Source organism: Pseudomonas sp. WS 5411, from assembly GCF_012985595.1.
In the GTDB taxonomy this organism is placed as follows: Bacteria; Pseudomonadota; Gammaproteobacteria; order Pseudomonadales; family Pseudomonadaceae; genus Aquipseudomonas; species Aquipseudomonas shahriarae.
Genome location: NZ_JAARMC010000019.1, coordinates 1 through 91,991, shown reverse-complemented (window position 1 = coordinate 91,991; position 91,991 = coordinate 1). Strand labels below are relative to the sequence as shown.

The 91,991-nt window shown below is 60.1% G+C and carries 73 protein-coding genes and 1 pseudogene; 48 read left to right on the top strand and 26 right to left on the bottom strand.

Annotated elements, in window-relative coordinates; translation table 11 throughout:
• Positions 1 to 222 precede the first annotated feature (222 nt).
• The 6 genes from recC to HBR93_RS21000 all read left to right on the top strand — a co-directional run bounded on the left by recC (position 223) and on the right by HBR93_RS21000 (position 11,864).
• On the top strand, positions 223 to 3,672 hold the full coding sequence (recC, locus tag HBR93_RS21025; RefSeq protein WP_169961000.1) for an exodeoxyribonuclease V subunit gamma: 3,450 nt from the start codon (positions 223 to 225) through the stop codon (positions 3,670 to 3,672).
• Positions 3,669 to 7,346 (top strand): exodeoxyribonuclease V subunit beta, encoded by a 3,678-nt coding sequence (gene recB / locus HBR93_RS21020; RefSeq protein WP_169960999.1) that lies wholly within the window; start codon positions 3,669 to 3,671, stop codon positions 7,344 to 7,346. Before recC ends, recB begins: the two co-directional genes overlap by 4 nt.
• On the top strand, positions 7,343 to 9,391 hold the full coding sequence (recD, locus tag HBR93_RS21015) for an exodeoxyribonuclease V subunit alpha (protein WP_169960998.1): 2,049 nt from the start codon (positions 7,343 to 7,345) through the stop codon (positions 9,389 to 9,391). Before recB ends, recD begins: the two co-directional genes overlap by 4 nt.
• Before the next feature lie 139 nt (positions 9,392 to 9,530).
• A complete protein-coding gene (locus tag HBR93_RS21010; RefSeq protein ID WP_115127328.1) occupies positions 9,531 to 10,103 on the top strand; it encodes a YfiR family protein in 573 nt (190 codons plus the stop codon).
• The gene (locus tag HBR93_RS21005) at positions 10,100 to 11,368 is read left to right on the top strand and encodes a diguanylate cyclase (RefSeq protein WP_057439326.1); all 1,269 of its coding nucleotides are present in this window, start codon (positions 10,100 to 10,102) and stop codon (positions 11,366 to 11,368) included. The genes HBR93_RS21010 and HBR93_RS21005 overlap by 4 nt, the downstream gene beginning before the upstream one ends.
• 4 nt (positions 11,369 to 11,372) lie before the next feature.
• Positions 11,373 to 11,864, top strand: a complete 492-nt coding sequence (locus HBR93_RS21000) for an OmpA family protein (RefSeq protein WP_169960997.1) — start codon at positions 11,373 to 11,375, stop codon at positions 11,862 to 11,864.
• 106 nt (positions 11,865 to 11,970) lie between these two features.
• On the opposite strand, the gene HBR93_RS20995 is transcribed toward HBR93_RS21000, so the two are convergent.
• Positions 11,971 to 12,918, bottom strand: coding sequence for a LysR family transcriptional regulator (locus HBR93_RS20995; protein WP_057439324.1), 948 nt, complete (start codon positions 12,916 to 12,918; stop codon positions 11,971 to 11,973).
• A gap of 131 nt (positions 12,919 to 13,049) precedes the next feature.
• Between HBR93_RS20995 and HBR93_RS20990 the strand changes: the two genes are divergently transcribed.
• The gene (locus HBR93_RS20990; protein ID WP_057439323.1) at positions 13,050 to 14,576 is read left to right on the top strand and encodes a CoA-acylating methylmalonate-semialdehyde dehydrogenase; all 1,527 of its coding nucleotides are present in this window, start codon (positions 13,050 to 13,052) and stop codon (positions 14,574 to 14,576) included.
• Between the two features lie 14 nt (positions 14,577 to 14,590).
• Complete coding sequence (mmsB, locus tag HBR93_RS20985; RefSeq protein WP_169960996.1) at positions 14,591 to 15,478, top strand: 3-hydroxyisobutyrate dehydrogenase; 888 nt, start codon at positions 14,591 to 14,593, stop codon at positions 15,476 to 15,478.
• 48 nt (positions 15,479 to 15,526) lie between these two features.
• Here the strand turns inward: mmsB and HBR93_RS20980 are convergent, their stop codons facing one another.
• Positions 15,527 to 15,871 carry a cupin domain-containing protein gene (locus HBR93_RS20980; RefSeq protein WP_057439321.1) on the bottom strand — a complete coding sequence of 115 codons (345 nt, stop codon included), beginning with the start codon at positions 15,869 to 15,871 and terminating at the stop codon, positions 15,527 to 15,529.
• Positions 15,872 to 16,234: 363 nt separating this feature from the next.
• Between HBR93_RS20980 and kynB the strand changes: the two genes are divergently transcribed.
• Positions 16,235 to 16,885: an arylformamidase gene (kynB, locus tag HBR93_RS20975; RefSeq protein WP_057439320.1), complete on the top strand. Its 651-nt coding sequence runs from the start codon at positions 16,235 to 16,237 to the stop codon at positions 16,883 to 16,885.
• The gene (gene kynA, locus HBR93_RS20970) at positions 16,882 to 17,739 is read left to right on the top strand and encodes a tryptophan 2,3-dioxygenase (RefSeq protein ID WP_057960627.1); all 858 of its coding nucleotides are present in this window, start codon (positions 16,882 to 16,884) and stop codon (positions 17,737 to 17,739) included. Before kynB ends, kynA begins: the two co-directional genes overlap by 4 nt.
• Before the next feature lie 206 nt (positions 17,740 to 17,945).
• Here kynA and HBR93_RS20965 read toward each other — a convergent pair whose 3' ends face one another.
• The 4 genes from HBR93_RS20965 to antA all read right to left on the bottom strand — a co-directional run bounded on the left by HBR93_RS20965 (position 17,946) and on the right by antA (position 22,374).
• Positions 17,946 to 19,349 (bottom strand): amino acid permease, encoded by a 1,404-nt coding sequence (locus HBR93_RS20965; protein WP_057439319.1) that lies wholly within the window; start codon positions 19,347 to 19,349, stop codon positions 17,946 to 17,948.
• A 71-nt stretch (positions 19,350 to 19,420) separates the two neighbouring features.
• Entirely contained in the window at positions 19,421 to 20,428 is a 1,008-nt protein-coding gene (gene antC, locus HBR93_RS20960; RefSeq protein ID WP_057444359.1) for an anthranilate 1,2-dioxygenase electron transfer component AntC, read from the bottom strand.
• A 63-nt stretch (positions 20,429 to 20,491) separates the two neighbouring features.
• Entirely contained in the window at positions 20,492 to 20,983 is a 492-nt protein-coding gene (antB, locus tag HBR93_RS20955; RefSeq protein WP_057439317.1) for an anthranilate 1,2-dioxygenase small subunit, read from the bottom strand.
• Positions 20,983 to 22,374, bottom strand: a complete 1,392-nt coding sequence (antA, locus tag HBR93_RS20950) for an anthranilate 1,2-dioxygenase large subunit (protein WP_057960625.1) — start codon at positions 22,372 to 22,374, stop codon at positions 20,983 to 20,985. Before antA ends, antB begins: the two co-directional genes overlap by 1 nt.
• Positions 22,375 to 22,683: 309 nt before the next feature.
• Between antA and HBR93_RS20945 the strand changes: the two genes are divergently transcribed.
• Positions 22,684 to 23,685, top strand: a complete 1,002-nt coding sequence (locus HBR93_RS20945; protein ID WP_057439316.1) for a helix-turn-helix domain-containing protein — start codon at positions 22,684 to 22,686, stop codon at positions 23,683 to 23,685.
• A gap of 44 nt (positions 23,686 to 23,729) precedes the next feature.
• Here HBR93_RS20945 and HBR93_RS20940 read toward each other — a convergent pair whose 3' ends face one another.
• Positions 23,730 to 24,605: a LysR family transcriptional regulator gene (locus tag HBR93_RS20940; protein WP_169960995.1), complete on the bottom strand. Its 876-nt coding sequence runs from the start codon at positions 24,603 to 24,605 to the stop codon at positions 23,730 to 23,732.
• Positions 24,606 to 24,719: 114 nt separating this feature from the next.
• Between HBR93_RS20940 and HBR93_RS20935 the strand changes: the two genes are divergently transcribed.
• From HBR93_RS20935 to catA, 3 genes are read left to right on the top strand one after another with little or no spacing between them, the layout of a single operon-like run.
• Positions 24,720 to 25,847 (top strand): muconate cycloisomerase family protein, encoded by a 1,128-nt coding sequence (locus HBR93_RS20935; protein WP_057439315.1) that lies wholly within the window; start codon positions 24,720 to 24,722, stop codon positions 25,845 to 25,847.
• 13 nt (positions 25,848 to 25,860) lie between these two features.
• Entirely contained in the window at positions 25,861 to 26,151 is a 291-nt protein-coding gene (catC, locus tag HBR93_RS20930) for a muconolactone Delta-isomerase (RefSeq protein WP_029299901.1), read from the top strand.
• A 42-nt stretch (positions 26,152 to 26,193) separates the two neighbouring features.
• Positions 26,194 to 27,123: a catechol 1,2-dioxygenase gene (gene catA, locus HBR93_RS20925; RefSeq protein ID WP_057439314.1), complete on the top strand. Its 930-nt coding sequence runs from the start codon at positions 26,194 to 26,196 to the stop codon at positions 27,121 to 27,123.
• A gap of 153 nt (positions 27,124 to 27,276) precedes the next feature.
• On the opposite strand, the gene HBR93_RS20920 is transcribed toward catA, so the two are convergent.
• Complete coding sequence (locus HBR93_RS20920; RefSeq protein ID WP_029299899.1) at positions 27,277 to 27,750, bottom strand: Lrp/AsnC family transcriptional regulator; 474 nt, start codon at positions 27,748 to 27,750, stop codon at positions 27,277 to 27,279.
• Between the two features lie 143 nt (positions 27,751 to 27,893).
• On the opposite strand from HBR93_RS20920, the gene kynU reads away from it, so the two are divergent.
• Positions 27,894 to 29,144: a kynureninase gene (gene kynU, locus HBR93_RS20915; protein WP_169960994.1), complete on the top strand. Its 1,251-nt coding sequence runs from the start codon at positions 27,894 to 27,896 to the stop codon at positions 29,142 to 29,144.
• Positions 29,145 to 29,322: 178 nt separating this feature from the next.
• On the top strand, positions 29,323 to 30,729 hold the full coding sequence (locus tag HBR93_RS20910; RefSeq protein ID WP_057439312.1) for an amino acid permease: 1,407 nt from the start codon (positions 29,323 to 29,325) through the stop codon (positions 30,727 to 30,729).
• Here the strand turns inward: HBR93_RS20910 and HBR93_RS20905 are convergent.
• A complete protein-coding gene (locus HBR93_RS20905) occupies positions 30,675 to 31,571 on the bottom strand; it encodes a LysR substrate-binding domain-containing protein (RefSeq protein WP_169960993.1) in 897 nt (298 codons plus the stop codon). The genes HBR93_RS20910 and HBR93_RS20905 overlap by 55 nt on opposite strands.
• 190 nt (positions 31,572 to 31,761) lie before the next feature.
• On the opposite strand from HBR93_RS20905, the gene HBR93_RS20900 reads away from it, so the two are divergent.
• The 4 genes from HBR93_RS20900 to HBR93_RS20885 all read left to right on the top strand — a co-directional run bounded on the left by HBR93_RS20900 (position 31,762) and on the right by HBR93_RS20885 (position 35,700).
• On the top strand, positions 31,762 to 32,526 hold the full coding sequence (locus HBR93_RS20900) for a sulfite exporter TauE/SafE family protein (protein ID WP_169960992.1): 765 nt from the start codon (positions 31,762 to 31,764) through the stop codon (positions 32,524 to 32,526).
• Between the two features lie 123 nt (positions 32,527 to 32,649).
• Complete coding sequence (locus HBR93_RS20895; protein WP_115127335.1) at positions 32,650 to 33,240, top strand: NAD(P)H-dependent oxidoreductase; 591 nt, start codon at positions 32,650 to 32,652, stop codon at positions 33,238 to 33,240.
• A gap of 41 nt (positions 33,241 to 33,281) precedes the next feature.
• Positions 33,282 to 34,178, top strand: coding sequence for a LysR family transcriptional regulator (locus tag HBR93_RS20890; protein ID WP_169960991.1), 897 nt, complete (start codon positions 33,282 to 33,284; stop codon positions 34,176 to 34,178).
• 76 nt (positions 34,179 to 34,254) lie between these two features.
• Positions 34,255 to 35,700, top strand: coding sequence for a SulP family inorganic anion transporter (locus HBR93_RS20885; RefSeq protein ID WP_057960617.1), 1,446 nt, complete (start codon positions 34,255 to 34,257; stop codon positions 35,698 to 35,700).
• 24 nt (positions 35,701 to 35,724) lie between these two features.
• Here HBR93_RS20885 and HBR93_RS20880 read toward each other — a convergent pair whose 3' ends face one another.
• Positions 35,725 to 36,108, bottom strand: coding sequence for a lysozyme inhibitor LprI family protein (locus HBR93_RS20880; protein WP_169960990.1), 384 nt, complete (start codon positions 36,106 to 36,108; stop codon positions 35,725 to 35,727).
• A 195-nt stretch (positions 36,109 to 36,303) separates the two neighbouring features.
• On the opposite strand from HBR93_RS20880, the gene HBR93_RS20875 reads away from it, so the two are divergent.
• The 5 genes from HBR93_RS20875 to HBR93_RS20855 all read left to right on the top strand — a co-directional run bounded on the left by HBR93_RS20875 (position 36,304) and on the right by HBR93_RS20855 (position 40,996).
• Entirely contained in the window at positions 36,304 to 37,707 is a 1,404-nt protein-coding gene (locus HBR93_RS20875) for a gluconate:H+ symporter (RefSeq protein ID WP_057440211.1), read from the top strand.
• Positions 37,708 to 37,733: 26 nt separating this feature from the next.
• Positions 37,734 to 38,594: a MurR/RpiR family transcriptional regulator gene (locus tag HBR93_RS20870; RefSeq protein WP_115127338.1), complete on the top strand. Its 861-nt coding sequence runs from the start codon at positions 37,734 to 37,736 to the stop codon at positions 38,592 to 38,594.
• 1 nt (position 38,595) lies between these two features.
• A complete protein-coding gene (locus HBR93_RS20865; protein WP_169960989.1) occupies positions 38,596 to 40,059 on the top strand; it encodes a D-aminoacylase in 1,464 nt (487 codons plus the stop codon).
• A gap of 107 nt (positions 40,060 to 40,166) precedes the next feature.
• Positions 40,167 to 40,538: a DUF6543 domain-containing protein gene (locus tag HBR93_RS20860; protein WP_120731516.1), complete on the top strand. Its 372-nt coding sequence runs from the start codon at positions 40,167 to 40,169 to the stop codon at positions 40,536 to 40,538.
• An 89-nt stretch (positions 40,539 to 40,627) separates the two neighbouring features.
• On the top strand, positions 40,628 to 40,996 hold the full coding sequence (locus tag HBR93_RS20855) for a glyoxalase superfamily protein (RefSeq protein WP_057960612.1): 369 nt from the start codon (positions 40,628 to 40,630) through the stop codon (positions 40,994 to 40,996).
• Between the two features lie 156 nt (positions 40,997 to 41,152).
• Here the strand turns inward: HBR93_RS20855 and HBR93_RS20850 are convergent, their stop codons facing one another.
• The 4 genes from HBR93_RS20850 to HBR93_RS20835 form a co-directional block, all read right to left on the bottom strand.
• Complete coding sequence (locus HBR93_RS20850; protein WP_169960988.1) at positions 41,153 to 43,072, bottom strand: methyl-accepting chemotaxis protein; 1,920 nt, start codon at positions 43,070 to 43,072, stop codon at positions 41,153 to 41,155.
• A gap of 318 nt (positions 43,073 to 43,390) precedes the next feature.
• A complete protein-coding gene (locus HBR93_RS20845) occupies positions 43,391 to 45,211 on the bottom strand; it encodes a CocE/NonD family hydrolase (protein WP_169961002.1) in 1,821 nt (606 codons plus the stop codon).
• A gap of 19 nt (positions 45,212 to 45,230) precedes the next feature.
• Entirely contained in the window at positions 45,231 to 46,670 is a 1,440-nt protein-coding gene (locus HBR93_RS20840; RefSeq protein WP_057440207.1) for an AbgT family transporter, read from the bottom strand.
• A gap of 197 nt (positions 46,671 to 46,867) precedes the next feature.
• Positions 46,868 to 47,770 (bottom strand): LysR family transcriptional regulator, encoded by a 903-nt coding sequence (locus HBR93_RS20835; protein ID WP_128593727.1) that lies wholly within the window; start codon positions 47,768 to 47,770, stop codon positions 46,868 to 46,870.
• A gap of 172 nt (positions 47,771 to 47,942) precedes the next feature.
• Between HBR93_RS20835 and HBR93_RS20830 the strand changes: the two genes are divergently transcribed.
• Positions 47,943 to 49,166, top strand: a complete 1,224-nt coding sequence (locus HBR93_RS20830; protein ID WP_169960987.1) for an OprD family porin — start codon at positions 47,943 to 47,945, stop codon at positions 49,164 to 49,166.
• Between the two features lie 3 nt (positions 49,167 to 49,169).
• Here the strand turns inward: HBR93_RS20830 and HBR93_RS20825 are convergent, their stop codons facing one another.
• The gene (locus HBR93_RS20825; RefSeq protein ID WP_169960986.1) at positions 49,170 to 50,585 is read right to left on the bottom strand and encodes a glycosyltransferase family 39 protein; all 1,416 of its coding nucleotides are present in this window, start codon (positions 50,583 to 50,585) and stop codon (positions 49,170 to 49,172) included.
• 193 nt (positions 50,586 to 50,778) lie between these two features.
• Between HBR93_RS20825 and HBR93_RS20820 the strand changes: the two genes are divergently transcribed.
• The 3 genes from HBR93_RS20820 (at position 50,779) to HBR93_RS20810 (ending at position 54,086) form a co-directional block, all read left to right on the top strand.
• Complete coding sequence (locus HBR93_RS20820) at positions 50,779 to 51,237, top strand: GNAT family N-acetyltransferase (protein WP_057440203.1); 459 nt, start codon at positions 50,779 to 50,781, stop codon at positions 51,235 to 51,237.
• Between the two features lie 90 nt (positions 51,238 to 51,327).
• A complete protein-coding gene (locus HBR93_RS20815) occupies positions 51,328 to 52,830 on the top strand; it encodes a PLP-dependent aminotransferase family protein (RefSeq protein WP_169960985.1) in 1,503 nt (500 codons plus the stop codon).
• A gap of 53 nt (positions 52,831 to 52,883) precedes the next feature.
• Entirely contained in the window at positions 52,884 to 54,086 is a 1,203-nt protein-coding gene (locus HBR93_RS20810) for a benzoate/H(+) symporter BenE family transporter (protein WP_169960984.1), read from the top strand.
• Here HBR93_RS20810 and HBR93_RS20805 read toward each other — a convergent pair.
• The gene (locus tag HBR93_RS20805; RefSeq protein ID WP_169960983.1) at positions 54,083 to 54,586 is read right to left on the bottom strand and encodes a hypothetical protein; all 504 of its coding nucleotides are present in this window, start codon (positions 54,584 to 54,586) and stop codon (positions 54,083 to 54,085) included. The genes HBR93_RS20810 and HBR93_RS20805 overlap by 4 nt on opposite strands.
• Before the next feature lie 157 nt (positions 54,587 to 54,743).
• On the opposite strand from HBR93_RS20805, the gene HBR93_RS20800 reads away from it, so the two are divergent.
• From HBR93_RS20800 to HBR93_RS20790, 3 genes are all read left to right on the top strand, one after another.
• The gene (locus tag HBR93_RS20800; RefSeq protein WP_057440199.1) at positions 54,744 to 55,253 is read left to right on the top strand and encodes a sigma-70 family RNA polymerase sigma factor; all 510 of its coding nucleotides are present in this window, start codon (positions 54,744 to 54,746) and stop codon (positions 55,251 to 55,253) included.
• A gap of 2 nt (positions 55,254 to 55,255) precedes the next feature.
• Positions 55,256 to 56,218 carry a DUF4880 domain-containing protein gene (locus tag HBR93_RS20795; RefSeq protein ID WP_346266854.1) on the top strand — a complete coding sequence of 321 codons (963 nt, stop codon included), beginning with the start codon at positions 55,256 to 55,258 and terminating at the stop codon, positions 56,216 to 56,218.
• 104 nt (positions 56,219 to 56,322) lie between these two features.
• Positions 56,323 to 58,731 carry a TonB-dependent siderophore receptor gene (locus HBR93_RS20790; protein ID WP_169960981.1) on the top strand — a complete coding sequence of 803 codons (2,409 nt, stop codon included), beginning with the start codon at positions 56,323 to 56,325 and terminating at the stop codon, positions 58,729 to 58,731.
• Here HBR93_RS20790 and dapF read toward each other — a convergent pair.
• From dapF to HBR93_RS20770, 4 genes are read right to left on the bottom strand one after another with little or no spacing between them, the layout of a single operon-like run.
• Positions 58,728 to 59,528, bottom strand: a complete 801-nt coding sequence (dapF, locus tag HBR93_RS20785; RefSeq protein WP_169960980.1) for a diaminopimelate epimerase — start codon at positions 59,526 to 59,528, stop codon at positions 58,728 to 58,730. The genes HBR93_RS20790 and dapF overlap by 4 nt on opposite strands.
• 44 nt (positions 59,529 to 59,572) lie before the next feature.
• A complete protein-coding gene (dsdC, locus tag HBR93_RS20780) occupies positions 59,573 to 60,508 on the bottom strand; it encodes a DNA-binding transcriptional regulator DsdC (protein ID WP_120731537.1) in 936 nt (311 codons plus the stop codon).
• A gap of 33 nt (positions 60,509 to 60,541) precedes the next feature.
• Positions 60,542 to 61,897, bottom strand: a complete 1,356-nt coding sequence (locus HBR93_RS20775; protein WP_169960979.1) for a D-serine ammonia-lyase — start codon at positions 61,895 to 61,897, stop codon at positions 60,542 to 60,544.
• 26 nt (positions 61,898 to 61,923) lie between these two features.
• Positions 61,924 to 63,267, bottom strand: a complete 1,344-nt coding sequence (locus tag HBR93_RS20770) for a gluconate:H+ symporter (RefSeq protein ID WP_169960978.1) — start codon at positions 63,265 to 63,267, stop codon at positions 61,924 to 61,926.
• A gap of 189 nt (positions 63,268 to 63,456) precedes the next feature.
• Here HBR93_RS20770 and HBR93_RS20765 point away from each other — a divergent pair, with 189 nt between their 5' ends.
• Complete coding sequence (locus HBR93_RS20765; RefSeq protein ID WP_115127356.1) at positions 63,457 to 63,756, top strand: hypothetical protein; 300 nt, start codon at positions 63,457 to 63,459, stop codon at positions 63,754 to 63,756.
• Here the strand turns inward: HBR93_RS20765 and HBR93_RS20760 are convergent.
• The 3 genes from HBR93_RS20760 to HBR93_RS20750 form a co-directional block, all read right to left on the bottom strand.
• Positions 63,713 to 64,183, bottom strand: a complete 471-nt coding sequence (locus HBR93_RS20760) for an N-acetyltransferase (protein ID WP_169960977.1) — start codon at positions 64,181 to 64,183, stop codon at positions 63,713 to 63,715. The two genes, HBR93_RS20765 and HBR93_RS20760, sit on opposite strands and share 44 nt — an antisense overlap.
• 64 nt (positions 64,184 to 64,247) lie before the next feature.
• Positions 64,248 to 64,532 (bottom strand): DUF6124 family protein, encoded by a 285-nt coding sequence (locus HBR93_RS20755; protein ID WP_169960976.1) that lies wholly within the window; start codon positions 64,530 to 64,532, stop codon positions 64,248 to 64,250.
• Between the two features lie 603 nt (positions 64,533 to 65,135).
• The gene (locus HBR93_RS20750; protein WP_169960975.1) at positions 65,136 to 66,056 is read right to left on the bottom strand and encodes a LysR substrate-binding domain-containing protein; all 921 of its coding nucleotides are present in this window, start codon (positions 66,054 to 66,056) and stop codon (positions 65,136 to 65,138) included.
• Positions 66,057 to 66,192: 136 nt separating this feature from the next.
• Here HBR93_RS20750 and HBR93_RS20745 point away from each other — a divergent pair, with 136 nt between their 5' ends.
• The 10 genes from HBR93_RS20745 to HBR93_RS27055 all read left to right on the top strand — a co-directional run bounded on the left by HBR93_RS20745 (position 66,193) and on the right by HBR93_RS27055 (position 77,666).
• Entirely contained in the window at positions 66,193 to 66,951 is a 759-nt protein-coding gene (locus HBR93_RS20745; protein WP_169960974.1) for a YqcI/YcgG family protein, read from the top strand.
• 22 nt (positions 66,952 to 66,973) lie between these two features.
• Positions 66,974 to 67,609: a LysE family translocator gene (locus HBR93_RS20740; protein ID WP_169960973.1), complete on the top strand. Its 636-nt coding sequence runs from the start codon at positions 66,974 to 66,976 to the stop codon at positions 67,607 to 67,609.
• 55 nt (positions 67,610 to 67,664) lie between these two features.
• Entirely contained in the window at positions 67,665 to 69,863 is a 2,199-nt protein-coding gene (locus HBR93_RS20735) for an iron-containing redox enzyme family protein (RefSeq protein ID WP_169960972.1), read from the top strand.
• Positions 69,860 to 70,477: a LysE family translocator gene (locus tag HBR93_RS20730; protein WP_058396120.1), complete on the top strand. Its 618-nt coding sequence runs from the start codon at positions 69,860 to 69,862 to the stop codon at positions 70,475 to 70,477. Before HBR93_RS20735 ends, HBR93_RS20730 begins: the two co-directional genes overlap by 4 nt.
• Entirely contained in the window at positions 70,474 to 72,306 is a 1,833-nt protein-coding gene (locus HBR93_RS20725; RefSeq protein WP_169960971.1) for a carbamoyltransferase, read from the top strand. Before HBR93_RS20730 ends, HBR93_RS20725 begins: the two co-directional genes overlap by 4 nt.
• On the top strand, positions 72,293 to 73,432 hold the full coding sequence (locus tag HBR93_RS20720) for an SGNH/GDSL hydrolase family protein (protein WP_169960970.1): 1,140 nt from the start codon (positions 72,293 to 72,295) through the stop codon (positions 73,430 to 73,432). The genes HBR93_RS20725 and HBR93_RS20720 overlap by 14 nt, the downstream gene beginning before the upstream one ends.
• A 1,257-nt stretch (positions 73,433 to 74,689) precedes the next feature.
• The gene (locus HBR93_RS20715) at positions 74,690 to 76,096 is read left to right on the top strand and encodes a YfjI family protein (protein ID WP_169960969.1); all 1,407 of its coding nucleotides are present in this window, start codon (positions 74,690 to 74,692) and stop codon (positions 76,094 to 76,096) included.
• Entirely contained in the window at positions 76,083 to 76,436 is a 354-nt protein-coding gene (locus tag HBR93_RS20710) for a hypothetical protein (protein WP_169960968.1), read from the top strand. Before HBR93_RS20715 ends, HBR93_RS20710 begins: the two co-directional genes overlap by 14 nt.
• On the top strand, positions 76,420 to 77,400 hold the full coding sequence (locus HBR93_RS20705; RefSeq protein ID WP_169961001.1) for an integrase domain-containing protein: 981 nt from the start codon (positions 76,420 to 76,422) through the stop codon (positions 77,398 to 77,400). Before HBR93_RS20710 ends, HBR93_RS20705 begins: the two co-directional genes overlap by 17 nt.
• On the top strand, positions 77,397 to 77,666 hold the full coding sequence (locus HBR93_RS27055) for a hypothetical protein (protein ID WP_262377343.1): 270 nt from the start codon (positions 77,397 to 77,399) through the stop codon (positions 77,664 to 77,666). The genes HBR93_RS20705 and HBR93_RS27055 overlap by 4 nt, the downstream gene beginning before the upstream one ends.
• A gap of 166 nt (positions 77,667 to 77,832) precedes the next feature.
• Here HBR93_RS27055 and HBR93_RS20700 read toward each other — a convergent pair whose 3' ends face one another.
• From HBR93_RS20700 to HBR93_RS20690, 3 genes and pseudogenes are all read right to left on the bottom strand, one after another.
• The gene (locus HBR93_RS20700) at positions 77,833 to 79,089 is read right to left on the bottom strand and encodes an integrase domain-containing protein (RefSeq protein WP_102616927.1); all 1,257 of its coding nucleotides are present in this window, start codon (positions 79,087 to 79,089) and stop codon (positions 77,833 to 77,835) included.
• A 1,303-nt stretch (positions 79,090 to 80,392) separates the two neighbouring features.
• Positions 80,393 to 80,548: a hypothetical protein gene (locus tag HBR93_RS27050; protein WP_262377344.1), complete on the bottom strand. Its 156-nt coding sequence runs from the start codon at positions 80,546 to 80,548 to the stop codon at positions 80,393 to 80,395.
• Between the two features lie 325 nt (positions 80,549 to 80,873).
• A pseudogene (locus HBR93_RS20690) lies at positions 80,874 to 81,115 on the bottom strand (IS21 family transposase); the annotation flags it as partial.
• 462 nt (positions 81,116 to 81,577) lie between these two features.
• On the opposite strand from HBR93_RS20690, the gene HBR93_RS20685 reads away from it, so the two are divergent.
• The 5 genes from HBR93_RS20685 to HBR93_RS20665 form a co-directional block, all read left to right on the top strand.
• Positions 81,578 to 82,744, top strand: coding sequence for an EAL domain-containing response regulator (locus tag HBR93_RS20685; protein ID WP_262377342.1), 1,167 nt, complete (start codon positions 81,578 to 81,580; stop codon positions 82,742 to 82,744).
• A 140-nt stretch (positions 82,745 to 82,884) separates the two neighbouring features.
• Entirely contained in the window at positions 82,885 to 83,511 is a 627-nt protein-coding gene (locus HBR93_RS20680; protein WP_169960966.1) for a response regulator transcription factor, read from the top strand.
• Positions 83,512 to 87,183 carry a transporter substrate-binding domain-containing protein gene (locus HBR93_RS20675; RefSeq protein WP_169960965.1) on the top strand — a complete coding sequence of 1,224 codons (3,672 nt, stop codon included), beginning with the start codon at positions 83,512 to 83,514 and terminating at the stop codon, positions 87,181 to 87,183.
• 116 nt (positions 87,184 to 87,299) lie between these two features.
• Entirely contained in the window at positions 87,300 to 88,478 is a 1,179-nt protein-coding gene (locus tag HBR93_RS20670; protein ID WP_262377339.1) for an EAL domain-containing protein, read from the top strand.
• Positions 88,479 to 88,801: 323 nt separating this feature from the next.
• On the top strand, positions 88,802 to 91,991 hold a 3,190-nt coding region (locus tag HBR93_RS20665; protein WP_262377338.1), incomplete at its 3' end, for an ESPR-type extended signal peptide-containing protein.

Sequence of the window (91,991 nt, the reverse complement as noted above, 5' to 3'; positions counted from 1 at the left end):
TAGTGAAACGATGCATCGCCGATGGTAGTGTGGGGTTTCCCCATGTGAGAGTAGGTCATCGTCAAGATTAAATTCCGAAACCCCAATTGCGAAAGCAGTTGGGGTTTTGTTTTGGGCGGTCGAAAAGCGCTGAGGCGATTTGGCGAGCAGTCCAACTCCGCCTGTAACGCCCTTCAATGCTAAAGTCGCTCCCTCGATTTTGCTTTTCCCAAGGAAGCCGTTATGCCGGATGCAACGTCCCTCAGTGCTGGATTTATGGTCGTCCACGGCAATCGCCTGGATGAACTGCGCAGCCTGGTCGTCAGTTGGATGCGTCGTTATCCATTGGCTCCCCTGGAAAACGAAATCGCTCTGGTGCAAAGCAACGGCATCGCCCAATGGCTCAAGCTGGCCCTTGCTGAAGACCCGGAAGAGGACGATCTGGGAGGGTGCGGCATAGCCGCGGCAATCGATGTGCAACTGCCCGGCAGCTTTATGTGGCAGCTCTATCGCATGGTCCTGGGCCGCGATGAAATCCCGGCCAAATCCTTGCTGGATAAAGCCCCACTGACGTGGCGCCTGATGCGCATGTTGCCCGAGCTGATCGACCAGCCGCACTTCGAGCCCCTGCAACGCTTCCTCACCCATGACACTGACCTGCGTAAACGCTACCAACTGGCGGAGCGCCTGGCCGACCTGTTCGACCAATATCAGGTGTATCGTGCCGACTGGCTGGAAGACTGGGCCGCTGGCCGCCACCAGTTGCGCAATGGCCGAGGCGAAGCCAAGCCCTTGAGCCCGGCCAACTGCTGGCAGGCCGAGTTATGGCGCGCGTTGCTGCTGGACGTGGGTGAGGAAGGCATGGCGCAAAGCCGTGCCGGGGTCCACCAGCGTTTTATCGAACGCATTAATAACCTGGACACCGCCCCCCAAGGCCTGCCGTCCCGCGTCATCGTGTTTGGCATTTCCTCCTTGCCCGCCCAGGCCCTTGAAGCCCTGGCCGGCCTGGCCCGTTTCAGCCAGGTGTTGCTCTGCGTGCACAACCCTTGCCGTCACCATTGGTCCGACATCGTCGCCGACAAAGACCTATTGCGAAACGAATACAAACGCCAGGCGCGCAAGACCGGGATGCCCGTCACCATCGACCCGCAAACCTTGCACCAGCACGCCCACCCCTTGCTGGCCGCCTGGGGCAAGCAAGGTCGCGACTACATCAATCTGCTGGACAGCTACGACGATCCCAACAGCTACCGGTCGGCCTTCCGTGACGGACGCATCGACCTGTTCAGCGACAGCGAGCCGACCACCATTCTCAACCAGCTACAGGACGATATCCTCGAACTGCGCCCGCTCCCGGAAACCCGCGAGCGCTGGCCGGCCGTCGATCTGCAGCACGACACCTCGATCCGCTTCCACATCGCCCACAGCGCCCAGCGCGAAGTGGAAATTCTTCACGATCAACTGCTCCAACGCTTCAGCGCGGATCCGACGTTGCGCCCCCGCGACGTTATCGTCATGGTCCCGGACGTTGACAGCTATGCACCGCATATCCGTGCGGTGTTCGGCCAGTTGGACAAGAAAGACCCACGTTTCATCCCCTTCACCCTGACGGACCAGGGCCAACGGGGCCGCGACCCGCTGTTGATCGCCGTCGAACACCTGCTGAAGCTCCCGGACAGCCGTTTCCCGGTCAGCGAAATCCTCGACTTGCTGGACGTTCCCGCCTTGCGCGAACGCTTCGCCATCCAGGAGCGCGACCTGCCCACGCTGCACCGTTGGATAGAAGGCGCAGGCATCCGCTGGGGGCTCGATGCCGAACAGCGCGCAGGCCTGGGCCTGCCCAGTGCGCTGGAGCAGAACAGCTGGAGATTCGGCCTGCGTCGCATGCTGCTGGGCTACGCCGTCGGCAGTGGCGCAGCCTGCGCCGGCATTGAGCCCTATGACGAAATCGGCGGCCTCGACGCGGCGCTGATCGGGCCCTTGGTCGCCCTGCTTGACGCATTGCACGATGCCCACCAAGCCCTGTCACAGCCCGCGACCCCGCAAGCCTGGGGCACACGCCTGCAAGACTTGATGCAGCGCTTCTTCCTGCCCAGCAATGAACACGATGACTATCTGCTGGGTCAGTTGGAGCAACTGCGGGAAGACTGGCTGGAGACCTGCGAGTCCGTCGGCCTGTACGACGAATTACCGCTGACTGTCGTGCGTGAGGCCTGGCTTGCCGGTCTCGACCAGGGCCGCTTGTCCCAGCGCTTTCTCGCCGGTGCCGTGAACTTCTGCACCCTGATGCCGATGCGGGCCATCCCCTTCAAGCTGGTGTGCCTGCTGGGCATGAACGACGGCGACTATCCCCGCGCGCAACCGCCGCTGGATTTCGACCTGATGGGCAGCGACTACCGCCCCGGCGACCGCTCCCGGCGCGAAGACGACCGATACCTGCTGCTCGAAGCCCTGCTCTCGGCGCGCGACCAGCTCTACATCAGTTGGGTCGGCCGCAGCATCCGCGATAACAGCGAGCGCCCGGCGTCCGTGCTGATCGGCCAACTGCGCGATCACCTCGCCAGCGGCTGGCAGCATGCCCAGGAGCAACCGTTGCTGGAGGCGATGACCCAGGAACACCCATTGCAACCCTTCAGTGCGCGTTACTTCCACGAGGGCGATCCACTGTTCAGCTACGCCCGCGAATGGCAGCTGTTACACGAAGTTCAAGACCAGCCCCTCGAAACAACCGGTCTGGCACCCCACATCCAGGAAGAACCCCTGAGCCTGGGCCAGTTGCAGGACTTTTTGCGTAACCCTGTCAGGCATTTCTTCAGCCAGCGCCTCAAAGTATTTTTCGAAGCCGCCGAAGTGCCCCTGGCCGATGAAGAACCCTTCGTCCTCGACGCCTTGCAGCGCTACACCTTGAGCGACAGCCTGCTCGCTGCCGCGCTGACCGACCCGGATCATCTCGAACAAGCCCTGCTGGCCCAAGCGCAACGTCTTCAAGGCAGTGGCCTGCTGCCCATGGTCGGTTTCGGCGAATGCCTGCGCAACGAGCTGATCGAACCCTTGCCTGACTTGCTGCAACGCTACCAGCAACTCCTGGCACTCTGGCCCACGCCACACAATACCGCGGAGCCCGTCAGCTTCGCGCACCAGGGTATTCAACTCGACGGCTGGGTCAGCGGCTTGCACCGGCGCAGTGATGGCGGCTTGCTCAGCGTGACCACCATCCCCAACAGCATCGGCTCGATCAAGACCCGCAAGTGGCATCGCCTGATCCGCCCATGGGTCAACCACCTGGTGGCCTGCGCCTGTGGCCTGCCCTTGAGCACCGGCCTGGTGGCGAGTGACGACACGCTCCTACTGGCGCCACTGGAGCAAAACCTTGCCCAGGATGTGCTTGGCAACCTGCTCCTGGCCTGGCGGGCCGGCATGAGCGAACCACTACCGATCGCGGTCAAGACCGCCTTCGCCTGGCTCGGCCAGACTGATCCGGACAAAGCCCAGGCCGCCGCCCTTAAAGCCTACGAAGGCGATGGCATCACCAGCGATGGCGAGCGCCGCGAAAGCCCGGCCCTCACCCGGCAATTCCCCGACTACGCGGCCCTGGTCGCCAGTGAAGATTTCGAAGGCTGGTGCGAAACCCTGTACCGCCCACTCATCACCGCCCCCTGGCGATCACTGACCAGCGAGGAGGCCCGCTCATGAGCACCAAACCCCTGGCTCTGGCCTTCCCCCTGCGTGGCAGCCAACTGATCGAAGCCAGCGCCGGTACCGGCAAGACCTTCACCATCTCCGCGTTATACCTGCGCCTGGTTCTGGGCCACGGTGGCGATGAGGCGGGTTTTGGCCGCGAATTGCTGCCGCCGCAAATCCTCGTGGTGACCTTCACCGATGCCGCCACCAAAGAGCTGCGTGAACGCATCCGCACCCGCCTGGCACAAGCGGCGCGTTTCTTTCGTGACGAAATCGAACAGCCCGATGCCCTGATCGCCGAGCTGCGTGATCAGTACAGCGCCGAGCAGTGGCCGGGTTGCGCCAACCGCCTCGACATCGCCGCGCAATGGATGGACGAGGCCGCCGTCTCGACCATCCACAGTTGGTGCCAGCGCATGCTGCGCGAGCACGCTTTCGACAGTGGCAGCCTGTTTACCCAGACCCTGGAAACCGACCACAGCGACTTGCTTGGCGAAGTGTTGCGCGACTACTGGCGGCTGTTCTGCTACCCGATGCACGGCGATGCCCTGAACTGGGTCCGCAGCAACTGGGGGGGGCCTGCGGCGCTGATGCCCCGAGTGCGCGCGTTGTTCGGTAGCGAGCGCCCCGGTGATGAACCCCGTGAGCCCGCCGAGTTGATCGAGGCCTGCTTGCACGAGCGCCGCGAGGCCCTGGTGGCGCTCAAGGCCCCCTGGCAGCAATGGGCCGCCGAGTTGCGCGAGATCTGCCTGCAAGCTGTCGCCGCCAAGGCTGTGGATGGTCGCAAGATGCAGGCCCGTTATTTCGAGCCCTGGTTCGAGAAAATCAGCGCCTGGGCCGCTGACGAAACCCTGGAGCAACTGGACATCGGCACCGGCTTCACCCGCCTGACCCCCGAGGGTATGGCCGAAGCCTGGAAGGGCGACGCCCCCCATCACCCCGGCCTGGATGCCATGGCGGGCCTCAAAGCCAGCCTCGACGCCTTGCCCACGCCCGATGCTGCAGTGTTGCAACACGCGGCGGCCTGGGTCGGCAAACGCTTTGAAGAAGAGAAACGCCGGCGTGCCGAAATGGGTTTCGACGACATGCTCATCCGCCTCGACGCCGCCCTGCAAACCGAGGGTGGCGAACGTCTGGCCAGCGTAATCCGCGAGCAATTCCCGGTGGCCCTGATCGACGAATTCCAGGACACCGACCCGGTGCAGTACCGGATCTTCGAAAGCATCTACCGCATCGAAGACAACAGCCCGCACAGCGGCCTGTTCCTGATCGGCGACCCCAAGCAGGCGATCTATGCGTTTCGCGGCGCCGATATCTACACCTACCTGCGCGCCCGCCAGGCCACCGCCGGGCGTTTGCATACCCTGGGCACCAACTTTCGCTCCAGCCATGCGATGGTCGAGGCGGTCAACCACGTGTTCCAGCGTGCGGAATCCGGGCGTGGGGCGTTTCTGTTTCGTACGCCCGACGGCGACAACCCGGTGCCTTTCCAGCCGGTGTCGTCCCAGGGTCGCAAGGAGCAGTTGCAGGTCGATGGCCACACACTGCCAGCCCTGAATATCTGGCACCTGCCCACCGACCAGCCGATCTCCAATGTGCGGTATCGCCAGCAATTGGCCGGCGCGTGCGCCAGCCAGATTGTCGCGTTGCTCAATGGCGGTCAGCAGGGCACGGCAGGGTTTATCAAGGGGGCAGACTTCACTCCCGTGCAACCGTCGAACATCGCCATCCTTGTGCGTGACGGCAAGGAAGCTCAGGCCGTACGCGGTGAACTGGCCGCGCGCGGTGTGCGCAGCGTGTACCTGTCCGATAAGGACTCGGTATTCGCCTCCCAGGAAGCCCATGACCTGCTCGCCTGGCTCAAAGCCTGTGCCGAACCGGATGTCGAGCGCCCGCTGCGCGCGGCCCTGGCCTGCGTCACCCTCAACCTGTCGCTGCCCGAGCTGGAGCAACTGAACCAGGACGAACTGGTCTGGGAGCAGCGAGTCATGCAGTTCCGCGATTACCGCGTGATCTGGCGCACCCAGGGCGTGCTGCCGATGCTGCGGCGTCTGCTGCATGACTTCAAGTTGCCGCAAACCCTGATTGCCCGCAGCGATGGCGAACGGGTGCTGACCAACCTGCTGCACCTGTGCGAGTTGCTGCAACAGGCCGCCGCAGAGCTGGACGGCGAACAAGCGCTGATCCGCCATCTTGCGGAGCACCTGGCGCTCTCGGGCCAGGCCGGCGAAGAGCAGATCCTGCGCCTGGAAAGCGATGAGCAACTGGTCAAAGTGGTGACTATCCACAAGTCCAAGGGCCTGGAATACGACCTGGTCTTCCTGCCGTTTATCTGCTCGGCCAAGCCGGTCGACGGCAGCCGCCTGCCGCTGCATTACCACGATGCCAACGGCAAGTCCCAGGTCAGCCTGAAACCCACCGTCGAACTGATCGCCCAGGCCGATGACGAGCGCCTGGCCGAAGACCTGCGTCTGTTCTATGTGGCGCTGACCCGGGCCAAACACGCCTGTTGGCTGGGCGTGGCTGACCTCAAACGCGGCAATAACAACAGTTCGGTGTTGCACCTGTCAGCCCTGGGTTATCTGCTGGGCGGCGGCGCGGCCCTGGGTGAGTCCGCAGCCCTGGCCCGTTGGCTGATGGATTTGCAGGACGGCTGCGCGGCGATTGCCTACGAGCAAATGCCGGAAGCTGACACCAGTACCTACCAACCTCCGCGCAATGACGCGACCTTGCTCGCGCCCCTGCTGCCCAAGCGCAAGGCCGCGGAAAACTGGTGGATCGCGTCCTACAGCGCCCTGCGCATCGGCGAAAGCATGAGCGCCGCCAGCCTGGAAGCCCCGGAAAGCCCCCAGGCACAGAAGCTGTTCGACGACGAACGCCTGGACCCGGATGCACCGCGCGAAGTCGCCGCGTCTGGCGGGGATATTCACCGTTTCCCACGGGGGCCCAACCCCGGGACCTTTCTCCACGGCCTGCTGGAGTGGGCCGGTAACGAAGGCTTCAACGTAACGGCCGAAGCCATCGAAGATGCCGTTGCCCGGCGCTGCAACCGACGTGGCTGGGAAGGCTGGATCGGCACCCTCAGCGGCTGGCTCGGGCACCTGTTGCAACTGCCGTTGGGCCTGGGCCATGGGCAGGCCTCAGTGACCCTGAGCGACCTGCAGCACTATCAGATTGAAATGGAGTTCTGGTTCGCCAGCCACAAAGTCGATGTGCTCGCCCTCGACCAACTGGTCTGCCAATACACCCATGACGGCGTGTCGCGGGTCGCCGCCGAGCCGGTGTTGCTCAATGGTATGTTCAAGGGCTTTATCGACCTGACCTTCGAACATGACGGCCGCTACTACGTGGCTGACTACAAATCCAACTGGCTCGGCGCCGACGACGCGGCCTACACCCGTGAGGCCATGGAACAGTCGATTCTCGACCATCGCTACGACCTGCAATATGTCCTCTACCTGCTGGCCCTGCATCGCCAGCTCAAGGCGCGCCTGCCGGATTACGATTACGACCGGCATGTGGGCGGCGCGCTCTATCTATTCCTGCGCGGTAGCCAAGCCGTGAGCCAGGGCGCGTATTTCACCCGGCCGCCACGGGAGCTGATCGAACGCCTGGACCTGCTGTTCCAGGGCAAGCCGCAACGGCCCAAGGTCGAACCGGCCTGGGAACAAGGAGTCCTGCTATGAGCCTCTCGACAATGCCGCTGGAGGCACTGGCACCGCTGGATCGCGCTGACGACCTGATGCACCTGCTGGAGCGCTGGGTCGAGCGCGGCTGGCTGCGGGCGCTGGACAAGGCGTTCGTCGGCTTTCTCCACGAACTGGATCCACAGGCCGATCCCCTGATGCTGCTGGCCGCCGCCCTGACCAGTCACCAACTGGGCCACGGCCATGTGTGCCTGGACCTGTTCGAAACCCTGAAGGCCCCGGATTTCGCTCTGTCGCTGCCCCCAGAAGGGGATCTTTCAAGTGGCGTGATGCTGCTGCCCTCGCAATTGCTCGAGGGCCTGGACGGCGCCCATTGGTGCCATGCCCTGGCCGCAAGCCCGCTGGTGGCGCTGGCCGTCGATGGCAGTGCGGCGGCGCAAAGCCGGCCGTTGGTATTGTCGGGCAAGCGCCTGTATCTGCGGCGTTACTGGACCTATGAGCGACGCATCGACAGCGCCTTGCGTCAGCGTCTTGCCGTGCAGGAAGCGGTCTCGGCCGACTTGCCCCAGCGCTTGAATGGCCTGTTCGACCAACCGCCCCCGGACGGCGTGGTCGATTGGCAGAAACTCGCCTGTGCCCTGGCCACGCGCGGTGCGTTCAGCATCGTCACCGGCGGCCCCGGCACCGGCAAGACCACCACGGTGGTGCGCCTGTTGGCCTTGCTGCAGGCACCCGCAGTGGAGCAGGGCACGGCCTTGCGCATCCGCCTGGCGGCGCCCACCGGCAAGGCGGCGGCACGTTTGACCGAATCCATCAGCCAGCAAGTACGCTCGCTGCAAGTGCCCGACGCTGTGCGCGAAAAAATCCCCACCGAGGTCACCACCGTGCACCGCCTGTTGGGTAGCCGCCCCGGCACCCGGCATTTCCGCCATCACGCGGGCAACCTGTTGCCGCTGGATGTGCTGGTGGTGGATGAAGCCTCGATGATCGACCTGGAAATGATGGCCAACCTGCTGGATGCCTTGCCACCCCATGCGCGCCTGGTACTGCTGGGGGACAAGGACCAATTGGCCTCGGTGGAAGCCGGCGCGGTGCTCGGCGATTTGTGCCGCGATGCCGAAGCGGGTTGGTACAGCCCCGACACCCGCCAATGGCTGGAAAACGTCAGCGGCGAGACCCTGGCGGGCAGCGGCCTGCAGGAGGATCTCGAGGCCAGTCATCCGCTGGCGCAACAAGTGGTCATGCTGCGTTATTCCCGGCGTTTCGGCGAAGGCAGCGGTATCGGCCAACTGGCGCGCTGGGTCAACCAGCAAAACCCCGAGCAGGCTCGCCAACTGTTGGACGCCGGCAGCCACGACCTGTTTTGCCTGCACCTCAAGGGCGAGCATGACCGCGCCCTGGAGCGCCTGGTGCTGGACGGGCAGGGCAGCGATGCCCAGGGCTATCGCTACTACCTGAACCTGTTGCGCACCACACGCCCGGCAGCCGAGACACCCCGCGACGACTCGCGCTGGACCGACTGGGCGCGCCAGTTGTTGCAAGCCTTCGATGCCTTCCAGTTGCTGTGCGCGGTGCGCAAGGGCCCCTGGGGCGTGGAAGGCCTCAACCAGCGCATCACCGCGGCGCTGCTCAAGGCCCGGCTGATCGACAGCGACCAGCAATGGTACGAAGGCCGCCCGGTACTGATGACCCGCAACGACTACGGCCTGGGCTTGATGAACGGTGACATTGGTATCGCCTTGAAGCTGCCCGAAAGCGACGGTGGGCCGCAGGTGCTGCGTGTGGCCTTCCCGCGCAACGATGGCCAGGGCGGGGTGCGCTTTGTGCTGCCCAGCCGCCTCAATGATGTGGAAACCGTCTATGCCATGACCGTGCACAAGTCCCAGGGCTCGGAGTTTGCCCACACGGCCTTGATCTTGCCGGATGCACTGAACCCGGTACTGACCAAGGAGCTGATCTACACCGGCATCACCCGCGCCAAGGATCGCTTCAGCTTGATCGAGACCCGTGGCGGGGTTTTCGAAGAGGCGGTGCGGCGCAAGGTAAAACGGTTGAGCGGGCTGATGTTGGAGTTGGGTGCGTGAGAATGTGGGAAAAACCTGACCGATATGTCGGGTTTTTCATGATGAATGGCAGAATCTACCTAGAGCCCGTCTCGATGGGGTTTCCGCCAATATGCTATCGTTGCGGCATTATCCCGAGAAGATCATAGAGAATCGCTGCATGAACGTGGCTGTCTCGCCCGCAGAGCGTAGTTGGAGCTGGAGACGATTGCTGCTATCGGCCGTTTTGTGTCTCGTCACGCCTCTGGCTTTTGCCCAGGCGCCCACAGCCAGTGCAGCCGACCAGCGGGCCCAGGCCGTCACCCAGGTGATACTGGGGATTCTCAGCTACGCCCGCTGGCCGGTGGAGCCCGCGCAACTGCGGTTGTGCATCGTTGGCCCGACCCAATACACCGACGACCTGGTCAAGGGCACCACCCAGGCCACCGGCCGGCCGGTGGTGGTCCAGCGCTTGCTGGCGGACAACCCCAATATCGTCAATGCGTGCGACGCGCTGTACATCGGCAAGCTCACTACTGACGAGCGTGGCCGCCTGTTCACCGCGTTGACTGGCCATCCGGTGCTGAGCATCAGCGAAGGCGGCGATCAATGCACTGTGGGCAGCCTGTTTTGCCTGCGGGTCAGTGATGAGCAAGTCTCGTTCGAGGTCAACCTCGACTCCGTCGCCCGCAGCGGTGTGCGCATCCACCCCAGCGTCCTGCAGTTATCCCGTCGTCGGGCGCCGGAGCCATGAAACTGCGTAACGCCAAAACCCGCCCTACATTACGTTCGGTCCTTGGTCGCGGGCACCTGAGTGTGGCGCTGGTGGCCGTAGCCATGGCCAGCGTCTCCCTGACCCTGCTGGGGGTGCTGGCCCTGCGGGTGTATGCCGACCATAACCTGCACCTGATCGCCCGTTCGATCAACTACACCGTGGAAGCCGCAGTGGTGTTCAAGGACCGCGTGGCGGCCACCGAAGCCCTGGCGCTGATTGCCTCCACTGAAGAAGTCGCTGAAGCCCGGGTGCTGGACCTCAACGGCAGCACCCTGGCCCATTGGGTGCGTCCGGAAACGGGGGTGCTGTCCAGGATCGAGCTGGAGTTGGCCCACACACTGCTGGAAGAGCCCATCCGCCAGCCGATCCTGCATCAAGGCCAGAAAATTGGCACCGTCGAGTTGAGTGGCCACGGCGGTAGTCTGTTGCGCTTTTTGCTCAGTGGCCTGGCGGGGATCATCATCTGTACTGCCATCAGTGGCTGGGTAGCGATTTACCTGGCGCGGCGCATGTTGCGCGGCATCACCGGCCCGCTGCACAGCCTGGCCGACGTCGCCCACGCCGCGCGCAGCGAGCGGGCCTTCGACCGCCGTGTGCCACCGGCGCAGATCGCCGAGCTCGACAGCCTGGGCAACGACTTCAATGCCCTGCTCGACGAGTTGGAAGCCTGGCAAACCCACCTGCAAAGCGAAAACGAAACCCTTGCCCACCAGGCTAGCCATGACAGCCTGACCGGGCTGCCCAACCGCGCCTTCTTTGAGGGCCGCCTGATTCGCGCCTTGCGCAGCGCGGCCAAGCTCAACGAGCGAGTGGCGGTGCTGTTCCTCGACAGTGACCGCTTCAAAGACATCAACGACAATTTCGGGCATGCCGCCGGTGACGCCGTCCTGGTTGCGGTCGCCGCGCGCGTGCGGGCGCAACTGCGCGAGAGCGACCTGGTGGCCCGCCTGGGCGGTGACGAGTTCGCCATCCTGCTCTCGCCCCTGCACAAGCTCGAAGATGCCCAGCGCATCGCCGACAAAATCATCGCCAGCATGGACCAGCCCATCCCGCTGCCGGGCAACACCGAAGTGTTGACCTCACTCAGTATCGGTATCGCGGTATATCCCGATCATGGTGCCACTCCCGGCGCCTTGCTCAATGCCGCCGATGTGGCGATGTATCAGGCCAAACGCCTTTCCCAGGGCGGCCAGCACACGGCGGAGTCGGAGCACTCGGCCGCCAATGTTCAACACAGGAGTTGATCCCTTGTTTGCTAACACACGCGTTCTGTTTATCACCTTGTTTATTGCGCTACTGGCCCTGAGTGGCTGCCAGACTCCCCCCCCCAAAGGCCTGACCCCGGTGCAAGTGGCGGTGCTCAAACAACAAGGCTTCGAACTGACCGACGAAGGCTGGGCGTTTGGCCTGTCGGGCAAAGTGCTGTTTGGCAGCGACGTCGAAAAACTCAACACGCCCAGCACCGAGATCGTCGAACGCATCGGCAAGGCCCTCACCGGCGTGGGCATCGAACGCGTGCGCGTAGACGGCCACACCGATGCCTCGGGCAAGGAAGCCTACAACCAGCAACTGTCCCTGCGCCGGGCGAAAAGCGTGGGCAAGGTCTTGGTGGGCGTGGGTATGAAGGAAGAAAACGTACAACTGCGCGGCCTGGGCAGCAGCGAGCCGGTGGCCTCCAACAGCACCTCCGCGGGCCGTACCGAAAACCGCCGGGTGTCGATTGTAGTGATCGCCGACTGAGCCGACAGGCCGGTCTGAATTTCAAACACGCTCAACTGTGGGAGCGGGCAAGCCCGCTCCCACACTTATCAGTGCCGACCCAACGTTCTGTGCCTGCAGCAGCCATTCAGTCGGCAAACACCATCTCCCGCGTTTCCCCCATCAGCAACCCCTGGTTCTGCTCCGTCACCTCACGGATGTAATCCCACAACAACGTAATCCGCTTCAACTTGCGCAAATCCTCCCGGCAATACATCCAGAACTGCCGCGTAATATTGATCTCCTCCCCCAACACCGGCAGCAACCGCGAGTCCTGCGCGGCCAGGAAGCACGGCAAGATCGCCAGCGAACGCCCCTGCTGCGCCGCCACGTACTGCGCAATCACGCTGGTGCTGCGCAGGCTGGCGCTGGCGCCCGGGACGACATTGGCCAGGTACAGCAGCTCTGAGCTGAACGCCAGGTCATCCACGTAGCTGATAAACGGATGGTCGGCCAAATCGGCCGGGCGGCGGATGGGTGGGTGCTGGTCGAGGTATTCCTGGGTCGCGTACAGCTGCAACTTGTAGTCGCACAGTTTGCAGCACACGTAGGGCCCGTGTTCCGGGCGTTCCAGGGCGATGACGATGTCGGCTTCGCGCTTGGACAGGCTGATGAAGTGGGGCAGGGGCAGGATGTCGACCGAGATCGCCGGGTAGGTATCGACGAAGTGGCTCAGTTGCGGGGTGACGAAAAAACTACCGAACCCTTCGGTACAGCCCATGCGCACATGCCCCGACAGCGCCACGCCGGAGCCCGATACTTGTTCGCAGGCCATATGCAGGGTGCTTTCGATGGACTCGGCGTAACCCAGTAAACGCTGGCCTTCATTGGTCAGCACAAACCCGCTGGTCCGGGATTTCTCGAACAGCAGGGTGCCCAGCGAGCCTTCCAGCGAGCTGATGCGCCGCGACACGGTGGTGTAGTCCACCGCCAGGCGCTTGGCAGCGACGCTGGCCTTGCGGGTACGCGCCACTTCGAGGAAAAACTTCAGGTCATCCCAGTTCAGCGAGCCTAAAGACGTGATGTTTTTTTGCATGTTGGACCGGCTTTTATGTGGGTTCTTATTGGAAGTTTGCACATCTATACTCCAAAAATCGTCCGAACGCCTCATCCTCAAGGCGCTTCACGCCTTGGCTCTCTGCATAACTACAAGATCTGGAGACCACAATGAACGCATCGCTTACGTCTGCCGATACCACCGTCAAACAGGCCAAACTGTTGATCAACGGTGAATGGGTCGAGTCCAAGACCACCGAATGGCAAGACATCGTCAACCCGGCGACCCAACAAGTCCTGGCCCGTGTGCCCTTTGCCACGGCCGATGAAGTCAACGCGGCCATCGACGCTGCCCATCGCGCCTTCCAGACCTGGAAGCTGACGCCGATCGGCGCGCGCATGCGCATCATGCTCAAGCTGCAGGCGCTGATTCGTGAACACTCCAAACGTATTGCCGTAGTCCTCAGTGCCGAGCAGGGCAAGACCATTGCCGATGCCGAGGGCGATATTTTCCGTGGCCTGGAAGTGGTCGAGCACGCGTGCTCCATCGGCACCCTGCAAATGGGCGAGTTCGCCGAGAACGTCGCCGGTGGCGTCGACACCTACACCCTGCGCCAACCCATCGGCGTCTGCGCCGGCATCACCCCGTTCAACTTCCCGGCGATGATCCCGCTGTGGATGTTCCCGATGGCCATCGCCTGCGGCAACACCTTCGTGCTCAAGCCTTCGGAACAGGATCCGCTGTCGACCCTGATGCTGGTGGAACTGGCGCTGGAAGCCGGGGTGCCGGCCGGTGTGTTGAACGTGGTCCACGGTGGCAAGGATGTGGTGGATGCCCTGTGCACCCACAAAGATATCAAGGCCGTGTCCTTTGTCGGCTCGACCGCCGTCGGCACCCACGTCTACGACCTGGCGGGCAAGCACGGCAAGCGCGTGCAGTCGATGATGGGCGCGAAGAACCATGCGGTGGTGCTGCCCGATGCCAACCGTGAACAGACGCTCAACGCACTGGTCGGCGCCGGTTTCGGTGCGGCCGGTCAGCGCTGCATGGCCACCTCGGTGGTGGTGCTGGTGGGCGCGGCCAAGCAGTGGCTGCCGGACCTCAAGGCCCTGGCGCTGAAGCTTAAAGTCAACGCTGGCAGCGAAGCCGGGACCGACGTGGGCCCAGTGATTTCCAAGCGCGCCAAGGCGCGTATCCTCGACCTGATCGAAAGCGGTGTGAAAGAAGGCGCCAAGCTGGAACTGGACGGCCGTGACATCCAGGTGCCGGGCTTCGAGCAAGGCAACTTCGTCGGTCCGACCCTGTTCTCGGGCGTGACCACCGATATGCAGATCTACACCCAGGAAATCTTCGGCCCGGTGCTGGTGGTGCTGGAAGTCGATACCCTCGACGAAGCCATCGCCCTGGTCAACGCCAACCCGTTCGGCAACGGCACCGGCCTGTTCACCCAGAGCGGTGCGGCGGCGCGCAAGTTCCAGAGCGAAATCGACGTCGGCCAGGTCGGCATCAACATCCCGATCCCGGTGCCAGTGCCGATCTTCAGCTTCACCGGTTCCCGTGGTTCGAAACTCGGCGACCTGGGCCCGTACGGCAAGCAAGTGGTGCAGTTCTACACCCAGACCAAAACCGTCACCAGCCGCTGGTTTGACGACGACAGCGTCAATGATGGCGTCAACACCACCATCAACCTGCGTTGATCAAGGAGACGACCATGAAGATTGCATTTATCGGCCTGGGCAACATGGGCGCACCCATGGCCCGCAACCTGATCAAGGCTGGCCACGCGCTGAACCTGTTTGACCTGAACCAGACCGTGCTCAAGGAACTGGCCGAATTGGGCGGCACCATCAGTGCCTCACCGCGCGCAGCATCAGAAGGCGCCGAACTGGTGTTGACCATGCTGCCCGCTGCCGCCCATGTGCGCAGCGTCTGGCTGAATGAAGACGGTGTGCTCGCCGGTATCGGCAAAGGCGTGCCGGCCGTGGATTGCAGCACCATTGACCCTCAGACCGCCCGCGATGTGGCGGCTGCGGCAGCCAAGCACGGCGTGGCGATGGCCGATGCGCCGGTCTCCGGCGGCACGGGCGGGGCGCAGGCGGGGACGCTGACCTTTATGGTCGGCGCCACCCCGGAACTGTTCGCCACCCTGCAACCGGTGCTGGCGCAGATGGGCCGCAACATCGTGCATTGCGGTGAAGTCGGCACCGGGCAGATCGCCAAGATCTGCAACAACCTGCTGCTGGGGATCAGCATGGTCGGCGTCAGCGAGGCCATGGCCCTGGGCGATGCGCTGGGCATCGACACCCAGGTGCTGGCCGGCATCATCAACAGCTCCACCGGGCGCTGCTGGAGCTCCGACACCTACAACCCATGGCCTGGCGTGATCGAGACCGCGCCGTCATCCCGGGGTTATACCGGGGGGTTTGGCGCTGACCTGATGCTCAAGGACCTGGGCCTGGCGACCGAAGCGGCACGCCAGGCGCACCAGCCGGTGATCCTGGGGGCGGTGGCGCAGCAGTTGTATCAAGCGATGAGCCAGCGTGGGGAAGGGGGCAAGGACTTCTCGGCGATCATCAACAGCTATCGCAAGCCCCAATAGGGGATTTTCCGGGAGCCCGCGTCGGGTGGGCTCCCGGGTTTTTCGTGCTCAGGCAAACACGAAGTACTTACGCACCGTCTCGACCACTTCCCACGTGCCCTTCATGCCGGGCTCCACCACAAAGATATCCCCAGCGCGCAAATGGATCGGCTCCAGGCCGTCCGGGGTGATCACGCAGTAGCCTTCCTGGAAATGGCAGTATTCCCACTTCACGTACTCCACGTACCACTTGCCCGGAGTGCAGATCCAGGTGCCCATGATCTTGCTGCCGTCTTCGCTGGTGTAGGCGTTGAGGTTGACGGTGTGCGGGTCACCTTCGAGTTTCTCCCACTTGCAGGCATCCAGGACCGGCAGGGGATGGGTATCGCGCAGTACGGTGATCGGCTGGGACATGATGGCTCCAAGGCAGGGGAATGAAGCCCCACCCTATAGCCCCAGGCCGGATGCCAGTGGTCTGAACTCGACACTGGGATGCCCAGAAGCGCATTGGAATACGATCTTAAAACCTACACCGTCCCTGTGGGAGCGGGCTTGCCCGCGATGGCGGTGTGTCAGGTGACACATTTTTCACTGGTCCACTGCTATCGCGGGCAAGCCCGCTCCCACATTTGATCTGGGGTGGCTGATGGATCCATTCAATAATCAGGCGTTTCTTCGCAGTAACTACGAAAGAAATCAGCCTTCGCGCTGGAATTCGCAAGAATATTTACCGCTGGCCCTCGTATCATTCACCTTAGAAACGACCGAGAGCCTCGTATGAACCCAATAAAAACGTGGTGGGATATCAGCCCACCCTTGAGCACCGCCACCCCGACCTGGCCGGGCGATACGCCCTTCCAGGAAGAGCGCGTCTGGCAGTTCGGCCCCGAATGCCCGGTCAACGTCGGCCGCATTACGCTGTCGCCCCACACCGGCGCCCATGTCGATGCGCCGTTGCATTACAGCGCCGACGGTGCGCCCATCGGCGAAGTCTCGCTGGATGTGTACCTGGGGCCGTGCCGGGTGCTGTATTGCCTGGACAGCGGCGCGCTGGTGCAGCCCGAGCAGTTGCAAGGTCGCCTGGATAACCTGCCGGAGCGCGTGCTGCTGCGCACTTATCAACAGGCGCCGTTGACCACTTGGGACGCGAACTTCACCGCCGTCGCCAAGGAAACAATCGAGCTGCTGGCCAGCCTCGGCGTGCGCCTGATCGGCATCGACACGCCGTCCCTGGACCCGCAGCAGTCCAAGACCATGGATGCCCACAACGCCGTCGCCCGTCATGGCATGGCGATTCTCGAAGGCATCGTGCTCGATGACGTCCCGCAGGGCGATTACGAGTTGATCGCGCTGCCGCTGCGTTTTGCCAACCTCGATGCCAGCCCGGTACGAGCAATCCTGCGCCCGCTCAAGGAGCCCACGCGATGAGCCAGTGTCCTTTCTCCCCTGATTACCAGCCGCCGGAAGAATGGCATAACGCCGAGCTGAATTTTTCCGAGTCCATGAGCTATGGCGACTACCTGGACCTGGGCAAAGTGCTCACGGCCCAGCACCCGCTGTCGCCGGACCACAACGAAATGCTGTTTATCATCCAGCACCAGACCTCCGAGCTGTGGATGAAGCTGATGCTCCACGAACTCAAGGCTGCCCGCGAGCATGTGCGCCTGGGTGAGCTGGCGCCGGCGTTCAAGATGCTGGCGCGGGTCTCGCGGATTTTCGATCAACTGGTGCACGCCTGGGCGGTCCTGGCGACCATGACGCCGTCGGAATACAAGGCGATCCGCCCGTACCTGGGGCAGTCGTCGGGCTTCCAGTCGTTCCAGTACCGGGAAATCGAGTTCATCCTCGGCAATAAAAGCGCGGCGCTGTTGCGGCCCCACGCCCATCGCCCGGAGTTGCTCAAGGAGCTGCAAGTGGCGATCGCCACGCCGTCGCTGTATGACGAAGCGATCAACCTGATGATCAAGGCGGGCCTGGCGATTGACCCGCAGCGTGCGCAACGCGACCCGACGGCGCCTACGGTTCATGACGAATCCGTGGAGGCGGCGTGGCGTGAGGTGTACCGCGATCCGACCCGTTACTGGGACCTGTATCAGTTGGCCGAGAAGTTTATCGACCTGGAAGACTCGTTCCGCCAATGGCGCTTCCGCCATGTGACCACGGTGGAGCGGATCATCGGCTTCCAGCCGGGCACCGGTGGCACTGAGGGCGTGGGTTACCTGCGCAAGATGCTCGACACCGTGCTGTTCCCCGAGCTGTGGCGGGTGCGTTCGACGCTCTGATTGAAACCCAACAAAAAGCCCCGGCACTCATTGAGTACCGGGGCTTTTTGTTGGCAATGCATACCTATTGTGGCCCCGTTCATGTGGGAGCCGGGCTTGCCCGCGATGCAGGCGGCTCGGTCATTCAGTTAGACCGAGTCGATGCCATCGCAGGCAAGCCAGCTCCCACATAAGCCAGCTCCTGCACAAGCCGGCTTCTACACAGGTTATTGCGCGACAGCCAAGGCCTTGTTCTTCCTGGAGCGCAACCAGTACGCCAGGAAGAGAATCCCCACCCACACCGGCATCGCATACACCGATGGGCGCATGTCCGGGATTGCCAGCATCACGCCAACGATCACCAGCATGAACGCCAGGCACAGGTAGTTGCTGAACGGGAACCAGAAGGTCTTGAACGACGGCACCACGCCTTGCTCGCCCATGGCCTTGCGGAACTTGATGTGCGTCAGGCTGATCAGCGCCCAGTTGATCATCAGCGAAGCAACCACCAGGGCAAACAACAGCACCAGTGCATCCTTGGGTGCCACGTAGTTGATCACCACGCACAGCAACGTCACCAGGGCCGAAATGCCCAGGGCGCGCAACGGTACGCCTTGTTTGTTGAGCTTCATCAGCGCCTTGGGCGCGTCGCCTTGCTCGGCCAGGCCGAACAGCATGCGGCTGTTGCAGTACACGCCGCTGTTGTACACGGACAGTGCCGCGGTCAGCACCACGAAGTTGAGGATGTGCGCGGCGGTGTCGTTACCGATCAACGAGAAGATCTGCACGAACGGGCTGGCACTGTAGGCATCGCCGGACGCGCCGAGGGTTTGCAGCAGTTGATCCCATGGGTACAGCGACAGCAGCACGGTCAGGGCGCCGACGTAGAAAATCAGGATCCGGTACACCACCTGGTTGATCGCCTTGGGGATCACCTTGCGCGGCTCGCTGGCTTCGGCAGCCGTAATACCCACCAGCTCCAGGCCGCCGAACGAGAACATGATGAACGCCATTGCCATCAGCAGGCCCATGCCGCCGTTGGGGAAGAAACCGCCGTGGTCCCACAGGTTGCTGATCGAGGCTTGCGGGCCACCGGTACCGCTGAATAGCAGGTAGCAGCCGAGCACGATCATGCCGATGATCGCCACCACCTTGATGATCGCGAACCAGAACTCGGTCTCACCGAAGAACTTCACGTTCAGGGTGTTGATCAGGTTCACCGCAACGAAGAACACCACCGCGCTGACCCAGGTCGGCACTTCAGGCCACCAGAACTGGATGTACTTGCCCACCGCTGTCAGCTCGGCCATGCCCACCAGTACATACAGCACCCAGTAGTTCCAGCCGGCGAGGAAGCCGGCATAGCCGCCCCAGTACTTGTGGGCGAAGTGGCTGAAGGAACCGGCGACCGGTTCCTCGACGATCATCTCGCCCAACTGGCGCATGATCAGGAACGCGATAAACCCGGCTATCGCATAGCCCAGGATCATCGACGGCCCCGCCGATTTCAGCACCCCGGCCGAACCGAGGAACAAACCCGTACCAATCGCCCCGCCCAGGGCAATCAGCTGAATATGCCGGTTTTTCAGGCCACGCTTGAGGCCAACCGGGTTAACCATGTCATCCGCCATTAACATTCCCTTCTACTTGTTTTTTTCAGGGTTGATCCTGCACGCCAGATCCGCCCCTCACTGCTGAGGGGTCAGATATTACTCTCGGTAAACTTTTCGTAATACAGCTGAACGCCATCAAGTGCCTGATCTTGCAGCCAGTTCTTAATGGATTCGACCATTGGAGGGGGGCCGCACACGTACATATCGGCCGATCTATCCCGCAATTCGGCCACGTCGAAATGCTCGGTCAGATAACCGCGCTTGCCGGACCACTGCGGCGATGGGTCGCTGAGCACTTCGGTGTAGCGAAAACCACGGATGGACTCGGCATACGCCTTGATGCGCTCGGCCTCGCACAAATCCTCGGCCCCGCGCACCCCGTAGTACAGATGCACCGGTTGCTCGCAGCCGCGCTCGGCCAATTCATCGAGCATCCCCAACAGTGCCGACAACCCGGTGCCGCCGGCCACCAGCACCAGGGGCTGGGTGACGTGCCGCAGATAAAACGCGCCCAGCGGTGCCTGCAGCTTGATTTCATCGCCGACCTGGCAGCGCTCGCGCATGTAATTGCTCATCACCCCGTCCGGCAGCAAGCGGATCAGGAACTGCAAGCGGTTGCCCGGGCGGTTGGCGAAGGAGTAGGAGCGCTGATGCTCGGTGCCGGGGATCGACAGCCGTGCATATTGCCCCGGAAGAAAGTCCAGGGCGCGCTCCAGTTGCACCGACAGGATCGCGGTGCTGGCCGACACCTGCTGCACCTCGCACACCGTGGCGCTGAGTTGTTCCGGGCCCGGTGCGTTGCACAGGCTTGAATCGAAATCGAAGTAAAACGCTGCGTCGGATTGGACCCGGGTCTGGCAGCTGAGCATCTTGCGTTGTTGCAGGTCGAGGCTGGACAGGGCCTCGTCATCCACATAGTCCTGGCTGTAGTCGCCGGACTCGCAGCGTCCCTGGCAGGTGCCGCACACGCCTTCGCGGCAATCCAGGGGGATCTTGATGCCGTTGCGCAACGCCGCGTCCAGCAGGATTTCGTTGCTGGCCACCGGAAAGAACAAGGTCTTGCCGTCGGCAAAACTGAAGGCCACTTTGTGATTCATCCACCGCACTCCGCGTAGATAGATTGATGACTGGCGAGGTTGCCCCTCGCCACAGGGGCACGGTCAGAGGTGATAGAAGTCCAGCACCGAGTTGATGGTGTCGTTGAGCAGCAGCGCATGCTTGCGCGTGATCAGCCAACTGTCGCCATGGGGCTTGAGGCTGTAGGTGGCGTGGCCATAGAACTGCTCCGACATCGCCAGCCGATAGAACAGCGTGTGCCAGTTCAGCCGCACTTCCAGGCAGCCATCAGCCTGCTCGGCAATCCGTACGTTATTGATCAGGTGCAAGGTGCGCGGCATCGGCGTGGCGGATGCGGCCTTGCCGGTGCGCAGGCGGAACACCCGGTCTTCCAGGCCCGAGCGGTTGGCGTAGTAGATCAGCGACATCTCGCGCTTGGGGTCGCGGGTGTAGACGTGTTCCGAGTCCCATTGCGGCAGGTGGAACTCACTCTGCGGGTCGAACAACTGCACGTAGGCGTCCCAGTCCTGGGCGTCGCACAGCTCGGACTTGCGGTAGAAAAACTGCTCGATCTGATACTGCAATTGCGCGTTCATCATTTCACCTCGTGCAGTTTCAACGATTGCGCCTCAAGCCCGTCCAGCAGGAATGTCTGCCAGTTGCGGTGCTGGTTGACGTATAACCCTTCGTGGGTGAACTCGGTGCCGGTCATGGCCGGTTGGATGCCGATGGCCTCGCTGTTGGGCGTCGGCCCGGTTTCCCAGCGATGGCTGCCCCGGGAGATATCGCTCCAGCGTTCCAGGCGGCCCTGGAAGCCGCGCTGGGCTTCGCGAAATTCCACCAGGTCATCCGGGGTGCCCATACCGGACACGTTGAAAAAGTCTTCAAACTGGCGGATACGGTTTTCGCGGTCGGCATCGGACTCGTGCTTGACCCCCAGGCACTGGCTGATGATCTCGGTCTTGTTCCACGCCACCGGGCGGATGATGCGCAGCTGCGAGCTGATCTGGTCGAGAAAAAACAGGCTGGGGTACACGTTGAGGTTGCGCAGGCGATGCATCATCCACTCGGCCTTTTGCTGGCCGTGTTCTGCCACCAGGCGCGGCATGATGGTGGCGTAGCCGGAGCGCACGCTGGGGTTGGGCATGTCGCTGAACAACACGCTGTGGCCGTTGTTGAAGGCAAACCAGCCGTCATCGGTATTGGCATCGCCGGCGCCGAGTTTGCTGTAGTCCAGGGTGCTGCCGGAGGCGCTGCCGTTTTCCGTATTGACCTGCTGGCGATGCTGCACCGTGGCCACGTAGTTATAGTGCACGGTGCTGACGTGGTAACCGTCCAGGCCGTTTTCGTTCTGCAGCTTCCAGTTGCCGTCGTAGGTGTAGGCCGACTTGCCGGGCAGCACTTCCAGCTCGCCGGTGGCGGACTGCGCGACCATCATGTCGAAGAACACTTTGGAGTCGCCGAGGAAGTCTTGCAGGCTGTTGCTGCCGTGCACGTCGAGGCTGATAAACACAAAGCCCTTGTAGCTTTCGATGCGCGCCTTCTTCAGACCGCGGGTGGCCTTGTCGAAACCTTCCGGGTATTCCCCCGGCGCCTTGACCTTCACCAGGCGGCCGTCGCTCTTGTAGCACCAGGCGTGGAACGGGCAGGTAAAGGTCGACTGGTTGCCCTTGCCGACCCGGGTCAGGGTGGTGCCGCGATGCTGGCAGGCGTTGATCAGGGCGTTGAGCTGGCCTTCACCGTCGCGGGTGATGATCATCGGCTGGCGCCCGGCGCGCATGGTTACGAAGTCGTGGTTATTGGCCAGTTCGCTTTCGTGGCAGGCGTAGATCCAGTTCTTTTCGAAGATCAGTTCCATCTCCAGGTCGAACAGCTCAGGTTCGGTGAACATGTCCCGGGCGATGCGGAACACACCCTCGGCCGGACGGAAATCCAGGCAGCTTTCGATAAACGTTTTCCACTGCTCGACGCTTCTTGCACCACTCATGGGAGGCACCTTTTATTGGGTAGCTAATCGGTGGTTCATTAGAGGCGGGCAGGGGGGCGGCCAGCTATCCGCTTAATGGGGGAAGATGGGCCGCATAGTTGGGGCGCAAATACCCACATCCGTGCAACGACGCCGGGGAATGCGCTACTGTCAGGGCAGGCAATTGTCGAAAAAGCCGGCTTCTTATCCACATAGTCGACGCTCGCTATCCACCCAGTGGACAAGTGCGCGACGTGGCGCAGAACTTGCCTTGATCCACCGGACGCGCCGTCAGAGCGCGCTGGCCACAACCGCCGTGAGTGCACCCTGATGAGTAGCCATACACGCGATATCCGTATTGAACGTTTCGACCTTGAAGGCGCCCGCAGCTGGATGTCCGGCATCTGCGGGCCCCACCGGCTGGAAACCGCCACCCCGGAGCGCCTGCGCTTCCACCACAGTGCCAATGTGTTCAAGTCCCGCGCCACCACCCTGGGGGTGATCGAATACGGCACCGACGTGACCATCGACATCGAAGACGCCGAGCACTTCAGCAGCTACAGCCTGAGCCTGCCGCTGGTGGGCGAGCAGGAGCTGAGCAAGGGTGGCCAGCGCCTGAGTTCCAACCGCGACCAGGGCGTGATCATTTCGCCCAATGAACACCAGGTGCTGGCGATCTCCGGCGACTGCCGCAAGCTGCAAGTGGTGATCACCCGTGCGGCGATGAGCGAAACCCTGGAGGGCTTGTTGCAGCGGCCGATTGATGCGCCGCTGCGCTTTGAGTCGGTGATGGATGCGGTGCAGGGCGCGCCGGCAGCGTGGTGGCGTATGGCACGGCACTTCATTGCGGAGCTGGAACACAGCAGCGAACTGTATGACCAGGCCGCGTTTACCCGCGACCTGGAAAGCTCGCTGATCAAGGGCCTGATCCTGGCCCAGCCGAACAACTATTCCGAAGAACTGCGCGACGTGCTGGGGGTCAAGCTGCCCCACTACCTGATCCGCGCCCGCCAGTACATCCACGCCAACGCCCGCGAAGCGCTGCACCTGGAAGACCTCGAGGCGGCCACCGGGGTGTCGCGGTTCAAGCTGTTCGATGCGTTTCGCAAATACTTCGCGCTGTCGCCCATGGCCTACTTGAAGAAGTACCGCTTGAGCGCGGTGCGCCAGGAAATTCTCGAGCATGGTGCTACCCGCACCATCTCCGAGATTGCCCTGGGCTGGGGCTTTACCCACCTGGGAAGGTTTTCGGCGGAGTACCGCAAGCTGTTCGACGAATCACCCAGCCAGACGCTGCAGCGCAACGATGCGCGGCGCATGCGGGGTGCCTGAACACAATGCAGCTCCCACAGGGTATTAGTGGTGGCTGGGCTGTTTCAGATCAGTTCTTCTACCAGTTGCAGGCAATGACCCAGCCCCGGCGAACGATCATTAATCCGCCGGCTGAGAATGATCGGCGAGGTCGCCGTAACCTCGACAATCGGCGTATAGCCGATATCCGCCCGATGCAGTATCTGCACCGACGCCGGCACCAGCGTCACCCCCATGCCGGCCCCGACCAGGCCGATGGCGGTCTGCAACTCATTGGTCCATTGCGCGACCTTGATCGCCAGGCCATGGGTGTCGAACAGTGCGATCACATGGTCGGCATAGCTGGGGCGCGGGTTGCCGGGGTACAGCACCAGCGGTTCGGCGGCCAACTGCGCAAGGGTCACCGGTGTGCCCAGCAGCGGGTGCCCGGCCGGCAACACCGCCACCAGCCGATCCTCGACCAACACCCGCTGGACAATGGCCGGGTCATCAATGCGAATCCGCCCGAAGCCCACATCAATGCGCCCGGCCTTGAGCGCTTCGACCTGTTGCAGGGTGGTCATCTCCGACAACCCCAGCTCCAGCTCCAGCGCGTCATGGCTGCGCAGGCGGCGGATCAGCTCCGGCAGTACGCCATACAGGGTCGAGGGGGCAAAGCCGATGCCCAGCCAGGTCTTCTGCCCCAGGCCGATGCGCCGGGTGTTGTCGCAGGTCTTGGCCAACTGCTCCAGCAGCACATTGGCGTGTTCATAGAAGTACCGCCCGGCCTCGGTCAGCCGCAACGGCCGGCCCCGCTCCAGCAGCACCACGCCCAACTCATCTTCCAATTGCTGGATCTGCCGGCTCAACGGCGGCTGGGCGATGTGCAGGCGTTCGGCGGCGCGGGTGAAGTTCAGGGTTTCCCCCAGCACCTGGAAATAACGCAGGTGGCGCAGTTCCATACGGATTCCTCTCATACCTTGAGGGTATTGTTCGAGACCAATTCTATATTGGAAGCCAGCAACAATGGGCGACAGAATCGGGCAAGACCTATAAAGAACCCAACGGGTATTGCCATGCCGATTTGCGCCATCGAGTCGATCGAGACCATCATCGTCGATCTCCCCACCATTCGCCCGCACAAGCTGGCGATGCACACCATGCAAAACCAGACCCTGGTGATCATCCGCGTGCGGTGCGCCGACGGTATCGAAGGGATCGGTGAGTCCACCACCATCGGTGGCCTGAGCTACGGCAACGAAAGCCCCGATAGCATCAAGATCAATATCGACCAACACTTTGCGCCGCTGTTGATTGGCCAGGATGCCAGCAACATCAACGCCGCCATGTTGCGCCTGGAGCGCAGCATCCGTGGCAACACCTTTGCCAAGTCCGGCATCGAAAGCGCCTTGCTCGATGCCCTCGGCAAGCGCCTGAACCTGCCGGTCAGCGAGCTGCTCGGCGGCCGTGTGCGCGATGCCCTGCCGGTGGCCTGGACGTTGGCCAGCGGCAATACGCAAAAGGACATCGACGAAGCCGAAAAAATGCTCGACCTGCGCCGTCACCGCATCTTCAAGTTGAAGATCGGCGCCGGTGAAGTCAGCCAGGACCTGGCCCATGTGATTGCGATCAAAAAAGCCCTGGGCGAGCGCGCCAGCGTGCGCGTCGACGTCAACCAGGCCTGGGACGAAGCCGTGGCCCTGCGCGCTTGCAAGGTGCTGGGCGATAACGCTATCGACCTGATCGAGCAGCCGATCTCGCGCAATAACCGTGGCGGCATGGCCCGGCTCAACCTCTCGAGCCCGGCGCCGATCATGGCCGACGAGTCCATCGAGTGTGTCGAAGATGCCTTCAACCTGGCCCGCGAAGGTGCGGCCTCGGTGTTCGCCTTGAAGATCGCGAAAAACGGCGGCCCGCGCGCCGTACTGCGCACGGCGGCGATTGCCGAGGCGGCGGGTATTGGCCTGTATGGCGGCACCATGCTTGAAGGCGGTATCGGCACCCTGGCCTCGGCCCACGCGTTTCTCACCCTCAATAAACTGGCGTGGGACACCGAGCTGTTCGGGCCGCTGCTGCTCACCGAAGACATTCTTACCGAGCCGCTGCTGTATCGCGATTTCCACCTGCATGTCTCGACCGCCCCGGGCCTGGGCCTGGCCATTGATGAGGAGCGCCTGGCGTTCTTCCGTCGCGACAAACATTAAGAGGACGCCTGCGATGTTGTTCCACGTAAAAATGACCGTAAACCTGCCTGTCGATATGAACCCCGAGCGCGCAGCGGCCCTCAAGGCCGACGAAAAAGCCCTGGCCCAACGCCTGCAGGCGCAAGGAAAGTGGCGCCACCTGTGGCGCATCGCCGGGCTGTACGCCAACTACAGCGTGTTCGATGTCGACAGCGTGCAGGAACTGCATGACCTGCTGATGCAACTGCCGCTCTATCCCTACATGGCTATTGAAGTGAATGCCCTGTGCCGGCATCCGTCGTCGATCCATGAGGATGATCGCTGAGCCTGTCTAGCCCCCTAATAATTACAAGATGAGGATTGCACCATGTCCATTCGACTGTCCCAGACTGCCCACGCCCAGCGCTTCCTCGAAGAAGCCAGCGGCAACCTCAATGACGCCGGCAACCCACGGGCCAAGGCGCTGATCTACCGGATCCTGCGCGATACGGTGAATATCATCGAAGACCTGGAAGTGACCCCGGAAGAGTTCTGGAAGGCGGTCAACTACCTCAACGAACTGGGCAAAAACCAGGAAGCCGGGCTGCTGGCCGCAGGCCTGGGCCTGGAGCATTACCTGGACCTGTTGATGGACGCCGCCGACGAGGAAGCCGGCAAATCCGGCGGCACCCCGCGCACCATCGAAGGGCCGCTGTACGTGGCGGGTGCGCCGCTGTCCAAATACGAAGCACGCCTGGACGATGGCCTGGATGCGGCCGTGCCGCTGTTTATGCGCGGGCAAGTGCGCGACATCAACGGCAAGCCGCTGGCGGGGGCGATTGTGGATGTGTGGCAGGCCAATACCGGCGGCACTTACTCCTGGTTCGACCCATCGCAATCGGAGTTCAACCTGCGTCGCCGGATCGAGACCGACGCCCAGGGCAATTATCGTTTCCGTAGCATCGTGCCGTCTGGCTACGGCTGCCCACCGACCGGCCCGACCCAGCAGTTGCTCGATCAACTGGGGCGTCACGGCCAGCGGCCGGCGCATATCCACTTCTTTATCTCGGCACCGGGGCATCGGCACCTGACCACGCAGATCAACCTGTCGGATGATCCGTACCTGCATGATGACTTTGCCTACGCCACTCGGGATGAGCTGATTGCCGAAATTCGCTTCAGCGAAGACCCGCAACTGGCGCGGGAGTTTGGCGTGGAGGGCAAGTTTGCGCAGATCGACTTTGACTTCGAGTTGCAGCCAGCGGTGGCACCGGTCGAGCAAAAACGCATGCAACGCGTGCGCGCCCTCGAAGACTGAACGCAGTAAACAATGTGGGCGCGGGCTTTTGTGGGAGCTGGCTTGCCTGCGATGGTATCGCCTCGGTATTGCAGATAAACCGAGGTGTCTGTATCGCGGGCAAGCCCGGCTCCCACAAAAGCCAGCGCCCACAGGTGTTCAGCAGTGCTTTGCCTATTTGCGTACGACCAGGTCCAGCACCTCATCTCGGTCCTTGATCTTCTGCAACACGATCTCCGAACGGATATCCATCACCCCCGCCGTGCGGTTGAGGTGGTTCACGATAAAGTCGGAAAAGTGCTTGAGGTTGCGCGCCTGCACCCGCAGCACGTAGTTGCTGGCGCCGGTGATCACATAGGCACTGGCCACTTCCGGCCAGCCCTGGACCTTCTTGATAAAGGTCTCGTGCCAGTCCTCCATATCCTGGCGCAACGACAGGTGGACGATGGCTTCCAGCTCGATCCCCAATTGCTCGGCATTGAGCACCGCGCGATACCCGCTGATCACCCCCTCACTCTCCAGCAGGCGCAAGCGGCGCAGGCAGGCGGATGGCGACAGGGCGACTTTCTCCGCCAGTTCCTGGTTGCTGATACGGCCATCCTGTTGCAGGAAATGCAGGAGGCGCAGGTCGGTGGCGTCGAGAATCATGCTTAGAATTAATCCGCGTATTTAGAGGTTAAATTCGAATTTCCTACAGCTTATTAAGCCAGTTGTAGCGCACTTTGCACGAAAATTCTGCAAATCTTCGTTCATTATTTGGTCCATCGTCATCTATAAAAACAGGACTTTCCATGACCAGCCGAACTCATTGCCAGACCCTCGACGCCCAAGACCCGCTGGCGCCCCTGCGCGATCAATTCGCCCTGCCGGAAGGGGTGATCTACCTCGATGGCAACTCCCTCGGCGCACGTCCGGTGGCGGCACTGGAACGGGCACAAGCGGTGATTGCCGAGGAGTGGGGCAATGGTTTGATCCGCAGCTGGAACAGCGCCGGCTGGGCCGACCTGTCCCAGCGCCTGGGTAACCGCCTGGCGCCGCTGATCGGTGCGGGCGAGGCTGAAGTGGTGATTACCGATACCACCTCGATCAACCTGTTTAAAGTGCTCAGCGCCGCCTTGAGCGTGCAGCGCCAACGCCAGCCGCAGCGCAAGGTGATTGTCAGCGAGGCAAGCAACTTCCCCACCGACCTGTACATCGCCGAAGGCCTGGCGGGGCTGTTGCAACAGGGCTACAGCCTGCGCCTGGTGAACAGCCCCGACGAACTGCCGGCGGCCATCGACCAGGACACCGCCGTGGTGATGATCACCCACGTCAACTACAAGACCGGCTACATGCACGACATGCAAGCGCTGACCGCCCTGAGCCATGAATGCGGCGCGCTGGCGATCTGGGACTTGGCGCACTCGGCGGGCGCGGTGCCGATTGACCTGCACCAGGCCGGCGCCGACTACGCCATTGGCTGCACCTATAAATACCTCAACGGCGGCCCGGGTTCCCAGGCGTTTGTCTGGGTCAACCCGGCGCTGGTGGAGTTGGTGACGCAGCCGTTGTCGGGCTGGTTCGGCCATAGCCGCCAGTTCGCCATGGAGTCCAACTACGTGGCCGGCAAGGGCATCACCCGCTACCTGTGCGGCACCCAGCCGATCACCTCGCTGGCGATGGTCGAGTGCGGGCTGGATATCTTCGCCCAGACCGACATGGCCAGCCTGCGCCGCAAATCCCTGGCGCTCACCGACCTGTTTATCGAGCTGGTACAAAGCCGCTGCGCGGCCCATGACCTGACGTTGATCACCCCGCTCGAGCATGCCAAGCGCGGCAGTCATGTGAGCTTTGAACACCCCGAAGGCTACGCCATTGTCCAGGCCCTGATCGCCCGTGGCGTGATTGGTGATTACCGTGAGCCGAAGATCATGCGCTTTGGCTTCACCCCGCTGTACACCAGCTTCACGGAGGTGTGGGATGCGGTAGAAATCCTTGGCGAAATCCTCGATGAGAAATCCTGGGACCAGCCGCAATTCAAGGTGCGCCACAGTGTCACCTGAGTAAACACCGAACCCAATGTGGGAGCGGGCTTGCTCGCGATAGCGGCGGGTCAGTCAAAGAATCTGGTGACTGACCCACCGCTATCGCGAGCAAGCCCGCTCCCACAGGGGGACAGTGTTCCCATCGAGATGGATATCGGCCAAAAAAGTGCAATCACAATAATAAAGGGGCACGCACGTGACCACGCCAGACAACGGCTTTGCAGCAATCACCAACCGCGAACTGGGCCTGCGGCGCCAGCTCACTTCCGGGCAGATGAGCATGATCGCTATCGGTGGCGCCATCGGCACCGGGCTGTTTATGGGCAGCGCCTATGCCATCGGCTATGCCGGGCCCAGCGTGCTGGTCAGCTACGCCATCGGCGCGTTGATCACCCTGCTGTTGATGGGCTGCCTGGCGGAAATGACGGTGGCCCATTCCACCTCCGGCTCTTTTGGCGCCTATGCCGAGTTCTATATCAGCCCCCTGGCCGGGTTCCTGGTGCGCTATGCCTATTGGGCGGCGATTGTGCTGGCGGTGGGCGCCGAGGTCACGGCGGTGGCGATGTACATGAAGTACTGGTTCGCCAACGTGCCGGAATGGGTGTGGATCGTCTCGTTCTCCAGCGTGCTGATCGTGCTTAACGCCATCAGCGTCAAGACCTTCGGCAACTTCGAATACTGGTTTTCGACGATCAAGATCAGCGCGATTGTCGGCTTTATCATCCTTGCGGTGTATGTGGTGTTCGGCTCTGGCAACCCGGATTACGGGGTGCAGAACTACACGGCCCACGGCGGGTTTTTCCCCAATGGCCTGAGTGGCATGTGGATCGCGGTGATTGTGTCGATCTTCAGCTACCTGAGCGTGGAGATGATCGCGGTGGCGGCGGGTGAAGCGGCTGACCCGGAGCAGGCGGTGAAAAAAGCCTTCCGCGCGACGATTGTGCGGCTGGTGGTGTTCTACCTGCTGACCTTGGCGCTGATGCTGGCCATCGTGCCGTGGAACCAGTCCGGGCAGAGCCAGAGCCCGTTTGTCACGGTGATGCAGACCATCGGCATTCCCGGCGCCACCGGGGTGATGAACTTCGTGATCCTGATTGCCGCGCTGTCGGCCATGAACAGCCAGCTCTACATCACCACGCGCATGATGTTCAGCCTGTCCCGCGCCGGCTTTGCGCCAAAATCCATGGGCGCACTGAGCAAGAGCGGGATCCCGCTCAATGCCCTGTTGCTGTCCAGTTCGGGCATCGCCTTGGCGACCCTGCTCAACGTGGTGTACCCGGAAAGCTCCTTCACCTTGATGATGGCCATCTCGATGTTTGGCGCGATCTTCACCTGGTTCATGATCTTCCTCACGCACCTGTTCTTCCGCCGCTACCGCAAGCGCCACGGCGGGCCGAAGTTGTCCTTCCAACTGCGGCTGTTTCCCTACAGCACGCTGCTGGGGCTGGTGCTGATGGGCGCGGTGATGATCACCACGTACTTCACCGAGGCGTTCAAGATGACCCTGGTGTTTGGCGTGCCGTTCCTGCTGATTCTCTCGGTGGTGTATTACGTGTTTTTCCGCAAAGGCACGGACAAGGCATCGAGCAAGGCCTTGGCGTAAGCCGGCAATTGCTCGAACGAACGCGCGCACAACAGCAGTCTGCGACAGGCCCAGTCTTCCGTCAGGGGCTGGGCCTGGAATGGCTGCGTGTGGGGCCAGCGCTGTAACGCGGCCAGCGGCACGATTCCCAGGCCCGCGCCACGGGCGACCATGCGCATCACCCCATCAAAGCCATCGGCCCGCACCCGGGTCTGCAAGCGAAAACCCGCGTGCAGCGCCTGTTCCTCCAGGTACACCGCCAACGCGCTGTCGGCGGCCAGGCCTACATAGTCGTAGGGCAGGCTGTCGATAAAACTCACTGCGCCGGCCGTCAGTGGGTGGCCTGTCGGCAGGATCAGCACCAACGGGTCGTCGCGAAATGGCCGGGTCTGCAAGCCGTGGCTGTCCACTGCATCGGAAATAATCCCCAGGTCCGCCGCGCCCTGGCGCAAGGCATGGGTGATGCGCAGGCTGGGCAGTTCCTGCAGGTCGATATCGAGGTTGGGGTGGGTGCAGAGAAAATCCGCCAGCAACTCCGGCAGGTATTCGCTGAGGGCGGTGGTGTTGCACAGCAGGCGCACCTGGCCTTTGACGCCGTTGGCGTACTCCGCCAGCTCCTGTTGCAGACGTTCGGCCTGTTGCAACAGCAGGCGTGCGTGGCGGGCCAGGGCGTTGCCGGCGGCCGTCGGGGTCACGCCACGGCGGCCGCGCTGCAGGAACTCGACGCCCAGTGAAGCCTCCATTGCGCGAATGCGCGCACTGGCGGCGGCCAGGGATAGGTGGCCGCGGGCGGCGCCGGCGGTGATGTTGCCGGTATCGAGGATGTGCAGGTAGAGGCGCAGGTCGATCAGGTCAAAGTGCATGGCTGGGGTTCTCGGGTGCCTGGACGGGCCTTATCGCAGGCAAGCCAGCTCCCACATTTGGAAGGGTGAACACATTCAGAATGTGGGAGCTGGCTTGCCTGCGATAGCGGTCTAAGCCTCACGCAAAACAAGAGGCTGCCTCAGTATATGGCGAATTTCCAACCCTACTCCAAACCCGCAAACTCCCCCCATGACAACCTTCCTCGCGTTCTACCAAGACCTCGGCCCAGCCCTGACCCTGCTGGTGATCGGCACCTTCCTGCTGGCCGGCACCGTCAAGGGCGTGATTGGCCTGGGCCTGCCCACCGTCGCCATGGGCCTGCTCGGCCTGGCTATGTTGCCGGCGCAGGCTGCGGCCCTGCTGATCATCCCTTCGGCCATCACCAACCTCTGGCAACTGACCTTCGGTGGGCACTTGGGCGCACTGAGCAAACGCCTGTGGCCCATGCTGCTGCTGATTTTTCTGGGGACCGGGCTCGGTTCGCTGTGGCTGGGCATGGACGGCGGTCCCTGGGTGGTGCGGGCCTTGGGCGGGGCGTTGCTGGTGTATGCGCTATGCGGGCTGTTGCTGCCGACGTTGCGCGTGCCCGTCGGCAGCGAGCGCTGGCTGGGCCCGCTGTGTGGTCTGCTGACGGGGATCGTCACTTCGGCCACCGGCGTCTTCGTGATCCCGGCCGTACCCTACTTGCAAGCACTGGGCTTGCACCGTGACCAACTGGTGCAGGCGCTGGGCCTGTCCTTCAGCGTGTCTACCCTGGCCCTGGCCGCCGGGTTGTTCTGGCACGGCAACCTCGGGGCCGGCGAACTGAATGCCTCGCTGCTGGCGTTGGTGCCGGCGCTGCTGGGCATGTGGCTGGGGCAAAAGCTGCGCCAGTGCATCAGTGCTGTGCTGTTCAAGCGCGTGTTTTTTATGGGCATGGCGGCCCTGGGCGGGCACCTGCTGATAGGTGGTTGAGGCAATAATCAGATGGTCACTCGTGCCTGAAGGTCAAAAGTGTTTTGCCGGTCCGTGGCTTACTCACCCGAGGGGTTGCCCGTAGCCTGCGCTCATCCATTTTCAACCTTCAGGTACAACCCCATGAAAAAAGTTCTGTTGCTCAACGGCGGCAAGAAATTCGCCCACTCCGATGGCCGCTACAACAACACCCTGCATGATGCGGCGCTGGCCGTGCTGGACCGGGGTGGGCTCGACGTGAAAGTCACCCATATCGACGCCGGCTACGACGTGGCCGAAGAAGTCGCCAAGTTCCTCTGGGCCGACGTGATCATCTACCAGATGCCCGGCTGGTGGATGGGCGCCCCATGGATCGTCAAGAAGTACATCGACGAAGTCTTCACCGAAGGCCACGGCAGCCTGTACGCCAGCGATGGCCGCACCCGTTCCGATGCGTCGCAGAAGTACGGCAGCGGCGGCCTGATCCAGGGCAAGCAGTACATGTTGTCGCTGACCTGGAATGCACCACAGGCAGCATTCGATGACCCGAGCGACTTCTTCGAAGCCAAGGGCGTGGATGCGGTGTACTTCCCGTTCCACAAGGCCAACCAGTTCCTTGGTATGAGTGGCCTGCCGACGTTCCTGTGTGTGGACGTGATGAAGCGCCCCTCCATCGAGGCTGATGTGCTGCGCTACGAGCAGCATCTGGCCCAGGTGTTTAACCTGACGCTGTAATACGGCTAGTATCCACGCAGCCGTATTCACGAGGATTCACGTTGAAAGCCCGATCCGATGAGCTACAGATCTTCGTCTGCGTGATTGAATGCGGTTCGATTTCCGCTGCCGCCGAACAAGTCGGGCAGACGCCTTCGGCGGTCAGCCGCACTTTGTCGCGGCTCGAAGCCAAGCTCGACACCACCCTGATCAACCGCACCACGCGGCGCATGGACCTGACCGAAGAGGGCAAGTACTTTTTCGAGCAGGCCAAGCTGATCCTGGAGCAGATGGACGAGCTGGAAGAGCGCCTGTCGTCACGGCAGAAAACCCCGTCCGGGCGCTTGCGGATCAACGCCGCCTCGCCGTTCATGCTGCATGCCATCGTGCCGTACGTCGCCGAGTTCCGCCGCCTGTACCCGGATATCCAGCTGGAGCTCAACAGCAACGACCTGATCATCGACCTGCTGGAACAGAGCACCGACATTGCTATCCGCATCGGTGCCCTGGCGGATTCGACCCTGCATGCCCGCTCCCTGGGCTGCAGCCCGCTGCATATCCTCGCCAGCCCGGCGTACCTTGAGCAGCACGGCACGCCAACCACAGTGGCGGACCTGGCCAATCACACCTTGCTCGGCTTTACCCAGACCGAAACCCTCAACCACTGGCCGCTGCGCCATGTGCAGGGCGACCGCTGGCAGATCGAGCCGGGCATTGCTGCGTCCAGCGGGGAAACCCTGCGCCAACTGGCGTTGGAGGGGCAGGGGATTGCCTGCCTGTCGCACTTCATGACCATCGAAGACATCAACGCCGGCCGCCTGCAGTCGATCCTGACACCGTTCAACAGTGGCTATCGCCAACCGATCAACGCGGTGTACTACCGCAACTCGCAGTTGGCCCTGCGTATCCAGTGCTTTTTGGACTTTATCCAGGAAAAGCTCGCGCGCTACGCCTGTTGACCGGCTCCTACTGGTCCGGTGTGGTGGTTTTCCGTACCATCGCCCCCTCATTTCCCGCAACGCCCCCGGTAAACCCATGAAGCTCTCTCGTCTGCGCGCCGACGCCCTGGCCGGACTCACCACGTCTTTTGCCTTGCTGCCCGAATGTATCGCCTTTGCCCTGGTGGCCCACCTCAACCCGCTGATGGGCCTGTATGGCGCCTTTATCATCTGCACCTTGACCGCGTTGTTCGGCGGCCGGCCGGGGATGGTCTCGGGGGCGGCGGGGTCGATGGCGGTGGTGATCGTCGCGCTGGTGGTGCAACACGGCGTGGAGTACCTGCTGGCGACGGTGTTGCTCGGCGGCCTGATCATGATTGCCTTCGGCCTGCTGCGCCTGGGCAAGCTGGTGCGTATGGTGCCGCACCCGGTGATGCTCGGTTTCGTCAACGGCCTGGCGATCATCATCGCCCTGGCGCAACTGGAACATTTCAAGAGCGGTGAGACCTGGCTCAGTGGCACGCCGTTGTATGTGATGACGGGGTTGGTGGTGGCGACCATGGCCATCGTCTACCTGCTGCCCCGCCTGACCCGCGCGGTGCCGCCGGCGCTGGTGGCGATTCTTGGTGTGGGGCTGGCGGTGTACCTGCTGGGCTTGCCCACCCGCACGCTGGGCGATATGGCCCATATCGCCGGCGGCCTGCCGACTTTTGCCCTGCCGCAGATCCCCTGGACCCTGGAAACCCTGGGCATCATCGCGCCTTACGCTTTCCTGATGGCCATGGTCGGGCTGCTGGAAACCCTGTTGACCCTCAACCTCACCGACGAAATCACCGAGACCCGTGGTTACCCCGACCGCGAAAGCGTGGCCCTGGGTGCGGCGAATATGGTCAGTGGGGTGTTTGGCGGCATGGGTGGCTGCGCGATGATCGGGCAGACGGTGATCAACCTCAGCTCGGGCGGACGCGGGCGTTTCTCCGGGGTGTTTGCCGGGGTGATGATCCTGCTGTTTATTTTGTTCCTGTCGCCGCTGATCGAGCGCATTCCCCTGGCGGCGCTGGTGGGGGTGATGTTTGTGGTGTCCCAGCAGACGTTTGCCTGGGCGTCGCTGCGGGTGATCAACAAAGTGCCGCTCAATGACGTGTTGGTGATCATCGCGGTGACGGTGATCACGGTGTTCACCGACCTGGCCACGGCAGTGCTGTGCGGGATTGTGATTGCCGCGCTCAACTTTGCCTGGCAGCAGGCGCGGGAGTTGTACGCCGATGAACATCTGGAGGCCGATGGCAGCAAGCTCTACCGGCTGCACGGCACCCTGTTCTTTGCCTCGACCACACCCTTTCTGAACCAGTTCGACCCGGCCAACGATCCGGCCCAGGTAACGCTGGATTGCCGTCACCTGAGTTTTGTCGACTATTCAGCGATTGCTGCGTTGATGACCCTGCGCGAACGCTACAGCAAGGCCGGCAAGCACCTGCGGGTGCTGCATTTGTCGGAGCGCTGCAAGAAGCTGCTCAAGCGCGCGCGGGTGCAGCACGACTGATCCTGCAGGTGTAGGCGAGGGGGGTTATGGGCCGACGAGGTTTTCCAGTTCATCGGCGCGGGTCTGGGTCATGTCCAGCACACAACCCGAGCCGTTGACTTGATCAATGCTGCCGCCGGTCGCGGAGCCGGCGAAGGCGCAATTGGCATCCCGGTATTTGATCCACAGGCGCTGTACATCTTGCAGTTGCTGCCTGCGTGGGCCTTGCTGGGCCTGCAGTGCGGTTTGGTAGGCGCTGTTCAGGCGCTTGTCCTGCACCTTGGTTTCCTGGGCGTTGCAGCCGACCATCGCGGCCGTGGTGTTGGCGGCGTCCAGGCACTTTTGCAAGGCCGGGCTGCTGTCGGCGGCCGTAGCGGTGCCGGACAAGGCCAGCAGTAACGCGCTGAGGGCAAGGGTTCTACGGTTCATGACGGGCTTCCTGAAGATGATTCGGTGTGCAATCTGAGACCGGACAGTGGCCGTTGAGTTTCCCGCATTGGGCCCGGCCTGCATGTAAGAACGATCCCCTGATTTTCATCCTGAGTCTGCGGGCATGTCCCAAAGCGACAGCGCTTATCTGTGGGCGAAAATTACTTTCATAAAATTTGAAAATGCTCCTCGGTAATGATTTATGAGTTTCACAACCAATTCGACGTGACCCTTTCCGAGGAGTACCGCATGGCCGCATCACCGGGCGTCTGGCTGTTGGCATACGCTGCCATCGCCATCATTGCATTGATCGTGCTGATTGCACGTTACCGGCTCAACCCGTTTATCGTCATCACCCTGGTGTCCATCGGCCTGGCGCTGCTGGCCGGGATGCCGGCGGATACGATCATGGGTTCCTACGAGGCGGGGGTCGGCAAGACCCTGGGGCATATCGCGCTGGTGGTGGCCCTGGGCACCATGCTCGGCAAGATGATGGCCGAGTCCGGCGGCGCCGAGCAGGTGGCGCGCACCCTGATCAACCGTTTCGGCGAGCGCAATGCCCACTGGGCCATGGTGTGCATTGCCTTCCTGGTGGGGCTGCCGCTGTTTTTCGAGGTCGGTTTTGTATTGCTGGTGCCGATTGCCTTTACCGTGGCCCGGCGCGTGGGCGTGTCGATCCTGATGGTCGGTTTGCCGATGGTCGCCGGTCTGTCGGTGGTGCATGCCCTGGTGCCGCCACACCCGGCGGCAATGATGGCGGTGCTGGCGTATAACGCCTCGGTCGGGCAAACCGTGTTGTATGCGATTTTGATCGGCATCCCCACCGCGATCATCGCCGGCCCGGTGTACGCCAAGTTCATCGTGCCGCGCATCCACCTGCCCGCCGAAAACCCGCTGGAACGCCAGTTTATCGAGCGCGAACCGCGCACCCGCCTGCCGAGCTTCGGCCTGACCATGGGCACCATCCTGTTGCCAGTGGTGCTGATGATGATCGGTGGTTGGGCCAACCTGATCTCCACGCCCGGCAGCGGCTTCAACCAGTTCCTGTTGTTTATCGGGAACTCGGTGATCGCCTTGCTGTTGGCGACCCTGGTCAGCTTCTGGACCCTGGGCCTGGCCCAGGGCTTCAACCGCGAGTCGATCCTCAAGTTCACCAACGAGTGCCTGGCGCCCACCGCCAGCATCACCCTGCTGGTGGGCGCGGGCGGCGGCTTGAACCGGATCCTGGTGGACGCCGGCGTGACCCATGAAATCCTCGGCATGGCCAACGCCTTCAACCTGTCGCCACTGGTGATGGGCTGGTTGTTTGCCGCGCTGATGCGCATCGCCACCGGCTCGGCCACCGTGGCCATGACCACCGCGTCGGGCGTTGTCGCCCCGGTGGCCCTGGGCCTGGGTTATCCACACCCGGAATTGCTGGTGCTGGCGACCGGTGCCGGTTCGGTGATCTTTTCCCACGTCAACGACGGCGGCTTCTGGCTGATCAAGGAATACTTCAATATGACGGTGATCCAGACCTTCAAGACTTGGACCGTACTGGAGACTTTGATTTCGCTGGTCGCCTTCGGTCTGACCTACGGCCTGTCTCTTGTTTTATGAGCCTCATCCTGTAACCCGGAGACCCCATGGACATCCTCTACCAGATCCGCGCCCGCCAGGATTCCTTCAGCGCTGGCGAAGGGCGTATCGCCCGGCTGATGCTCGATGATGTGGGTTTTGCCGCATCCGCCAGCCTGGAAGAGTTGTCCCAGCGGGCCGAGGTCAGCACCGCGACCTTGTCGCGCTTTGCCCGCAGCGTCGGCTGCCGTGATTTGCGCGACCTGCGCCTGCAACTGGCCCAGGCCAGCGGTGTGGGCAGTCGCTTCCTCGACCCGGCGGGGTTGCCCGAGCAGTCGGCGTTTCATCGGCAGATCCTCGGCGATATCGAAGGGACGCTGCGCCAGCACCTGTCCGGCTTCAACCAGGCCGATTTTGTCGATGCGGTGAACCTGCTGGGCAAGGCGCGGATGATCCACGCCTTTGGCATGGGCGGCCCCTCGAGCCTGTGCAGCGAAGAGTTGCAGGTGCGGCTGGTGCGCCTGGGCTATCCGATTGCCGCCTGCCGCGATCCGGTGATGATGCGGGTCACGGCCGCCACATTGAGTGCCGAGCACGCCCTGATTGTCTGCTCCCTGACCGGCCTCACGCCCGAGTTGCTGGGCGTGGTGGAACTGGCCCGCAACTATGGCGCACGGATTGTCGCCATCACCCTGGCCGACTCGCCGCTGGCGCAGTTGGCCGACGTGCTGCTGCCGCTGCAACCGGCCGAAACCAGTTTTATCTACAAGCCCACGGCGGCGCGCTACGGCATGCTGCTGGCCATTGATTTGCTCGCCACTGAACTGGCCCTGGTCATGCCGGACGACAACCAGGAACGCCTGCGCCGGATCAAGCTGGCCCTGGACGACTATCGCGGCGGCCCTGACAGCCTGCCGCTGGGAGATTGAGATGAAGTACCACACGCTGATTCGCCAGGCGCTGATCATTGATGGCAGCAACACGCCGGGGTATCTCGCTGACGTGGGGCTGCGCGCGGGGCGTATCGAGAAGATCGGCGACTTGTCGGCGGCCCAGGGCGAGCATGAGATCCAAGCCGGTGGCCGTGTACTGGCGCCGGGTTTTATCGACGTCCACACCCACGATGACACGGTGGTGATCCGCCAGCCGCAGATGCTGCCCAAGCTCAGCCAGGGCGTGACCACGGTGATCGTCGGCAACTGCGGCATCAGCGCCTCGCCGGTCAGCCTGCGTGGCGATCCGCCAGACCCGATGAACCTGCTGGGCAATGCCGAGGCGTTTGCCTATCCGCGTTTCCTCGATTACCGCGCGGCGGTGGAAAACGCTCACCCGGCCCTCAACGTCGCGGCATTGATTGGCCATACCGCTTTGCGCAGCAACCATATGGACGACCTGCACCGCACCGCCACTGCCACCGAAATCGCGGCGATGCGCGAGCAACTGCAGGAAAGCCTCGAAGCGGGCGCCCTCGGCTTGTCCACCGGCCTGGCCTACGCCAGCGCGTTCAACGCCGACACCGACGAAGTGCTGCAATTGAGTGAAGAACTGACGGCGTTTGGCGCGGTGTACACCACCCATCTGCGCAGTGAATTCGAGCCGGTGCTGGAGGCCATGGACGAGGCGTTTCTGATCGGCCGTCATGCCCAGGCACCGGTGATTATTTCCCACCTCAAATGTGCCGGCGCCGGCAACTGGGGGCGCAGCCCGCAATTGCTGGCGTCCCTGGAGCAGGCGGCGAAGACCCATCCGGTGGGCTGCGATTGTTATCCCTATGCCGCCAGTTCCTCGACCCTGGACCTCAAGCAAGTCACCGATGCCTTCCGCATCACCATCACCTGGTCCACGCCGCACCCGGAAGTGGGCGGGCGTGACTTGCAGGACATCGCCGCCGAGTGGGGTGTATCCCTGCTGGACGCTGCCCGTCGCCTGCAACCGGCGGGGGCGGTGTACTACGGAATGGATGAGGCCGATGTGCAACGCATCCTTGCCCATCCGCTGTCGATGGTGGGCTCCGACGGCTTGCCGGAAGACCCGTTCCCCCATCCGCGCTTGTGGGGCGCATTCCCGCGGGTACTCGGACATTTCAGTCGTGACCTGGGACTTTTCCCGCTGCACACAGCGGTACACAAAATGACCGGCTTGTCGGCCGCGCGCTTTGGCCTGGCCGAGCGCGGGGAAATCCGCGAGGGGCATTGGGCCGACCTGGTGCTGTTCGACCCGTTGCGGATAAGGGATGTGGCGGACTTCAAGGACCCGCAACGTGCCGCCGAGGGCATTGATGGGGTGTGGGTCAATGGTGTGTTGAGCTACTGCGACGGGCAAGCGAACGGCCAGCGGGCGGGGCGCTTCCTGGCGCGCAGTGGTGATTTGCGGCGGGGTTTTGCCCAGGTGTGACAGGCCATAAGGTGTGTCAGATTGTGCTCAATGAGGGCTTACAAAACGCAGGTTGTGGCTGTGGGAGCGCTATCTAAGATGGACGGGACTTCTTACGGAGAGCCTGTATGCACAATCAATATGATAGCGTCAGTCATTTCGGTAACCCATCCATCTTCACTGCCTCGGTGCGCGTCGGTGACCATACGGGCGAAGCTAATGTGCCAGCCGCCAACACGCTGGCCACCTTTCCTTTTCCCCGGGATACGATCAAAGGCTGGATCCAGGAAAAAGTCTGGAACCTGACCCATCAATGGATCGACCCTGACAAGGTCTACCTGCATAAATTCTCGTCCGCCAACAGCACGCACAGCAGTGGCGCGGTGACCGGCTGGGCGCACAGCGGCACGCCCGAGTCCTCCATGACCCTCACCGAGGCGGTCGCCAGCGATTTCTTTTCGGCGCAGCGCTATGGCACCGCCGGCAAGGCCCACGGTTGAATCCAGCCTCGACTGGCGTTCACAGCACGCTCGCCTTGGGGTAGGGTGGTGGCCTGACAACAGGACGTTTTGTGGATTTGGAGAGCCTTATGCAGTTAGGAAAAGTCACCCCCATCCTGCGGATTTTCGACGAGGCCAAGGCGCTGGAGTTCTACGTCGACTTCCTGGGATTCAAGGTGGATTGGCAGCATCGGTTCGAAGCGAATTTTCCGTTGTACCTGCAAGTGTCGCTGGGCGAGTGCGTGCTGCATCTATCCGAGCACCATGGCGACGCCTCGCCGGGCGCGGCGGTGCGGATCCAGGCACCAGGGGTGGATGGGTTCCAGCAGCAATTGCAGGCCAAGAATTATCGCTTTGCCAAGCCGGGCGTCGAGGAAACACCCTGGGGCTCGCGGGAGATGAGCATCAAGGACCCGTTTGGTAATCGGCTGGTGTTTGTCGAGGAAGGCCAGGCCTGATCGACAAATGGCAGGGGCATCAGCCGCTGTTTGTCACACCTCGTAGTGAATGGCCTGCGTGTTTATCACGTCTGGCGATTCCTGCGAGACAGCTTCGATGACCGTCAAGGCCTGAGAAGTGGAGCCGCCCCGGTTTCGGCCGGGGCGGCTTTTTGTTTACACCCGGAAATGGCTGACCATCTGCTGCAACTGGCTGCCCAGTCGTGCCAGTTCGACGCTGGACTTGGCGGTCTCGTCGCTGGCCGTTGCGGTCTGCTCCGACACATCACGCACATTGACGATGCTGCGGCTGATTTCTTCGGCCACGGCGCTTTGCTGTTCGGCGGCGGCGGCGATCTGTTGGTTCATCGACTGGATGTTCGACACCGTACGGGTGATGTTCTCCAGGGAGACGCCGGCCTTGCGGGTCAGTTCGACGCTGCTGTCGGTCAGGCTGCGGCTGTTGTTCATCACCGTGGCCACTTGCTGGGTGCCGTTCTGCAAACCGGCGACCAGGCCTTCGATTTCTTCGGTGGACTTCTGCGTGCGCTGGGCCAGGCCGCGGACCTCGTCGGCGACCACGGCAAACCCACGGCCGGCTTCACCGGCACGTGCGGCTTCGATGGCGGCGTTGAGCGCCAGCAGGTTGGTCTGTTCGGCCACGGCCTTGATCACGTCCATCACACTGCCGATCTTGTTGCTCTCTTGTTGCAGGTGCGCCATGGCGTCGGTGGAACGCGCCACTTCGTCGGCCAGGCGTTCGATCTGGGCGATGGCTTCGGCCACCACCTTGTCGCCTTCGCGGGCCTGGCCATCGGCGGTGGATGCGGCCTGGGAAGCCTGTTCGGCGTTGCGCGCCACTTCCTGCACGGTGGCGGTCATCTCATGCATCGCGGTGGCCACTTGATCGGTCTCGATCTTCTGGCTGTTGACCCCGGCGCTGGTCTGCTCGGTCACGGCCGACAGCTCTTCGGCAGCGCTGGCGATCTGCGTGACGCCGTCGCGGATACCGGAGATCAGCTCGCGCAAGGTGCTGCCCATGCGCTGGATGCCTTGTTGCAGCACGCCCAGCTCATCCCGACGGGTCACCTGGATGTTGTGGCTCAGGTCGCCGGAAGCGATGCGCTCGACCACTGCCAGGGTTTCCTGCAGCGGGCGGGTGATCTGCCGGGTGATGACCAGCGCGGCGATAATCCCCACCAACAGCGCGAGCACGGTGCTGATCAGTTGCAGGCTGCGGGCCTGGACGCTTTCGGCGTCGCGGCGTTGCAGTTGGATGTCATACAGCGCTTCGCTGCGCGACACGATATCGGCGCCCTGCACAGTCATTTCCTGGCGGGCGAGAACGATATTGGCGTTGGCGGCTTTATACGCCTGCAGCGCAGTGCGGTAGGCGCCCAGGGCGTTTTCCAGGGCGGTCAGCTCGGTTTGCTGGGCTTCACCGAACACGTTCTTCAAGCCTTTGAGGCCATTGATCGCCGATTCGATTTGCGCTTCTGCACGGGCTTCGGTGTCTGGGTTGACGTTGCCGGTGTAGCCGCGCACTTCATAGCGCGCCACCTGGAACTCTTCCTTGGCGTGGTTGACGGCTTCGTACTGGGCGAAGCGCTCACTGCTTTCAGGCATCTGCCGCACGCTGCGGTCCAGGGCTGCAATCACCAGGCCGGCTGCGTCGGCGCGTTCGCCCATGGTCTGGCGTGCGGCGTTCCCGTTGCGGTAGGCCTCGCGCATTTTGTTCAGCGACTGCCGGTAGGCGGTGATGGTGTCTTTCTGCTCGTTGAGCAGCTTGAGGTTTTCCGGGCTCTTGAAGCTGTTGACCAACTGTTGCTGCTGCGCGGCAAAACTGTCGAGGGTGGTCTGCACATTCTGCGCCACGGCTTCGTCGCCGTTGGCGAGCATGTACTGCAGGCGCACGATGCGCAGTTTGGTCAGCGATGAATTGAGCTGGGTGATATCGCTCATCCAGTTGCTGCGGTCGATCAGGCTGCCCAGGCTGGTCCAGCCGGTGAGTGCGAGGATCGAGGTGAGCACGAGCACCAGGCCGAAGCCCAGGCCCAGTTTCAAGTTGACGCTGATGTTGCCAAACCATGTATTCATCGAATTCCTCCAGGAACAGATTGCGTGTACATCAGTTGCTGGAAGGTCGCCCAGCCGATGGATAGTCTGGGGATATCGGCAGGCAGGGCGAGAGCTGAAACGGTTTTTTAATCAATGTGGGATTCGTGGATGAGTGGTCACTTTTAAAAAGCTGACTTCCCTTTGTGGCGAGCGGGCTTGCCCGCGTTGGGGGGGCGTAGAGCCATCCCCAGGAGAGGGGACTGCTGCGCAGTCCAACGCGGGCAAGCCCGCTCGCCACAACAAGCCCGCTCGCCACAACAAGCCCGCTCGGCACAACACGGCCGCTGGTCAGGGGGATCAGCTTGTGGGCAGGATCCTCAGGACCAGGCACGACGCCGCATCCCGGCTCAGGTGCAGGCGATTGTGCGCAATGCGCGGATGGCTGGCCTGGCCCTCGTTCTCGCCGCTGTTGGGGTTGACGTCGAAGCGCGGGAAATTGCTACTGGAAATGTCCAAGCGCAGGCGATGGCCTTGTTTGAACAGATTGCAGGTGGCAAATGGCTCGATGTTTACCTTCACCCGCTCGCCGGGTGTCAGCGGTCTGGGCTGCTCCCAATCGTCGCGATAGCGGCAGCGGCGGATGCCGTCGGTGATGTTCATCGCAAAGCCTTCCGGGTAAGCGGCGCTCGGCGGGTAGACATCCACCAGCTTGGCGGTGAAGTCGGTGTCCGGCGCGTCGCTGTCGATCCACAGCTCGATCTGCACCGTCCCGGCGACGATCAGGTCCTCGCTCAGGGGCGCGGTCTGAAAGCTCAGCACATCGTCGCGCTCGCACAGGGGGCCATTGTCACCACGGGTGCCAAAAAAGTCCGGGCGTTCACGCTGGTCGAAGGCGCCGCCGACAAAAATCGGCGCGCCGGATGTCAACGCACCGCCCACGGTCGGCACCGGGTTGGCCGGGTCGGCGTAGTAACCCAACACAGCTTCGTCAGCGCTGGGCGCAACCTCGGTCAATTGCCGTTGCGCATCCAGGTACAAGGTCAGCGACTGGGTGCCAGGCAGTGGCCATTGCTCGCCCTGCAGCCAGCGACCGCCGTGTTGCAGGCGGCCCTGCTCATCCGGCAAACCGCTGCCACCGCCCATCAAGAACACCTGCACCTGGGCTGCCGGTGGCTGCGTCCCGGGCTTGAGGGATTGCTCGAACCATTGCAGGCGACAACTCAACCAATCCTGTGCCACCTGGCCGTCAAACGCGGCCTGGGCGCCGAACTCCACATCGCCGCTATGGCTGATATTGCGGTCACCGTGCAACCACGGCCCCATGATCAACTGTTGCGGCGCGCTGCTGGCGCGGTTGAAGGCGGTGTAGTTGGTCAGGGTCGAGCTGACATAAGCGTCGTACCAACTGGACATGAACAGCACCGGAATGTCCGGCAAGCGCCCGTAGTGACCTTCGGCATAAATTCCCGATTTCTGCCAGTAGGGGCCGAAGGTGCCCTGGGCCCACTGCTCCAGCAGATAGGCTTCGTACTCGGGCACATGACGCAACGGCGATTGGCCCGCCTGCCAGGGCATGCGGCGGAACCATTCATGGATGTCTTCGTCTTCCAGCGCCTGGCGCACCTGTGGGTCGGCCAGGGCGAGCGGGCTTTCTTTGGCCTGGCGAAACGCCCAGGTCGCCTGCTTGAGTTCAAACGCACCGCCCTGGCGAATCCCGCATTGGTAGGCGTTGGCGAAGCCGCCGCTGTCGAGCACCATGCTGCTCAGGCCCGGCGGGTGCAGGCAGGCCATCGCCAGTTGGGTGTGGGCCGCGTAGGACAGGCCCATGCTGCCGATCTTGCCGTTGCACCATGGCTGGCGAACGATCCAGGCCAGGGTGTCGAAACCGTCTTCGCCCTCGGCGGTGTACTTGGTGAACACCCCTTCGGAGGCGTAGCGCCCGCGACAATCCTGGAAGATCGCGACAAACCCCTGGGCGGTAAAACGCGCCGCCATTTGCTCGCGGGAGATGTGCTGGCCGTCGAGCTGTTTTTCCGAGCGCGACGGTTTGCACTTGTCATAGGGCGTACGTTCGATCACCACCGGATACGGCCCTTCGCCGCCCGCCGGCAGGTAGATATCGGTGGCCAGGTGGATGCCGTCGCGCATGGCGATCATCTGGTTGTGCAGGGTTTGCATAGGTAAAACACTCATCGACTCAGTATCCGGTTTGCACGGCAATGGCTAGCAGCACCATCGCCAGTACCGCATAGATCAGGAACAGCGGCAGGATGTAGCGCGCCCATTGGCCCCAGCCGACGTTGGCGGTGGCCAGCAGCACCAGCAGGCCGCTGGAGGTCGGGGTGATCATGTTGGTCAGGCCGTTGCCCATCAAAAAGGCAAACACCGTGGTTTGCGGGCTGACCCCGGACAACTGGCCCAGTGGCCCGAAGATCGGCATGGTCACCGCGGCCTGACCGGAGGTGGAGGGGATCAGCACGTCCAGCCCCAGTTGCGCGAAGAACATGCCGTAGGCCGAGACCACCGGCCCGTGGTCGCCCACCAGGTTGGCCAGGCTGTTGACGATGGTGTCCAGCACCTGCCCGGTGCTGAGGATGATTTCCACGGCGGTCGCCAGGCCGATCAGGACGCCGGCGATCAGCACCTTCTTCATGCCATCGACAAACGCGCTGGCGGCAGTGCTGGCGGCCAGGCCGGCGATCACAGCGAAGGCCACGGTCAGCAGCAGGTAGAACGCCGATAGCTCATGGTATTTCCAGCCCCAGCGGTTCGAGGCATACACCAGGAAGCCGATGCCGCCGCCCAGCACCAGCAGGTTCAACAGGTGGCGAATCGGCAGGGGTTTGCTTTCGAAGGTGATCTGCGCGCTGGCATCAAAGCCGTGCTTGCGAATGCTCCACAGCACAAACGCGATACCCACCAACAGGAAGGTGCAATAGGCCGCGACGCGCATGCTCAAGCCGCTGAAGATCGGCAGGCCGACCATCGGCTGGGCCACGGACAAGGCCACCGGGTTGGAGATGGACGCCAGGTAGCCGATCTTCACCGAGATGGTGACGATGGCCAGCCCAATCAGGTTCGACAGCCCCAGGCGGTTGGCCATGGCCACCATCAACGGCACGATCAGGATGAACTCCTTGGCCAACCCCATAAAGGTACTGCCAGCGGAAAACACCAGCATCAGGCTCGGCACCAGCACGTAGATATTGCCTCGTGTCATGCCTAGCAGGCGCTCCAGCCCGGCGTCGATCACCCCGGCCTTGTTCAGCACGCCGAACATGCCGCCGATGAACAGCACCATGAAAATCAACGCCGCACGCTTTTCGATGCCTTGGGGAATGGCCATGAAACCTTCCACCAACGATACCGGGCGGGCCGTTGTGTCGCCGGCCTTGCGGGGTTCCAGGGAGAACAGTTGGCTGAAGGAATCCTGCTTTTCCAGCACCTGATACGAGCCCGGCACCACCAGGCCATTCTGACGCTGGAACTTGCCGGCATTCACCGCGTAGGTGAAGGCGACGGCGAGCAGGACGATACTCAGCAGAATGATCGCCGGGTTGATTTGCTTGCGTTGCACGGGTTTGTCTGCGGCCGCCTCGGTGGGCGACGGGGTACGGAGGATCTGCGGTTCGGTCATGCTGGCGGCCCCGGCGCGGCCCCCGTCTGAGCGGGGTGCGTGCGCTGTTATTGTTGTGGGTAGTGACGCTTGGTTGGGCGGACACTAGGGCATCGCGCGCAGGCCCACAACGTTATGCGTGGGGCGGGTTGGGGTATGCGTTTTACGCAGCGCTCGGGATGCCGAGAGGGGATTCTGGTCTCCGGCCGCGCAGAGGGCTACGGGATTTTTGCAATGGGATTCAGGCGCAGTTTAAGGTGCTCGGCAAATGCCGTTACCAACTGTGAGCGCGGCTCGTCGGCACGAAATGCCAGGCCAAATTCATAGGGCAATGCCGGGCGAAACGGCCGGCTGACAATCGGCAGGTGCATGAAGTGGCTGGCCAGCAGGCCATTGACGATCGACACCCCCAGGCCTTCGGCGACAAAGCTGCAGGCGGCGCCCACCGAGTGCACTTCGACCCGTACCTGGGGCGTCAGGTTGGCGGCGCGGAACATCTGGTTCAACTCGGTACGCACTGCCCGTTGCCGGCCCAGCATCACCAACGGCACATTGCGCAGATGTTGCACCTCGATGAACGCGTGGCGGCTCAGTGGATGGTCGGCCGGCATCACGCACACGCCTTCGGTGTGCAGCACCGGCTCGATATCAAAGTCGGGGATCTCGGTGGGCAGGCGCACAAAACCCAGGTCGGCGGAGCGGTCCAGCACGGCGCGCTCGATCATGTCGTAGGAACCGGTCAGCAGTTCGACCACGGTGTCGTCATGGTCCTTGAGAAAGTCCGCAACAATACGCGGCAACAATTCCTGGGTCATGCTGGTGGGCACGCCGACTTTAAGCAGGCTTTTGCGCGAGCGGCCGACGCGCATTTCGTCCGCCAGACGCTGGATCCGCTGCATGCCGTCCACCAGGCCGGCAACTTCGGTGAGCAGTTCCTCGGCCTCTGGCGTGGCCATCAACCGGCCCTTTTTACGCAGGAACAGGGCAAACCCCAGGGCGTCTTCCAACTGGCTCAACAGGCGGCTGACCGCAGACTGCGACAAGCCCATACGGGTGGCTGCGCCGATGGTCGAGCCGGTGGACATGATCGCCTTGAAGGCTTCGAGTTGTTTGAGATTCACCGTGGATTTCCTGTCGAAGGGCGGCTTTGCGCATAGCGTCATGCGCTTCTCGCATAACGTTGTGGGGCGTTCGGCAAGCCGTTAGTGTCCGCCCCAATGTGACCTGGCGTCCAGCCTGGCACACGGAGCAACTGCCCATAAAAATCGACAATACGGCATTGAGGAAACAGTTATGCGTGAGCTTTTCACCAGGGGTGGCGTGGTCACCGTCGGGGTGCTGGCGAGTCTGTCGCCGTCGCTGATGGCCCAGGGGTTCTGGGAGGATTCCCATGGCAAGCTGACCCTGCGCAATTACTATTTCAACGACGGCTATCGCGACGGTGGCGAGGACCGCAAGGAATGGGCGCAAGGCTTTTTGCTCAACTTGCAGTCGGGCTACACCGAGGGCACCGTCGGCTTTGGCCTGGATGCCCAGGGGCTGTCGGGGATCAAGCTCGACTCCAGCCGCACCCACGCCGGCACCGGTTTGTTGCCGGTCCACGATGATGGGCGCGCCGCCAATGAATTCTCCAGCCTCGGCGTGACCGCAAAAATGCGCATCGGCGCGGCCGTGGTGAAAACCGGCACCTTGCTGCCCAAGATCCCGGTACTGGTGCATAACGACGGGCGCCTGCTGCCCCAGACATTTCGCGGCACTCAGGTCGAATACACGGGCATCCGCAACCTGTACCTGCACAGCGGGCACCTGGATCAATTCAAACTGCGTAACTCCAGCGACAGCGTGGATATTTATCCACAGGGCTACAGCGGCAAAAAGGGCAGCGACTTCGATTTCGTCGGCGCCACCTATGCCTTCACGCCTACGCTCAGTGGCACCTGGTACTACGGGGAAATGCGCGAGTTCTATCGCCAGCAATTCCTCGGCCTGGTGCATAAGCAGCCGTTGGGCGCGGGGAGCCTGACCAGTGACTTGCGCTACTTCATCAGCAATGAGGCCGGCGAGGCGCGTAACGGCAAGGTCGACAGCGACATGTTCAGTGGTCTGTTCACCTATCGGCTGGGGCCGCAGGCGTTGGGTGTGGGTTACCAGAAAGTCAGTGGCGACACCGCGCTGCCCTATGCCAGCGTGTCCACGGTGTACTCGTTCAGCAACGCCGGGGTCGGCAAGTTCATCCAGGCTGGTGAGCAAACCTGGATGCTGCGCTATGACTACGACTTTGCCGCCGTGCTGCCGGGCCTGAGCTTTATGACCCGTTACTACAAGGGCCAGAACGGCGACTTCAAGGGCCGCGAAGCCCGCGAGTGGGAGTCCGACACCCACCTGCGCTACGTGATCCAGAACAGTACCCTCAAAGGCCTGGGCGTGGAGTTGCGCAAGGCCACCTACCGTTCCACCTATGCCAGTGACCGCGATAACTACCGGGTCTACCTGACTTACGACTTGGCGCTCTGGTAGGCCTTACTGTTCGACAAAGGAGTAGGGCCGGCTGCCCACGGTGATCTGCTTGAGAGCGGTGACCGGGGTGGTCAGTTGCTCGATACGGTCCAGCAACGCCAGGTTGCCCGGCCTGGCATCGAGATAGGCACGCAGTTGTGCCTCGGTCTGCAGGATCGGCAAGTTGTTCTGGGTGTAAAACACAGTGGCGCCGGCCACTCGCTCGTTGGGCTGGTACAGCACCACCGTGTGGCCTTGGGCCTGAAATGCCTGGATTTGGCGGGTCAGCGGTACAAAGGACTCACGCCGGTCGGCCTTGGGCGCATACCAGATAGCCGCGCCCAGGTAGCAGGCGATCACCACGGCAAACACGCCGCTGATCAAGCCACGGCGATAGGCGGGCAGGCGGCTGAGCAGAACCGCGCCATATTCGGCCGCGAGGACCGCCGCCGCCGGGGTCAGGGCCATCAGATACACGATGCGTTTGCTCGAGGCGAAGGTCAGCAGGGTAAATTGCGCCACCAGCCACAGGCTGAAAAACAGCAGGTACCGATTGCTCGCCAGGCTTTTGCGAAAGTGCCACAGGCCCAGGTACACCAGGATATTCCACGGCAAAAAGGCCTCGGGCAGTTTGGCCAGGTAGTAGTAGATCGGCTCGTAATGCCCGGCTTCGACGAAGGAGCCGCTGAAACGTCCGACGCTGTTGGTCCACAACACCTCACTGACCGCCTGCATCCCACCCCGTTGATACAGAAACCCCAGCCAGATAAACAGCGGCACCAGCGCCAGTAGAGTGAACATGCCCGGGCGCAGCCATTGGCTGGGCCGCACGCGCTTGTCCAACAGGCTGGTGCAGGCCAGGTAGGCAAAAATCACAATGCCCGGCATCGCCAGGCCCAGCACGCCTTTGCTCAAGGTGGCGATGGCCATCCCCAAGGTAAACAGCAGCCATGTGCCGATATTGGTGCCGGGCTGGGACTCCGGGCGGGTGGCCTGGTAGAACGCCAGCAGCGCCAGGGTCACGCCGAGGCTGAGCAACGCATCCTCACCCACGCCGCGCACGTTGCTCCAGTAACTGGCCATGGTCGCCAGTACCAGCGCGGCGGCAAACGCCAGGGACGTAGGCCGGCCGAAGCGGCGCAGCATGCCGTACAGCAGCATCACACTGAACAACCCGGCAAACGCCGAGGCCAGTCGGACCGCGCCGGTGCTGGCGCCAAACAGGCGGATCGCCCCGGCATCCAGCCATAGGCTCAAGGGTGGTTTTTCCAGGAAGGGCTCACCGAACAGGCGCGGCACCACCCAGTCATTGTCCAGGTGCATGGCCATGGCAATCCCGGCCACTCGGGCTTCGGTGGAGCCTTGCAACTCGTGATTGCCCAGGGCCACGAAGAACAGCAGACCGGCAAGCAGCAGCAACAGCGGGGCAGGGCGTGTCATGGGGTGAGTTACCGGATGCTAGGGGGCAGCGTTGGAGTATACGAAGGCAATCCTTAACGAATTGTGAACGGAGTGCCCGTTGCGGATTGGCCTGCCAGGTGGTCTGGAAGTGGTCGGTTCGCCGCCGCCTTGGAAACCTACCATTGCCGGGTCCCGATCCATCCCGGAACGGGCTTTCCGATAGGAGAACGCGATGAGTAACGATCCACAGGCAATCGTGGTCAGGGCAGTGCAACCTGAAGACTATGAGCAATGGCTGCAACTGTGGCTGGCGTACCAGGACTTTTATCAAGTCAGCCTGGATGAGACCACCACCCGCACTGCCTTCAGCCGCTTGCTCGATACCGATGAAGCCATGGCCTGTGCCGTGGCAGTGCAGGGCGATGAGTTGGTGGGGCTGGTGCATGCGCTGTTGCATCGTTCGACCTGGGCGGTCGCCGACTTCTGCTACCTCGAAGACCTGTACGTGGCTCCCACGGTGCGCGGCGGCGGTACCGGCAAACTGTTGATCGAATGGGTCCAGCGCTATGCGCAACACCACGGCTGCGCCCGGTTGTACTGGCATACCCAGCAGACCAACAAGCGTGCGCAGAAACTCTACAACTGGATCGCCGAGGACTCGGGCTGCATTGAGTATCGGATGGCTCTGTAACACCCGCCGGCAAAGCTCGCCGATATTGCTCGTGGACATATCGGCGGCATCGCACAAAGATGCATGCTTTTTTACCCCTTGGCCAAGTCAATGACCCACAACCTTGAACTGGACACGCTGAAGATCCGCCTGACGGACCCCAAGCTGGCCTCCCTGGATTTGCGTGTGCGGGTGCAGCGCGTGCTGCGTCAGCTGATCCTGGAGGGCATTCTTGCGCCCGGCAGTCGGTTGCCCGCCACGCGTACGTTGGGCAAGTCACTGGGCATTTCCCGGGATACCGTAGAAATGGCCTACGTCCAACTGCAACTGGACGGTTACCTGTGCCGGCGTGAAGGTTCGGGTAGCTACGTTTCCGAGAAGATCGGGCCGAGCCTGCTGGGCGCGCGCAAGCGCCAGCCAGTGGTGGCGAACCAGGTCGCGGCGCTGAGTGCCAGGGGCGCGCAGATCCTTGCCAGCGGCGGGGTGACCGACCAACAGGTGGTCAAGGCGTTTGCCACAGGGCTGCCGGAAACGCGGACCTTCCCCGTGGGCATCTGGGAGCGCCTGCACCGCCAGGCATTGAAGGATTACCGCCCGAACCTGCTATTGCATGGCGACCCGCAAGGCGCCGAACCCCTGCGCCAGGCCATCGCCGACTACCTGAACCTGGAGCGCGGGGCGCGGGTCACGCCGGATCAGGTGCTGGTGCTGTCGAGTACGCGTCAGGCCCTGTATTTGTGCGCGCAGGTGCTGGTGGATGAAGGCCAGCCGATCCTGATGGAAGACCCCGGGTACTTCGGCGCCCGCAAGGCGTTTGAAATGGCCCAGCTCAAGGTGGTACCGGTTGCGGTGGACGCCAAAGGCCTGTGTATCGACGCCCTGCGCGCCGACCGCAGCGGCGCCAACGCTGTGTATGTCACGCCGTCCCATCAATACCCCACAGGCGCCACCCTGGCGCTGGAGCGGCGCCTGGACCTGATCGCCTGGGCCGAGCAGCGCCAAGGCTGGATTATCGAGGACGACTACGACAGCCAGTTTCACTATGAAGGTTTGCCGACCGCCTGTGTGCAGGGCCTGGACAGCTCCCAGCGCACGATCTACCTCGGCACCTTCAGCAAATCCCTGTACCCCGGCTTGCGCATGGGCTTTATGGTGCTGCCCCGGGAGTTGGTCAAACCCATGACCTACGCCCGCAGCATCCTCGACGGCCATACCCCGCAAATCGCCCAGCTGACCCTGGCGCGGTTTATGAACGACGGGCATTTCGGCAGCCATATCCGCGCAATGCGCAAAATCTACGGCGAGCGACGTGATGCCATGGCCGAGGCGGTGGAGCGCCACTTGAGCCATGTGGTCACCGCCAGCTTGCCGCCCGGTGGCTTGCAGTTGCCTTGTGTGCTGCATGAGGGATGGTCGGAGCTGGAGACGATTCGCCAGGCGGCGCGGGTGGGTATCCAGTTGCCGGGCCTGACGCGGCTCTATGCCCGGCCACCGACACGGGGCGGCTGGCTGCTGGGGTTCTCGGCGCTGACGCCCAGTGAAATCGAGAGTGCCAGCCGGCAGTTGGCCAAGGTGCTCAAGAGTGGTCTGGCGCAAGGCGGCGAAGTGGACTGAAAGGGCGGGCCGGTGCTTGTTAGCCTGTGCGGCCTCAACACAAGGAACGCGCCATGAACCGATCCGCCCCACGCCTACGCCTCGCCGACTACCTGTCCCCCAGCATCAGCGCGCTGATTTCGGTCATCGTCAATTACGCGGGCACCTTTGTCCTGGTGTTCCAGGCCGCCCACCTGGCGCAGTTGAGCGCGGCGCAAACCGCTTCCTGGGTCTGGTCGGTGAGTATTGGCGTGGGCGTGACCGGCGCGTGGTTGAGCTACCGCTACCGCGAGCCGATCATCACGGCGTGGTCGACGCCGGGGGTGGCCTTTCTGGCGACAGTCATGCCGTTTACACCGTATGCCGAAGTGATCGGTGCCTATGTGATGTGTGCCATCGGTTTTATCGTGCTGGGCCTGAGCGGTGCGTTTGAGCGCTTGGTGCGGCTGATCCCCGGTGGCATTGCGGCGGGTTTGCTGGCGGGGATTCTCCTGCAGTTTGGTGTGGCGGCGTTTGGTGGCGCCAGCGCGGACCCGCTGCTGGTGATTGTTCTGGTGGTGTCCTACGCGGTGCTGCGCCGCTTCACTTCACGGTATGCGATGGTCGGGATTCTGTTGATTGGCCTGGGCCTGCTGCTCGCCCAACAGCGCCTTGACCTGCACAGCCTGGAGCTGCAACTGGCCGCCCCGGTGTTTGAAATGCCGCACTTTTCCATCGCGGCGTTTTTTGGCGTGGCCTTGCCGCTGTTCGTGATTACCCTGACCGGGCAATACATCCCCGGCATGCTGGTGCTGCGCAACGACGGGTTCAAGACCAGCGCCAACCCGATCATCACCGTCACCGGCCTGGGGTCTTTATTGATGGCACCGTTCGGCGCCCACGCGTTCAATGTCGCAGCGATTACGGCGGCGATCTGCACCGGGCGCGATACTCATCAGGACCCGTCCAAACGCTACATCGCCGGGTTGGTGTGTGGGGCGCTGTACATCCTGGTCGGGGTGTTTGGCGTGACGTTGGCAACCTTGTTCATGGTCCTGCCCCGCGCGTTTATCACCACCTTGGCGGGCCTGGCGCTGCTCGGTGCCATCGGTTCAAGCCTGGCCAATGCGATGGCCGATACACGCACCCGGGAAACCGCGTTGATCACCTTTTTGGCAACGGCGGCCAATGTCACGTTGCTGGGCATTGGCGGCGCGTTCTGGGGGCTGGTGGCGGGGTTGCTGGTGCATGGGGTGATTCACGGTGGGCGCCGGGTTGAGACGCGTGCGGCGGGCTAAAGGAGTTCGGCGCGCTTCACCGTGATACCCAACGGGCCACTGAGCTTTTCGACCCTGACCTTGCCACCCGCCCCAAGCGCATCCGGGTGGCAGATTTTTATATGTTTTTCGAGTTCTCGATCGTAGACCTGTAACCCGCTGCACCCCTTGCCGCCGGAGGTGTATTCGTAGCGGGCGATGTAGTCACCCGGTCTTGTGCTGGAAAAAAACACAAGCAATGACAACACGAAAAATTCTGCCACGGCGATAACGGCGAGCGCCGAGATCGCCTCTTCCAGCGAGTCCATTATTGTAAATTTGAGGCGCGGATTCCTGCGCCGCACCCCCATCACAAATGCCACCGCAGCCAAAAGGGGCGATGTCACCAGGCAGATCATCACGCTCAACGTATTGAAGTACACGATGCGGTCGAGCCAGAACACCCATAACCCGATTGTTGCCACGAAAAGTAGTACGCCCAGGCCGACGAGCAGGCGTGTAGAGGTCAGCGGTCTTCTCAATTCAAATGGCTTCCATGCATTGAAGGAAAGGGGGAAACGCGATAGGCACTGTGTTTGGGTCGGATAAAACAGCAGGAAGTATAAACTTCTATTTGTCTTTAATGAGAAGTATTATCATACGCACTTCCCGTCAGCTGCCAGTCCGGAAATCACCTCGATGGCCTCATCCTCTTCCTCCCACCGCGCTGTGGGTGAGCTCTACGCCCAGCATCACGGCTGGGTGGTGCAGTTGCTGCGGCGCAAGCTGGGTGGGCAGGAGCAGGCACTGGACCTGGCTCAGGATACCTTCGTGCGCATCCTCAGCAGTGGGCCCTTGCCGCTGTTGCGTGAGCCGCGGGCTTATCTCACCACGGTCGCCAGCCGCCTGTGCGGCCAGTATTTTCGCCGCCAGGCCCTGGAGCGTGCGTACGAACAATCCCTGTTGATCCTCGAGCCGGAACACGCGCCTTCGCCGGAGACCCGCTTGTTGGTACTTGAAGCACTGGATGCGGTCGGGCAGGTGCTGGACGGGCTGGGGAGCAAGGTGCGGGAGATTTTCCTGCTGTCGCAGTTGGACGGCCTGACTTATCCACAGATCGCCGAGCAACTGGGCCTGACTGTGAATGTTGTGCAAAAGGCCATGCTCAAGGCCTATCGGCATTGTTACCTGGCGGTGTACCAGGCATGACGATGTTCCAGCCAACCGACGATCAATTGTTGGATGAATACGTGCTGGACCAGGCGCTGATGTGGATGGTCACCCTGCAATCGGGCGTCAGCGGCACCGCCGAGCAACGCGCGTGTGCAGCCTGGCGCAATGCAAATCCCCAGCATGAACTGGCCTGGCAGCGCTTGACCGGCTTGAGCCGCGACCTGCGTAGCAGCACCGTTGCCCTGCCGGCGCCCACCGCCCGCCAGTTGTTGCGGGCGCGCAGACTGACCTCGCGGCGCACGCTGCTCAAGGGTTTCGCCGGCCTGGGGATTGCGGCGGCCATGGGCCTGGGTGTGCGCGAGCGCGTGGTGTTGCCGGAGTTGTTCAGTGACTACCGCACCACCACCGGCGAGCGGCGGCCCTTGCAGTTGGCCGGCGCTGGCGCGGTGCAACTGGACACCCAGACGGCGGTGGATGTGCGCGGCCCGCAATTGGCCCTGAACCAGGGGCGCTTGCTATTGGCGACGGCGGCGGACACCTTCGTCGGCGTCAAGACCGCCCATGGCTGGGTGCGGCCGGTGGCGCTGTCGCGGCTTATCATCAGCCAGGATCTGCCAGGCCAGCGCGGGACCCTGGTGCAAGTGCTCGCAGGCCATGTCTCGATCGAACCGCAGCAAGGTGGCCGGGTGTCGATCGGCGCCGGCCAGCAGTTGGCCTTCGACAGCCGCCAAAGCGGCCCGGCACAACCCCTTGCGCCCGCCGCCGATGCCTGGAGCCGTGGCTTGCTGATTGCCGAGCGCATGCCGCTGGCCCAGGTGGTCGATCAGCTCAACCGTTACCGGCGCGGGGTGTTGCGCTGTGACCCGGCGGTTGCCGGTCTGCAAGTCTCGGGTTCGTTCTCCCTCGACCGCCCGGATGCCAGCCTCGACCTGTTGGCCAAGGTGCTGCCGGTGCGCGTGCAGCGGGTCTTCGGCTACCTGGCGACGGTGGTGGCGGCCTAGGTAAAAAATTTCCATGGGGCCGGCAGTATTTGCCATCTCGTGCATCAAGACAGGGAAGACGCTGAATAAGAGCGCCCCCAACCTTTCACCACAGGACAGTCTTTATGCACAGCCGCGTCACTCCGCTTGCCAGCGCCCTGCGCGCCATAATCGTTGGTTTAACCGTGGCAACGGCCAGCCACGGCGCCATGGCCGCCACTGCGCAACCGGCGACCGAACAGGCCTCGCGCCAGTCCTACGACATTGCTGCCGGCAGCCTGGATCGCGTGCTGGGTGCTTTCGGCAATCAGGCGGGCGTGATGATCGCCATCGATTCGGCGCTGGCCAAGGGTGTGCACAGCCAGGGCTTGCACGGCAGTTTTGCCCTGGCCGAGGGGCTTGAGCGCCTGCTGGCACCGCTGGGTCTGCAGGCCGAGTATGAGCAGGGCAGCTATCGCGTGGTGGCGCGGGCCGCCGTAGACGGGCAAGTGCAATTGCAGGCCACGCAGATCAGCGCCAACCAGTTGGGCTCGATCACCGAAGGCACTGGCTCCTACACCCCGGGCACCATTGCCACCGCCACGCGGATGGTGCTCACCCCACGGGAAACGCCGCAATCGATCTCGGTGGTCACGCGCCAGGTGATGGATGACTTCGGCCTCAATGCCATCGACGACGTGATGCGCCACACGCCCGGCATCACCGTGTCGACCTACGACACCGAGCGCACCAACTACTATTCCCGTGGTTTTTCCATCGTCAACTTCCAGTACGACGGCATTCCCACCCTGCGCGACGCCCAGTACTCGGCGGGGCAGACCCTGACCGACATGGCCCTGTATGACCGCGTCGAAGTGCTCAAGGGCGCCACCGGCCTGCTCACCGGCGCGGGCGGTCCGGGCGGTACCATCAACCTGATTCGCAAGAAGCCGACCTCGGAGTTCAAGAGCAGCATCGAACTGGGCGCCGGCTCCTGGGACAACTACCGCTCGCAGATCGACGTCAGCGGCCCGTTGACCGAAACCGGCAACGTGCGCGGCCGGGCCGTGGCGGCGTACCAGGATAAAAAATCGTTCCTCGACCACTATTCGCGCAAAACCGGCGTTTACTACGGCATCCTTGAATTCGACCTCGATCCCGACACCCTGCTGACCCTGGGCGCCGACTATCAGGACAGCGATCCGAAAGGCTCCAGCTGGACCGGTACGCGGACCATCTTCGACCCGGCCGGCAACAAACTGGACCTGCCGCGCTCGTTCAACAACGGGCCAAAGTGGAGCAGTTGGGAGCAGTACACCCGCACCCTGTTCGCCACCCTGGAACACACCTTCGACAATGGCTGGGTGACCAAGGGCCAGTACAACCATCAGATCAACGGCTACAACGCGCCCCTGGGCTACATCTCCCAGGACTCCCTGAGCGCCAGCTCGATCTTTGCGCGTAAATACACCGGCGAGACCACCAGTGACAGCGTCGATGTGTACGCGTCCGGGCCGTTTGAGTTGCTTGGCCGTGAGCATCAACTGGTGGTGGGCCAGTCGTTGTCCATCTCCAAATGGAAGGGCAAGGACTACGGCAGCGCGACCTATTTCGACAACTCCTACGACTTCTACAAGTGGCACGGCGAAGCCATCGAGCCGCTGTGGAACCAACCGACCAGGATCAACGACGAAACCACGCGCCAGACCGGCAGCTACATCACCGGGCGCTTCAGTCTGATGGATGACCTGCACTTGCTGCTGGGCACGCGCATCGCCAACTACCAGGTCACGGGCACCAGCGACACCCGGGAAAGCGGCAAGGTCGTGCCCTATGCCGGCCTGACTTACGACCTCAACGACAACTTCACGGCCTACGCCAGCTACACCGAAATCTTCCAGCCACAAACCCAGTATCGCGACCGTACGCGCACCATGCTTGATCCCAACGAAGGCAAGAACTACGAACTGGGCCTCAAGAGTGAGTTCTTCGACGGGCGCCTGAACGCCAGCCTGGCTTACTTCGAGGTCCACGAAAAAAAACGCCCGGTTGCTGATACGGCCTACAACTCCCAGCCGGGCGTGGACTACTCCTACATCGGCACTAAAACCGAGACCAAGGGCTACGAAGCGGAAATCTCCGGCGAACTGAGCCCCGGCTGGCAGCTACAGGCCGGCTACACCCACAAGATCGCCCGCGATGCCGACAAGAAAAAGGTCGCCACCTGGGAGCCGGAAGATCAACTGAGTTTCTACACCAGCTACAAACTCCAGGGCCGCCTGGACAGACTCACCCTGGGCGGTGGCGCGCGTTGGCAGGCTGCCGGTTGGCAAAACGTCAACAACCCCGGCACGCGCCAGAGCGAAAAATTCACCCAGGACCCGTACTGGCTGGTGGACCTGATGGCCCGTTATCAACTGACGGAAAACCTGTCGGCCACGCTCAACGTCAACAACCTGTTCGATAAGGCGTACTACACCAACATCGGCTTCTACGACTCGGCGTATTACGGCGACCCGCGCAATGTGATGGTGACTACGCGCTGGGATTTCTAGGCCGCAAACGTCCCTGAAAACACCCATTCAACCGGCCCGGTAAGCAGCACCGGGCCGGTGCCACGCCATTGCACCGTGACGCTGCCCCCATCACATTCAACCTCAACGCAATCGTCCAGCAGCCCCCGACGTATCCCATTGATCACCGCACCACACGAGCACGAACCAGACCCCAACGGCACGCCACCACCGCGCTCCCAAATGCGCAGCCGGATATGCCTGCGGTTGATGACTTTGACGAAATGCACATTCGTGCGCGCGGGGAACAGCGGGTTGGTTTCAATCAACGAGCCGACGGCCGCGATGTCAATGTTCGCCAGATCATCGACAAAATAGGTGCAGTGCGGATTACCCATGCTGCATGCGGTGGGCTCTCCGGCCAGTGGCAGCCGTAGGCTATCCAAGGCCGTGGCCAAGGGGATCTGCGACCAGCCGAGCAGCGGTTCGCCCATGCTCACGGTAATCGCGCCGCTGGTGGTTTGTTCGCAGGTCAGCAGGCCACGGTTGGTTCGCAGTATCACCGAGGTGCTGTTGGATTCGCGCATCAAGCGCTCGGCAACCCCTCGCGTGGCGCTGCCACAGGTATCCAGCGCAGAACCATCGGCATTCCAGAACACCACCCGCGCCTGTGCATCGTCGCAATCGAGCATCACCGCCAGTTGGTTGAAGCCAACCCCACGGTGGCGATCCCCCATGCGCTTGGCCAGGGCGCTGGTGATAGGGTGGGTGGCGTTGCGTGCGTCGACAACGACAAAATCATCGCCATTGGCGTGCATCTTGTGAAAGTTCAGCGGCATGGCGGAGTCCTGAGGTCATCGTGATTTGCGCGCGGGTAGAGGCGTCAATTGTCGGCTTGCTCGACCAGCCAGTCGATCAGCGCCTTGAGCCGTCTGGGCAGGGTTTCGTGGGCGGGGTGGACCAGATAGTAGCCATAGTTGAACGCCTCCCTGAACCCGCCGAACGGCAGCACCAGTTCGCCATCTTGCACACGCTTGCGCACCAGTTGCTCGCGGCCAATGGCCACGCCGGCATGGTTGATCGCCGCGAGGGTGCTCAAGTCGGAGCGGTCAAAGGTCATGAAGCGGCTTGGCAGTTCGCTGCTGTCGCCCACCGCATCCAGCCATAAACGCCATTCTGCATCGAATGAAATGTTGTCCCATGCCGCCACATCGTGCAGCACCGTGCACTGTGCCAGGCGTTCCGGATGCCCGATCAAGCCATGGGCCTGGGCATATTGCGGGCTGCACACCGGGGCAATCCGCTCGGGCATCAGGCGCAGGCTTTCCAGGCCCGGATGCTCGCCGTTGGAGTAGCACAGCACCAGGTCGATGCGCCGGGTGCGATAGTCGATCGGTTCGTTGCCGACCCGCACATCCAGTTGAATCCCGGGATAGCGTGCGGTGAAATCGGCCAGCCTGGGGACCAGCCAGCATTGCGCGACGGAGGGCCGTGCGTAGAAGCACAGCTGGCCTTCGATCTGGCTGTCGGAGCGTTCTTGCACGGCCTCGGACAGGGTGTCCATGGTGTGCTGCATGACCTTGAAAATCCGCTCGCCGTCATCGGTCAGGTCGACCTTGCGCGGCAAGCGATGGAACAGCTTGAGCGACAGTTCTTCTTCCAGGCGCGCTATGCGGTGACTGACCGCACTGGCGGTCAGGCACAGCTCGTCAGCGGCGCGGGCAAAGCTGAGGTGGCGGGCGGCGACCAGGAAGGTATGCAGGTTGGACAGGTGGGCGCCGGTGAGCTTCGGCGCTTTGCCCAGGCCAAGTGCTGCCATGTGGGTGTCCCTCTTCGCGTCAACCGCCGGCGATCAACGATGGATTGTGGTTTGCAGTGCGCGCCCCTTATCCAGGTAGGTGGCGAACTCTTTGGCGGGAACCATGCTGCCGCCGGTGCCCCAGATCAAGTGCGTGGCGCTGGCCAACTGTGCCGCCGAGACGCCAATGCGCTGCAAATACTGCGCGTCCTTGAGCACCCGCACAATGCCTGGCGCGCCGGCCAGGGCCGAAGGTTCGAGTTTTACCCCTTCAAGGTCGTGGGCGAGGAACATCAGGCGGTAGAGTTCTTCGTCGGTGACGGTGTAGTAGCCATCGACCAGGCGCTGCATTGCCTTGCCGACGAAGCCGGAGGGGCGGCCCACTGCCAGGCCGTCAGCCGCGGTGACGTTGTCGATGCCGAAGTCCTGCACGCTCACCTGGTCATGCAGCCCGGTATACACACCGAGCAGCATGCATGGCGAGTGGGTCGGTTCGGCAAACACACAGTGCACGGCATCGCCAAATGCCAGCTTCAAGCCAAACGCCACGCCACCAGGGCCGCCGCCGACACCACAGGGCAGATACACGAACAGCGGATGCTCGGCGTCCACCCGCACCCCGGCCACTTCAAATTGCCGGGCCAGGCGCTCGGCGGCCACGGCATAGCCGAGGAACAGGTGGGGCGAGTTTTCATCGTCGATGAAATAGCAGGCCGGATCGTTTTGCGCCTGTTGGCGGCCGTTTTCCACGGCAACGCTGTAGTCGGAGGCGTATTCCACCACCGTCACGCCGCTGGCGCGCAGTTTCTCCTTCTTCCATTGGCGGGCATCAGAGGACATGTGCACCGTCGCCTGGAAACCCAGCGTGGCGCTGATGATGCCGATGGACAGGCCAAGGTTGCCGGTGGAGCCCACGGCGATTTTGTACTGGCTGAAAAACCTCAGTGCGCGCTCGTCGGCCAAGGTTGCGTAGTTATCGTCGAGGGTAATCAAGCCTGCCTGCAGGGCCAGGTCTTCAGCGTGCTTGAGCACTTCATGAATACCGCCTCGGGCCTTGATCGAGCCGGAGATCGGCAAGTCGCAGTCTTTTTTCAGCCACAGCGCGCCGCAGTCGGGGAGGGCGGCTTCGCTCAACAGCGCGTGCTGCATGGCCTTCAGCGGCTGGATCGCGGACTCGATGATGCCACCCGCCGCCGCCGTCTCCGGGAACACCTTGGCGAGATAGGGCGCGAAGCGAAGCAGGCGCGCGCTGGCGTCTTGTACATCCTCCAGGGTCAGGCCGACATCCTCAAGCGCTACAGCGGCCGGGGCGATCGCGGGGTTGAACCAACTGAGCGGCTCCAGTGCGACCAATTGCTGGATAACGGGATGGCTTGCATACCAGGCGTCTAGGGTTTTGCCTTGAATCATGGGAACTGCCTTTGGAGTGGGGTTCATCACACAAACCGGGAAAGGATGAGGGTAAAGACCAGGGCTGCCACCGAGGCGAGCACGGTGGCGCCGGTGAATTTCTTGAGGGCTTCGGAGAGGGAAATCCCCAGGTACTCTTTTACGACCCAGAACGCCGAGTCGGTCACGTGGGTCCAGCCGATGGCGCCGGCACCGATGGCGATCACCAGGATCTCGGGGCTGTATTGCGGGTTCTGTCCGAGGATCGGCAGCACCATGCCGGCGGTGCTGATCATGGCCACGGTGGCCGAGCCCACGGCGAAGTGCATCAGCCCGGCGATCAACCACGCGAGGATGATCGGGTTGATGTTGGACTGGCCCAGCACGTCCGCCAGGACTTTGCCGATGCCGCTGCCGACCAGCATATCGTTGAACGCCCCGCCGGCGCCGATCACCAGCAGAATACCGGCCAGCGGCGGGAAGCAGCGGTGGGTCAGGTCGAGCAAATCGCTCATGCCCAGCCCACGGCGCAGGCCCAGGGACCAGTAGGCAAAGCAAATCGACAGCGCCAGGGCAATCAGCGGGTTACCTATGAAGGACACCCACTCAAACGTCATTGAGCCTTTGGCCAGCAAGGGGATGGCCAGGGTTTTGCCGACCATCAGCGCCAAGGGCAGTAGCACCGTGACCATCGCCATGGCGAAACTGGGGGCCTGGCTGTCGTCGATGCTCCCCTCACCACGCTCAGCCAAAAAATGCGCCTGGTTGGCCGGGGCCTGCCGCGCACAGGTCAGCTTGACCCAGATCGGCCCGGCGATCACGGCGGTGGGCAAGCCGACGATCAGCCCGTACAAAATCACCTTGCCGATATCGGCATTGAGCATGCCGGTAATGGCCGTGGCGGCAGGGTGCGGCGGCAGGATGCAATGCACCACCATCAGCGAAGTCGCCAGCGGCACACCCAGGTACAACAGGTTAATCCGAGTCTGACGGGCAACCACATAAATCAGCGGGATCAGCAGCACAAATCCCACCTCGAAGAACACCGGAATCCCGGCGATAAAGCCCACCAGCATCATCGCCCACGCGGCGTTCTGCTCACCCAGCAGCCGCAGCAGCGTGGTCGCAATGCGCTTGGCGCCGCCAGACTCCTCCAGCAACTTGCCGAGAATACTGCCCAACCCAATGATGCCGGCGAGAAACCCGAGCGTGCTGCCCATGCCCTTCTCAAATGCCGAGACAATCGCGGTGGGAGTCATGCCCGTGCCGACCCCCACCAGCAGGCTGGCGGCGATCAGGGCCAGGAACGGATGCACACGGTATTTACCGATCAGCACGACAATCAACAGAATGGACGCGCCAAGGATCAATAGAGAAAAGGTCGGGGACATGGGTGGGACTGCTCCATCGCAGTTATTGTTAGTTGTTTGCGATGGATTAGATTTCAGGCCTATGGCGGGGACAAACGATGATTCGTCAGGCGCTAGCTGACGCCTGTTCACTTATGGCCAGGGGCGGCCGATTGCATGACAATGCGCGGCGCCTGCGTAATTGTCAGGTCATTACAGGAGTTCGAACACTTGAAAGCATTATTGTTAACCGGATGCATTGCCCTGACCCTGACGGGTTGCACCTTCACCGGCGTCAATGAAATCGCGCCCGGCCAATACATGATCACCAGCCACGGCAGCATCTTTAACTCCCGTGAAGGCTTGCTGGAAAACATCAACCAGAAAGCCGCCAAGGCGTGTGATGGCAAGCCATACCATCTGGAAGGTGATACCGGAGCCAATATGGTGGTTGCTACACAGACGCACCTTGGCAGCACGCCAACGACTATTTTGGGGTTGAAGGCTGTTTGTGAAGAGCGCGCTCAGTAGGCTCGGCGACCCAGCGCATCACCTTCTCTAGATGACCCGTGTGCTCGTCCAGTTGCTCCCCGAGCACTACAAAGCCTTGAGCTTCATAGAAGCGAATTGCAGGCGCATTTGCCGAGTACACCGTCAACTGAAGCGTCGACCTGGCCAGCATGGCATCCGCGAGAAGCTGCCGGCCTATACCGCCCCCCTGACGCGCCGGCTCGACGAAAAGCGCCGCTAGCGTGTCGCCGTCCACAGAGCAGAATCCTGCTACTGCACCATCGGCCTCAAACACCCGGGTCATGGCGCTGGGGAGGTAGATGTCACGCATAGCGTCAAGCTGCTCCTGCCAGAATGTTGAGGGTATGAAGTGATGGGCCTGGGTGGATGCGAGTAGCCAGATGTTTAGGACGGGGTCCAGGTCGGGGGTGTGGAAGTTGCGGATCATGGGGGCGGTCGATGGCTGAGGTGGGAGGGGGGTATTGTGGACTAATTGGGGGTGGCAGGCATGCTCAGCCCGTTAATCCCGCAGTCTCTGAATTTGCCGTTGGCACAAGCAGGTCCAGTGCGCGCGTCACGAGTAACTCACCTAAGACACTCAATTGCTGGGTGGCCAAAAGCTTATGGCGAAAAGCACCATCAAACTCGAAAGCCAGATCAGTCGTGAGCGCGTTCAGCGAGGCGAGGGTTTCGCAGGCCTGCACGAGTAGAGTTTCGGTATCAATATTCTGAGCGATGGTGAAAATTTCGGCTGCGCAATGGTCGAGCCTTGGCGGGTTGGGAGTGATCTTTTTCATAAGTGAAGCTCCTACACTGGTAACGGGAGCTGCCATTCCCCTGCTGTCAAACAGGTTTGGGTGGCAGCTGTACGCGGGTTGACAGACCGGAAGTGTAGGAACCCGGCGCACCCGAAGATGCCCCACGCACAGCCGCCATGAGCAAGGCGGAATGCGCGAAGCATGCCGCTTAATCAAGGGGTGTGAAAGGTTACACTTTTCGGCCTGTCAAAGCCGGTTGCTGAAGAGCAGCAACCAGGGGAATTTATCGCTGTGTTGAAAGGTGCGCCAGTTCATCGACAGCGCGAAAGGTTGAAGGAAAAATCCGAAGCGCGCTGGGTGGTGGGCTCCAGGCCCAGAAACGACAAAGTTCGTGGTGGGTGGGGGTTGTTGATGATTTGTGTTTGGTGGGCCGGGGTAATTTGAACACATCTTTTATCGTATTGATTTTTATGATCAATATCTGTTTTGGTTTTTGGCTGGAATACCAATTGGAATACCTTGCTACGGCGCGCCCACAAATTTTGGGTGAAGCAAGCAATCGCCCTAGCGGCATTTCACCGTACCCCACACGTTAGGGCTGCTCCCAATCATCGCCGAAAGCGATTGAAGCATCGCCTATCATTAGCGCAGATAATCGACATCTGTGGCCGGTAGGGAGGGTACCTGAGTTGAAAGGTATTTTCGTAATTGAGTCATCTGTTTTGCCTTAGGGCAGGCTTTGAGCCAAGTCATGTAATAGCCATCCCCCGTTGCCACCGCGCTTTTGAAGGGGAGCCGCAGTTGGCCGAGCTCTACTTCTTGGGCAACAAGCACGAGATCGGCTACAGATATTCCCATTCCCTGCAAGGCTGCCGCAATTCCCTGATCTAAGGTATCGAACAGCTGGCCTCGCTCAAGATTGATGGTGTCAAGGCAACCCATTTTTTTCAGCCATCGCCGCCAGTCTCGGCGGTCAGTGGACGGGTGCAGCAATTCATATTTATTGAGTGACGACAACTTAAAGTCAGCGGCCCCCTTGTACCCAGGGCTACAAATGGGAATCAACCATTCATCAAATAATTTGAAACTCTCCACATCCGCACCAAAATTTCCGTCTCCTAGGAGGATTGCACAGTCGTATGGTTCTGAGTAGAAGTCCACTTCATCAACGTCCATCCAGACGCTTGACAGTTGGACAGAACAGTTGCCTTCGACTCTGTTGAATTTATCAAGCGCCCGGAGTAGCCAGCGAATCGTTAACGTCGAGGGCGCTTTGAGGCGAAGACGATGGCGGTCTACTTTTAAAAGCTCACAAGCACTTTCAATGATTTTGAAACCTACTTTAAGCTCTTCTGCCAACAGACGTCCTCGGTCGGTGAGGGTGATTTTCGGTCCGTGACGTTCAAAGAGACTGCACCCGAAGAGCTCTTCGAGGGCTTTGACGTGATGACTGACGGCGCTTTGAGTAACCGATAGCTCGCTGGCAGCCTTACTGAAAGAGCAAAAACGTGCTGCAACTTCGAATGCACGTAGCGAATACAGTGCTGGAATCCTTTCGGTCATGAATGTTGCTACCATGAGTAAAGCTAATACTAGATCATAATCTAACTCGTTTTACAACGGTCGACTCCTCTCCCAAAATGCGCCTCTAAAAAAGCTATATGCATATAACTTTTTAGAGATTCCTCTTGGAGATGTAATGTTAGCTATACATGGACGATGCTTTAACAAGCTGGATTTGCTTGAATATGTAGAGGCGTGTGAGTCTTTAAAGAGGGCATGGATGATGATGGCCTTAAACGCATTTGAGTCCATCGTCAGCCAAGACGATTTCCCCTGCTTGTTTGGAAAAAAAGCGGTGAATTCTTCGAGCGCTGAACTGCTTTTTGTAAGTAAAGCGAGCGACGTTGCGGATTTTATTTCTGGTCTAACTTCATATGTGGAAAAAGCAGAGTCTTGGTCTTTAAAATATAGGATAGGTAAGCCTCTAATTGTGCTATTTGAAATGAATGATTTTGGTTCGCTTGAGTTTGAGCAGCTCTATGCCTGGAATCTTCTTCAGCAGTTGCATGACCACGATCCCGGACCATGGCCAGAAGCGATTCCAGCCGACCTTCATAGCGAACATTGGTCATTTTCCTTCCTAGGGATGCCCCTGTTTATAAATATGAGTTTCCCTAAACATAGGTTGATGAAAAGCAGGAACTTAGGTTCGCATATTGTTTTCGTGATCAATCCTCGGGAGAATTTTGACTACGTAGCTGCCGGAAACTCAGTGAGTGGTCAACGTATTCGCGCTCGTATTCGCTCAAGATCCGAAGCTTACAACCAAGGCATCAAATCTCAGACACTTGGCGTTTTTGGTGAACGTGGCAGTCTAGAAATAAAACAGTACCAACTCGAAGAGCCTGGGTCGCTGAGCCATGAGCGGTGTCCTTTTCGGATGAGTCTCAAGTAACCAACCAAAGGGGCGAAAAAGCTTGAATACGGCATTAACTGCAACTTATATTTTGACCGTTATGCTACTGATAGCGACGCCGGGCCCCGTCGTCGCCTTGGTGATCGCTACAGCCAGCGTCGATGGCCCTAGGAAGGCGCTCTCGACGGCAATTGGGACGAACTGGGCCTCCTTGGTGCTGATTGCATTGGCGTCATACATTATTCTTACCAGCGCCGCTATTAACATCATATTGTTGAACATTCTCAGTCTGATGGGCTGCTTGTTTATTGGTTATTTAGCACTCGATACGCTCAAGAGGTCGCCCGCGTCTGCTGGTACAGAAACACCTGGGGAAAGTGCAGCTCACGGAGGATTATGGCGCGGTTTCGTCGTGGGTATTTCAAATCCGAAGGACATTATTTTTTTCATATCCTTCTTTCCCCAATTCATTCAGGTCACCTCATCATCGAAACACAGCCTGCTGCTACTGTCGTTGCTGTGGGTTTTGATCGATCTGCTCATTCTGGGGGCCTACATTTTCATTACCAGAAAGCTATTCAACGACACCAACAAACAGCTAATTTCCAAGTGTTCGGGAGTCGCCTTGTTGCTGGTGGCGCTGTTGGGACTGATCTACAACGTTCGTGAATTACTGCTTCAGCCTGCTGTTGGCTAGCGCGTGATGTCTAATTCCGCGAGCAGGTCAAACCTTACCAGACAAGGATCGAGTGATGGTTGGTATTTCCCCTATTTTGCCTGATGACGACGCGCCGAGCTTTCTCGGAGTCCCTCCGATAGAACTCGCGAAGTTTCAGCAGGGTTCTCGCCAGTGGTTTTTCAGGCTGATCAATCAGGAGGAATGTCACGGGTTGCTCGAGTTGGTCTGGAATAACGTTAATCATTGCTTGGAGAGTTACCGTGGTACTGCCGACGTCTCAAACTTCGCCGAACTGATTCTCTTAGAAGAGAGTGAGGTCGAAACAATTGGCGAGAGAATTAGGAGGGACATTCTTAATCAACTGAGAAGTGCGCAACAGCGGCAGCATTTTTATTATCAGCATGCGCCACTTTTTAAAACTCTTGGCTGCTGGCTCTCCGGAGTAACTTCTATCCCGTACGCGTGGCGTAGGGATGCTGGGCTGTTGCTTCAGACCCACGCAAAAATCGTGGGGAGCGGGCACCCTACACTTAGCCAGAGCTATCAATTCGACCAAATCGCACGGCAGGCTGGGTTGAATTTGGGTGAAGTGTTCGCAACCAGCTTCAGCCAACACCCACTCATTCAGGACGCTGCTTTCGAGCTCCCCGTTTTTTTGCTTGGCTTGGCATGGTTTCCAGCAACACGATTCCCAGAAACCTTGGGCGTCAACCTTGCGTTATGTAGCTATCTCGATCAACTCAATGGTCTTTATGAGGTGGCCGGGAATCCACTCTTCGGACAAGCCTCAGGTGGTAGCTATCGTCCGCTGGCTCTGGCGGCCATTGACCATTACTTAGCTGAGGTCGACCCGAAATCTCATGCGCAAATAGCCACAGGCCATGCTTGCGCAATGGGGTTTATTCACAAAAATGAAAGCCGTCTGGCCAGCGAACTAATGGATGATGTGCGTTTCAGCAATGCGGCAGACATGGTCGCGTTAATTGAGAAACTAGGCCCTCATGGCTGTGGTTATCACAAGCGTGGGACGCTGGCGGATCAGCCCATTGACCATTGGCTGAATCCGCAAACGTTCAATGCGCATGCAACGATTCAGGCGCTAGCGAACTCTCGCTACGTCAAGGCTGGCCAGCCAGGAAAAAGCGCTTTGATGAATCTCATCAGCAATCCGAAAGGCAGAATGTTCGGTGTCTTTTCCACGAGGGATATCCACGTCGTTGATACTTGGATTGCAACGCTTAATACCGAGATAAAGGGTACTGATGCCAGGCTGCCGCCTACCAGGTTACATATTGAATACCCTGCTGGGCCATGTGATACAGCGTTCGCAGAGGCCAGGCAGAAAGCGCTGGCGAAATACTCTAGATACCCTCTACAAAAACTTTATCCCCTGTTCCTTCATATTGATAAAGCACTGGATGCACTTCCGATGGCCAGGCACTTTGCAGAGCGCTGGCTGGCCCGGCATCGCGAGACAGTGCAGAAAGAAGGACTGCCGTTCAGCCCATACAGTCATCATCAATTGGATCTGTGGCTGGCTGCACAGCATAAACGACAAGTTGAAAGCTATCGGCCGTTGACGGACGCTCCGGAAGAAACTCGTGAGGAGATCATTGCCGATGCAATCAAACTTGCGCCACTGACCTTAATCGACGGCGCTTGGCTGCGAAATATCGTCACGCCTACCAGCGCCACTAGTCCCATCGGTGCGTTGCTGTATCGGACCCTGCTTGATGAGCTCGGGCAAGGCGACCCCACAATCCATCACGGCAATATTTATCAAGATTTGCTGGCCAGCATGGGCGTTGAGTTGGGGGACTTCACCGCGCAGTCCTTTGCTTCATCCCCACATTTCGACAGTGGGTGCTTACAGGTTCCCGTTTTCTGGCTGGCCATTTCACTGTTTCCGAAAAGTTTCCAGCCGGAAACACTGGGACTGAATCTCGCAATGGAGCTGTCGGGCGTGGGGGGCGAGTATCGCCGCTCAGCCGATGTGTTACGGCACTACGGTTTTAGCTCGATGTTTACCGACCTGCACAACACCATCGACAACGTGGTCAGCGGTCATACGGCTTGGGCGATAGAGGCCATCAAACAGCATCTGGATGATGTGGCGCAGAGCGGCGGGCACAAAGAACTCTCCCACCATTGGCGGCGCATCTGGGTCGGATATCGAGCGTTAAGCCCTCCCACTGAGTCATTGCTGTCAACTCTGCGAGCCTTTGCCCAGCGCAGTTTCACCAAAATCACTCAACGGCAGGATGCATTATGAATTACGGATTTTTATCTTTCATATTGGCAGTACTGGTCATCAACCTCTCCCCTGGACCGGCAATGCTTTATGTGATGAACCAGTCTCTGAAGCACGGTGTACGAACCGGCCTTCGGGCTGCGGCGGGCGTTGAGTTCGGGGTGTTTTTCTACGTATTGCTTGCAGCATTCGGCTTGGTGCTGATCTTCAAGGAAGTGCCGCTGCTGTATCGCGCCGTGCAGATCGCGGGGGCTTTTTATCTATTGTATCTGGCTTATATCTCTTGGCCTCGTCGAGCCGATGCCGATGCCGCTGTGGTTAGCGAAAATCCGCCTGGCCCTGCCAACTACGCTTTCAGCAAAGGCATGCTTATCAACTTGTCGAATCCCAAGATTGGCCTGTTTTTTATTAGCCTGCTGCCGCAATTCGTACCTTCCGACGCCAGTCCTGCCTGGCTGCATTTTTTGCTCTACGGACTCATTTTCAATATTGGTGGGATCCTTGTGAACATGACAGTCGGGCTCACCGCTCACTCTTTGAGGGCCACCATCCAGCGTGCTACCTGGTTTGACTATCTGCCTCCTGTGCTGTTTTTCGCCATTGCGCTATTCGCCTTCGTACAGGGGATCGCATGACCTACATCATTGGAATTTCAGCCTTCTACCATGACAGCGCGGTGACCCTGCTCAAGGATGGACAAATCGTCTGTGCTTTGCAGGAGGAACGTTTCTCGAGGATCAAACAGGACAAGCGCTTTCCGGCTAAGGCCTTGCTCGCTTGCCTTGATCAGGCGGGTATCAGCCTGACTGATATCAGTTGGCTGGCCTACTACGAAGACCCGGCCATCAAGTTTGAGCGGATCTGCCATACCTACAAAAATAATTTCCCACGAGGTGCGCTGGCGTTCGCTAAAAACTACACCAAGTTTGTCGCACGAAAGAATGTCAGCGGCATTCTCGCCAGCGAGCTGGAGGCACTTTTCCCCGGTGTTGTGATGCCGCCGTTATACCTGTGCCAACATCATTTGAGTCATGCAGCTTCGGCGTTCTACCCGTCACCGTTCCAAGACGCCGCCGTGTTGTGCGTCGACGGTGTAGGGGAGTGGTCGACAACTACGGCTTGGCATGGCACCGGTAACAAGCTTAAACCGGTGTTCGAGATCCGTTTTCCCCATTCCCTTGGCCTGTTGTATTCGGCGTTTACGTATTACTGCGGATTCAAAGTCGACTCCGGTGAATACAAACTCATGGGATTGGCGCCTTACGGCGAACCGAAATACGTCGATACCATCCTTGAGCACCTTATCCAGGTTGAAGACGACGGCAGTTTTACCCTGAGCCGTCATTACTTCGATTACGAGGTCGGCGAGCGGATGATCAGCGACGCCTTTGAGGCCTTGTTCGCCGGCCCGCCTCGTGAACCTGAGGCCCGGATCACTCAGCGGGAAATGGACTTGGCCGCCTCAATCCAGGTGGTAACCGAGCAGGTCATGCTGGGTCTGGCCCGCAAGGTCAAGGCAATGACTCAAGCGGAGCACCTATGCCTCTCAGGCGGTGTAGCTCTGAACTGTGTGGCCAATGGCAAGCTGGCGCGCTCCGGACTGTTCAAAAGCCTTTTCATCCAGCCAGCCTCAGGGGACTCCGGTGGTTCCTTGGGCGCCGCCTTGCAATGCCATTACGAAAATTCTGGCCTGCAACGCGAAGCAGATGGTGTCGAAGACAGCATGCAAGGCGCTTACCTCGGCAATGACTACAGCAATGCCCACATCGAACAGAATCTGCGTCAACTGAAAGCCAACTATCAAAAGCTCGACCCTTCAGCATTGATTGAGGCGACAGCGGCCCAGCTTGCCGATGATAAAGTGATCGGATGGTTTCAGGGGCGCATGGAGTTTGGCCCTCGGTCTCTCGGCGCACGGTCGATCCTGGGTAACCCCCGCTCCGAACACATGCAGAGCGTGATGAATCTCAAAATAAAGAACCGCGAGTCGTTTCGCCCCTTCGCACCGGTGGTGTTAGCCGAGGAGGCACATCATTGGTTCGATCTGGATCAGCCGTCGCCTTACATGTTGATCGTCGCCCCGGTACAGCCCGAAAAGCGTGAGCCGACCGTTGACGAAGTGGGTTACGTGGGTATCGAGAAGCTCAAACTCAAGCGTTCGCAGATACCGGCAGTCACTCATGTGGATTTCTCCGCCAGGGTGCAGACGGTGGATGGGAAGCACAATCCTCTGTTTCGTCAGCTGCTCACCTCATTTGCCAGGCGGACGGGTTGCCCGGTACTCATCAACACCTCGTTCAACGTCCGAGGCGAGCCCATCGTTGAGAGTCCGGAAGACGCCTACCGCTGTTTCATGCGCACGGAAATGGACTGCCTCGTGATCGGCCAGTTTTTGCTGACCAAGCCCGAACAGCCTCAATGGAATGAAGATACCGACTGGAGAACGCACTATGCCCTCGACTGAGAAACCCGTACTGGATCACCACCAGGCCGTGCAGGAGGTCTATAAGTGGACCCCGCAAATCCGCGACTACGACAGTTTCATGCACATTGGGGCGCGCTGGGTGCCCTACACCATGTACTTCCATGAGAAGAACTTTCGATCGCCGACGATCAATACTGACGCGTTCGGATTTCGCTACAGCGAGTTCGAAGGCAAGCGTTTCTCAGTCACAGAGCTCCCAGGGAATGGCAAGGTCAATTTGCTGGTAGGCGGCTCAACTGCTTTGGGTGTTGGCGCCACACGGGATGCATCCACCGTGGCCTCCAGGCTCAGCGAATTGACCGGCGAGGTGTGGCTGAATTTTGCCGGGCGTGGCTACAACTCTACCCAGGAATTATTGATGTTCCTGATGCATCAAAAACGCTTCGGGGAAATCGGCCATGTAGTGGTGTTCAGTGGTATCAACACCTTAGCACTGGAAGGTATCCCGGACGAATTCGCTAGTGAGCATGGGCGTTACTACTATTCCTTCGAATTCCAGCATTACATGAATAAGTTCAACGAGGACATGCAACGCAAGAAGAATTCGTTTGGGTCCAAGGGTGGTGAATCCTGGCTACAGCGCTGCAAGAAGGCATTGTTCTATCAGAATCCGGCAGATGAGGTAATCACCGACGACGGAATCTCACTGGATGCCCGCCTTGAGCGCGCTGCCGAATCCATCACGGGGGCGTTGAAGCAGTGGAAGCTGCTGCTGTCCGGCAGTAATGCCACGCTGAGCTTTGTCCTTCAGCCTTTGTCCCATTGGTGCCGGGACCAGCTAACGCCTGCTGAAGAGGCAGTCTTCCATGCCATCGACAGTTGCCCGAACAACTTTTACCGGCTGTTCAGCGGTGTATTGGGCAAGGAAGTGCACGCTCCGTTTTTCAGGCATATCCAAGCGAAAGCCGGCGACATCCGTTGCCTGGACATGAATGCCATGCTCAAACGATCACCTGTATTCAATGAAACCCTGTTTGTAGACCGTGTCCATTTCAATGATCTGGGCAACGAACAACTTGCGAAACTTATCAGCGCCGAACTCGGCCTCTATCGGGAGCAAAAGCATGAGCATCATTCGAAAAATCTTGAACCTGTTCAAGCGTAAGAAAAAGAAAAGGGGTGGGTCTATCTATCCTCTGCGCTAAGCCTATACCTGGCGCATAAGTCGGCGAAAATGGGGGTTGAAATACTGAGCATGGGCTACCGGCCGTATTAATATTCATGGCCTCCGCCCGCAGGATATACGGCGAAGCCGAATGCCAGCCGAATACAGCAGACGCTGACCATGTTATCTGAGGCTGCCTTTGAAACTCGAGGCTTTGCTTTTCCGCCAAACCCTTCGATCAAGCGATCTTTGATCGTGCCGATCGGAGGGTTCACTCGCTTTTTCTCAAAGCCACCTCGTTCCATCGTTCCGTCTCAAATTTGATTAGCTCCACGTCTTTTTTACCTGAGTAACTGCCAGCACTCTCTATCGAGCGCACTGCAGTTTCAGCGTCAGAGTGGAGCCTTTCGCAGAGCTATGGCTAGAGAGGTGGCGACACCGGCGACACCGGCGACAACCCAGGCAGAGTGGGGCCTGGAGCATGGCGACAAATGTGGCGACAGTCGCCACTTATTGACTATTGTCCCCGGAGTGCTTGACCGCCTTTTCGAGCAGGTATAAAAATTGGCGCACGGATCGCTGTCGTTGACAGCACCTGCCCAGGTAGCCAGAACCTTCAAGGCTACGCCACTTGTGTGGTGGTTCTCCCAAAGTGCGATTAGCATCCGGCGGCTCGCACGGTCACTCCCCGAGAGTGATGGATGCCTACTCTACCAATCTGTCCATTGCGGCAGACGATGGACCATCCTCGCTGCCCTGCAGCAACCTCACCTTTCGGCACACTTCGTTGCGCCAGACCGCGCCCGTCTCTTTCTCCTGGAAAGAGACGGGCGCTCGTTTCACTGCTGCAATCCACGTCTTACATGGCATTGCCGCAATTCTCCTCGTGACAATTGGCCTGACAAATCCGATTCGTCGCCATCCGCAACGACACAGGCATCGGTGCCGCAGCCTATGGAAAGGCTGCACCTGACTGACAGTCAGGCATGCCCCAGGTGTCGATGTTGTTGCCTTCTCTCACCCAGGATCTCTAGGTGCCGAACTCGTCAGTCGGCACAGCCTCCACCCGCCCGCATCTTCGGATGCGTTTAAGGAGGCCAGAGTCATGGGTTCATGCCCTTGCTCCCGGTCGTAAGGAGCCGTTCGTTCCGCGTCAGTGAACACCTCACAGGCCGCAGGGGCCTTGATCCCTGATAACACTCAACAGCCGAGGCGGAACTACGTGAGGACAACCAGCAATGACGAGGAGAGGGGCCCATGCAGCAGTTAGATCCGAAGCTTGAACTACCACAACCACCTCGACCGCTGATTGAGTCGAATCCAGTGGCCCAGCCTTATCCGGTGCAGGCACTGGGTGGGATTCTTGGGCCTGCAGTCGAACGCATGGCCGAGGTCATCGGGGTGCCCCAGGCATTGGCTGCACAATCGGTGCTGGCTGCTTCGGCGCTGGCCACTCAAGGTCATGCGGGCTTACAGCTCGATGGGAGAAATTATCCGCTGTCGCTTTACCTGATCACGGTGGCCGCGTCAGGGGATCGTAAAACGGCGGCGGATCGATGTGCATTGCTCCCAGCACGGCAATGGGAACGTGAGCAGTGGCAGCGCTACCGCGAAAAGCTTGCACGGCACCGTGCCGCACAGCGGCAGGCACAGCGTATTAAGCTTGGCGATCCTGAGTCCTCGAACGGAATGTCACTCGAAGCTGAGCCCTCAGCCCCTAGGCTGATCACCACGGACCCGACTATCGAGGCCCTGATCAAAGGCCTCTGTCACGACCTGCCGAGCATGGGATTGTTCTGCGATGAAGGGGGACAATTCCTCGGCAGCAGCACCATGAGTCGGGATAACCGTTTGAAAGCGGTCACGACCTTATCGTCACTCTGGGACGGTAGCCCGATTGATCGTGCTCGGTCCATGGCCGGCGAAAGCCTGCGAGCCTATGACCGACGCCTAAGCCTGCATCTGATGCTGCAACCATATTTGGCCATGCAGTTACTCAGTGATCCGTTGTTGCAGGGACAAGGCATCTTAGGTCGCTGCCTGATGACCTGGCCCACCAGTCTGGCTGGAGAGCGCAGTTATCAGTCTGTCGACTTGTCCAAAGACGCCGCCTTAAGACGCTATCAGCACCGCCTCTCTGCCCTGTTTCATCAGCCTTGGTCACTGTCTCCTGATGGTGCTTTACAGTTATTACCGCTAACCCTCAGTCCGTTAGCCCGCCGTCGCTGGATTGATTTGCATGATGCCATCGAAGCTCAGCTGGGTGAGTTTGGCGAGCTGGCCAGCGTGCGACCTAGCGGATCGAAGGCCGCCGATAATCTACTACGTGTCGCCGGCATTCTGGCAGTTGTGGAGGAGAGCACCGTCGTGGAGGTCGACCATATCCAACGGGCCTCGGCTTTAGTTGGCTACTACCTCACCGAGATCCAGCGCCTGACTGAGCAGGAGCCAGTTTGTCGAGTTAAGGAGGAGGCGGACCGGCTGTTGCGCTGGCTGCAGGTCAAAGATTGGAAGCGTTTTAGTATTCGAGACTTGAACCGCAACGGTCCCCGCTTTGCCCGTAAAAGCAGTCGCCATGCCACCAAGCTTCTGGTCGAGTTGCTTGATCATCATTGGCTGATTACCGACGGCCATACCTTCGAGGTGCGCCATGTTCAATCTTGATGAAGCACTGCGCAACCACTTAGCTCAACGTCAAAAGGAGCCGAAAGCGCGGTTTGTCGCCGCGAGTGTCGCCACTTTGTCGCCACGCTCAAAGCCAGGCAGGACAAGGGGTGTCGCCGCTGTCGCCGGTGTCGCCATCACCCATAAAGCTACTGCCTCGACGACAGCCATCATCCAATGGCTGAAAGAGGAAGGCGCGGATCTCTACGTCACCGACAACACGCTGTGTTTTCGCCCTTCTGATTGGGCTCAGCTCGCCTTCGTAGGTGCGCATTGGCAAGCCCTGTTGCATGATCTCGTTGCTGTTGATCAGGAGCAGGAAAATGGCTCGGGTCGGTAAGCGAGCGGGGCGTAATTTTGGCTTTGGTCGCCAGCTTAGCTATGCCGGACCGCAAGCCCTGAAAGATCTATTTGGCGACGGCCATTTTGCTTCCGTCAAGGCCCATAGTGATCGCTGGCAGGCGTTCGTGCATTGGTGTCGATCCGATGAGGGGCCGAGGGTCAACGACGCGCGCCAGATAGACCGCGAGATCCTCATGCGGTACGCCGTTCACGTGCGGGAGCAGGTTGATCAGGGCAACGTCGGCATTGCCACCGCGCAGAACCGACTGTCCAGCGTGAACCGAACGATGGCTGCGCTGCGCGGTGATCAGTACGTCAAAATCCCCAGTCCGAGCAAGGCGCTGGGTATGCAGCGCTCAAACGTGCGTGGGGAGGCACCGCAAGGCCAAGATCGTGCTCAGATCGAGTTGATCGCACGCGCACTGTCAGAGCGAGGTCAGCAACGAGTGACCGCAATTGTGCATCTGGCTCGGGAGACTGGTATGCGCCTGCGTGAAGCGATCTTGGCGGATCTGCCCCGACTGCAACGTGAGGCCGGGCAACTCGGCAAGATCAACATCCAAGACGGCACCAAAGGTGGTCGATCAGGCGCGTCAGCACCGCGCTGGATCGCGGTCACTGATCAAATCCGTGGCGCCTTGGATAGGGCCTGGGAGGTTTCACCCAGCGGCAGTCGGAACCTGTTGGCTCCCAACGAGAGCTACAAAGAGTTTATGCAATCAGTTGTGCGACCGGCACGGGACCTCCTGCATGAACATGGATTGAAAGGCTTTCATGAGCTGCGGGCGGCTTACGCCTGTGAGCGCTATGAGCAACTGACCGGCATTCCTGCTCCCGTTAATGGTGGTCGTGGTCACCGAGAAGATCGAGAGCTTGATCAGCACCCCCGTCAGCAGATCAGCCACGAGTTGGGACATAACCGCATCGATGTGGTGAGTGCCTACATCGGAGGTCGGCGATGAAATTCGAGTTTGATATCGCATTGTTTCTGAGGCCTGTGCTCAAAGGTGCACATGCCACGCGACAGCGGCACATCAGGCAAGCAGAAAGGATGCATGAGGTAATTCGTGAGCGCTGGGGGTGCGCGACTCCATGGTCCTGGAGAGAAAAGCACGTGAGATGGTTTCTGGAGCACTATTTGCGATGCTCAGCTCCAGCTACCATCTATTACTATGAGTTAACAGCAGGGTTGATCCGCCACAGAAAGGCAAAAACTGTGGTTGCCTGATAGACCTTTAAGCGTGAGCCCCTGAGTATGGGAATGCGGAGCCTTCCCATACTCAGGGGCTTGGCTGAAAAAGCGCAGGCATACCAGAGATCTGGCAACTGTCGTCACTCCTTTCACCCTACCACACGACACGAATCGTAGCCGGTGTCGCGTACCTTTTGGATGTTCAGCGAATCGGTACGACGTTGCGATCTCTGGTTTGATTGATAGCCGATGCCGACAGGCTGCCGGTGGCCGCGTTCTGGATATGTTCACTCCACCAAGCCATCATCGGACGCCGGCGTTCGATGTAGTCAGTCCTGTTGTAGGCGCTACGAACTTCGTCCTTGTCGACATGCGCCAGCGCGACCTCGATCAGTTCCGGATCCCAGCCATGCTCATTCAGGATGGTGCTCGCCATCGAGCGCAAGCCGTGGCTGACTAGACGGTCCTGAAAGCCCATGCGCTTCAACGCCATGTTGGCGGTCTGGCTATTGGCATGGGTGCGGGGGTTTCTATCTGAGGGGAACACGTACTCTCTGTTACCACTGAGTTGCTTGAGCGTTTCCAGTAACGAAAGTGCCTGATCGGTGAGGGGGATTGTGTGCGGGCGCCGCTTTTTCATGCGCTCTGGCGGAATGGTCCAAATGCGCTTGTCGAAGTCGATATCTGCCCATCGTGTGGTGGCTGCTTCGGCGGGGCGGGTCATCGTGTGCAACTGCCATTCGATCAGGCAGCGGGTCGTGCGCTTGATGCTGGCATTCGCGATTTCCATCATGAGCTCGGGAAGCTCCTCAGGTGGTAGCGCAGCCATGTTCTCTTTCTTGGGTTTCTTGAACACTGCCCGAATTCCATTGAGGGGGTTCGCAAATATCAGCCCGGAGTTGACCCCGTAGGTCATGATCTCGTTGAGTCGTTGACTCAATCGTTTCACGGTTTCGAGACTCCCTTTGGCCTCGATTGGGCGAAGGATCTTGATAACCATCGGAGCAGTGATTTGAGAGAGCGGCGTTGTTTTCATGCTTGGGAACACATGGAGCGTCAGCGATCTCCAAATGTCTTCGGCGTAGGCTTTGGTTACGGAGTCTTTCTTCAGCTCGAACCAGGCGGTGGCCACCTTCTCGAACGTGTGTTCAGTCTCAGCAAGTTTGGCTTGCCTTACCTCATCACGCTGGGTTTTGGGATCAATGCCCAATGCGAGCAGCTCACGCGCCTCTGCTGCTTTCTTCCGGGCGTTGGCTAGCGAGAGGTCGGGGTATGGACCGAGCGCCATATTAAGACGGCTTCTGGTCAACGGCTCGCGGTAATTGAAATTCCACATCATCGAGCCGCTGGCGCGTACTCGAAGCTGCAGGCCGTCGCCGTCGCTGAGGACGAAGTCTTTACCAGTTGCCTTGACTGCCTTGAGCTGGCGATCGGAGAGGCGGGTTGCGTTAGTAGGCATGGGGCTACCTCCAGCACCGTTTTGGTATCCTGAAAATAGCATTTGGTAACTCGGGATACCACCTGGGATACCAAAGCGCCTGGAACTCAGAAATCCTCCAAAGCCCCCAAAAGAGCTGAAACCCTCGTATTTACTGGATTTCAGGCACAAAAAAAGACGTCCGTGGACGTCTTTAGTTGATCAAATGGTGGAGCCGGGGGGATTAAATTTTGATCAGTAGGTTTATGTTTTTAATAGAATTTTTTAACTTGTTTCTGTTTGTGCCCCCATAAATGCCCCCTGTAAACAATTTCAGATGAGCGGTAATTGAGGAGTTGAACTGGCGTCCTGAATTATCGATTTGCGACCGGCGAGACCTGGCAACCACCGGGAAGTATTCAATAGAGTCGGTCGCGTACAGCATAACCTTGGTTATGTGGCCAGGAGGGGCTGAGCCCAGCTCAGACCAGGTGCAGGGTAGATGTCAGGTCACGCAGTTGGGTTTTTTCCGCGGTAGCGCACCATGGGCTCATCTAGGACGATTTGAGCTGAGATGCCGTATGAGACACTCGATGGTTACCTGTCACAACTGTGGCAAAGCGATGGTTCCGAGAGCGTCATATAGCCGTGGTTTCTGGGGGTATTCGCCTTCGTCCAATCATTGCCCCTTTTGCCTGAGTGAGAACTGGCACGGCGGAAATCCAGGGTTAGGGGCTCGGCTGTTCGCTTTGGTTGGCCTGGCTCTTGGTGTTCTAGCCTGCGTGTTGGTAGGAGCTCTTCTGTTCAAGGTGCAGTGGTGGATTGGTGTCGAAGGACAGTGGCCCCTATTGAAGCTGGGCACATGTGCTGTGTCGGTTAGCGCGGGATATCATTTCTACAACTGGTTTGTTGATTGCTGACCGGTGATCATGCTGTGGAAGGCAGCAATCGGACGATTCTGTTGAAAAAGTCGGCTTCGAATTCCACGGTAGAAAAGTATGCACCTGAGATTGAAATCTGATTTTTGGAAAGAAGGTTCAGGACCCGGACTTCACGTAGCAGCGTGCAAAAGAGGTGTTTTCGTCCATCAATATTCGAGCGTTTTGGGAAAACCGATTTTTTCAACAGAATCGGCGCAAAAGCGGTCAATCATGTCCCGCTGTTATCGAACCATGGTATGTCCGGTCCATCACGGAATACCAGGAAAGACGCTCTTGATCTTCATGAAAAAGAACTCGCTATCCCGGTAACTGTAGGCCATTTGCTTGATGACCTTTATTCGACTTTTTACTCTTTCCAACTGACCGGTGTGCATCGGTCAGCGAACCCGAATGTCGATGCACCGCTAGTAAATCTTTAGCCATTTGGCAAACTGGGGCAGAGCCGTTATTTCGCTTTCATGTGCATGACACAGGCATTGGTTCCATGCTGATCTCCAGTCCTGGGCGGCACTCGGCATCCAGAGCGTTTTGAGTTCAGCCTCCATCAAATAGACCGTCATCAGCGATTGGTTGGTCGCCAACAAATCCTGTAAATGGACCTGTTGCTCCGGCGTTTTCAGGTCTGCGGGTTACGCAGCAGCCACCGCGCCGGCTTGATGACCTTGCGCGCCGGCTTGTCATGACTTAGTCGGTTAGCTTCGTCGATCCGGACCAGATCAACCTCCTCTCGGTCCTATTTGGCCACCACATGGAAAGGTCGTAGACCAATCGCACTTTCGGGTAATACTGGCGAACCTCCAGATCAAAAGCAGTATTCACGTCCATCGCCACGAACGCCGTGAGCTGGCTGTAACCGCCGTCATAACCCTCGGCATTGATCTGCTAGAAAAGTGCTTTGGCGCTTCTGTGATTGTGCTTTGCCCGGAACGAAGCGGCTTTCAGCGCCTGTTCCAGCGTGTCGTGGAAGGGGCTGAGTTTGTTGAAGGTCACGCACCGCGGTACGCCGGCTGAGTAGCTTCGGGCGCTGTGATCCATTTTCGGATCGTGTTTCTCGACAGTTCGATAGGCTTGGCTTTCTGGTGCAGCGATAGCTTATCGCGGAAGTATATCCGCCGGCTTTTCCCCAAAATTTCCATGCTGATCGCCTTTTGCTCTCCAACTCGGGAAGTGAGCAGAAGCAGTTGAACACCTGGCTCGGCTTTCAGTCGGCAGAACAGCCTTTACTGAGTTAGTTTTCGGTCAGCGGCAACACTCTATCCACATCAGGCCGATTAGGCGTGGTTTGCGTATCGAAGTCCGTTGTTTCGTGGAGTGGTATTGATGGATGTTGTGAGACAGGTCAAAAGGATCAAAATCGGAGATGGTAGTCTCCCGGCGGCGAAGGGAGGCGGGTTATTTTTATTGCTGACCCAGTCATAATCCAAGTTGAGGCAAATGGAAAACTATTATTATAGCACGTTCTATGCTTGGGAAATTTCCTACAGCGCGCCCAGAAAAAACCTACGCTTCAAGTGAAATTAAGTTGAGAAAATTTCACCTCAAGTAATTAGCGAGTAGTTGACCAGATGTGTGAACTCAGAATTCTGGTCATGGATGATCAATCGTTTCAGCTTGGCGAATTAGTTAAGGCACTCGAACAACTGGGTGTCAACGATATCCTGCATGCGAGTAATAGTGAGGGGGCGATGTTGCATATAGCCCGTTCTGGCTGTGTTGATATCGTACTCTGTGATTTTAGTGGTTCTGCCGTCAACTGTTTGGAGTTCCTGGCCTGGGTCGGGAAGTGCGGTTTGGCACGTGCTGTTGCGCTATGTGGCGACATGAAGCCGGAATTACATCGTGCAATTGAACAGATAGCCTGCCGTTCGGGCTTGCAGATGCTTGGCGTCATGAGCAGTCCCACCCAGCTATGCACTTTGCAGCAAATTCTCAGGCGCTATAACCGCCAAAGGTTGGTATATGAAATCGAACCGATACTTCACTCAAGGCTTCCGAGTGAGGCGGACGTTCGTCGAGGTTTGGCTCAGGGAGAATTTAAAGCGTGGTTTCAACCGAAATTCGATTTGAGAACTGCCGAAGTGGCCGGGGCGGAGGCGCTGGCGCGTTGGCAGCACCCGGTTAAGGGGCTCTTGTTGCCGAAGGACTTTCTGGCCGCCGTCTTGGCCTATGACCTGATCGACGAAATGCTCAAGCAACTCCTCCAGCAGGGGATGAATTTGCTCAACGCCTTGCGTCGATCCGGCCAAAGCTTGGAGTTGGCGTTCAATCTTCACGCTTCGCAACTGGCCCATAACGACCTGATTGAGCACATTGAACAGCTGTTAAAACGTAACAACTTCCCGGGAGAGACGTTGTTGTTCGAGGTGGCTGAAAATGGCTTGCTGGATTTGCCCCGCACCACGCGGGAAAACCTGCTGCGCCTGCGCATGATGGGGTGCAGCCTTGCGATCGATGACTTCGGTATTGGCTTTTCATCATTGACGCTGCTCTGCCAACTCCCGTTCAACCAGCTCAAGCTTGACGGCCAGCTTGTTCGCTCCATCGAGGAAGAGTGTACCCATGCGATGGTCACCAGTACCGTGGCGCTGGCCCGAGCGCTGAGCATGACCCTAGTGATCGAAGGAGTTAGCAGCCAGTCTATTCGAGACGGACTCTTATCGATGGGGTGTTCATTCGGTCAGGGATTCCATCTGGGGCGCCCGATGGAGGCTCAGAGGTTCCTGCGGTGGTTGCAGGCGCCCGAATTGCCTACTTGAGTGCGTCAGTTTTTGGTTCCTGAAATAGATGGAGTTATTTACTTAATTACTGAGTCAACCGGTCAGCATAAGCCTGGTATGTGTTCCATGCTTTTAAGAGCGTGACCTGTTCGTCCTCTCTCTATAGCTGTGAGGTTAATATGCATAAAGCGCTGATTGTGGACGATCATCCCTTCATTCGGGCGACGGTGAGGGCATTGCTTGAACGTGACCAATTCGAAGTCATTGGCGAGGCTGATAACGGCGCCGATGCCTTGCAAATGGCTCGTCAATACGAGCCAGAACTGATTCTGTTGGACATAGCCATGCCCAGCCTCGACGGCCTGGAAGTCATAAGCCGGATCAGTGCGCTGAAACTCTCCAGCAAGATTCTGGTATTGACCGCTCAGTCTGCGGCGTTTTATGCCATGCGCTGCATAAAGGCGGGCGCTGCCGGTTATATCTCGAAAACCGACGAGTTGAGCGAGCTGAGCAAAGCGATCAAGGCGCTGATGGCTGGTTATACTTATTTCCCAAATCTTGCAGGAAACTCTGTACGCCGCAGCGATATCGACTCAACCGAACTGGAGATGATCCGAGGCCTGTCCGATCGAGAGCTGATTATCTTGCAGCAGCTTGCCAGAGGGATGAGCAACAAAGAAATTGGTGATGCCATGCTGTTGAGTAACAAGACCGTCAGCACTTATAAAGCTCGCCTAATTGAAAAGCTCAATGTGAAGTCGGTAGTGTATCTGGCTGACTTTGCCAAGCGCAATCACGTGATCTAAATGAACACTCTCCTGCATTGCTTTGGACTGACCGCCTGCCTGCTCTGCCAGTTAGGGAGTGTTTCACCGGTAGAGGCTGAGGTGCAACCCCTCAACCTCTTCGGTCGCTCGAATGGCGAACGCCCTTCGCTCGTTCTCGATGAAGAGGACTGGCGCTGGCTGCGCGCCAAGCGCTCACTGCGTCTGGGGGTCTCGCTGCCGGATAACGCGCCCTTGGGCATGATAACTGGTGGCAAGGATTACGAGGGCATCACCGCCGATTATGCGGCGCTGCTGTCCGGTATGTTGCACTTAAAGATCGATGTGCTTCGTTATGATTCCGTCGCCGCAGCGACGCAGGCGCTCAGGAACGGAGAGCTGGACCTTCTGGGTACCGTAATCAGCGTCGGTGGGACAGATCAAGATCTGGCGCTCACCAGTGCCTATGTGCAGGCCCCGTCGGTGCTGGTGACGCGCAGTAGCACCGGTGAGGCGTTGGCCCCCGACCTGGCTGGCAACCGCCTTGCTATCGTTGATCACGTTCTCCCGACGGATGCGGTCACCGCGCACTACCCCAAGGCTACGCTGCAGCTTCACCCATCGGCCCAAAGCGCTATCGGCGCGGTGGCATTCAATCAGGCGGATGCTTATCTGGGCGATGCCGTCAGTACGCACTACCTGGTCGGAAAATACTTCCTCAATGACGTCTACTTGACGACGTTGGCGGGTGTGTCCACACATTTCTCATTCGCCCTGGATCAGCACAACAATCGGCTCTTGCGCATCATCAATGCTGCGCTGGAGGTGATCCCAAACAGCGAGCGCATGACGATTCTGCGTCGGTGGGGAGCAGGGGACATGAGTGTTACCGGCCCCGACCTGCTCCTGTTTACAGAAACCGAACAACGTTGGTTGCAAAAACATCCTCGTCTAACCGTTGGCGTGAGCGATGGTTTTGCGCCTGTCTACTTTTTTGATGGGCGGGGTGAGTTCTGGGGTATCAGCGCCGAAGTGCTGGCCAAGGTCAGCCAGCGTACCGGTCTGAAATTTAATGTCGTGCGCAGCAGCTCCATGCAGAAGCTAATCGATCAGCTCCGATCCGGCGAAGTGGATCTGATTGCGGGCTTCCCCCCCGGCACGTTCCGTGACGAGGAGCTGCGGTTCACCCGGCCTTATCTAACTAGCCCGTTTGTACTGATCACGCAGGACAAGCCTGACAAACCACAATCGCTGGAAGGCATGGTGGGCAAACGACTGGCGATGCGGCACGGCAATGGGCTTCAGGATTACATTCGAGAAACATTCCCGAGCATCCAATTGATCGAGACAGCCACGGCGGCCGAGGCTTTGGCGTTGGTAGACAAAGGCGATGCGGACGGTGCCCTCAGTTTGCTGGTCAACGGGCGTTACATGGTTCAGCGGCAGTACCGTGATCGTTTGCGGGTGGCCGGTGTTGTCGGCCCTGTGTCGGCATCGACCGGGTTCGCTATCAGTCGTGGTGCGCTTGAGCTGTACTCGATTCTGGACAAGGTCCTGCAAAGCATTCCTCCGGAGGAACTGGATGAACTGACGAGACGTTGGCGCAACGAAGTGGTGATCGATAACAATTGGCTGAACTATCGCTGGCGAGATGTTCAGGGCTTTGCCATCTCCGCGTTGTTGTTGATGCTGGCGCTAGTGTGGATCCTTCGTCTGCGCAAACTGGTGTCTATCCTTAAAAAGGCCGAACTAGCGCTCAATGACCAAATGGAGTTCATGCGCGCATTGATCGATGGCACTCCTCATCCGATTTACGTGCGCGACTGTGAAGGGCGGTTGATCAGTTGCAATTCGGCCTACCTAGAGGTGCTAGGTCTGCCGCGGGAAGCGGTGATGGGGCTGCGACTGAACGACATCAAGGTAGTTGGTGCTTCTGATGCTGAGATGTTCCAGGCCGAATACATCCGGGTCATGGAGACCGGCACGCGATGTATTCAAGATCGCACCTATACCTTCAAGGGGGTGGTGCACACGGTGTATCACTGGATGCTGCCGTATTACACCAGTGAGGGTGTGATAATGGGCATTATTGCCGGCTGGATCGACATCAGCGACCGTCAACGACTGATGGATCAACTGCTGCACGCCAAGGAAAATGCAGACGACGCCAATCGGGCGAAAACGACCTTTCTCGCGACCATGAGCCATGAAATCCGCACGCCGTTGAATGCTGTGATCGGTATGCTCGAACTGGCGATTAAGAAGGTCGATCAAGGCGTCATGGACCGTTTCGCCATCGAAGTGGCTTCAGGCGCGGCACGAGGGTTGCTGGATCTGATCGGCGATATTCTCGACATTGCCCGTATTGAATCCGGCCGCCTGTCCCTGTCCCCTGAGCGGGCCAACCTGCGTGAGCTGGTGGAGTCGGTGGTGCGCATATTCGAAGGCGTGGCACGGCAGAAGGGTTTGCCACTGTTGCTGGATTTCGACCTCAAGGCCAGTTGCGATGTGTTAATCGACCCGCTGCGTTTCAAACAAATACTGTCCAATTTGTTGAGTAACGCTATCAAGTTCACTGACGAAGGCGAGGTACGCTTGAGCGTTCAGGCAGTACTGAGCGCGTGCGGTGAGCGCCTGGAAATTCATGTTCAGGTGAATGACACCGGTATCGGCATTTGCGCCGAGGATCAAGCGCTGTTGTTCAGCCAGTTCGGCCAGGCCCGCAATAATCATCAATCGGCGCGGGGTGGTTCGGGGTTGGGGTTGGTCATCAGCCGTACCTTGTGTGAAATGATGGACGGGCACTTGCACCTGACCAGTCTGCCGGGCAAGGGTACGCAGATTGATATCCGCCTCGATCTTCTGATCCTGCAACCTGTGCCCGCTGCCGAACGGTCGGCCGCTAAACTCCCGGACCAGATGAGCGTGCTGAACATCCTGGTGATCGACGATTACCCGGCCAACCGATTGCTGCTCTCTCAGCAATTGTCCTACCTAGGGCATAGCGTCAGCGACGCCGAGGACGGCGCCCATGGCCTGCGTGCCTGGCGAAATGACCATTTCGATGTGGTGATCACTGACTGCAACATGCCGATGATGAACGGCTATGAACTGACGCAGGCCATCCGTTACGAAGAACAGTCATCAGGGGTGCAACCTTGTCTGATCCTCGGACTGACCGCCAATGCTCAGCCAGAAGAAAAAGACCGCTGCCTGGCGGAAGGGATGGATGACTGTCTGTTTAAACCGATCAGCCTGAGTGACCTGAGTATTCGACTCGCCTCGGTGGAGTCTGTGGCGGAGTCATCGCGTAAAGGCGCCGTGAGCCCGTTTGTAGAGGGCGGCATCAACCTTAGCAGCCTGCGCCAACTGAACGGTGGCGATCAAGCCGCGACTAGGAAGTTGCTGAGGAGTCTGGCCAGCAGCAACGAAAAGGACATGTTGCTGCTCATCAAGCTGTTCGGTGAGCACGACCTGTCAGGCCTTTCCGGTCTCGCTCACCGGGTCAAGGGCGCGGCGCGGATTATCAAAGCGGGCGATCTGAATCAGTGTTGCGAGCAATTGGAAGAGGTCTGCAGGGGGGAGGACAATGCCGCCCTGACAGAGACCGTGGATGCCTTGCAACAAGCGATGGAGCGATTGGGGCATACGCTGGAGCAGCAGATAGCTGATCCGGAAACGGTCGAGAAGCGTGGCAGCGTTGACGTCGATTAGAAGCCAGTCGCGCCGCAGGAAAACTCCTACATTGACAAGGAATTTTCCTAAAGATTTCTGTTGGTTCGGCCCGGAAAATCGGTGCAATACTCTAAAAGTGAACGGTATCTATGCCCATGCTCCCCCTTCGCATACTGGTACTTGCCAACCAGACTTCCAGCGGTTCAAGGTTGGCCAGCCGCCTGCGCCAAGCCGGGTGCCAGGAAGTCTTTGTGGCAACTGAGAGCGTGCAAGCTCTAGCGTTCCTCGAACAGACCGGTGCAGTGGATATCACGTTGTGCGATTTGCCTGTGGAGAGTGCGGATGCTCAGGCTCTTCTGCAGATCATGAGCCGATCCGGGCTAACAGGGTCGATCATCAGTCGTACGTTGTCGATCGATATGCTCAGTGTGATGGCGCAACTGATTTCGACTCTCGGCAATTCCAGCAAGCCTTTGCAACCCGGGACGTCACAGCTTTTGCTAGCCAAACACTTGAACCAGCCTGTTAACGAATTGGGTTTGCTGCCTGTCGCTCCGGCCACTGAGGAGGAGGTTCGTCGAGCGCTCGCCGGCCATCAACTGCATACGTACTTTCAGCCCAAGTTCAATCTGCAGACGGGTGAGGTGTACAGTGTTGAAGCGCTGGCACGTTGGCACCATCCGTTCAAAGGGGTCTTGCCACCGTCGATGTTCATGCCAGTTATCGAACGGTGTGGATTGCTCGATGAGTTGCTGTTCCTGCAGTTGGAACAATGCTTGAGGCTCCAACACAAGGCAATCAAACAGGGGGGGGATCTGAATGTCGCGCTCAATCTGCACGCGGGGCAACTGGTCAAACCGGAACTCACGAGCCGGATTCAGAGCATCTTGATGGCGCATGATCTACCGGGTTCGGGGCTGACCTTTGAGTTGACCGAAACGGGATTGCTCGAAGAACCGGTGATCAGCCTGGAAAGCCTGGTGCGCCTGCGAATGATGGGCTGCAGCCTGTCTATCGATGATTTCGGTGCGGGTTTTTCTTCGCTGCAGCGGCTGTGCCAGTTGCCGTTCAACGAAATTAAACTCGACGGGGAGTTCGTGCGCGGACTGGAAAACGACCCACGTCGTCGCGCTGTGATCAGTAGCACGCTGGCACTGGGCGAGGCGCTGGGGATGTCGGTAGTGGTCGAAGGGATCGAAACCGAAGACCAACGCAAAGTGCTATTGGAATTGGGTTGTAAGCAAGGGCAAGGCTACTTGTGTGCACGGCCCATGTCGGCGGCCAGTCTATTGAACTGGTTGGAGCTTCACCGAGGCTTTACGACCAGTTGTTGAGCGCGCAACTCAATACGCAATACTTTAAGCACTCATAAGGCGCATAACGTCCGCGAGCATTTATTACATCACCGGTTGCGTTTTTTCGTGACTGAAAAGGTCTGCTGATATTCGCTATTTGGGAAATTTCCTACAAATAGAGGGAAATTTCCTGACTTAACCTATGTGCGAAGTTGAGAGCATACACGCATGAGGTTCCTTTGTGATTGCCGCGAGCTAAGTTAACGAAGTTTGATTTTTATCGTCTGTGGGTGGCATTCGATATTTGTCAGCTAGTTAGTGGAACTACAACGGAATTTAAAGCGTACGTCATCACGCAATGTATGACGCTTATTTCGGAGTTTGGTTTCAACCAAATTAAAGTCATGAATAAAATCTATTCTGTAGTTTGGAATTCGTCGATGGGCTGCTGGATGGTGGTTTCTGAACTGGTTGCGGCCAAAGGCAAGAGCGCGCGATCTAGGTGCTTCTCCGGCGTAGGCAATTCGTCGGGGGATTCGGCATGGAAGACTTCCCTTGGGTACGGAATTTTGCTGAAAGCTTCAGCGACGGCCTTAGTCTTGGCGCTGCCGTTAACGGGACATGCCTCAACCATATCCACAAACGGCGGAGCAGCCTGCGTCCCCGGTACCTTTTCCGGTGCAGACGGTACGACCCGCACCCAAACTGGGGCGGATGGGAATGGATATTATTCGACGGTTGCCGGTTGTGCGGCCGATGGACAGGCCAAGTTTGCCGTAACCCTGTTTGGCGCAGCTTCGCAAGCGCTTGGAGACTATGCCTCCGCGTTTGGCGTCTTGAGCCAGGCAGCAACTAGAGCGACCGCTGTCGGCACTCAAGCCACCGCATCCGCATCAGATTCTATTGCAATCGGCATACTCTCAAAAGTTTTATCGAGCGCTACTGGAGGTATAGCAGTTGGCTCTGGCGCCAATGTTGCTTCGAGCGCTACTGCAGGTATAGCAGTTGGCTCTGGCGCCCAGGCCAATGGTCCTTTCGGCATTGCGCAGGGTTACAGGGTTATCAGTGGCGCAACCGGCCAGAACGTTGCAATCGGTTCGAGCGGCACCACTGCTAATGCCGGTGGGAGTAGTAGTGGTGCAGTGGCAATCGGGATTAATGCAAGAGCGTTAGGCGATGGCGCGGTATCGATGGGGGGCGGTAACATTGCGGCAGGCGATCCGACCTTTACGACCGCTAGCAGTGGCGCCGTTGCCATCGGCTATGGAAATACCGCGTACGGTAAAGGTTCGTTGGCACTTGGAAATCTCAGCAATGCGGCCGCTGCAGGCGCCGTGGCGCTGGGCGATACTGCAGTGGCTAAAAATACCAACGATGTTGCCTTAGGTTCGAAGTCAACTACAGCTGCTCCGCATACCGGTACTACTGCGCAATTTGGTGGTACTGCAGCTGGCGTGCAGGCAGCTGCTTCTACCAATGGTGTGGTGTCGGTGGGTGCTGCAGGTACTGAGCGCCAGGTCCAGAACGTTGCGGCAGGCGTGATTTCTGCCACCAGCACCGACGCAATTAACGGCTCTCAGCTGAATTCGGTCTTAACCGGCGTCAACAACCTGGGCACAACAACCGCAAGCACGCTGGGCGGCGGCGCGATCTACAGTTCAGCGACTGGCAATATCACCGGCTTCAGCCAGCCGATCAATAGTATCAGCACTGCCGGTGCAGTGACTGGGCCTACAGCGCAGACGACAGTTGCCGCTGCCTTGACAGCGCTCAACACCAATGTTGATAACACGGCCAATATCGCAGTCAAATACGATGCCAGCGGCGGCACCAAGATCACTTTGGGTGCAACGGGTGGCGCGGGAGCAGGTGCTCCGGTGACGATCACCAACCTGGCAGCGGCGACATTGAATGCTACCAGTACGGATGCAGTGAACGGGTCGCAGCTGTTTGCCACCAACACCACCGTCAATAGCATCAACAACGGCGCGGGCATCAAATACTTCCACACCAACTCAATTTTGGCCGACAGCAGCGCCACCGGTACCAACAGCGTTGCAGTAGGACCCACCGCAAGCTCCACTGCCACTAACGCTGTAGCGCTGGGCAATGGCGCTACCGCAGGCACGGCTAACTCGGTTGCTTTGGGCAGTGGCGCGACGACTGCCGCCGCCACCGCCACGACCAGCGTGGTAATCAATGGCACCACTTACACTTACGCGGGTATAGCGCCTGTAGGCGTATTGAGCCTGGGCAGCCTGGGTAGTGAACGCCAACTGAGCAACGTCGCAGCAGGCCAAGTCACCGCTACCAGCACCGATGCAGTGAACGGCAGCCAGTTGTTCTCCACCAATACTGCCGTCAATAGTTTGGGCACTACGCTGAATAACATCAGCAATGGTGCGGGCATCAAGTACTTTCATTCCAACTCGACCCTGGCCGATAGCACTGCTACGGGGACCAACAGCGTTGCGGTAGGACCTACCGCAAGCTCCACTGCCACCAACGCTGTAGCCCTTGGCAATGGCGCTACGGCAGCGTCGGCTAACTCTGTGGCCCTGGGCAGCGGCTCTTCCGCCACTGGCACGACGCTGGGCACCGCTGCGTATGGCGTCGGCGGCACTGCCACCACTGGCGGGGAAGTCAACGTGGCTAATGGTACTAATGGTCGTCGCATTACTGGCCTTGCTGCAGGCGCTAATGCGACTGACGCTGTAAACGTCAATCAACTGAATAAAACCGGCCAGGATACGGCGGCAGCCTTGGGCGGCGGCGCTGCGGTCAACGCGACAACCGGTGCGTGGACGGCACCGAGCTACACAGTGCAGGGCAGTCAATACAATAACGTCGGCGGAGCCATTGGTGCGGTCGACGGTAATCTGACGACTCTCAACAACAGCATCAGCAACGGTTCTGTCGGAGTGGTGCAACGCACCAGCACGCCGGATGAGACTGTACTGACCGCAGCGGGCGGTGACGCTGCAGCGCCTGGTGCAGCACAGAAGCTGAGCAACTTGGCGGCGGGCACCTTGTCGGCGACGTCTACCGATGCGGTTAATGGTTCACAGCTGTTTGGAACCAACACCCAGGTCTCCAACCTGGGCACTGCAACGGCCAGCAACCTGGGTGGTGGGGCAACTTATGACCCTGTCACTGGTACGGTCAGTGCACCGAGCTACACAGTGCAGGGCAGTCAATACAACAACGTCGGCGGAGCCATTGGTGCGGTCGACGGTAATCTGACGACTCTCAACAACAGCATCAGCAACGGTTCTGTCGGAGTGGTGCAACGCACCAGCACGCCGGATGAGACTGTACTGACCGCAGCGGGCGGTGACGCTGCAGCGCCTGGTGCAGCACAGAAGCTGAGCAACTTGGCGGCGGGCACCTTGTCGGCGACGTCTACCGATGCGGTTAATGGTTCACAGCTGTTTGGAACCAACACCCAGGTCTCCAACCTTGGCACTGCAACGGCCAGCAACCTGGGTGGTGGGGCAGCTTATGACCCTGTCACTGGTACGGTCAGTGCACCGAGCTACACAGTGCAGGGCA

Coding starts and splice junctions, on each gene's coding strand:
- recC (WP_169961000.1), top strand. CDS start 223: ATGCCGGATGCAACGTCCCTCAGTGCTGGATTTATGGTCGTCCACGGC.
- recB (WP_169960999.1), top strand. CDS start 3,669: ATGAGCACCAAACCCCTGGCTCTGGCCTTCCCCCTGCGTGGCAGCCAA.
- recD (WP_169960998.1), top strand. CDS start 7,343: ATGAGCCTCTCGACAATGCCGCTGGAGGCACTGGCACCGCTGGATCGC.
- HBR93_RS21010 (WP_115127328.1), top strand. CDS start 9,531: ATGAACGTGGCTGTCTCGCCCGCAGAGCGTAGTTGGAGCTGGAGACGA.
- HBR93_RS21005 (WP_057439326.1), top strand. CDS start 10,100: ATGAAACTGCGTAACGCCAAAACCCGCCCTACATTACGTTCGGTCCTT.
- HBR93_RS20995 (WP_057439324.1), bottom strand. CDS start 12,918: ATGCAAAAAAACATCACGTCTTTAGGCTCGCTGAACTGGGATGACCTG.
- HBR93_RS20990 (WP_057439323.1), top strand. CDS start 13,050: ATGAACGCATCGCTTACGTCTGCCGATACCACCGTCAAACAGGCCAAA.
- mmsB (WP_169960996.1), top strand. CDS start 14,591: ATGAAGATTGCATTTATCGGCCTGGGCAACATGGGCGCACCCATGGCC.
- HBR93_RS20980 (WP_057439321.1), bottom strand. CDS start 15,871: ATGTCCCAGCCGATCACCGTACTGCGCGATACCCATCCCCTGCCGGTC.
- kynB (WP_057439320.1), top strand. CDS start 16,235: ATGAACCCAATAAAAACGTGGTGGGATATCAGCCCACCCTTGAGCACC.
- kynA (WP_057960627.1), top strand. CDS start 16,882: ATGAGCCAGTGTCCTTTCTCCCCTGATTACCAGCCGCCGGAAGAATGG.
- HBR93_RS20965 (WP_057439319.1), bottom strand. CDS start 19,349: ATGGCGGATGACATGGTTAACCCGGTTGGCCTCAAGCGTGGCCTGAAA.
- antC (WP_057444359.1), bottom strand. CDS start 20,428: ATGAATCACAAAGTGGCCTTCAGTTTTGCCGACGGCAAGACCTTGTTC.
- antB (WP_057439317.1), bottom strand. CDS start 20,983: ATGAACGCGCAATTGCAGTATCAGATCGAGCAGTTTTTCTACCGCAAG.
- antA (WP_057960625.1), bottom strand. CDS start 22,374: ATGAGTGGTGCAAGAAGCGTCGAGCAGTGGAAAACGTTTATCGAAAGC.
- HBR93_RS20945 (WP_057439316.1), top strand. CDS start 22,684: ATGAGTAGCCATACACGCGATATCCGTATTGAACGTTTCGACCTTGAA.
- HBR93_RS20940 (WP_169960995.1), bottom strand. CDS start 24,605: ATGGAACTGCGCCACCTGCGTTATTTCCAGGTGCTGGGGGAAACCCTG.
- HBR93_RS20935 (WP_057439315.1), top strand. CDS start 24,720: ATGCCGATTTGCGCCATCGAGTCGATCGAGACCATCATCGTCGATCTC.
- catC (WP_029299901.1), top strand. CDS start 25,861: ATGTTGTTCCACGTAAAAATGACCGTAAACCTGCCTGTCGATATGAAC.
- catA (WP_057439314.1), top strand. CDS start 26,194: ATGTCCATTCGACTGTCCCAGACTGCCCACGCCCAGCGCTTCCTCGAA.
- HBR93_RS20920 (WP_029299899.1), bottom strand. CDS start 27,750: ATGATTCTCGACGCCACCGACCTGCGCCTCCTGCATTTCCTGCAACAG.
- kynU (WP_169960994.1), top strand. CDS start 27,894: ATGACCAGCCGAACTCATTGCCAGACCCTCGACGCCCAAGACCCGCTG.
- HBR93_RS20905 (WP_169960993.1), bottom strand. CDS start 31,571: ATGCACTTTGACCTGATCGACCTGCGCCTCTACCTGCACATCCTCGAT.
- HBR93_RS20900 (WP_169960992.1), top strand. CDS start 31,762: ATGACAACCTTCCTCGCGTTCTACCAAGACCTCGGCCCAGCCCTGACC.
- HBR93_RS20895 (WP_115127335.1), top strand. CDS start 32,650: ATGAAAAAAGTTCTGTTGCTCAACGGCGGCAAGAAATTCGCCCACTCC.
- HBR93_RS20885 (WP_057960617.1), top strand. CDS start 34,255: ATGAAGCTCTCTCGTCTGCGCGCCGACGCCCTGGCCGGACTCACCACG.
- HBR93_RS20880 (WP_169960990.1), bottom strand. CDS start 36,108: ATGAACCGTAGAACCCTTGCCCTCAGCGCGTTACTGCTGGCCTTGTCC.
- HBR93_RS20875 (WP_057440211.1), top strand. CDS start 36,304: ATGATTTATGAGTTTCACAACCAATTCGACGTGACCCTTTCCGAGGAG.
- HBR93_RS20870 (WP_115127338.1), top strand. CDS start 37,734: ATGGACATCCTCTACCAGATCCGCGCCCGCCAGGATTCCTTCAGCGCT.
- HBR93_RS20865 (WP_169960989.1), top strand. CDS start 38,596: ATGAAGTACCACACGCTGATTCGCCAGGCGCTGATCATTGATGGCAGC.
- HBR93_RS20860 (WP_120731516.1), top strand. CDS start 40,167: ATGCACAATCAATATGATAGCGTCAGTCATTTCGGTAACCCATCCATC.
- HBR93_RS20855 (WP_057960612.1), top strand. CDS start 40,628: ATGCAGTTAGGAAAAGTCACCCCCATCCTGCGGATTTTCGACGAGGCC.
- HBR93_RS20850 (WP_169960988.1), bottom strand. CDS start 43,072: ATGAATACATGGTTTGGCAACATCAGCGTCAACTTGAAACTGGGCCTG.
- HBR93_RS20845 (WP_169961002.1), bottom strand. CDS start 45,211: ATGCAAACCCTGCACAACCAGATGATCGCCATGCGCGACGGCATCCAC.
- HBR93_RS20840 (WP_057440207.1), bottom strand. CDS start 46,670: ATGACCGAACCGCAGATCCTCCGTACCCCGTCGCCCACCGAGGCGGCC.
- HBR93_RS20830 (WP_169960987.1), top strand. CDS start 47,943: ATGCGTGAGCTTTTCACCAGGGGTGGCGTGGTCACCGTCGGGGTGCTG.
- HBR93_RS20825 (WP_169960986.1), bottom strand. CDS start 50,585: ATGACACGCCCTGCCCCGCTGTTGCTGCTGCTTGCCGGTCTGCTGTTC.
- HBR93_RS20820 (WP_057440203.1), top strand. CDS start 50,779: ATGAGTAACGATCCACAGGCAATCGTGGTCAGGGCAGTGCAACCTGAA.
- HBR93_RS20815 (WP_169960985.1), top strand. CDS start 51,328: ATGACCCACAACCTTGAACTGGACACGCTGAAGATCCGCCTGACGGAC.
- HBR93_RS20810 (WP_169960984.1), top strand. CDS start 52,884: ATGAACCGATCCGCCCCACGCCTACGCCTCGCCGACTACCTGTCCCCC.
- HBR93_RS20800 (WP_057440199.1), top strand. CDS start 54,744: ATGGCCTCATCCTCTTCCTCCCACCGCGCTGTGGGTGAGCTCTACGCC.
- HBR93_RS20795 (WP_346266854.1), top strand. CDS start 55,256: ATGTTCCAGCCAACCGACGATCAATTGTTGGATGAATACGTGCTGGAC.
- HBR93_RS20790 (WP_169960981.1), top strand. CDS start 56,323: ATGCACAGCCGCGTCACTCCGCTTGCCAGCGCCCTGCGCGCCATAATC.
- dapF (WP_169960980.1), bottom strand. CDS start 59,528: ATGCCGCTGAACTTTCACAAGATGCACGCCAATGGCGATGATTTTGTC.
- dsdC (WP_120731537.1), bottom strand. CDS start 60,508: ATGGCAGCACTTGGCCTGGGCAAAGCGCCGAAGCTCACCGGCGCCCAC.
- HBR93_RS20775 (WP_169960979.1), bottom strand. CDS start 61,897: ATGATTCAAGGCAAAACCCTAGACGCCTGGTATGCAAGCCATCCCGTT.
- HBR93_RS20770 (WP_169960978.1), bottom strand. CDS start 63,267: ATGTCCCCGACCTTTTCTCTATTGATCCTTGGCGCGTCCATTCTGTTG.
- HBR93_RS20760 (WP_169960977.1), bottom strand. CDS start 64,183: ATGATCCGCAACTTCCACACCCCCGACCTGGACCCCGTCCTAAACATC.
- HBR93_RS20755 (WP_169960976.1), bottom strand. CDS start 64,532: ATGAAAAAGATCACTCCCAACCCGCCAAGGCTCGACCATTGCGCAGCC.
- HBR93_RS20750 (WP_169960975.1), bottom strand. CDS start 66,056: ATGACCGAAAGGATTCCAGCACTGTATTCGCTACGTGCATTCGAAGTT.
- HBR93_RS20745 (WP_169960974.1), top strand. CDS start 66,193: ATGTTAGCTATACATGGACGATGCTTTAACAAGCTGGATTTGCTTGAA.
- HBR93_RS20735 (WP_169960972.1), top strand. CDS start 67,665: ATGGTTGGTATTTCCCCTATTTTGCCTGATGACGACGCGCCGAGCTTT.
- HBR93_RS20730 (WP_058396120.1), top strand. CDS start 69,860: ATGAATTACGGATTTTTATCTTTCATATTGGCAGTACTGGTCATCAAC.
- HBR93_RS20725 (WP_169960971.1), top strand. CDS start 70,474: ATGACCTACATCATTGGAATTTCAGCCTTCTACCATGACAGCGCGGTG.
- HBR93_RS20720 (WP_169960970.1), top strand. CDS start 72,293: ATGCCCTCGACTGAGAAACCCGTACTGGATCACCACCAGGCCGTGCAG.
- HBR93_RS20715 (WP_169960969.1), top strand. CDS start 74,690: ATGCAGCAGTTAGATCCGAAGCTTGAACTACCACAACCACCTCGACCG.
- HBR93_RS20710 (WP_169960968.1), top strand. CDS start 76,083: ATGTTCAATCTTGATGAAGCACTGCGCAACCACTTAGCTCAACGTCAA.
- HBR93_RS20705 (WP_169961001.1), top strand. CDS start 76,420: ATGGCTCGGGTCGGTAAGCGAGCGGGGCGTAATTTTGGCTTTGGTCGC.
- HBR93_RS27055 (WP_262377343.1), top strand. CDS start 77,397: ATGAAATTCGAGTTTGATATCGCATTGTTTCTGAGGCCTGTGCTCAAA.
- HBR93_RS20700 (WP_102616927.1), bottom strand. CDS start 79,089: ATGCCTACTAACGCAACCCGCCTCTCCGATCGCCAGCTCAAGGCAGTC.
- HBR93_RS27050 (WP_262377344.1), bottom strand. CDS start 80,548: ATGACGGTCTATTTGATGGAGGCTGAACTCAAAACGCTCTGGATGCCG.
- HBR93_RS20685 (WP_262377342.1), top strand. CDS start 81,578: ATGGATGATCAATCGTTTCAGCTTGGCGAATTAGTTAAGGCACTCGAA.
- HBR93_RS20680 (WP_169960966.1), top strand. CDS start 82,885: ATGCATAAAGCGCTGATTGTGGACGATCATCCCTTCATTCGGGCGACG.
- HBR93_RS20675 (WP_169960965.1), top strand. CDS start 83,512: ATGAACACTCTCCTGCATTGCTTTGGACTGACCGCCTGCCTGCTCTGC.
- HBR93_RS20670 (WP_262377339.1), top strand. CDS start 87,300: ATGCTCCCCCTTCGCATACTGGTACTTGCCAACCAGACTTCCAGCGGT.